The organism is Pseudomonas sp. KH_046_2 (assembly GCF_057838985.1).
Map to the genome: position 1 here is coordinate 4,998,962 of NZ_CM174480.1, position 114,110 is coordinate 5,113,071.

Annotated in this window: 108 protein-coding genes (2 of these 108 running past the window's edge); 54 read left to right on the forward strand and 54 right to left on the reverse strand. The window is 60.0% G+C overall.

Annotation, left to right across the window (positions count from 1 at the left end; genetic code table 11):
• A protein-coding gene (locus AC3IX1_RS22650; RefSeq protein WP_489385894.1) for an MFS transporter crosses the window boundary here: on the forward strand, nt 1-468 show its final stretch. The gene continues 852 nt to the left of window position 1, outside the view; the window shows 468 of its 1,320 coding nt (coding positions 853-1,320); its start codon lies beyond the left edge, outside the window; the stop codon is at nt 466-468.
• A 155-nt stretch (nt 469-623) separates the two neighbouring features.
• On the forward strand, nt 624-1,247 hold the full coding sequence (locus AC3IX1_RS22655; RefSeq protein WP_489385895.1) for a flavin reductase family protein: 624 nt from the start codon (nt 624-626) through the stop codon (nt 1,245-1,247).
• A 5-nt stretch (nt 1,248-1,252) separates the two neighbouring features.
• Here the strand turns inward: AC3IX1_RS22655 and AC3IX1_RS22660 are convergent, their stop codons facing one another.
• Together AC3IX1_RS22660 and AC3IX1_RS22665 are read right to left on the reverse strand one after the other, a co-directional pair.
• Nucleotides 1,253-1,483 carry a hypothetical protein gene (locus tag AC3IX1_RS22660; protein ID WP_489385896.1) on the reverse strand — a complete coding sequence of 77 codons (231 nt, stop codon included), beginning with the start codon at nt 1,481-1,483 and terminating at the stop codon, nt 1,253-1,255.
• Between the two features lie 41 nt (nt 1,484-1,524).
• Nucleotides 1,525-1,878 (reverse strand): putative quinol monooxygenase, encoded by a 354-nt coding sequence (locus AC3IX1_RS22665; RefSeq protein ID WP_489385897.1) that lies wholly within the window; start codon nt 1,876-1,878, stop codon nt 1,525-1,527.
• A gap of 339 nt (nt 1,879-2,217) precedes the next feature.
• On the opposite strand from AC3IX1_RS22665, the gene AC3IX1_RS22670 reads away from it, so the two are divergent.
• Nucleotides 2,218-3,147 (forward strand): AraC family transcriptional regulator, encoded by a 930-nt coding sequence (locus AC3IX1_RS22670; protein ID WP_150728061.1) that lies wholly within the window; start codon nt 2,218-2,220, stop codon nt 3,145-3,147.
• Nucleotides 3,148-3,279: 132 nt separating this feature from the next.
• Here the strand turns inward: AC3IX1_RS22670 and AC3IX1_RS22675 are convergent, their stop codons facing one another.
• The 6 genes from AC3IX1_RS22675 to AC3IX1_RS22700 form a co-directional block, all read right to left on the reverse strand.
• Nucleotides 3,280-4,335 (reverse strand): ABC transporter ATP-binding protein, encoded by a 1,056-nt coding sequence (locus AC3IX1_RS22675; protein WP_150757246.1) that lies wholly within the window; start codon nt 4,333-4,335, stop codon nt 3,280-3,282.
• A gap of 18 nt (nt 4,336-4,353) precedes the next feature.
• Nucleotides 4,354-5,202 (reverse strand): ABC transporter permease, encoded by an 849-nt coding sequence (locus AC3IX1_RS22680; RefSeq protein ID WP_489385898.1) that lies wholly within the window; start codon nt 5,200-5,202, stop codon nt 4,354-4,356.
• Nucleotides 5,199-6,107 carry an ABC transporter permease gene (locus AC3IX1_RS22685; protein ID WP_489385899.1) on the reverse strand — a complete coding sequence of 303 codons (909 nt, stop codon included), beginning with the start codon at nt 6,105-6,107 and terminating at the stop codon, nt 5,199-5,201. The genes AC3IX1_RS22680 and AC3IX1_RS22685 overlap by 4 nt, the downstream gene beginning before the upstream one ends.
• A 194-nt stretch (nt 6,108-6,301) precedes the next feature.
• Nucleotides 6,302-7,405, reverse strand: a complete 1,104-nt coding sequence (locus AC3IX1_RS22690; protein WP_095942819.1) for an extracellular solute-binding protein — start codon at nt 7,403-7,405, stop codon at nt 6,302-6,304.
• Between the two features lie 295 nt (nt 7,406-7,700).
• A complete protein-coding gene (locus AC3IX1_RS22695) occupies nt 7,701-9,149 on the reverse strand; it encodes an aldehyde dehydrogenase family protein (RefSeq protein WP_489385900.1) in 1,449 nt (482 codons plus the stop codon).
• Complete coding sequence (locus tag AC3IX1_RS22700; RefSeq protein ID WP_489385901.1) at nt 9,146-10,783, reverse strand: 5-guanidino-2-oxopentanoate decarboxylase; 1,638 nt, start codon at nt 10,781-10,783, stop codon at nt 9,146-9,148. Before AC3IX1_RS22700 ends, AC3IX1_RS22695 begins: the two co-directional genes overlap by 4 nt.
• Nucleotides 10,784-10,942: 159 nt before the next feature.
• Between AC3IX1_RS22700 and AC3IX1_RS22705 the strand changes: the two genes are divergently transcribed.
• Entirely contained in the window at nt 10,943-11,824 is an 882-nt protein-coding gene (locus AC3IX1_RS22705; protein ID WP_489385902.1) for a LysR substrate-binding domain-containing protein, read from the forward strand.
• 130 nt (nt 11,825-11,954) lie between these two features.
• On the opposite strand, the gene AC3IX1_RS22710 is transcribed toward AC3IX1_RS22705, so the two are convergent.
• Together AC3IX1_RS22710 and AC3IX1_RS22715 are read right to left on the reverse strand one after the other, a co-directional pair.
• Complete coding sequence (locus tag AC3IX1_RS22710) at nt 11,955-12,569, reverse strand: NAD(P)-dependent oxidoreductase (RefSeq protein WP_489385903.1); 615 nt, start codon at nt 12,567-12,569, stop codon at nt 11,955-11,957.
• A 188-nt stretch (nt 12,570-12,757) separates the two neighbouring features.
• Nucleotides 12,758-13,642: an MBL fold metallo-hydrolase gene (locus AC3IX1_RS22715; RefSeq protein WP_489385904.1), complete on the reverse strand. Its 885-nt coding sequence runs from the start codon at nt 13,640-13,642 to the stop codon at nt 12,758-12,760.
• A gap of 114 nt (nt 13,643-13,756) precedes the next feature.
• On the opposite strand from AC3IX1_RS22715, the gene AC3IX1_RS22720 reads away from it, so the two are divergent.
• Together AC3IX1_RS22720 and AC3IX1_RS22725 are read left to right on the forward strand one after the other, a co-directional pair.
• The gene (locus AC3IX1_RS22720; RefSeq protein ID WP_489385905.1) at nt 13,757-14,662 is read left to right on the forward strand and encodes a LysR family transcriptional regulator; all 906 of its coding nucleotides are present in this window, start codon (nt 13,757-13,759) and stop codon (nt 14,660-14,662) included.
• 219 nt (nt 14,663-14,881) lie between these two features.
• Nucleotides 14,882-15,058 carry a hypothetical protein gene (locus AC3IX1_RS22725; RefSeq protein WP_489385906.1) on the forward strand — a complete coding sequence of 59 codons (177 nt, stop codon included), beginning with the start codon at nt 14,882-14,884 and terminating at the stop codon, nt 15,056-15,058.
• An 8-nt stretch (nt 15,059-15,066) separates the two neighbouring features.
• Here AC3IX1_RS22725 and AC3IX1_RS22730 read toward each other — a convergent pair whose 3' ends face one another.
• Nucleotides 15,067-15,963: a helix-turn-helix domain-containing protein gene (locus AC3IX1_RS22730; protein ID WP_090457497.1), complete on the reverse strand. Its 897-nt coding sequence runs from the start codon at nt 15,961-15,963 to the stop codon at nt 15,067-15,069.
• A 181-nt stretch (nt 15,964-16,144) separates the two neighbouring features.
• Between AC3IX1_RS22730 and pobA the strand changes: the two genes are divergently transcribed.
• Both pobA and AC3IX1_RS22740 read left to right on the forward strand, forming a co-directional pair.
• Complete coding sequence (gene pobA, locus AC3IX1_RS22735) at nt 16,145-17,338, forward strand: 4-hydroxybenzoate 3-monooxygenase (protein ID WP_489385907.1); 1,194 nt, start codon at nt 16,145-16,147, stop codon at nt 17,336-17,338.
• A 78-nt stretch (nt 17,339-17,416) separates the two neighbouring features.
• Nucleotides 17,417-18,934, forward strand: coding sequence for an MDR family MFS transporter (locus AC3IX1_RS22740; protein WP_489385908.1), 1,518 nt, complete (start codon nt 17,417-17,419; stop codon nt 18,932-18,934).
• A gap of 123 nt (nt 18,935-19,057) precedes the next feature.
• Here the strand turns inward: AC3IX1_RS22740 and AC3IX1_RS22745 are convergent, their stop codons facing one another.
• The 4 genes from AC3IX1_RS22745 to AC3IX1_RS22760 all read right to left on the reverse strand — a co-directional run bounded on the left by AC3IX1_RS22745 (nt 19,058) and on the right by AC3IX1_RS22760 (nt 22,925).
• Complete coding sequence (locus tag AC3IX1_RS22745) at nt 19,058-19,906, reverse strand: cache domain-containing protein (protein WP_489385909.1); 849 nt, start codon at nt 19,904-19,906, stop codon at nt 19,058-19,060.
• 89 nt (nt 19,907-19,995) lie between these two features.
• Nucleotides 19,996-20,868, reverse strand: a complete 873-nt coding sequence (locus tag AC3IX1_RS22750) for an ATPase (protein WP_489385910.1) — start codon at nt 20,866-20,868, stop codon at nt 19,996-19,998.
• A 116-nt stretch (nt 20,869-20,984) separates the two neighbouring features.
• Entirely contained in the window at nt 20,985-21,977 is a 993-nt protein-coding gene (locus tag AC3IX1_RS22755) for an NAD-dependent epimerase/dehydratase family protein (RefSeq protein ID WP_154863421.1), read from the reverse strand.
• A gap of 54 nt (nt 21,978-22,031) precedes the next feature.
• Nucleotides 22,032-22,925: a LysR family transcriptional regulator ArgP gene (locus AC3IX1_RS22760; protein WP_489385911.1), complete on the reverse strand. Its 894-nt coding sequence runs from the start codon at nt 22,923-22,925 to the stop codon at nt 22,032-22,034.
• Nucleotides 22,926-23,021: 96 nt separating this feature from the next.
• On the opposite strand from AC3IX1_RS22760, the gene AC3IX1_RS22765 reads away from it, so the two are divergent.
• The 3 genes from AC3IX1_RS22765 (at nt 23,022) to AC3IX1_RS22775 (ending at nt 24,793) form a co-directional block, all read left to right on the forward strand.
• The gene (locus tag AC3IX1_RS22765; RefSeq protein WP_223459629.1) at nt 23,022-23,423 is read left to right on the forward strand and encodes an ACT domain-containing protein; all 402 of its coding nucleotides are present in this window, start codon (nt 23,022-23,024) and stop codon (nt 23,421-23,423) included.
• A gap of 6 nt (nt 23,424-23,429) precedes the next feature.
• Entirely contained in the window at nt 23,430-24,032 is a 603-nt protein-coding gene (locus AC3IX1_RS22770; protein ID WP_056726116.1) for a LysE/ArgO family amino acid transporter, read from the forward strand.
• A gap of 164 nt (nt 24,033-24,196) precedes the next feature.
• Nucleotides 24,197-24,793, forward strand: coding sequence for a superoxide dismutase (locus tag AC3IX1_RS22775; protein WP_008022038.1), 597 nt, complete (start codon nt 24,197-24,199; stop codon nt 24,791-24,793).
• A 177-nt stretch (nt 24,794-24,970) separates the two neighbouring features.
• Here AC3IX1_RS22775 and AC3IX1_RS22780 read toward each other — a convergent pair whose 3' ends face one another.
• A complete protein-coding gene (locus AC3IX1_RS22780) occupies nt 24,971-25,234 on the reverse strand; it encodes a DUF6124 family protein (protein WP_489385912.1) in 264 nt (87 codons plus the stop codon).
• Nucleotides 25,235-26,336: 1,102 nt separating this feature from the next.
• Between AC3IX1_RS22780 and AC3IX1_RS22785 the strand changes: the two genes are divergently transcribed.
• From AC3IX1_RS22785 to AC3IX1_RS22815, 7 genes are all read left to right on the forward strand, one after another.
• Complete coding sequence (locus AC3IX1_RS22785) at nt 26,337-28,388, forward strand: putative bifunctional diguanylate cyclase/phosphodiesterase (RefSeq protein ID WP_489385913.1); 2,052 nt, start codon at nt 26,337-26,339, stop codon at nt 28,386-28,388.
• Nucleotides 28,389-28,630: 242 nt separating this feature from the next.
• Nucleotides 28,631-29,980 (forward strand): imelysin family protein, encoded by a 1,350-nt coding sequence (locus AC3IX1_RS22790; protein ID WP_489385914.1) that lies wholly within the window; start codon nt 28,631-28,633, stop codon nt 29,978-29,980.
• A 296-nt stretch (nt 29,981-30,276) separates the two neighbouring features.
• Complete coding sequence (locus tag AC3IX1_RS22795; protein ID WP_489385915.1) at nt 30,277-31,704, forward strand: di-heme oxidoreductase family protein; 1,428 nt, start codon at nt 30,277-30,279, stop codon at nt 31,702-31,704.
• A gap of 27 nt (nt 31,705-31,731) precedes the next feature.
• Nucleotides 31,732-32,796 carry an imelysin family protein gene (locus AC3IX1_RS22800; protein ID WP_489385916.1) on the forward strand — a complete coding sequence of 355 codons (1,065 nt, stop codon included), beginning with the start codon at nt 31,732-31,734 and terminating at the stop codon, nt 32,794-32,796.
• A gap of 14 nt (nt 32,797-32,810) precedes the next feature.
• Nucleotides 32,811-33,911 carry a DUF1513 domain-containing protein gene (locus AC3IX1_RS22805; protein WP_489385917.1) on the forward strand — a complete coding sequence of 367 codons (1,101 nt, stop codon included), beginning with the start codon at nt 32,811-32,813 and terminating at the stop codon, nt 33,909-33,911.
• Nucleotides 33,912-34,112: 201 nt separating this feature from the next.
• Nucleotides 34,113-35,261 carry an efflux RND transporter periplasmic adaptor subunit gene (locus AC3IX1_RS22810; RefSeq protein ID WP_489385918.1) on the forward strand — a complete coding sequence of 383 codons (1,149 nt, stop codon included), beginning with the start codon at nt 34,113-34,115 and terminating at the stop codon, nt 35,259-35,261.
• 13 nt (nt 35,262-35,274) lie between these two features.
• Entirely contained in the window at nt 35,275-38,301 is a 3,027-nt protein-coding gene (locus AC3IX1_RS22815; RefSeq protein WP_489385919.1) for a multidrug efflux RND transporter permease subunit, read from the forward strand.
• 93 nt (nt 38,302-38,394) lie between these two features.
• Here the strand turns inward: AC3IX1_RS22815 and AC3IX1_RS22820 are convergent, their stop codons facing one another.
• From AC3IX1_RS22820 to colR, 5 genes are all read right to left on the reverse strand, one after another.
• Nucleotides 38,395-38,622, reverse strand: coding sequence for a hypothetical protein (locus AC3IX1_RS22820; RefSeq protein ID WP_015096670.1), 228 nt, complete (start codon nt 38,620-38,622; stop codon nt 38,395-38,397).
• 2 nt (nt 38,623-38,624) lie between these two features.
• The gene (locus tag AC3IX1_RS22825) at nt 38,625-39,338 is read right to left on the reverse strand and encodes a lipopolysaccharide kinase InaA family protein (protein WP_489385920.1); all 714 of its coding nucleotides are present in this window, start codon (nt 39,336-39,338) and stop codon (nt 38,625-38,627) included.
• A gap of 4 nt (nt 39,339-39,342) precedes the next feature.
• Nucleotides 39,343-40,011: a class I SAM-dependent methyltransferase gene (locus AC3IX1_RS22830; protein ID WP_489388777.1), complete on the reverse strand. Its 669-nt coding sequence runs from the start codon at nt 40,009-40,011 to the stop codon at nt 39,343-39,345.
• 154 nt (nt 40,012-40,165) lie between these two features.
• Nucleotides 40,166-41,440 carry a sensor histidine kinase gene (locus AC3IX1_RS22835; RefSeq protein ID WP_489385921.1) on the reverse strand — a complete coding sequence of 425 codons (1,275 nt, stop codon included), beginning with the start codon at nt 41,438-41,440 and terminating at the stop codon, nt 40,166-40,168.
• Entirely contained in the window at nt 41,430-42,113 is a 684-nt protein-coding gene (gene colR, locus AC3IX1_RS22840) for a two-component system response regulator ColR (protein WP_007985839.1), read from the reverse strand. Before colR ends, AC3IX1_RS22835 begins: the two co-directional genes overlap by 11 nt.
• Nucleotides 42,114-42,331: 218 nt before the next feature.
• Here colR and AC3IX1_RS22845 point away from each other — a divergent pair, with 218 nt between their 5' ends.
• The gene (locus AC3IX1_RS22845; RefSeq protein WP_489385922.1) at nt 42,332-43,075 is read left to right on the forward strand and encodes a phosphatase PAP2 family protein; all 744 of its coding nucleotides are present in this window, start codon (nt 42,332-42,334) and stop codon (nt 43,073-43,075) included.
• Between the two features lie 95 nt (nt 43,076-43,170).
• On the opposite strand, the gene groL is transcribed toward AC3IX1_RS22845, so the two are convergent.
• The 4 genes from groL to AC3IX1_RS22865 form a co-directional block, all read right to left on the reverse strand.
• Nucleotides 43,171-44,817, reverse strand: coding sequence for a chaperonin GroEL (gene groL, locus AC3IX1_RS22850; RefSeq protein WP_150728305.1), 1,647 nt, complete (start codon nt 44,815-44,817; stop codon nt 43,171-43,173).
• 49 nt (nt 44,818-44,866) lie between these two features.
• The gene (locus AC3IX1_RS22855) at nt 44,867-45,160 is read right to left on the reverse strand and encodes a co-chaperone GroES (RefSeq protein WP_095057064.1); all 294 of its coding nucleotides are present in this window, start codon (nt 45,158-45,160) and stop codon (nt 44,867-44,869) included.
• A 248-nt stretch (nt 45,161-45,408) separates the two neighbouring features.
• Nucleotides 45,409-45,885, reverse strand: a complete 477-nt coding sequence (locus AC3IX1_RS22860) for an FxsA family protein (RefSeq protein ID WP_218494259.1) — start codon at nt 45,883-45,885, stop codon at nt 45,409-45,411.
• A gap of 66 nt (nt 45,886-45,951) precedes the next feature.
• Complete coding sequence (locus AC3IX1_RS22865; RefSeq protein ID WP_489385923.1) at nt 45,952-46,683, reverse strand: HugZ family pyridoxamine 5'-phosphate oxidase; 732 nt, start codon at nt 46,681-46,683, stop codon at nt 45,952-45,954.
• 164 nt (nt 46,684-46,847) lie between these two features.
• On the opposite strand from AC3IX1_RS22865, the gene AC3IX1_RS22870 reads away from it, so the two are divergent.
• Nucleotides 46,848-47,606 (forward strand): SDR family oxidoreductase, encoded by a 759-nt coding sequence (locus tag AC3IX1_RS22870; protein ID WP_102671225.1) that lies wholly within the window; start codon nt 46,848-46,850, stop codon nt 47,604-47,606.
• Nucleotides 47,607-47,727: 121 nt separating this feature from the next.
• Here the strand turns inward: AC3IX1_RS22870 and apbC are convergent, their stop codons facing one another.
• Nucleotides 47,728-48,822, reverse strand: coding sequence for an iron-sulfur cluster carrier protein ApbC (gene apbC / locus AC3IX1_RS22875; RefSeq protein ID WP_095943841.1), 1,095 nt, complete (start codon nt 48,820-48,822; stop codon nt 47,728-47,730).
• Nucleotides 48,823-49,008: 186 nt separating this feature from the next.
• Between apbC and metG the strand changes: the two genes are divergently transcribed.
• The 8 genes from metG to AC3IX1_RS22915 all read left to right on the forward strand — a co-directional run bounded on the left by metG (nt 49,009) and on the right by AC3IX1_RS22915 (nt 55,891).
• Nucleotides 49,009-51,060: a methionine--tRNA ligase gene (metG, locus tag AC3IX1_RS22880; protein WP_489385924.1), complete on the forward strand. Its 2,052-nt coding sequence runs from the start codon at nt 49,009-49,011 to the stop codon at nt 51,058-51,060.
• Nucleotides 51,061-51,203: 143 nt separating this feature from the next.
• Nucleotides 51,204-51,773, forward strand: a complete 570-nt coding sequence (locus tag AC3IX1_RS22885; protein WP_489385925.1) for an electron transport complex protein RnfA — start codon at nt 51,204-51,206, stop codon at nt 51,771-51,773.
• Nucleotides 51,770-52,783, forward strand: coding sequence for an electron transport complex subunit RsxB (gene rsxB, locus AC3IX1_RS22890; protein ID WP_489385926.1), 1,014 nt, complete (start codon nt 51,770-51,772; stop codon nt 52,781-52,783). Before AC3IX1_RS22885 ends, rsxB begins: the two co-directional genes overlap by 4 nt.
• Nucleotides 52,770-53,756, forward strand: coding sequence for an RnfABCDGE type electron transport complex subunit D (locus AC3IX1_RS22895; RefSeq protein ID WP_489385927.1), 987 nt, complete (start codon nt 52,770-52,772; stop codon nt 53,754-53,756). The genes rsxB and AC3IX1_RS22895 overlap by 14 nt, the downstream gene beginning before the upstream one ends.
• Nucleotides 53,753-54,364, forward strand: a complete 612-nt coding sequence (locus AC3IX1_RS22900; protein ID WP_489385928.1) for an RnfABCDGE type electron transport complex subunit G — start codon at nt 53,753-53,755, stop codon at nt 54,362-54,364. Before AC3IX1_RS22895 ends, AC3IX1_RS22900 begins: the two co-directional genes overlap by 4 nt.
• Nucleotides 54,357-54,941: an Rnf-Nqr domain containing protein gene (locus tag AC3IX1_RS22905; protein WP_489385929.1), complete on the forward strand. Its 585-nt coding sequence runs from the start codon at nt 54,357-54,359 to the stop codon at nt 54,939-54,941. The genes AC3IX1_RS22900 and AC3IX1_RS22905 overlap by 8 nt, the downstream gene beginning before the upstream one ends.
• A gap of 25 nt (nt 54,942-54,966) precedes the next feature.
• Nucleotides 54,967-55,605 carry an endonuclease III gene (gene nth, locus AC3IX1_RS22910; RefSeq protein WP_095943834.1) on the forward strand — a complete coding sequence of 213 codons (639 nt, stop codon included), beginning with the start codon at nt 54,967-54,969 and terminating at the stop codon, nt 55,603-55,605.
• 106 nt (nt 55,606-55,711) lie between these two features.
• Nucleotides 55,712-55,891: a PA3496 family putative envelope integrity protein gene (locus tag AC3IX1_RS22915; protein ID WP_007972325.1), complete on the forward strand. Its 180-nt coding sequence runs from the start codon at nt 55,712-55,714 to the stop codon at nt 55,889-55,891.
• A 79-nt stretch (nt 55,892-55,970) separates the two neighbouring features.
• Here AC3IX1_RS22915 and AC3IX1_RS22920 read toward each other — a convergent pair whose 3' ends face one another.
• Entirely contained in the window at nt 55,971-56,597 is a 627-nt protein-coding gene (locus AC3IX1_RS22920; RefSeq protein ID WP_008053528.1) for a response regulator transcription factor, read from the reverse strand.
• 545 nt (nt 56,598-57,142) lie between these two features.
• Here AC3IX1_RS22920 and AC3IX1_RS22925 point away from each other — a divergent pair.
• Complete coding sequence (locus AC3IX1_RS22925; protein ID WP_489385930.1) at nt 57,143-57,841, forward strand: hypothetical protein; 699 nt, start codon at nt 57,143-57,145, stop codon at nt 57,839-57,841.
• A 150-nt stretch (nt 57,842-57,991) separates the two neighbouring features.
• Here AC3IX1_RS22925 and AC3IX1_RS22930 read toward each other — a convergent pair whose 3' ends face one another.
• Both AC3IX1_RS22930 and AC3IX1_RS22935 read right to left on the reverse strand, forming a co-directional pair.
• Nucleotides 57,992-59,209 carry an argininosuccinate synthase gene (locus tag AC3IX1_RS22930; RefSeq protein ID WP_489385931.1) on the reverse strand — a complete coding sequence of 406 codons (1,218 nt, stop codon included), beginning with the start codon at nt 59,207-59,209 and terminating at the stop codon, nt 57,992-57,994.
• A 129-nt stretch (nt 59,210-59,338) separates the two neighbouring features.
• A complete protein-coding gene (locus tag AC3IX1_RS22935) occupies nt 59,339-60,244 on the reverse strand; it encodes a flagellar protein MotY (protein WP_489385932.1) in 906 nt (301 codons plus the stop codon).
• A gap of 159 nt (nt 60,245-60,403) precedes the next feature.
• On the opposite strand from AC3IX1_RS22935, the gene pyrC reads away from it, so the two are divergent.
• The 3 genes from pyrC to AC3IX1_RS22950 all read left to right on the forward strand — a co-directional run bounded on the left by pyrC (nt 60,404) and on the right by AC3IX1_RS22950 (nt 63,712).
• The gene (pyrC, locus tag AC3IX1_RS22940; protein WP_489385933.1) at nt 60,404-61,450 is read left to right on the forward strand and encodes a dihydroorotase; all 1,047 of its coding nucleotides are present in this window, start codon (nt 60,404-60,406) and stop codon (nt 61,448-61,450) included.
• A complete protein-coding gene (gene rnt, locus AC3IX1_RS22945; protein ID WP_007997489.1) occupies nt 61,447-62,124 on the forward strand; it encodes a ribonuclease T in 678 nt (225 codons plus the stop codon). The genes pyrC and rnt overlap by 4 nt, the downstream gene beginning before the upstream one ends.
• Nucleotides 62,125-62,380: 256 nt before the next feature.
• A complete protein-coding gene (locus AC3IX1_RS22950; RefSeq protein ID WP_489385477.1) occupies nt 62,381-63,712 on the forward strand; it encodes an IS4 family transposase in 1,332 nt (443 codons plus the stop codon).
• Nucleotides 63,713-63,772: 60 nt separating this feature from the next.
• On the opposite strand, the gene AC3IX1_RS22955 is transcribed toward AC3IX1_RS22950, so the two are convergent.
• A complete protein-coding gene (locus AC3IX1_RS22955) occupies nt 63,773-64,375 on the reverse strand; it encodes a peroxiredoxin (RefSeq protein ID WP_489385934.1) in 603 nt (200 codons plus the stop codon).
• Between the two features lie 311 nt (nt 64,376-64,686).
• Here AC3IX1_RS22955 and AC3IX1_RS22960 point away from each other — a divergent pair, with 311 nt between their 5' ends.
• Nucleotides 64,687-64,905: a bacterioferritin-associated ferredoxin gene (locus AC3IX1_RS22960; protein ID WP_008053520.1), complete on the forward strand. Its 219-nt coding sequence runs from the start codon at nt 64,687-64,689 to the stop codon at nt 64,903-64,905.
• Between the two features lie 198 nt (nt 64,906-65,103).
• On the forward strand, nt 65,104-65,580 hold the full coding sequence (bfr, locus tag AC3IX1_RS22965) for a bacterioferritin (protein ID WP_008053519.1): 477 nt from the start codon (nt 65,104-65,106) through the stop codon (nt 65,578-65,580).
• 107 nt (nt 65,581-65,687) lie between these two features.
• Here the strand turns inward: bfr and grxD are convergent, their stop codons facing one another.
• The 3 genes from grxD to AC3IX1_RS22980 all read right to left on the reverse strand — a co-directional run bounded on the left by grxD (nt 65,688) and on the right by AC3IX1_RS22980 (nt 68,555).
• Entirely contained in the window at nt 65,688-66,029 is a 342-nt protein-coding gene (gene grxD / locus AC3IX1_RS22970; RefSeq protein ID WP_007971318.1) for a Grx4 family monothiol glutaredoxin, read from the reverse strand.
• 97 nt (nt 66,030-66,126) lie between these two features.
• A complete protein-coding gene (locus AC3IX1_RS22975) occupies nt 66,127-68,235 on the reverse strand; it encodes a molybdopterin oxidoreductase family protein (RefSeq protein ID WP_489385935.1) in 2,109 nt (702 codons plus the stop codon).
• A 194-nt stretch (nt 68,236-68,429) separates the two neighbouring features.
• Entirely contained in the window at nt 68,430-68,555 is a 126-nt protein-coding gene (locus tag AC3IX1_RS22980; RefSeq protein WP_489388801.1) for a hypothetical protein, read from the reverse strand.
• A 253-nt stretch (nt 68,556-68,808) separates the two neighbouring features.
• Between AC3IX1_RS22980 and argF the strand changes: the two genes are divergently transcribed.
• A complete protein-coding gene (gene argF, locus AC3IX1_RS22985) occupies nt 68,809-69,729 on the forward strand; it encodes an ornithine carbamoyltransferase (protein ID WP_489325987.1) in 921 nt (306 codons plus the stop codon).
• A complete protein-coding gene (locus tag AC3IX1_RS22990; RefSeq protein ID WP_489385936.1) occupies nt 69,726-70,835 on the forward strand; it encodes an ABC transporter ATP-binding protein in 1,110 nt (369 codons plus the stop codon). Before argF ends, AC3IX1_RS22990 begins: the two co-directional genes overlap by 4 nt.
• A gap of 116 nt (nt 70,836-70,951) precedes the next feature.
• Here the strand turns inward: AC3IX1_RS22990 and AC3IX1_RS22995 are convergent, their stop codons facing one another.
• Together AC3IX1_RS22995 and ybaK are read right to left on the reverse strand one after the other, a co-directional pair.
• Nucleotides 70,952-71,734 carry a PhzF family phenazine biosynthesis protein gene (locus AC3IX1_RS22995; protein WP_489385937.1) on the reverse strand — a complete coding sequence of 261 codons (783 nt, stop codon included), beginning with the start codon at nt 71,732-71,734 and terminating at the stop codon, nt 70,952-70,954.
• A 106-nt stretch (nt 71,735-71,840) separates the two neighbouring features.
• Entirely contained in the window at nt 71,841-72,311 is a 471-nt protein-coding gene (gene ybaK / locus AC3IX1_RS23000) for a Cys-tRNA(Pro) deacylase (protein ID WP_007971306.1), read from the reverse strand.
• A 348-nt stretch (nt 72,312-72,659) separates the two neighbouring features.
• On the opposite strand from ybaK, the gene AC3IX1_RS23005 reads away from it, so the two are divergent.
• The 4 genes from AC3IX1_RS23005 to glpD all read left to right on the forward strand — a co-directional run bounded on the left by AC3IX1_RS23005 (nt 72,660) and on the right by glpD (nt 77,775).
• A complete protein-coding gene (locus tag AC3IX1_RS23005; protein ID WP_489385938.1) occupies nt 72,660-73,511 on the forward strand; it encodes an MIP/aquaporin family protein in 852 nt (283 codons plus the stop codon).
• Between the two features lie 74 nt (nt 73,512-73,585).
• The gene (glpK, locus tag AC3IX1_RS23010; protein ID WP_056726149.1) at nt 73,586-75,091 is read left to right on the forward strand and encodes a glycerol kinase GlpK; all 1,506 of its coding nucleotides are present in this window, start codon (nt 73,586-73,588) and stop codon (nt 75,089-75,091) included.
• Nucleotides 75,092-75,186: 95 nt separating this feature from the next.
• Nucleotides 75,187-75,942 (forward strand): DeoR/GlpR family transcriptional regulator, encoded by a 756-nt coding sequence (locus tag AC3IX1_RS23015; RefSeq protein ID WP_007971301.1) that lies wholly within the window; start codon nt 75,187-75,189, stop codon nt 75,940-75,942.
• Between the two features lie 294 nt (nt 75,943-76,236).
• Nucleotides 76,237-77,775, forward strand: a complete 1,539-nt coding sequence (gene glpD / locus AC3IX1_RS23020) for a glycerol-3-phosphate dehydrogenase (protein ID WP_489385939.1) — start codon at nt 76,237-76,239, stop codon at nt 77,773-77,775.
• Nucleotides 77,776-77,842: 67 nt separating this feature from the next.
• Here glpD and AC3IX1_RS23025 read toward each other — a convergent pair whose 3' ends face one another.
• The 3 genes from AC3IX1_RS23025 to AC3IX1_RS23035 form a co-directional block, all read right to left on the reverse strand.
• Nucleotides 77,843-78,949, reverse strand: coding sequence for an NADH:flavin oxidoreductase/NADH oxidase (locus tag AC3IX1_RS23025; RefSeq protein ID WP_056726151.1), 1,107 nt, complete (start codon nt 78,947-78,949; stop codon nt 77,843-77,845).
• A gap of 276 nt (nt 78,950-79,225) precedes the next feature.
• The gene (gene recJ, locus AC3IX1_RS23030) at nt 79,226-80,935 is read right to left on the reverse strand and encodes a single-stranded-DNA-specific exonuclease RecJ (RefSeq protein WP_489385940.1); all 1,710 of its coding nucleotides are present in this window, start codon (nt 80,933-80,935) and stop codon (nt 79,226-79,228) included.
• 66 nt (nt 80,936-81,001) lie between these two features.
• Nucleotides 81,002-81,544: a YaeQ family protein gene (locus AC3IX1_RS23035; protein ID WP_007971297.1), complete on the reverse strand. Its 543-nt coding sequence runs from the start codon at nt 81,542-81,544 to the stop codon at nt 81,002-81,004.
• Nucleotides 81,545-81,691: 147 nt separating this feature from the next.
• Between AC3IX1_RS23035 and AC3IX1_RS23040 the strand changes: the two genes are divergently transcribed.
• Entirely contained in the window at nt 81,692-82,891 is a 1,200-nt protein-coding gene (locus AC3IX1_RS23040) for a CaiB/BaiF CoA transferase family protein (protein ID WP_489385941.1), read from the forward strand.
• Nucleotides 82,845-83,813, forward strand: coding sequence for a TIGR02285 family protein (locus AC3IX1_RS23045; RefSeq protein WP_489385942.1), 969 nt, complete (start codon nt 82,845-82,847; stop codon nt 83,811-83,813). The genes AC3IX1_RS23040 and AC3IX1_RS23045 overlap by 47 nt, the downstream gene beginning before the upstream one ends.
• Nucleotides 83,814-83,982: 169 nt before the next feature.
• Here AC3IX1_RS23045 and AC3IX1_RS23050 read toward each other — a convergent pair whose 3' ends face one another.
• The 6 genes from AC3IX1_RS23050 to xerD all read right to left on the reverse strand — a co-directional run bounded on the left by AC3IX1_RS23050 (nt 83,983) and on the right by xerD (nt 90,706).
• Entirely contained in the window at nt 83,983-84,270 is a 288-nt protein-coding gene (locus AC3IX1_RS23050; RefSeq protein WP_046041997.1) for a DUF3509 domain-containing protein, read from the reverse strand.
• Nucleotides 84,271-84,431: 161 nt separating this feature from the next.
• Nucleotides 84,432-85,787 carry a transporter substrate-binding domain-containing protein gene (locus AC3IX1_RS23055; RefSeq protein ID WP_489385943.1) on the reverse strand — a complete coding sequence of 452 codons (1,356 nt, stop codon included), beginning with the start codon at nt 85,785-85,787 and terminating at the stop codon, nt 84,432-84,434.
• Between the two features lie 119 nt (nt 85,788-85,906).
• Complete coding sequence (gene thrC, locus AC3IX1_RS23060; protein WP_075945553.1) at nt 85,907-87,316, reverse strand: threonine synthase; 1,410 nt, start codon at nt 87,314-87,316, stop codon at nt 85,907-85,909.
• 66 nt (nt 87,317-87,382) lie between these two features.
• Nucleotides 87,383-88,687 (reverse strand): homoserine dehydrogenase, encoded by a 1,305-nt coding sequence (locus AC3IX1_RS23065; protein ID WP_007998527.1) that lies wholly within the window; start codon nt 88,685-88,687, stop codon nt 87,383-87,385.
• A 134-nt stretch (nt 88,688-88,821) separates the two neighbouring features.
• Nucleotides 88,822-89,553 (reverse strand): bifunctional protein-disulfide isomerase/oxidoreductase DsbC, encoded by a 732-nt coding sequence (dsbC, locus tag AC3IX1_RS23070; RefSeq protein ID WP_489385944.1) that lies wholly within the window; start codon nt 89,551-89,553, stop codon nt 88,822-88,824.
• Nucleotides 89,554-89,809: 256 nt separating this feature from the next.
• Complete coding sequence (gene xerD, locus AC3IX1_RS23075) at nt 89,810-90,706, reverse strand: site-specific tyrosine recombinase XerD (protein ID WP_489385945.1); 897 nt, start codon at nt 90,704-90,706, stop codon at nt 89,810-89,812.
• Nucleotides 90,707-90,813: 107 nt separating this feature from the next.
• On the opposite strand from xerD, the gene AC3IX1_RS23080 reads away from it, so the two are divergent.
• Nucleotides 90,814-92,616, forward strand: coding sequence for a cation:proton antiporter (locus tag AC3IX1_RS23080; protein WP_489385946.1), 1,803 nt, complete (start codon nt 90,814-90,816; stop codon nt 92,614-92,616).
• Nucleotides 92,617-92,691: 75 nt separating this feature from the next.
• Here the strand turns inward: AC3IX1_RS23080 and rplS are convergent, their stop codons facing one another.
• The 5 genes from rplS to ffh all read right to left on the reverse strand — a co-directional run bounded on the left by rplS (nt 92,692) and on the right by ffh (nt 96,263).
• Entirely contained in the window at nt 92,692-93,042 is a 351-nt protein-coding gene (gene rplS, locus AC3IX1_RS23085; RefSeq protein WP_003175895.1) for a 50S ribosomal protein L19, read from the reverse strand.
• Between the two features lie 45 nt (nt 93,043-93,087).
• Nucleotides 93,088-93,840 (reverse strand): tRNA (guanosine(37)-N1)-methyltransferase TrmD, encoded by a 753-nt coding sequence (trmD, locus tag AC3IX1_RS23090; protein ID WP_007897583.1) that lies wholly within the window; start codon nt 93,838-93,840, stop codon nt 93,088-93,090.
• 2 nt (nt 93,841-93,842) lie between these two features.
• Complete coding sequence (rimM, locus tag AC3IX1_RS23095) at nt 93,843-94,379, reverse strand: ribosome maturation factor RimM (protein ID WP_008053499.1); 537 nt, start codon at nt 94,377-94,379, stop codon at nt 93,843-93,845.
• 5 nt (nt 94,380-94,384) lie between these two features.
• Nucleotides 94,385-94,636, reverse strand: a complete 252-nt coding sequence (gene rpsP / locus AC3IX1_RS23100; protein WP_007972721.1) for a 30S ribosomal protein S16 — start codon at nt 94,634-94,636, stop codon at nt 94,385-94,387.
• A gap of 250 nt (nt 94,637-94,886) precedes the next feature.
• Nucleotides 94,887-96,263, reverse strand: coding sequence for a signal recognition particle protein (gene ffh, locus AC3IX1_RS23105; protein WP_489385947.1), 1,377 nt, complete (start codon nt 96,261-96,263; stop codon nt 94,887-94,889).
• Between the two features lie 210 nt (nt 96,264-96,473).
• Between ffh and AC3IX1_RS23110 the strand changes: the two genes are divergently transcribed.
• From AC3IX1_RS23110 to rlmF, 5 genes are all read left to right on the forward strand, one after another.
• Entirely contained in the window at nt 96,474-97,286 is an 813-nt protein-coding gene (locus AC3IX1_RS23110; protein ID WP_489385948.1) for a cytochrome C assembly family protein, read from the forward strand.
• Between the two features lie 12 nt (nt 97,287-97,298).
• Nucleotides 97,299-98,531 carry a transporter associated domain-containing protein gene (locus AC3IX1_RS23115; protein ID WP_489385949.1) on the forward strand — a complete coding sequence of 411 codons (1,233 nt, stop codon included), beginning with the start codon at nt 97,299-97,301 and terminating at the stop codon, nt 98,529-98,531.
• A gap of 391 nt (nt 98,532-98,922) precedes the next feature.
• Nucleotides 98,923-100,239, forward strand: a complete 1,317-nt coding sequence (locus AC3IX1_RS23120) for an MFS transporter (protein WP_489385950.1) — start codon at nt 98,923-98,925, stop codon at nt 100,237-100,239.
• A gap of 230 nt (nt 100,240-100,469) precedes the next feature.
• Nucleotides 100,470-103,316 carry a valine--tRNA ligase gene (locus tag AC3IX1_RS23125; protein ID WP_489385951.1) on the forward strand — a complete coding sequence of 949 codons (2,847 nt, stop codon included), beginning with the start codon at nt 100,470-100,472 and terminating at the stop codon, nt 103,314-103,316.
• Nucleotides 103,317-103,562: 246 nt separating this feature from the next.
• Nucleotides 103,563-104,591, forward strand: coding sequence for a 23S rRNA (adenine(1618)-N(6))-methyltransferase RlmF (rlmF, locus tag AC3IX1_RS23130; protein ID WP_489385952.1), 1,029 nt, complete (start codon nt 103,563-103,565; stop codon nt 104,589-104,591).
• 72 nt (nt 104,592-104,663) lie between these two features.
• On the opposite strand, the gene AC3IX1_RS23135 is transcribed toward rlmF, so the two are convergent.
• Nucleotides 104,664-104,945, reverse strand: a complete 282-nt coding sequence (locus AC3IX1_RS23135; RefSeq protein WP_007905514.1) for an HU family DNA-binding protein — start codon at nt 104,943-104,945, stop codon at nt 104,664-104,666.
• 396 nt (nt 104,946-105,341) lie between these two features.
• Here AC3IX1_RS23135 and yejK point away from each other — a divergent pair, with 396 nt between their 5' ends.
• Both yejK and AC3IX1_RS23145 read left to right on the forward strand, forming a co-directional pair.
• Nucleotides 105,342-106,346: a nucleoid-associated protein YejK gene (gene yejK, locus AC3IX1_RS23140; protein WP_008018580.1), complete on the forward strand. Its 1,005-nt coding sequence runs from the start codon at nt 105,342-105,344 to the stop codon at nt 106,344-106,346.
• Nucleotides 106,346-106,696: a glutaredoxin family protein gene (locus AC3IX1_RS23145; RefSeq protein ID WP_489385953.1), complete on the forward strand. Its 351-nt coding sequence runs from the start codon at nt 106,346-106,348 to the stop codon at nt 106,694-106,696. Before yejK ends, AC3IX1_RS23145 begins: the two co-directional genes overlap by 1 nt.
• Nucleotides 106,697-106,872: 176 nt before the next feature.
• On the opposite strand, the gene AC3IX1_RS23150 is transcribed toward AC3IX1_RS23145, so the two are convergent.
• From AC3IX1_RS23150 to AC3IX1_RS23165, 4 genes are all read right to left on the reverse strand, one after another.
• Nucleotides 106,873-107,808 (reverse strand): glutathione S-transferase family protein, encoded by a 936-nt coding sequence (locus AC3IX1_RS23150; protein ID WP_489385954.1) that lies wholly within the window; start codon nt 107,806-107,808, stop codon nt 106,873-106,875.
• A gap of 88 nt (nt 107,809-107,896) precedes the next feature.
• Nucleotides 107,897-108,217, reverse strand: coding sequence for a GIY-YIG nuclease family protein (locus tag AC3IX1_RS23155; protein WP_102671038.1), 321 nt, complete (start codon nt 108,215-108,217; stop codon nt 107,897-107,899).
• 40 nt (nt 108,218-108,257) lie between these two features.
• Complete coding sequence (locus AC3IX1_RS23160; RefSeq protein ID WP_489385955.1) at nt 108,258-108,728, reverse strand: nuclear transport factor 2 family protein; 471 nt, start codon at nt 108,726-108,728, stop codon at nt 108,258-108,260.
• 105 nt (nt 108,729-108,833) lie between these two features.
• On the reverse strand, nt 108,834-109,460 hold the full coding sequence (locus AC3IX1_RS23165) for a response regulator (RefSeq protein ID WP_489385956.1): 627 nt from the start codon (nt 109,458-109,460) through the stop codon (nt 108,834-108,836).
• Nucleotides 109,461-109,843: 383 nt separating this feature from the next.
• On the opposite strand from AC3IX1_RS23165, the gene AC3IX1_RS23170 reads away from it, so the two are divergent.
• The 4 genes from AC3IX1_RS23170 to AC3IX1_RS23185 form a co-directional block, all read left to right on the forward strand.
• Nucleotides 109,844-110,470 carry a DUF1120 domain-containing protein gene (locus AC3IX1_RS23170; protein ID WP_489385957.1) on the forward strand — a complete coding sequence of 209 codons (627 nt, stop codon included), beginning with the start codon at nt 109,844-109,846 and terminating at the stop codon, nt 110,468-110,470.
• Nucleotides 110,471-110,626: 156 nt separating this feature from the next.
• Nucleotides 110,627-111,343: a fimbria/pilus chaperone family protein gene (locus tag AC3IX1_RS23175; RefSeq protein WP_489385958.1), complete on the forward strand. Its 717-nt coding sequence runs from the start codon at nt 110,627-110,629 to the stop codon at nt 111,341-111,343.
• Between the two features lie 109 nt (nt 111,344-111,452).
• Nucleotides 111,453-113,936, forward strand: a complete 2,484-nt coding sequence (locus AC3IX1_RS23180) for a fimbria/pilus outer membrane usher protein (protein WP_489385959.1) — start codon at nt 111,453-111,455, stop codon at nt 113,934-113,936.
• A 10-nt stretch (nt 113,937-113,946) separates the two neighbouring features.
• On the forward strand, nt 113,947-114,110 hold the 5' portion of the coding sequence (locus AC3IX1_RS23185) for a DUF1120 domain-containing protein (protein WP_489385960.1). The gene runs 979 nt beyond the window's last position; 164 of the gene's 1,143 nt are visible here — the first part of the coding sequence; its start codon is at nt 113,947-113,949; its stop codon lies beyond the right edge, outside the window.

Sequence of the window (114,110 nt, forward strand, 5' to 3'; positions counted from 1 at the left end):
TCCACCACCATTTCCGCCGCCACGCTGTTCCTGTTCATGTGCCTGCAACCGATCATCGGCGGGCTGTCGGATAAAATCGGTCGCCGACCGATCCTGATCGCCTTCGGTATCCTCGGGACGCTGTTCACCGTGCCGATCCTCACCACCCTGCACACCATCACTACCTGGTGGGGCGCGTTCTTCCTGATCATGGCTGCGCTGATCATCGTCAGCGGCTACACCTCGATCAACGCCGTGGTGAAAGCCGAACTGTTCCCGACCGAAATCCGCGCCCTGGGCGTGGGCCTGCCGTACGCACTGACCGTATCGATCTTCGGCGGCACCGCTGAATACATCGCGCTGTGGTTCAAGAGCATCGGCATGGAGACGGGTTACTACTGGTACGTGACCGCGTGTATTGCCGTGTCGTTGCTGGTGTACGTCACTATGAAAGACACCCGCAAGCATTCGCGGATCGTCACTGACTGACAGGCGTCAGGCAGTTACCGCAAGGGTGACTGCCAAGGCCCGCTTCAAAACCTGTAGGAGCGAGCAAGCTCGCTCCTACAGTGATCTTCATCCGACTGGAAATCCGCCGCGCGTACTTGCACCATGAGCGTCTCCCGCAAGTTCTGGAACCCCCCATGCCCGACGACATCCACTTCTACGAACCCGCCAACGGCCACGGCCTGCCCCACGATCCGTTCAACGCCATCGTCGGCCCGCGCCCCATCGGCTGGATCTCTTCACAGGATGCCGAGGGCCGCTTGAACCTGGCGCCCTACAGCTTCTTCAACGCCTTCAACTACATCCCGCCGATCATTGGTTTTTCCAGCGTCGGGCGCAAAGACAGCCTGAACAACATCGAACAGACCGGCGAGTTCGCCTGGAACCTGGCCACCCGGCCGCTGGCCGAGCAGATGAACCAGAGCAGCGCCATGGTCAAGCCTGAGGTCAACGAGTTCGAACTGGCCGGGCTGACGACCGCTGCCTCGAAGGTCATTCAGGTGCCGCGGGTGGCCGAGAGCCCGGTGTCCTTCGAGTGCAAGGTCACGCAGATCATCCAGTTGCAACGGGCGGACGGCAATGTGGTGCCGACATGGCTGATCCTCGGCGAAGTGGTCGCCGTGCATATCGCCAAATGGCTATTGAAGGATGGGGTATACGATACCGCCGCGGCAGAACCGATTCTGCGCGGCGGCGGGCCGGCGGATTACTTCCAGCTGGGGCCAGAGGCGTTATTCAAGATGTACCGCCCGGGGCGGTGAAGTGACTACCAGAGCAGGTCGGCGTCTTCTTTGACGTCCTTGAGGTGGGTCAGCTCTTTGGCCGCTGCCAGGTCGGCGTCATGGGCAGTCTTGAAGATCTGCCCTTCCAGCACTTTGTGAAAACGCGGGGCGCCGGCACCACCCAGCGCTTTGACGGCGATAGCGGCGTGATAACCACCCTCGCCCGGTATTACAGCGGAAACAGCTTCGAAGTGATCAAAGGCTTTACGTGCCATGTCGCGAATCCTGGCTGGTTGAGAATGCCGTCATTAAACCCTCAACCGGCCAGTTTGTGTACCGCCGCTGCGGACTGACCCAGGGCCTGCGCCACCGAGACATCCTTGAAGGTGTGGAAATCCAGGCTGTTGACTACCAGCTCCTGCACCAGCTCGGCAAAAATCTCCATCGCCGGCGTGCTGAAGTACGCGGTCATGGCCTGTTGATTGCTCCAGAATCCGGACACCAGCCACAGCTCCGGATCGCATTGCGAATGCTGCAAGGCAAAGCTCAGGCAGCCTGGCGCTGCGCGGGACGGTTCTATCAGGGCGCTGAGGCGCACACCGAGTTCCGCCGAGCGCCCGGCGCGCGCTCGAACGAAGGCCATATGACTGACGGGGATCTGCGTGGACATGTTCAACCCTCCCGGGGAGTCGCGTGGCAGCCGGGGGACGGGCTGCGACAGGATCAAAGGTTAAGGGCCGCAACGCCTGTCTCGTTAGTCGATTCCTGCCGGTGCGTTGCACAATCCTGCGAAACTGCGTCGGCAGCCTGTAACAAGGTGTAAAACCCTGTCACGGTTCTGCCATACGAGTTTCAAGCAAGTTCTTGCGGCACAAGGCTCTAGTGGCTACACCGCCGGTCGACGTCAGGCAGAATCAGGCAAGCATCCGGCAGGATGTGTCTACCGCTGCCGCTTGCACAAACTTATGCTCTGCAGCACTCCCTCCATGCCTTGCCGAGGATGCCTCGCATGTCGTCGCTCGATCACTTTCAAGCCCCGCTGGACACCGACATGGAAAAACAGCGTGCGGAACTGGCGGCCATCATTCGCCGCAACACCGCAGAAGATGGCAGTTATGCCACGGCCATCGGCTCGCTGTTCATGTCCCGCCACAGCCAGTCCCACGAGTTCGCCCCGGTGCTCGCGCAACCGGCGCTGTGCATCATGGCCCAGGGGCGCAAGGAAGTTCAGTTGGCCAACGAGTACTTCAACTACGACCCGTTGAACTACCTGGTGGTCTCGGTCTCGATGCCGCTCAGTGGACGGGTGGTGGATGTCTCGCCTGAGGAACCGATCCTGGCCTTGCGCCTGGACATCGACCCGACTGAGATCACCGCACTGATCGCCGACGCCGGCCCCCTCGGCGTGCCCACCCGGCCGACCGGGCGCGGGCTGTATGTCGAAAAACTCGACACCGCGATGCTCGACGCCGTGCTGCGCCTGGCACGGTTGCTGGATACGCCAAAAGACATCGCCATGCTCGCGCCACTGATTCGCCGGGAGATCCTCTATCGCCTGTTGCGCAGCAAACAGGGGCATCGGCTGTACGAAATCGCCATCGCCAACAGTCAGAGCCACCGCATCAGCCAGGCGATCAAATGGCTCAACGGCAATTTTGAACAGCCGTTGCGCATCGATGATCTGGCCAAGGAAGTGAACCTGAGCGTGTCGACGCTGCATCACCGCTTCAAGGCGATGACGGCGATGAGTCCGTTGCAGTATCAGAAGCAGTTGCGCCTGCAGGAAGCACGGCGGCTGATGCTGGCCGAAGGGCTGGAGGCTTCGGCGGCGGGGTATCGGGTCGGTTATGAAAGCCCGTCGCAGTTCAGCCGGGAGTACAGCCGGCTGTTCGGGGCGCCGCCGTTGCGGGATCTGGCGCGGTTGCGGTTGTCAGTCTGATCCAGAATTTGTGTTGGTTGTACCGGCCTCATCGCGAGCAGGCTCGCTCCTACAATGGGCCGGTGTACACATCATCCATGTAGGAGCGAGCCTGCTCGCGATGGGGCCGGCAAGGCCAACATCAAATTTGGATCAGGCCCCAAGTACCCGGCAAGCCTCCACCGGCAAGGTCACCGACACCGGATGCCCTACGCTCAGGCCAAAGCCCTGGCAAGGCGTGCTCAGCGCGGTAAACGACACCCCGGAACACTCCACCGTGGTCTCGATGGTCGCGCCGATATCGCGCACGAACGTCACCTTGCCCAGCAATCGGTTGCCTGCGGTCGCCTGCGGAGCCGACAGTTGCAGGTCTTCCGGGCGAATCAGCATCTTCACCTTTTCCCCGGCCACAATGCTGCTGCAGATCGGCACTTGCAACGCATCGCCGCCTGGCAAGCTGACCTTGCCGTTACCCAGCACCGTGGCCGGGAAGATGTTGCCAGAGCCGATGAAGTCCGCGACGAACTCATTGGCCGGGTGGCGGTAGATCTCGATCGGCGTGCCCACCTGCTGCACCTTGTGCTCACCCAATACGACCACGATATCGGCCATGGTCATGGCTTCGCGCTGGTCGTGGGTCACCATGATGGTGGTGATGTTCAGGCGTTGTTGCAGCTGGCGGATTTCCACCTGCATCGACTCGCGCAGCTTGGCGTCCAGCGCCGACAGCGGTTCGTCGAGCAGGAGGATTTTCGGGTGCGAGGCAATCGCCCGGGCAATCGCCACGCGCTGGCGTTGGCCGCCGGACAGCTTGGCCACCGGACGATTGATCATCGCTTGCAACTGGATCAGTTCCAGCAGTTCCACCACCCGCGCCTGCTGATCAGCCTTGCTGACCCCGCGCAGTTTCAGCGGATAGGCGATGTTCTCCCCGACCGTCATGTGCGGGAACAGCGCCAGGGACTGGAACACCATGCCGAAGTTGCGCAGGTGCGCCGGGGTGTTGCCGATGTCCTCGCCGTCCAGGCGGATCTCGCCGCCGGTCAGGGTTTCAAGGCCGGCGATCATGCGCAGCAAGGTGGTTTTGCCGCAGCCCGAAGGGCCGAGGAAACACACCAGTTTGCCCTCGGGCAAATGCAGGTTCACATCCGTTACCGCGCAGGCCGAGCCGTAATGTTTCTCGACGTTTTCCAGAATCAGACCAGACATGTGAATCACCTCAAGAAATCAGAACGAAACGCCACCTTCACCAACCAGCTTCTCCAGCGCCCAGATCAGGACGAAGTCGATCAGCACGATCAGCACGGCAAACGAAAATACGGTTGGGTCGAGCGAAGACACGGTGCGGCTGTACATCCAGATCGGCACGGTCATGACGTCGATGGTGTAGAGGAAATAGGTCACGGTGAATTCGTTGAACGAGACGATGAACGCCAGCAGCATGCCCGCCAGGATCCCCGACTTCATCAACGGCACCACCACATCGACAATCGCCCGCAGCGGTGAAGCACCGAGCATTTGCGCGGCCTCTTCGACTTCGCTGCCGATGGAGAGCATCGCCGCCGTGCAGTTCTTCACCACGAACGGCAATGCGAGGATCACGTGGGCTATCACCAGGCGCGAGGTGGTCATGTGGAACGGCAGGCTGTCGAACACCAGCAGCAGTGCCAGGCCCAACACCACCATCGGGAACACCAGTGGCAACGACATCAGTTGCAGCGCCACGGCCTTGCCGCGGAACTCGCAACGGGTCAGCGCGTAGGCCGCCGGCACCGCGATGATCGTGGCGAAAATCATGGTCAGGCACGCCACCAGCAGGCTGGTGCTCATGGCCTGGCCGAGGCTCAGGACGTCGCTGGCGTCCGGCGACACGAAGGTGTGCCAGGCAGCCTTGTACCATTGCAGGCTGTAGCTGCTCGGCGGGAAGTCGAGGTTCGACGCGCCGCTGAACGACATCACGATCATGGTCAGGATCGGCAGTACCGCCAGCAGCAGGATGAAGCCCGAGAGGATGCCGGCAAACTTGCCGGTATCACCCGGCAACAGCGACTGGCGCTTCTTGATCAGGGTACTCATTGCGAAGCCTCCAGCATTCGGCGACGACGGCCAGTGATGTATTCGGACAGGGTCATGATCGCGAGGGTGGTGACGATCAGCACCACACCGGCGGCGGATGCGGCGGGCCAGTTCATCAGCGGGGCGATCTGGTCATGCACCATCACCGCCAGCATCGGCACACGCCGACCACCGAGCAGCAAGGGCACCACGAAACTGCTGGCGTTGTAGGCGAACACCAGGGTCGCACCGGTAATGATTCCCGGCAGACTCATCGGCAATACCACCTGGCGGAACACCTGGAAGCGACTGGCGCCCAGGGTGGCGGCCGCTTCTTCATAGCTGCGGGCGACACCTCGCATAGCGCTGGCAATCGGCAACACGGCCAGCGGGAAGGCGGTTTGCACCAGGCCCATCAACACGCCGTTCTGGTTGTAGAGCAGCATGATCGGGCGCTTGATCAGGCCCAGGCCCATCAGTGCCTGGTTGAGCATGCCGCCAGGGCCGAGGATCACCAGCCAGCCATAGCTTTGCAGCAGCAGGTTGACCAGCAATGGCAGCAACACCGCCGCAAGGAAGATCCGGCGCACGAACGGCGAGGTCAGGCGCGACATGGTGTAGGCCACCGGGATCGCCAGGATCACTGCGATCACCGCGCTGATCAGCGCCAGGCGCAGGGTCAGCATCAGCGACTTGAGGTAATAGGGTTCCAGCAACTGGACGTAACTGGCCAGGCTGAACCCGGACCATTCCGCGCCCTTGGTGCCCACGCTCATGCGCAGTACCAGCAGGCTCGCGGCAATCAGTACGCCAAGAAACAGCATCGACGGCGAGAGGAAAAGCCAGGCGCGCGTCGTTGGCGAAACACCCCGAGCAGCGCGCACGGGGGCGGCACTCACCGGATGAGTCAGAGGTTGGTGTTCCATAGCAAAGGGTCTCGTCAATGGAAAGCAGCTGACAGACACAAGACTTCCAGACACATCGGCCCCTTGTAGGAGTGAGCCTGCTCGCGATGACTGCTCATCAGCCGCCATTGATGGTGGCTGACACTCCGCTATCGCGAGCAGGCTCACTCCTACAGGGATCTTCAGTGTTTGAAGATCCTGTGTACGTCACTCGATCAGGAAGAAAAGATTTCCGTGTAACGACGAATCCATTGGTCATGCACAGTCGCCAGGAAGGCGTTGTCGTGCATGATCGCCTTCTCGGCAATCTGCTCCGGCGTGAGGATGTACGGGCTCTTGCGTGCTTCGGCGGAGATGATCGCCTTGGCGTTGACCGGGCCGTTGTAGATGTCTTCAGCCATCTTGCCCTGCACCAGCGGGTCCAGGGAGTGGTTGATGAAGGCGTAGGCCATGTCGGTATCGCCCGGACGGTTCTTCGGCATCACCGACAGCATCAGGTCGGTGTAGAAACCTTCCTTCATGCCGAACGTGGCGCCCAGACCGTAGGCCGGATCGCGGATCTGTTTCGGGAAGAAGGCTGGTGCGTACAGGCCGCCCATGTCCAGTGAGCCGGTGCGGAACAGTTCGGCGATCTGGTTCGGGTTTTCGCCCAGGGTCACCACACGATCTTTCAGCTCGGCGAGTTTCTTGAAGCCAGGCTCGATGTTGTGTTCGTCACCACCGGCCAGTTTGGCGGCGATGATGATCAGGTCCATGGCCTCGGTCCAGTTCGGCGGCGGCAGGAAGATGTTCGGCGCCGCGTCGGCATCCCACAGGGAGGCGTAGCTGGTCGGGGCTTCTTTCTGGGTGCGGGTGCTGTAGACCAGGCTGTTGCACCACAGCAGGTAACCGATACCGTGGCCATTGGCGCCGGTGCGGTATTTCTCCGGTACATCGACGAGGTTGGGAATGCGGTTGAGGTCGGGTTTTTCCAGCAGGTTGGCGGCGGCCAGACCTTCGGCACCGACGCCTGCCAGGGTGATGATGTCGTACTGCGGACGATCGCCGCCGGCCTTGAGTTTGGCGACCATTTCCGAGGTACTGCCGGTGCGGTCAGCGATGACCTTGCAGCCGTACTTGTCTTCGAACGTCGCGGCGATGTTGCGCAGTGCGGCCAGGCCGGTGTCATCGGACCAGGTCAGCAAACGCAGGGTCTTGCCGGCAAAACGTGTGTCGCTGGCATTGGCCTTGATGAACGGCATGCTCATGGCTGCCGCTGCAACCGAGGCTACGCCCACGGTCTTGATGAATTGACGTCTGTTCAGATCATGCTCGCCCATTACGGACTCCCTTTGTTTTTGTAGGTATAAGGCAGGTCGAAACTGTTGCATCCGCGCGACCGGACCAGCGTTGGCCCCTCTATTTTCGGGGGCTTGGCTGAGCCAGCGAGTTCATCCTGAGGTCGTGTAAAACACCTGACTATCGATAAAAACTCATTGAAGCCATGACGCCAGCGCATGCCTCATGTAGGAGCGAGCTTGCTCGCGAAAGGTGCAAGGGCGCCGCGTACATTCAGGCGCCCCACGTCATCGTTGACGTCCATCGCGAGCAGGCTCGCTCCTACAGTGATTGGCGTCAGACGGCCCGGATCACGTGTTTGATTTCCTGGAAAGCCTGCAAGCCCCACGGCCCCAGTTCGCGGCCGATGCTGCTCTGCTTGTAGCCGCCCCAGGCGGTCTGCGGGAAGATCACCTGCGGCGCGTTGATCCACACAAGCCCCGCCTGCAAAGCGTTGGCGACGCGGTCAGCGGTTTCGGCGTTGCGTGTCACCACACTGGCGACCAGGCCAAACTGGCTGTCGTTGGCCAAGGCAATCGCTTCGGCTTCAGAGGCGAAACTGCGCACGCAGATCACCGGGCCGAAAATCTCTTCATTCCACAGCGCACTGTCGAGGGGCACGTCGGCGAACACCGTCGGCTGCAAAAAATATCCGCGCGGCAGGTCGGCGGGACGATTGCCACCGCAAATCAGCTTGGCGCCGGCGCTCAGGCCGCGATCGATATGACCGAGCACTCGCTGGTATTGCGCCTGATTGACCAGTGCGCCCATTTCCACGTTCGGATCGAACGGGTCGGCCACGCGAATGGCTTCGGCACGGGCCTTCACTCGAGTCAGGAATTCATCGGCCAGTTCATCGGCGACCAACACGCGGCTGGTGGCGGAGCACATCTGCCCGGCGTTGAAGAAACCACCGCCACAGGCCACTTCCACCGCCAGGTCGAGATCGGCATCGGCCAGCACCAGCAGCGAGGATTTGCCGCCCAGTTCCAGGCTCACGCCCTTGACGGTTTCCGCCGCCTGTTGCATGACCTGCACACCGACCGCGTTGCTGCCGGTGAAGGAAATTTTCGCGATGCGCGAGTCTGCCGACAGGGGCGCGCCAACCGCCAGGCCGGTGCCGCACACCAGGTTGAACACGCCCTTGGGAACACCGGACTCGGCAATGATCGCCGCCAGTTCCAGCTCCGGCAGCGGCGTCACTTCCGAAGGCTTGAGCACCACGCAGCAACCGGCGGCCAGGGCCGGGGCGAGTTTCCAGGCGGTGGTGACCATCGGGAAGTTCCACGGCACGATCAGGCCGACCACACCGCACGGCTCGCGGCGCAAACGCGCGCTAAAGTCGTCGGTTGGCAGTTCTACCGCGCTGTCTTGTTTGGCGTCCAGCCCTTCGGCCAGACCGGCGTAGTACTCGAACGTGGCGATCACGTCATCGACGTCGATCGCGGCTTCGAATTGCGGCTTGCCGTTGTTGCTCGACTGCAAGTGCATCAACTTTTCACGATTGGCCTGCACGCCCGCGGCAATTTTGCGCAGAATCGCACCGCGCTGGGCGCCCGTGGTTTTCGACCAGTCGGCGAACGCCTGGGTGGCCGCGCTCACCGCTTGATCAACCGCACGCTCGTCGCCGCCATTGACGGTGGTCAACAGGGCTTCGGTCGCCGGGTTGATCACGCGCAGGTGTTCGTTGCCGGCCGACCATTGGCCGTTGATGTACAGGCCGTCCAGGGTCGTAGGGAAAGTCATTTCGACACCGCCTGCATCCACTGGGTCTGGTCGATTTCAATCAGGGTCGGGCCCTGGCGATCGCTGGCCACACGCAATGCGCCGCGCAGTTGCTCGACATTGCTGACCGCTTCGGCGGCGCAACCCAATGCCTTGGCCACACCGATGAAGTCCGGGGTATAGATGTCTACGCCCACCGGCTCGATGGCACGGTTGACCATGTATTTCTTGATCTCTTCGTAGCCCTGGTTATTCCACAGCAGCACGATGACCGGGGTGCGCGCTTCAACGGCACTGGCCAGTTCCGGCAGGGTGAACTGCAGGCCACCGTCGCCGATCAGGCACACCACCGGAGGACGCGCGCCACCTTTGACGCGGCCACCCAGCCAGGCGCCAATCGCCGCCGGCAAGGCGTAGCCGAGGGTGCCGTAACCAGTGGACGAGTTGAACCAGCGACGCGGACGCTCCGGGTTGAACGTCAGGTTGCCGGTGTACACCGGTTGGGTCGAATCGCCGACGAATACGGCGTTCGGCAATTCATACAGCACGGTTTCGAGGAAACGGGTCTGGGCCAGGGTCGGTGCGTCCCAGGTCGCGGCCAGGTCTTTACGCAAACGGGCGGCACGCACCTGGCCCCAATCGTTGCTGCGCTCGGCCAGGGATTTGTGCGACAGGGCACTGAGCAAAGCCTGGGCGGCGTTGCGCGAGTCGGCCACCAGCGCCACGTGCGGCGGGTAGTTGCGCACGGTCTGGTCCGGGTCGATATCGACGCGCAGCAACTTGCCAGGAATTTCGAAGCCACCGGCGAAGGTCACGTCGTAGTCGGTCTCGGCCAGTTCGGTGCCGATGGCCAGGACCACGTCGGCCTCGGCGACCAGTGCACGGGTGGCGACCAGGCTCTGGGTCGAGCCGATCAGCAGCGGGTGGCCGGAGGCGAGCATGCCCTTGGCATTGATGGTCAGGGCGACCGGCGCGTCCAGCAGCTCGGCCAGCTCAGTCAGCTCGACGGCCGCGTCGATGGCGCCGCCACCGGCGAGAATCAGCGGACGCTTGGCGTCGGCCAGCAATTCGGTCATGCGCGACACGGCGCTCGGCGAAGCACCGGCGCGGTCGATATTGACCGGCAGGCTGCCGAGCAAGTCGTCGGCATCTTCAACCAGGACATCCAGCGGAATTTCAATGTGCACCGGACGCGGACGGCCAGCCTGGAACAGTGCAAAGGCGCGAGCCAGCACGCCCGGCAATTCCGAGGCCGACATCAGGGTGTGGGAGAACGCCGCGACACCGGCACACAGGGCGCCCTGGTTCGGCAGCTCATGCAGCTTGCCGCGACCGCCGCCCAACTGGCTGCGCGATTGCACGCTGGAGATCACCAGCATCGGGATCGAATCGGCATAGGCCTGGCCCATGGCGGTGGTGATGTTGGTCATGCCAGGGCCGGTGATGATGAAGCACACACCCGGTTTGCCGCTGGTGCGGGCGTAGCCGTCGGCCATGAAGCCGGCGCCCTGTTCGTGACGCGGCGTGACGTGGTTGATGCTCGAACGGGCCAGCCCGCGATACAGCTCCACGGTATGCACCCCCGGAATGCCGAACACCTGCTCGACCCCGTAGTTTTCGAGTAACTTGACCAATACTTCGCCGCACGTCGCCATGTCTTTGCCCTTTTTGTTCGTTTGAGACGCCGGGCGTGCGCTGTGTTTATGATGGATTCGCAGGCCCGGGAATGGCCTCATTGGAACGGGCGACAGGTAGCCGCAACAATGGATAAAAAGTCATACTAGCCATGTCCTCACGTCATACCTTGGATCCCAATGAAACGACTGCCTCCCCTGCCGGCGCTGCACACTTTTCTGATTACCGCGCAGTGCTGCAATTTCACCCGGGCCGCCGAACAGCTGCACATCACCCAGGGCGCGGTGAGTCGGCAGATCGCCGGGCTGGAAGATCATCTGGGTTATGAGTTGTTCATCCGCCTGGCTCGAGGCCTGGACCTGACAGCCGAGGGACGGGAATGGCTGCCACGGGTCCAGCAGATTTTCGGCCTGATCGACGAGGCCGTTGAACAGATCGGCGAGAAGCGCGAAACCCTGCAGCTCAAGGCACCGACCTGTGTCATGCGCTGGTTGCTGCCGCGTCTGCTGCAATGGCAAAGGGAACGCCCGGACGTGCCGGTGGAACTGACCACTACGGTCAAGCACGGGGTGGATTTTCATCGCGAACAGTTCGATGCAGCGGTGATGTACGGCGCACCGCCAGACGATTCATTGATGTCGCAAAAACTCTTCGACGAACAACTCACGCCGGTGTGTTCCAGACCGATGCTCGAAGGCCCCATGCCCCTGCAGACCCCGGCCGATCTACAACAGCACCTGTTGCTGCACCCGACCCGCGACGAGCGGGACTGGAAAGCCTGGTTGAAAGCCGCTGATGTGAATTTGACCAATGTCGGCAAGGGCCAGCATTTCGAAACACTGGACCTGGCGATGTCGATGGCGTCCCAGGGAACGGGGGTGGCGATTGGCGACTGGTCGCTGATTGGCGATGACCTGAACGCCGGGCGGCTGGTCATGCCATTCGAATTGAAGGTGACGACAGGACTGGCGTATTACCTGGTGCTCCCCGAAAAACCCGGGGCTTCGCCGAAGTTGCGTGAGTTGATGGGCTGGTTGGTGGAGCAGGCTCAGTCGCGGTAAAACCGTGTAACTCTGATGCTCCACCCTGTAGGAGTGAGCCTGCTCGCGATGACGGTTTCACATTCAAAATCAATGTTGACTGCTCCGCTGCTATCGCGAGCAGGCTCACTCCTACAGGTGATCAGTGAGCTCAATACCCGACTGTAAACCGCTGCCGCGAATGCTTTGGCGCTTCCACTTCGTCGAGCATCGCAATCGCGTAGTCGGCAAAGGTAATCCAGCTGCGCCCTGCGCTGCTCACCAGCAAATCATCCTGACCGAGGCGGAATGTCCCCGTGCGCTCGCCCTCGACAAATTCGGCCGATGGCGACAGGAAGGTCCAGTCCAGATCCCGCTCTTCACGCAAGATTGCGAGGAATTCGGCACCGGCACTGGCCTCTGCCTTGTAAGCCTCAGGGAAACCTTCGCTATCGATCACTCGAGTGCCATCGGGCAATAGCAGCGAACCCGCCCCGCCCACCACCAGCAGACGTTTGACCCCGGCTTTTTTCACCGGGCCAACGACTGCGCCAGCAGGCAGCGTGGCGAAATGCGCCGCGCTGATAACCACGTCATGGCCCGTAATTGCAGCTTGCAACGCAGCGGCATCAAGGGCATCGACAGCCTTGCCGACCACACCTTCACGCGGGTCGATTTTCGATGTGTCGCGGGCAATGGCGGTAACGTTGTGACCACGACGCAGCGCTTCTTCCAGCAGTTGGCTACCGGCACGACCGGTGGCACCGATGATTGCGATTTTGCTCATGACGTTCTCCAGTGGATGACAAATTTGAAAAGCAACGCAGCCTATTGTGGCGAGGGGGCTTGCCCCCGTTCGGCTGCGCAGCAGTCGTAAAACCTGTGATTAGGGTGTGACTGATGAAATGCAGGGGAGTGCTTCGCACTCCAACGGGGGCAAGCCCCCTCGCCACAAAAAAGCATCACCGCATCAACTTATTCACCCCACTTCATCTCGCCCTTGGCGACCTTGGCACTCAGCTCGAGGGAGCTTTCATCACCCAGGGTCGGGTAGCGTTTTTTCATCGCCGCGATCAGCGCGGCAGAATCCTTGGCCTTGGCGGTTTCCTCGTCGAAGGCCTTGATGTAAGCGGCGGTGAACTGCACGGCGTCCAGGGCGCGATCGCTCTCGCCCAGGTAATGCCCCGGGACCACGGTCTGCGGCTTCAGGGTTTCAATGGAATGCAGCGTAGACAACCAATCGGCATGGGACTGTGGTGTTTGCGTGTCAGCCATCCACACGTGGATGTTCTGCGCCACCACGACACCACCGACGACCGCCTTGATCGACGGAATCCACACAAAGCTGCGATCCGGCTGCGGACCCTCAAGACCAACCACCTGCAACTTCTGCCCTTCAAGGATCAGGCTGTCCCCCTTGAGCACATCCGGCACGATGGTTTTTGCCGGCACGTCGGCGCCCATTTTCGGGCCCCAGAACGCCAGTTTGCTGTCGACGGTTCGCTTGATGTGGTCGACGGTCGGCTGCGAGGCAAGGACCTTGGCCTTGGGGAATGCGGCCGTCAGGGTATCGAGGCCGAAGTAGTAGTCCGGGTCACCGTGGCTGATGTAGATGGTGGTCAGTTGCTTGCCGCTGGCGCGGATTTTTTCCACCACCTGTTCGGCCTGGGATTTGCCGAATTGCGCATCCACCAGGATCGCTTCTTTCTCGCCACTGACCAGCACCGAGGTCACCGGGAAGATGGCTTTTTCGCCGGGGTTGTAGACATCCAGCGTCAGGGACGAGGCGGCTGCATGGGCGGCGAAACCGAGGGCGGCGCTTGCCAGTAATACGCGCTTGAGGGTGGTGAAACCGATCATCTGTTGCTCCGTTGTCCGAATGCCGTTCTTGGCGATGGAACAGAGCTTAGTTGCCTGACTCAGTACAAAAAATGCGATGCTTGAACATAGTTTGTTTCTGAAAGCGGGCAAATCATGGATCGTCTTCAAGCAATGCGCGTGTTCGTCACGGTGGTCGACCTCGGCAGCCAGTCGGCCGCCGCCGATCATCTGGAGCTGTCACGGCCGGTGGTGTCGCGGTATCTGGCGGAACTGGAAGACTGGATCGGCGCGCGCCTGATGCATCGCACCACACGCAAGTTGAGCCTGACCGCCGCCGGCAACGAGATCCTGCCCCGCTGTCGGCAGATGCTCGATTTGTCCACCGACATGCAAGCCGCCGTCAGCGAACCGGATGACGCACCGCGCGGCCTGCTGCGGATCAGCGTCAGCACCTCCTTCGGCCAGGCGCAACTGGCCGATGCCATGGCTGCATATGTCCGACGCTACCCCGGCGTCAGCATCGACATGCAGATGCTCGACCGCACCGTGAACCTGGTGGATGAGCGCATCGACCTGGCGATCCGCACCAGCAACGACCTGGACCCGAACCTGATCGCCCGCCGCCTGACGGTTTGTCGTTCGGTGATCTGCGCGTCCCCCGCCTACTTGCGCGAGCACCCGGCGCCGCAACGGGTCGAGGACCTGAGCCTGCACAATTGCCTGACCCACTCCTACTTCGGCAAAAGCCTCTGGCATTTCGAGCAGGACGGCGAGCAGGTTTCTGTACCGGTGCAGGGCAACATCAGCGCCAACGAGGCCAGCACGCTGCTGCGCGCAACGATCGCCGGCGCCGGGGTGGCGATGCTGCCCACGTACCAGGCCGGCGTGCACATTCACAGTGGCGAGTTGATTCGCCTGCTGCCGACGGCCGAACCCCGGCAAATGAACGTGTATGCGGTGTATGCCTCACGCAAGCACATGCCGGCGGCGTTGCGCAGCTTGCTGGATTTTCTGGTGCTTAGATTTCCGGAAGAACCGGAATGGGATGTGGGCCTGTAACCCGATTAAAACTGTAGGAGCGAGCCTGCTCGCGATAGCGTTGGATCAGTCAACATCTTCGTCAATGAACGATTGCTATCGCGAGCAGGCTCGCTCCTACATGGGTTCATCAGCGTTCTGAATACCGCATCAAATGCCAAACCCGCCTTGCTGGCAACTCAGTGGCACTGACCTATGCTCAAAGTAATACCGAAAGGTATTGGTTCAGAGGTCAACGCCATGAACATCAGAACAAGAAGATACCTCGCGATTTTCGTCACCTGCGCGGTCACGCTCGGGCTGTATGGCGCTGCGGCCTGGCGGGTCGAGCAACTGCGCAACCTGCCCCGTGAAACCGCGAGCTGCAACTTCGAGCGCTGCATCCCCCACAACGCTACCTTCAACACCCTCCGGTAACGAAGGGGTCAGGCTTCGTTGTCCTGATCGGCCTTCAAGCGGTCACGAAACGCTTTGGGCGAAATCCCCACACGACGCCGGAACAGGCGCGTGAAGTTGGTCGGATCGGAAAAACCCAACACGTCGGACATTTCATAAATGGTCATGCTGGTGTAGGTCAGCAAACGCTTGGCCTCCAGCAATTGCCGTTCGTGCATGATCTGCAACGCCGGTTGCCCCGCCAATTCACGGCAGGTGCCGTTGAGGTGGGACACGGATATCCCCAGCCGGTGCGCCAGGTCCTCGACCTTGACGTGCTGGCGATAGGTCTCTTCCACCAGCTGAATAAACCCGTTGAGGTATTCCCGGGCCCGCTGCGGTCGCGCCATGGCGGTGCGCCGCTGGATCACCTGGCGGCTGACCCACACCACGATCACGCTGACCAGCGAATGCATGAGCATTTCCCGCGCCGGTTGATGGCTGGTGTATTCGTTCTGCAAGGCGCTGAACAGGCTGTTGAGGTACTCGGCGTCCTTGCCTGCCGGGTAGCTTTCGGACTGGGCCAGGGCATTGACCGATTGCCCCAACTGCATCTGCAGGTGGGCAATCAGCGGCGCGGCCAGGGTCACGACAAACCCTTCCACGTCCTCGGAAAAGCGAAAGCCGTGCACCGAAAGCGGTGGCAGGATCTGGATGGCCGGCTCCACCAGTTGCGTTCGCTTGCCTTCGATTTCAAGCTCGGCCTGACCTTTGAACACGAAGAGCAACTGGCACAAGTCAGCGTGGCGGTGGGGTTTGATTTCCCAATGATGTTCGCGACTGCGTTTGGAAATGGTTTCACAGTGCAACAAGTCCGGGGTCGGCCAATCCAGGCTTTCACCGTAGAGCTTGAACACCGGAATCGAAGGCAGGTCAGGCTTGTTCATCACTTCAATCCAGGCCTCGGGGTTGATCTCGGGCGATAATCGCACCGATTGGCAGAATGTACAGCTATCGGCTCAGTTTTCACCTTCAATTGACAGACCCGCAAGGGAAAAATGCAAGCACTCGATCCATAAAAATCATTCACCGGCCCTGGTCGCGTGAAGCTTGCGAGTCATAAGAACAATGAAAACGCTGAAAACCCAAGTTGCCATTATCGGTGCTGGCCCTTCAGGCTTGCTGCTCGGCCAATTGCTGCACAACGTCGGCATCGACAACATCGTTCTCGAGCGTCAAACCCCGGACTACGTGCTCGGCCGAATCCGCGCCGGCGTGCTCGAACAAGGCATGGTAGAGCTGTTGCGTCAGGCTGGCGTGAGTCAGCGCATGGATGCCGAGGGACTGGTGCATGGCGGCTTCGAACTGGCCCTCGACGGACGCCAGGTACACATCGATCTGCAAGCGTTGACCGGCGGCAAGACGGTGATGATCTACGGCCAGACCGAAGTCACCCGCGACCTGATGGCCGCTCGTCGGGAGGCTGGCGCGCAGACGATTTATCAAGCCGACAACGTCGTTCCCCACGGCATGAAAACCGACGAAGCGTTTGTCACTTTTGAGAAAGACGGCGAACGGTATCGCCTCGATTGCGACTACATCGCCGGTTGCGACGGCTTCCATGGAGTGGCGCGACAATCGATTCCCGCCGACAGCCTGAAAGTCTTCGAACGGATCTATCCGTTCGGCTGGCTCGGGATCCTGGCCGACACTCCGCCAGTCCACGAAGAGCTGGTCTACGCCCGTCATGAGCGCGGTTTCGCCCTGTGCAGCATGCGCTCGCCGACACGCACCCGTTATTACCTGCAAGTGCCCACCAGCGATCATGTCGACAACTGGTCGGATCAACGCTTCTGGGACGAACTCAAGTCGCGACTGCCACAACAGTTGGCGGACAAACTGGTAACGGGTCCGTCCATCGAAAAAAGCATCGCGCCACTGCGCAGCTTCGTGGTCGAACCCATGCAGTACGGGCGGATGTTCCTGGTCGGTGACGCCGCGCACATTGTTCCGCCCACCGGGGCCAAGGGCTTGAACCTGGCGGCCAGTGACGTCAGCACGTTGTTCAACATCCTGGTCAAGGTTTACCGCGACGATCGCCTTGATCTGCTGGAGAAATACTCGGAAATCTGCCTGCGCCGGGTGTGGAAGGCCGAGCGGTTTTCCTGGTGGATGACCTCGATGCTGCACCGTTTCGACGATCACGATGCCTTTAGCCAGCGCATTGCCGAATCGGAGCTGGAGTATTTTGTCGGCTCCGAAGCGGGTCGAAAAACCATTGCAGAAAACTACGTCGGGCTTCCTTATGAGGCTATCGAATAGCCTGCTATCGACTTACACTGGCGAGCATCCCCGCTCGCCTTGCCTCCTGCGGGACAATCTCTGCCCGCAGGTTTTCCCGTGACCAATCTCCGCCAGCCTGAAACGCCCAAACCCGCTATCCGCAGCGTGCTGATCGCCCTGATGCTGGCGATCTTCCTCGGCGCGCTGGACCAGACCATCGTCGCCGTTTCGATGCCGGCCATTTCCGCACAATTCAAGGACGTCAGCCTGCTGGCCTGGGTGATTTCCGGCTACATGGTGGCCATGACCGTGGCGGTGCCGATCTACGGCAAACTGGGCGACCTGTACGGGCGGCGCAAGCTGATGCTGTTCGGCATGGGCCTGTTCACCCTGGCATCAGTGTTCTGTGGCATGGCCCAGAGCATGGAGCAACTGGTGCTGGCGCGGATCTTCCAGGGCATCGGGGCCGGCGGGATGATTTCGGTGAGCCAGGCGATCATCGGTGACATCGTGCCGCCACGGGAGCGCGGTCGTTACCAGGGCTATTTCAGCAGCATGTACGCCGTAGCCAGCGTGGCCGGCCCGGTGCTCGGCGGCTACATGACCGAATACCTGTCCTGGCGCTGGGTGTTCCTGATCAACCTGCCGCTGGGCCTGGGTGCCTGGCTGGTGGCCCATCGCACACTGGTAGGGCTGCCGATTCCGCAGCGCAAACCGATCATCGATTACCTGGGCACCGTGCTGATGATCATCGGGCTGACAGCGTTGTTGCTGGGCATCACCCAGGTCGGCCAGGGCCATTCGTGGCGCAGCGCCGAAGTGCTGGCGCTGCTAGCCAGTGCGGTGCTGGTTCTGGGGCTGTTCGTCGTCCACGAACGGCGGGCGCTGGAGCCGTTGTTGCCGATGCATCTGTTCGCCAATCGCAATGCGATCCTGTGCTGGTGCACGATTTTCTTCACCAGCTTCCAGGCCATCTCGCTGATCGTATTGATGCCGCTGCGCTTCCAGAGCGTCACCGGCGCCGGTGCCGACAGCGCCGCCCTGCACCTGCTGCCCCTGGCCATGGGCTTGCCGATTGGCGCGTATTTCGCCGGCCGCCGCACCTCGGTGACCGGGCGTTACAAACCGATGATTCTCACCGGTGCTGCGCTGATGCCCATTGCGATTCTTGGCATGGCGTTCAGCCCACCGCAGGACTTTGTCGTGAGCAGCCTGTTCATGTTGCTCTGCGGGATTTCCTCCGGTATGCAGTTCCCGACGTCATTGGTGGGCACGCAGAACTCGGTGGACCAGCGGGACATCGGCGTGGCCACCAGCACCACCAACCTGTTCCGTTCGCTGGGTGGTGCCATGGGTGTGGCATTGATGTCGGCGCTGCTGTTGGCGTTGTTGCAGGATTCGAGTTTCGCGCACCTGGCCGGCTCGTCGCTGATTGCCGAAGGCCATTCGGGGAATGTGCTGCTGGACGGTTTGAATGCCGCGCCGGGTGATGCGCAGAACGCCTTGCGTGCCGAGTTGTTGCTGACGTTCCGGCATTTGCTGACGTTCAGCGCGGCCGTTTCACTGCTGGGGCTGGCGGCGGCGATTGCCATGCCGAACATGTTGTTGCGCGGGCGCGAGGACAAGGTTCGATAGGTAGACCGAGTCGCCTGTATTCGCGAGCAAGCCCGCTCCCACATTAGACCGAGTTGTTCATGAGTACGCGGTCAACTGTGGGAGCGAGCCTGCTCGCGAAGGCGGTCTGACAGTCACTACGATTCAAGGGCTGTAATACCCGACCGCCACCAGAAAATGCCCGACCTTCTTCAGGTAGGCATGCTTGTTCTCGACCTTGCCGGTCACCGGGTTTTTCCAGCGATACTCGTATTCGCCATCATCCTGCCGGGCCATCAACGCCAGAATCGGCTCGCCCACCGGTTTGCCTTCCGGGTCTGCGATCTTGCTGAAGTCGGTATTGATCAACCGCAGGTTGGTGCCGTGGGCCACGTAACGCTGGGTGTCCAGGTCGACGACAAATACGTACAGGTCATCCTGCAGGTAGCCGCCCTTGAGGGAGTTGATCGCCGTCAGGGTGCCCTTTTCGTCCTTGGCCAGATCGGTGGCCGCTTTGTTCAGCAAGGCCATGGCCTGTTCGGCAGAGGCCCGAGGCAGGTAATAACCGACCGCCAGAATCCGCTGGCCAACGCGCTGGTAGTAGACGTGCTTGCGCTCGACCTTGCCGTCGTTCCAGTTCTGCCAGCGATATTCCGCCTGCTGAATACCATTGCCCTCCGGCACCTTCAGGGCGTCCTTGAAGGCTTTCTGCAGATCAGGACCAAGCACTTGCGACACGTCCCGGCCAATCAGCGCCGACGACGGCCCGCCACTGGCGAGCATCACGCCTTTGGTGTCGAGCACGAAGACATAACGGTCCTTGTCGACAAACTCACCCTGACGGCTGAACGCCGCAAAGGCCTTGTCGCCATTCTCGTGGTAGTAGGCCAGGGCTTTTTCCAACAGGGCAATGGCCGCCTTGCTGTCGTCTTTTTCCGTCCCGGCGGCTTGCGCCTGGCCCAGGCACAACAAAAACATGCCGCACAGCAAGGTGAACCTGTACAGAAACCCCATTGCGCATCCCTCGTACCTGATGGTGTTTCAAGAGCGTAGACGGCAATGGGGGGATGTATGGATCCTTCTGATGTTCCTGTAGCGGTCAATTACTGCCGGGCGCGCAGTTGCTGCTGAAGGTTCTGGATCTGCGCCTGAAGGGTATTGATGTTGCGGGTGACCTGGCTGCGGAAGGCATCGAACTCGGCCGTGTTGGCCGAGCCCTGTGTGACCGCCGGACGGTTGTCCTGCACGCTCTTGAGCACGATCATGTCTTGCTCGAGACGCTCGATGGCAACGCTCGGATTGCCTTGTTTCTTCATTGCGGCAACATCGGCGCCCAGGCTTTTGAGCTGTGCATCGATTTTTTCCGAGTCCGACGGGGCGCTTTTCAGGGCGGCCAATTCAGTGCTCAAGGCTTTGACCTGGGCCTGCAACTGCGTATTGGCCGTCTGATGCTCGGTGTCCTGGGCAGTCAATTGCGCCAGGCGTTTGTCCAATTCGGTGGTTTGCGTGGTCATTTGTGCCAGTCGCTTGTCCAGGTCCGAGGCCTGGCCGGCAACCCCTTGCTGCTGGGCGTTCTGGTCCTGGAGCTTGCTTTCCAGCTGGCGTATTTGCAGCTTCAAGGCCTCGCTGTCGGTGTTGACACTGGTCTGGCCGGCAACAACCTTGCCGGAAATATCCTGCAGGCGCCCTGCCGCTTCCTCACTGATTCGCGCGAAGCTTTCCTGGGTCGCCACCAGTTGCTGTTCCATCAGGGAGATCTGCTGAAAGCTCCACCAGGCCAGGCCCGCGAAGGCGAAGAACAACGCCCCGACCAACGCCCACAAGGCACCGGTACTCGCCGCCTTGACCTTCACCACCGGCGCCGTGCGCGAGTGCACGACCGTGCGGGCGGTAGGCGCAAAGTCGTCATCGAGAACGTCTGCACGCAAGCTCGGTACATTATCGAAGTCGTCGTTGGCATCGTTTCGCATGGACATTGAATCAACCTTAGTGAATCACATAATGGCTTTATGCCGCGCAGTATAAACCCCACAGCCGCAACCATTGACCCCCAAGGCCGAATCCGGTTCAGTCAGGGGTCGTTGTTCGAGCGTCAGCGAACAGCCTGGGCCTTCCACCAGCCACAGAATTCATCGAGCGCCGTCCAGAGGCTGACCTTGGGATCGTAATCCAGATAATGCCGGGCGCGGCTGATGTCCAGGGTGAAATTTTTGTTCATGACCTGCATGCCCAGACGCGACAGCGTCGGTTCGGGACGCCCCGGCCACAACTTGCACACGCCCTCGTTCAACGCCGCCACGCTGTAGGCCAGGCCGTAGGAACGGTAGCGGGTGACCTGTGGGACTTCCATGTTACGCATGACGTAATTGACCACGTCCCACAGGGGGATCGGCGTGCCGTTGCTGATGTTGTAGGCCTTGCCCAGCGCAGAACCGCTGGCCAGCAAACTGCTGAGCAATGCCTCGTTGAGGTTTTGCACGCTAGTGAAATCAACTTTGTTCAGACCATTACCGATGATCGCCAGGCGCCCCTTGCGCTGCATGTTCAACAGGCGCGGAAAGATGCTCATGTCGCCGGCCCCGGTGACGAAACGCGGACGCAGGGCCAGAGTTTCGAGGCCGAACTCCTGGGCACCGAAGACTTTTTGCTCGGCCAGGTACTTGGTGGCGGCGAAAGGGTGTTTGAAGCGCTTGGGCACCTGTTCTTCGGTCAGGCCCAGGTGATCGCGACCATCGAAGTAGATCGACGGCGACGACAAATGCACCAGCCGTCGAACTCGTTGCTTCAGACAGGCTTCGACCACGTTTTCGGTAACCTGGACGTTGCCCTGATGGAAGTCCTGATAACGTCCCCACAAACCGACAGCACCGGCGCAATGCACCACGGCCTCGACGTCCGAACACAGCTCGCGCGCCAGTTCCGGGTCGCTCAAGTCGCCCTGGATGAACTCGGCTCCGCGGCGTACCAGATGCTCCACACTCTCGGCCCGGCGACCGTTGACCCGCACGTCCAGGCCCTGCTCCAGGGCAAAACGCGCAAAGCGTCCGCCAATGAAGCCGCTTGCGCCGGTAACCAGAATCTTCATGAATTGCTCCGAATATTTCGTTTTGCGTATTACGTGAGGTCTTGACGCTGCGCGTCAGTCCAAGGGCACCAGCCATTGCTTCGATGCGCTGACCAATTGATCGGTGAGCAGCCCCAGCAACTGACCGCCATTACGCCAATGATGCCAGTACAGCGGCACATCGATCGGCTTATCTGGCAGCAACTCCTGCAATACGCCCCTTTCCAGTTGCTCGCGCACCTGCAGTTCCGGAACCAGCCCCCAACCCAGCCCGGCTTCCGTCAGACGAATGAAACCTTCGGAAGACGGGCACAAATGGTGTTCGAATCCACCCTCGACGCCCAGGGACGCAAGGTAGCGGTGCTGCAGGAAATCGTCCGGGCCAAATACCAGCGCCGGGGTTTTGGCCAACTGATCGGCGCGTACGCCCTGGGGAAAATGCCGGGCAATGAAGGCGGGGCTGGCCAATGCCCGGTAACGCATGGCCCCCAGCAACACGCTGCGCGCACCTGCCACCGGACGCTCGCTGGCGCAGACGCAGGCCGCCACTTCACCGGCGCGCATGCGCTTGAGGCCGACGGTCTGGTCTTCGACCACCAGATCCATCAACAGATGCTGTTCGGCACAAAACGCCCCCACGGCCTGCGCCCACCAGGTGGCCAGGCTGTCGGCGTTCAGGGCGATCCGCAGGCGTTCCGGCAGGCCCTCTTCATCCAGCGCCGGCACCAGGCTTTGCAGATCCCGTTCAAGCAATCGCACCTGCTGCACGTGGTTGAGCAGCCGCCGACCGATTTCCGTCGGCGTCGGCCGTGAGGCCCGCACCAGCACCGGTTGGCCGACCCGCGCTTCCAATAGCTTGATGCGCTGGGAAACTGCCGATTGCGACAAGCCCAGCACCTGGGCTGCCCGTTCAAAACCGGCCTGTTCAACTACGGCGGCCAGGGCAGAAAGCAATTTATAGTCGAACATCAGTTTTCCTAATGAGCGATCAGAAAGATTGGTTTTTCTTATACAGCCTTCACAAGGACAATGACCAGCAAGAACTCTTGAACAAGGATCACCTACATGGCTGGCGAAACTTCATTGGCAACGCTACTGCGCAGCATGAGCCCGCAACTCAACGCCGGCGAATACGTGTTCTGCACCCTGCGCGACGGTAAGTTGCCTACGGATCTGGAGATTGTCGGCAGCTTCCGCGAGCAGGAAGGCCTGACCGTGATTCTCGAACGTTCCCACGCCGAAAAAGCCGGATTCAGCTTCGACTACATCGCCGCCTGGATCACCCTGAACGTGCATTCGGCCCTCGAAGCGGTCGGCCTGACCGCCGCGTTCGCCACGGCATTGGGCCAGGCAGGAATCAGCTGCAACGTGATTGCCGGCTACTACCACGACCATTTGTTTGTCGGCCAGGCCGACGCCGACCGTGCCCTGCAAGTGCTGCGGGATCTGGCAGCCAACGCGGAGTAAAAAATCATGTGGCAAAGTTATGTGAACGGGCTGCTCGTGGCCTTCGGCCTGATCATGGCGATCGGCACCCAGAATGCGTTTGTCCTGGCGCAAAGCCTGCGGCGTGAACATCACCTGCCGGTAGCGGCACTGTGCGTGGCCTGCGACGCCCTGTTGGTGGCGGCCGGGGTATTTGGCCTGGCGACGGTACTGGCACAAAACCCGACGCTGTTGGCCATCGCCCGTTGGGGCGGCGCAGCGTTCCTGTTGTGGTACGGCAGCCAGGCATTGCGCCGGGCCTTCTCGAAGCAGAGCCTTGAGCAGGGCGAAGGCCAGACCGTACGCTCGCTGCGGGCGGTCATGCTAAGTGCGCTGGCGGTGACCTTGCTCAACCCGCACGTCTATCTGGATACCGTTTTGCTGATCGGCTCCCTGGGCGCCCAACAAACCGAGCCCGGCGCCTATGTCGTAGGTGCGGCCAGCGCCTCACTGCTGTGGTTTTTCACCCTGGCGCTCGGTGCGGCATGGCTGGCACCGTGGCTCGCCCGCCCCAGTACCTGGCGAATTCTCGATCTGTTGGTGGCGGTGATGATGTTTGCCGTAGCGCTGCAACTGATCGCGGCCATCTGATTGGCGGAACCTCTATTCCACACAGTTGTTGCGTGGTTATGCCGCCCCCCCGGTGCTATGATCCGACTCCCTGCGCCGCAAAGAGTACAAACTCCCCGGCGCTTGTCTGGCCGCCCGTGATCGGCCTTGCGCTCACCGCAACTGACCTGATTAGGAGAATCATCATGGCTTTCGAATTGCCGCCACTGCCGTACGCACACGATGCCCTGCAGCCGCACATCTCCAAGGAAACCCTGGAGTTCCACCACGACAAGCACCACAACACCTACGTCGTGAACCTGAACAACCTGGTGCCAGGCACCGAGTTCGAAGGCAAGACCCTGGAAGAAATCGTCAAGACTTCCTCGGGCGGTATCTTCAACAACGCCGCTCAGGTCTGGAACCACACTTTCTACTGGAACTGCCTGGCGCCAAACGCTGGCGGTCAACCAACCGGCGCACTGGCTGAAGCCATCAACGCGGCCTTCGGTTCGTTCGACAAGTTCAAGGAAGAGTTCAGCAAGACTTCCATCGGCACCTTCGGTTCCGGTTGGGGCTGGCTGGTGAAGAAGGCTGACGGTTCCCTGGCCCTGGCCAGCACCATCGGCGCCGGCAACCCGCTGACCAACGGCGACACCCCGCTGCTGACCTGCGACGTCTGGGAACACGCTTACTACATCGACTACCGCAACCTGCGTCCGAAGTACGTCGAAGCGTTCTGGAACCTGGTCAACTGGAAATTCGTGGCTGAGCAGTTCGAAGGCAAAACCTTCACCGCTTAAGCTCGACGCCAGTCAAAAAACCCGGCTTTTGCCGGGTTTTTTTATGGAAGGATGTAAGCAACGGGACGGTAGCGATCGTTCCGCCGCCTTCGCGAGCAAGCCCGCTCCCACAGGTCACCACCGAGCCAGTGGGAGCGGGCTTGCTCGCGAAGAACGATAACGCGATCAGCCTGCCAACTACTGTGGATCGACGTTATCCAACGCGCGATTCACCGCCAGCTCCGCCAACATGACAATCTGCGAAATGGCCAGCGCCGTGTTGCGCTGGGGGCCAGTCAGGCAGGTGGCGAAATCACTCGCCATGACATTGGCTGAAGCCAGTGATTCACAAGCGTGGGCAAGCAGGCTTTCAGTGTCCATGTCGGGGACGATCATGAACATGGTGCGAGGGCTGTAGGGTTTGGTGGTGTTGTAGGGGGGATCGGGGATTAACTTATCCAAAATATGCTCCTTATCGATTGGAGCCATCTCTCGCCGTTTCTCACGCGAGCGAAGAGGTGGCAGCTATGTGCGGAGTGAGAAACCGGCAAGAGAGCAATCCGGCCAGACCGAGGTCTGCCCGCACACAGCCGCCATAAAGCATTGCTGGCAGCGGATAAGCTGGCGGCAATTATGGTGGTACTGGCGCTGGATTAACACTCTCTTGCGGGTTCTCACGCCCGATCGCTGAAGCATTTCAGCGATCACCAAAGGTTATTCAGCCCGCTTCCGACGGACAACCTGAAAACTGCGTGGGAAACTTCTGGCGCTTTCCTACACCGCGCTAACCCGCAAGAACGTAACGCGGAGCCAGCTCCCACAGGGATCGGGGACATCTGCAAAAACCAGGTCGGCTGTCAGGCCGCCATCGCGAGCAAGCTCCCACAGAAGAGCAAAGGCAGAGCAGCCCACACCACCGCGTCGCTTCTCACCACTCATCAGGCCGAGCGTTAGCTCGCCTGCAGCTCTTGATCTTGATCCACCCGCCCCCTCGGCAGGCTGAGTGGAGGTGTTCATCCGGGGATGGGCGCGCAGCGCCGTTCGACGCAGTCGAACACATCGCATGTAGGTGCCAGCGAAGCCAACCGGAGGGCGATGCCCCCGGATGAATGCCGGAGCGAAGGAACCCCGAGCCTAAGCGAGGGGCCGTACGTAAGGGGCGAGACCTTTTGGTTCCTTTTGGGGCGTTTGCCAAAAGGGACTCGCCGTAAGGGCGAAACCGCCAGCCGCCGTTACCGAAGAAATGGATATGTACTCCGTTAAAACTCCAAACCAACCTACAGAATCCAAGGCATTTTCCGACGATGAAACAAGTCTTCCGGCCCTTGCTCCCCCGCCCCGGACGACTAACATCAAACAGAAGGAAAATATCTCCACCCCGCCCCTCAAGTTGAAGGACTCGACAACCGACACAGTGCTAATAGGCTAACTCGTCAAGACAACTGCAAATCGGCCAAGCTGCAGGCAAAATCCCCCAAGGATGATTGTCCCTTTGACTGCCATCACAGGATTGCCAATACTCATGGCAACTTGATGCTACCCGCACGGAACAAGGAATAACCCTTTGAAGCTGGAACTCAAGAACAGCTTGTCGGTGAAGTTGCTCCGGGTCGTGCTCCTGTCGGCATTGATCGTCGGCGTGGTCTTGAGCTGCGCGCAGATTGTGTTCGATGCCTATAAGACACGCCAGGCCGTCGCCAGCGATGCCGAACGCATCCTCGACATGTTTCGTGACCCCTCGACCCAGGCCGTCTATAGCCTGGACCGGGAGATGGGCATGCAGGTGATCGAGGGCCTGTTTCAGGACGCCGCCGTGCGCAAGGCCTCCATCGGCCACCCCAACGAAGCCATGCTCGCGCAAAAAAACCGTGAATTGCAGCACTCCCACAGCCGCTGGCTGACCGACCTGATTCTTGGCAAGGAACGCACCTTCACCACCCAACTGGTCGGTCGCGGGCCTTACAGCGAGTATTACGGCGACCTGAGCATCACCCTCGATACCGCCACCTACGGCCAAGGGTTCATTGTCAGCTCGGTGATCATCTTCATCTCTGGCGTCCTGCGCGCGCTCGCCATGGGGCTGGTGTTGTATCTGGTCTACCATTGGCTGCTGACCAAACCGCTGTCGCGGATCATCGAGCACCTCACGGAAATCAATCCGGATCGTCCCAGCGAACACAAGATTCCGCTGCTCAAGGGGCACGAGAACAACGAACTGGGCATCTGGATCAACACCGCCAACCAGTTGCTCGAGTCCATCGAACGCAATACCCATCTGCGCCACGAAGCGGAAAACAGCCTGGTGCGCATGTCCCAGTACGATTTCCTGACGGGGCTGCCGAACCGCCAGCAATTGCAGCAGCAACTGGACAAGATTCTCATCGACGCCGGCAAATTGCAGCGCCGGGTCGCGGTGTTGTGTGTTGGCCTCGATGACTTCAAGGGCATCAACGAGCAGTTCAGCTACCAGACCGGCGACCAGTTATTGCTGGCCCTGGCCGATCGCCTGCGCGGTCATAGCGGTCGCCTGGGCGCCCTCGCCCGCCTCGGTGGCGACCAGTTCGCCCTGGTCCAGGCCGATATCGAGCAACCCTACGAAGCCGCCGAGCTGGCGCAAAGCATTCTCGATGATCTGGAAGCGGCGTTTGCCCTCGACCATCAGGAGATCCGCCTGCGCGCCACCATCGGCATCACCCTGTTCCCCGAGGACGGCGACAGCACCGAGAAGTTGCTGCAAAAAGCCGAGCAGACCATGACACTGGCCAAGACCCGCTCGCGCAACCGCTATCAGTTCTATATCGCCAGCGTCGACACCGAAATGCGCCGCCGCCGCGAGCTGGAAAAAGACCTGCGCGATGCCCTGATCCGCAATCAGTTCTACCTCGTCTACCAGCCGCAGATCAGCTACCGCGACAACCGCGTAGTGGGCGTCGAAGCCCTGATTCGCTGGCAACACCCCGAGCACGGCATGGTACCGCCAGACCTGTTCATTCCGCTGGCCGAACAGAACGGTACCATCATTGCCATCGGCGAATGGGTGCTGGACCAGGCCTGTAAACAACTGCGCGAGTGGCATGACCAGGGCTTCTCCGACCTGCGCATGGCGGTGAACCTGTCTACGGTTCAATTGCACCACGCCGAACTGCCACGGGTGGTCAACAACCTGCTGCAGATGTACCGCCTGCCACCGCGCAGCCTGGAGCTGGAAGTCACCGAAACCGGCCTGATGGAAGACATCAGCACCGCGGCCCAGCACTTGCTCAGCCTGCGCCGCTCCGGCGCGCTGATCGCCATCGACGATTTCGGAACCGGCTATTCGTCCTTGAGCTATCTCAAGAGCCTGCCCTTGGACAAGATCAAGATCGACAAGAGCTTCGTTCAGGACCTGCTCGATGACGACGACGATGCGACCATCGTTCGCGCCATCATCCAACTGGGCAAGAGCCTGGGCATGCAGGTGATTGCCGAAGGCGTGGAAACCGCCGAGCAAGAGGCCTATATCATCTCCGAAGGCTGCCACGAAGGTCAGGGCTATCACTACAGCAAGCCGTTGCCGGCACGGGAACTGGGCCTATACCTGAAGCAAGCCCAACGCAGTAACGCCGCTATTTTGTAACCCCCTGTAGGAGCGAGCCTGCTCGCGATGGTCGTGAACGATAACGCGTTCATTCTGGATGAGCGCGTTGTTCTCAGGTTCATCGCGAGCAAGCTCGCTCCTACAAGGCCGCGAGCCACGCTCCGTGAATAAGAAATATTTACAGGTACAACCCTTTACACATAATGCGAAAGATTTGCATTATGTCGCAGTTTTGCGTGTGCATAGCACGACTCCACCCCTATCGAAGCAGGATGTTCGCCATGATTCGTATGCCTCTGGCTACCGCCACTCTGTTGGCCATCGCTATTTCCCTAGCCGGTTGCGGCGAAGGTAAAGACCAAGAAAAAGCTGCCGCGCCAGCTGCCAGCACTGCGGCTGCCCCGGCTGCTCCAGCCGCGGCACCTGCCGCTGCCGGTAAAGTCGACGAAGCTGCCGCCAAGGCCGTTGTCGCCCATTACGCCGACATCGTTTTCGCTGTTTACAGCGATGCCGAATCCACCGCGAAGACCCTGCAAACCGCCGTAGACGCCTTCCTCGCCAAGCCGAACGCCGACACCCTGAAAGCCGCCAAGGCTGCCTGGGTTGCCGCTCGCGTGCCTTACCTGCAGAGCGAAGTGTTCCGCTTCGGCAACACCATCGTTGACGACTGGGAAGGTCAGCTGAACGCCTGGCCGCTGGACGAAGGCCTGATCGACTACGTCGACAAATCCTACGAACACGCCCTGGGCAACCCGGGTGCCACTGCCAACATCATCGCCAACACTCAAGTGCAGATCGGCGAAGACAAGGTCGATGTCAAAGACATCACCCCGGCAAAACTCGCCAGCCTGAACGAGCTGGGCGGTTCCGAGGCCAACGTTGCCACCGGCTACCACGCCATCGAATTCCTGCTCTGGGGCCAGGACCTGAACGGCACCGGCCCTGGCGCCGGCAACCGTCCGGCCTCGGACTACCTGGAAGGCAAAGGCGCTACCGGCGGTCACAACGATCGTCGTCGTGCCTACCTGAAGTCCGTGACTCAGCTGCTGGTCAGCGACCTGGAAGAAATGGTCGGTAACTGGAAGCCGAACGTGGCCGACAACTACCGCGCCACGCTGGAAGCAGAACCGGCTGAAACCGGCCTGCGCAAAATGCTGTTCGGCATGGGCAGCCTGTCCCTGGGCGAACTGGCGGGCGAGCGCATGAAGGTTTCCCTGGAAGCCAACTCCCCGGAAGACGAACAGGATTGCTTCAGCGACAACACCCACAACTCGCACTTCTACGATGCCAAGGGCATTCGTAACGTGTACCTGGGTGAATACACTCGCGTCGACGGCACCAAAATGACCGGCGCCAGCCTGTCGTCCCTGGTGGCCAAGGCCGACCCGGCTGCCGACACCGCGCTGAAAAACGACCTGGCCGCCACCGAAGCCAAGCTTCAGGTCATGGTCGACCACGCCAACAAGGGTGAGCACTACGACCAGTTGATCGCTGCCGGCAACACTGCTGGCAACCAGATCGTCCGTGACGCCATCGCGTCCCTGGTCAAGCAGACCGGTTCGATCGAAGCCGCCGCTGGCAAACTGGGCATCAACGACCTGAACCCGGACAACGCTGATCACGAATTCTGATCAACGCTGGCTGAGTGAGTAATAAGGCGACCTTCGGGTCGCCTTTTTTACATCGGTTTTTAGGGTGATGCTGGTGGCCTCATCGCGGGCAAGCCCGCTCCCACAGGTTCTCTGGCGTTCACTGTCTCTGTGTACACCTCCAATCCCTGTGGGAGCGTGGCTTGCCCGCGATGGCTGCGCCGCGGTCTCAAGTGAAAACCCTGCCCCACATCAAGCAAACGATAATTCCTCTTATTCAAATTCCCATCCCCTGTTAGACTTTGCGCCCTTGTTTTGCTCGTCTTGCAGGATGTCTGATGCCCTCGCTGCCTCTTCGCTTGTCCGCACTGTTTCTGGCCCTGGGCCTGAGTGCCTGCGATGACGCCCCGAAATTCACCCGGGCCGAACCCGGTGAAGCCCGCTCCGGCGGCAGTGCGACGGTGCGCAAGACCGATCAGAACGCGTTTTCCATGCCCTCGGCGAACCTGCCGCCGTCACGGCGTGTGGATTTCAGCGTCGGCAACAGCTTCTTCCGCAGCCCTTGGGTGATCGCCCCGTCGACGACGACCGCTCGCGATGGCCTCGGTCCACTGTTCAACACCAATGCCTGCCAGGGCTGCCACATCAAGGACGGCCGCGGCCATCCGCCGACTCCCGACGATGTGAACGCCGTGTCGATGCTGGTACGCCTGTCGATTCCCGACGCCCCGGCGTATGCCAAGGTCATCGAACAGCTCGGCGTGGTGCCGGAGCCCGTCTACGGCGGCCAGTTCCAGGATATGGCCGTACCCGGCGTGGCCCCCGAAGGCAAAGTGCGGGTCGATTACACCGCCGTGCCGGTTCGCTTCAAGGACGGCACCGAAGTCGAGCTGCGCAAACCGAGCCTGAACATCACCCAACTGGGCTACGGCCCGATGCACCCCGACACCCGCTTCTCGGCCCGCGTGGCACCGCCGATGATTGGCCTGGGCCTGCTCGAGGCGATCCCCGAGGAGGCAATCCTGGCCAACGCCGAGGCACAGGCCAAGGCGAACAACGGCATCAGCGGGCGACCGAACCGGGTCTGGGATGACGCCCTGCAAATGACCGTTCTGGGACGATTTGGCTGGAAAGCCGGACAACCAAACCTCAATCAACAGAATGTCCACGCGTTTTCCGGTGATATGGGGCTCACGACCAGCCTTAGACCCGTTGATGACTGCACGGACGCGCAAACGGCCTGTAAACAGGCACCCAATGGCAACGGCCCCAATGGCGAGCCGGAAGTCAGCGACAACATCCTGCGCCTGGTGCTGTTCTACAGCCGTAACCTCGCCGTACCGGCTCGCCGTGACGTCAGCGCGCCAGAAGTGCTGGCCGGCAAGACTTTGTTTTATCAGGCCGGTTGCCAGTCCTGTCACACACCGAAATACACCACCGCCGCCAATGCCGCCGAACCTGAACTGGCCAATCAAGTGATTCGCCCGTACAGCGATCTGCTGTTGCATGACATGGGCGACGGCCTGGCCGACAACCGTACCGAGTTCCAGGCCAGCGGCCGCCAATGGCGCACCCCGCCGTTGTGGGGCATCGGCCTGACACAGGCAGTCAGCGGCCACACCCAGTTCCTGCACGACGGCCGCGCCCGCAACCTGCTCGAAGCCGTGCTCTGGCATGGCGGCGAGGCGACTGCGGCGCAGCAACAGGTTTTGTCTTTCAATGCCGAGCAACGCGCTGCGTTGCTGGCGTTCCTGAATTCCCTTTAACACGCATTCCACTCGCGGGAGCCCGACATGTTCCGTCCCAAACTGTTGTTCACCAGCCTTGCCGCACTTGCCCTGGGCGCCTGCTCACCCCAGGACCCGCAAGCGGTCACGTCGGCGGCCATCGCCAAGTCGGTGATCCTGCCGACCTACACCCGCTGGGTTGAAGCCGACCGTCAATTGGCAGTCAGCGCGCTCGCCTACTGCGAAGGCAAGGAAACCCTGGAAACCGCCCGTGCCGACTTCCTGCACGCGCAAAAGGCCTGGGCCGAACTGCAACCATTGCTGATCGGGCCACTGGCCGAAGGCAACCGTTCGTGGCAAGTGCAGTTCTGGCCGGACAAGAAAAACCTGGTCGGCCGTCAGGTCGAGCAACTGGTCACCGCCCAGCCGCAAATCGATGCCGCCGCCCTGGCCAAGTCCAGCGTTGTGGTACAGGGGCTCTCGGCCTACGAATACATTCTGTTCGACAGCAAGCCTGACGTGGCCAACACAGAGCGGAAGAGCAAATACTGCCCACTGCTGGTCGCCATCGGCGAACGCCAGAAGCAATTGGCCGAAGAGATTCTGCAAACCTGGAACAACACCGACGGCATGCTCGCGCAAATGAGCAAATTCCCGAACCAGCGCTACGCGGACTCCCACGAGGCGATCGCCGATCTGCTGCGCGTGCAAGTCACCGCCATCGACACCCTGAAGAAAAAACTCGGCACGCCGATGGGCCGCCAGAGCAAGGGCGTGCCGCAACCGTTCCAGGCCGATGCATGGCGCAGCCAGGCATCCCTGACCAGCCTCGAAGCCAGCCTCACGGCCGCCAAAACGGTCTGGGAAGGTGTGGACAACAAAGGCCTGCGCGGCCTGTTGCCGAGCGAGCAGAAGCCGTTGGCCGACAAGATCGACGCCGCCTATGCCGCGTCGCTGAAACTGTTTGCCGGCTACCAGCGCTCGCTGACCGACATGCTCAATGACGAGGCCGGCCGCCAGCAACTCAACGAGCTGTATGACAGCCTCAACGTCGTCCATCGCCTGCACGAGGCCGATCTGGCCAAGGCACTGGGCATCCAGCTGGGCTTCAACGCCAACGACGGTGACTGATGAGGGCCGGTTCCATGCTGCGACGCCAGGTTCTGACATTAGGTAGTTTGCTGCTGGGTGCAGTGACGCTGGGCGGCTGGAAGCTGTTCAAGCAAAAGGACAAGTGCCCGTTGTTGCTTTCGGCACGGGACGATACCGATGGCCAGCATTACGCCGTCGGTTATCGACTGGATGGCACCCAGGTGTTCGCCACCCGGGTCGGCCAGCGTTGCCACGACATCATCAACCACCCGACACAGCCGATTGCGCTGTTTGTCGCCCGCCGTCCGGGCACCGAGAGCTACCTGATCGATCTGCGCGACGGCGCGCTCCTGCAAACCGTGGTGTCACAGCCGAACCGGCACTTCTACGGACACGCGGTCATTCACCACAGCGGCGACTGGCTGTACGCCACCGAAAACGACACCACCGATCCGGGTCGCGGCCTGCTCGGCGTGTATAAGTTCGAAGGCGAACGACTGGTGCACAGCGGTGAGATTTCCACCCACGGCCTCGGTCCGCACCAAGTGTCGTGGATGCCCGATGGCGAAACCCTGGTGGTGGCCAACGGCGGGATTCGCACCGAGGCCGAAAGCCGGGTGGAGATGAACCTCAACGCCATGGAACCGAGTCTGGTCCTGATGCAACGTGACGGCACCCTGCTGAGCAAGGAAACCCTCGCCCAGCAGATGAACAGCGTGCGCCATCTGGCCATTGCCAGTGACGGCACCATCGTCGCCAGCCAACAGTTCATGGGTGCGGCCCATGAGTCGTCGGAGCTGTTGGCGATCAAGCGGCCCGGCCAGCCTTTCGTCGCGTTCCCGGTGCCCGAGCACCAGTTGCAGGCCATGGGGCATTACACCGCCAGTGTCGCGATACACAGCGACTTGCGCCTGGTGGCGTTGACCGCACCGCGGGGCAACCGTTTTTTCATCTGGAACCTGGACAGCGGTGAAGTACGCCTGGACGCGCCACTGCCCGATTGCGCCGGGGTCGGCGCCGTGGCCGATGGTTTTGTCGTGACCTCGGGCCAGGGGCGCTGCCGCTACTACGACTGCCGCCAGACAAACCTTGTTGCAAAACCGCTGGAGCTACCCGCAGGGCTCTGGGACAACCATCTGCATCTGATGGCCTGAATCATCAAAAAGATCGCCGCCCTCGGCCGCGCCTGAATCGGGATCACGTACATCCCGCAGACGAGACCCGAGGCGGCGAATCTTTTCAGGCTTTCCCCCCTCTAATACCTCACAACCTGTAAAAACGGCAGTTGGATTTACCCTCTACACTCGCGGTAATGTGCCCCGCTGTCTCACCTGATTTTCTCCAAGGAACTGGATATGCTGCGTCGCCGCATGCTGATCATGTTGGGTGTTGTTCTACTGATTGTGCTGGTCCTGGCTGCGTACAAAGCCTTCTCGATCTACACGATGGTTCAAGGCTTCTCTGTGCCCAGACCGGCCGTCAGCGTTGCCGTGGCCACCGCTACCGAGCGCCCATGGCAAGCCCGCCTGCCTACCGTTGGCACGCTCAAGGCATTGCAGGGCGTGGACCTGAGCCTGGAGACCGATGGCACCGTCATCGATGTCCAGTTCGAGTCAGGGCAGAAGGTCAAGGCCGGTCAGCCGATCGTCCGGCTCGACAGCGCCGTGGAAAGCGCCTTGCTCGAAACCGCCCTGGCCGACCTCGGGCTGGCCCAGCTGGACTACAACCGTGGCAGCCAGCTGGTGGGCAGCCAGGCGATTTCCAAAGGCGAGTTCGACCGACTCTCGGCGGTCCTGAAAAAGAGCAGGGCCACGGTCAATCAGCTCAAGGCTGCGCTCGAGAAAAAACGCATCATCGCGCCGTTCAGCGGCACCATCGGCATTCGACAGGTGGACGTCGGCGACTATGTTGCCAGCGGCACCATGATCGCCACCCTGCAAGACCTCAGTAGCCTGTATGTCGACTTTTTCGTGCCCGAGCAGTCGGTGCCGAAGATTGCTCTCGGCCAACCAGTACAGGTCATTGTCGCGGCATATCCGACCCAGGAGTACCCCGGCACCATCAGTGCGATCAACCCTAAAGTCGAGAACAGCACCCGTAACGTGCAGGTCCGCGCCACCCTGGCCAACCCCGATGGCAAGTTGATGCCAGGCATGTTCGCCAGCCTCCAGGTGCTCCTGCCCGACCCGCAGCCGCGCATCGTGGTGCCGGAAAGCGCGATTACCTACACGCTCTACGGCAACTCGGTGTATGTGGCCGTACCCAAGAAGGCCGAGGATGGCAGCCAGGTAAAGGACGACAAGGGCCAACTGGTGCTGATCGCCGAACGGCGTTTTGTCGAGACCGGCGAACGCCGCGATGGGCAAGTGATGATCACCAAAGGCGTGCAGAGCGGCGAGAAAGTGGTGACCGCCGGCCAGCTCAAACTGGATAACGGCTCACGCGTTGCCATCAGCGACGACAAGACCCTGGCCGGGCAGAACAGCCCGCCACGCGCGGACTGATCAAGGAATTCCCATGGCTTTTACCGACCCGTTCATCCGCCGTCCGGTTCTCGCTACAGTGGTCAGCCTGTTGATCGTGCTGCTGGGCTTCCAGGCCTGGGGCAAGCTGCCGCTGCGCCAGTACCCGCAAATGGAAAACGCCCTGATCACGGTGACCACCGCCTACCCCGGGGCCAACGCCGAGACCATCCAGGGCTACATCACCCAACCGATGCAGCAAAGCCTGGCCAGCGCCGAGGGCATCGACTACATGACCTCGGTCAGTCGCCAGAACTTCTCGGTGATCTCGATCTACGCACGTGTCGGCGCCAACAGCGACCGTCTGTTTACCGAGCTGCTGGCCAAGGCCAACGAGGTCAAGAACCAGCTGCCCCAGGACGCTGAAGACCCGGTGCTGAGCAAAGAGTCTGCCGATGCGTCAGTGCTGATGTACATCAGCTACTTCAGCAAGGAGTTGAGCAACCCGCAGATTACCGATTACCTGTCACGGGTGATCCAGCCCAAGCTGGCGACCTTGCCCGGCATGGCCGAAGCCGAGATCCTCGGTAATCAGGTATTTGCCATGCGCCTGTGGCTGGACCCGATGAAGCTGGCGGGATTCGGCCTCAGTGCCAGCGATGTGACCAACGCGGTGCGCCAGTACAACTTCCTCTCTGCCGCTGGCGAGGTGAAGGGCGAATACGTGGTCACCAGCATCAACGCCAATACCGAACTCAAGTCCGCCGAAGCCTTTGGGGCGATTCCGCTCAAGGTCGATGGCGACAGCCGAGTGTTGCTGCGGGATGTCGCGCGCGTGGAAATGGGCGCGGAAAACTACGACTCCATCAGCTCGTTCGGTGGCACCCCATCGGTGTACATCGGCATCAAGGCGACGCCCGGCGCCAACCCGCTGGAAGTGATCAAGGAAGTGCGCAAGATCATGCCGGACCTGGAGGCCCAGCTACCGCCGAACCTGAAAGGTGAAATCGCCTACGACGCCACCCTGTTCATCCAGGCCTCGATCGACGAAGTGGTGAAGACCCTGTTCGAAGCGGTGCTGATCGTGATCGTGGTGGTGTTCCTGTTCCTCGGTGCCTTGCGCTCGGTGGTGATCCCGGTGGTGACCATCCCGCTGTCGATGATCGGCGTGATGTTCTTCATGCAGATGATGGGGTACTCCATCAACCTGCTCACCCTGCTGGCAATGGTATTGGCCATCGGCCTGGTGGTGGACGACGCCATCGTGGTGGTGGAAAACATTCACCGCCACATCGAGGAAGGCAAGACACCGCTCGAGGCTGCCATTGAAGGCGCCCGGGAAATCGCCATGCCGGTGGTTTCGATGACCATCACCCTGGCGGCGGTGTACGCTCCGATCGGTTTCCTGACCGGCCTGACAGGGGCGCTGTTCAAGGAGTTCGCCCTGACCCTGGCCGGCGCGGTGGTGATCTCCGGTATCGTCGCCCTGACCCTGTCGCCAATGATGTGTGCGTTTCTGCTGCGCCACGACGAGAACCCCAGTGGACTGGCCCATCGCCTGGACATGATTTTCGAAAGTCTCAAGCACCGCTACCAGAGCCTGCTTCACGGCACCCTCAACACCCGGCCGGTGGTGCTGGTGTTCGCCGTGATCGTGTTGTGCCTGATTCCGGTCCTTCTCAAATTCACCAAATCGGAACTGGCGCCGGATGAGGACCAAGGAATCATTTTCATGATTGCCAACGCCCCGCAACCGACCAACCTCGACTACCTGAACACCTACACCGACGAGTTCGTCTCGATCTTCAAGGCGTTTCCCGAGTACTACTCGTCGTTCCAGATCAACGGTTTCAGCGGCGTGCAATCGGGCATTGGCGGCTTCCTGCTCAAGCCATGGAACGAGCGCAGTCGCACGCAAATGGCGATCCTGCCCGAGGTGCAGGCCAAACTGGAAAAGATCACGGGGTTGCAGATTTTCGGCTTCAACCTGCCGTCCCTGCCGGGCACCGGCGAAGGCGTGCCGTTCCAGTTCGTCATCAACTCCGCCAACGATTACGAATTGCTGCTGCAAGTGGTCGACCGGGTAAAAAAACGCGCGAAGGAATCCGGCAAGTTTGCGTTTGTCCATGTTGACCTGGCCTTCGACAAGCCGGAAGTGGTGGTGGATATCGACCGCGCCAAGGCTGCGCAGATGGGGGTTTCCATGCAGGACCTGGGGGGAACCCTGGCGACCCTGCTGGGTGAAGGCGAGATCAACCGATTCACCATTGAGGGTCGCAGCTACAAGGTCATTGCCCAGGTCGAGCGGCCGTTCCGTGACAATCCGGACTGGCTGAACAATTACTACGTGAAAAACACCAAGGGCGAACTGTTGGCGTTGTCGACCCTGATCACCATCACCGACCGCGCTCGACCGAGACAGCTGAACCAGTTCCAGCAACTCAACTCGGCCATCCTGTCCGGCGTGCCGCTGGTGAGCATGGGGGAAGCCATCGACCTCGTGCGCCAGATCGCCCGGGAAGAGGCACCCGCCGGCTTTGCCTTCGACTACGCCGGCGCATCGAGGCAATACGTACAGGAAGGCAGTGCCCTGTGGGTCACCTTTGCCCTGGCACTGGCGATCATTTTCCTGGTGCTGGCGGCCCAGTTCGAAAGCTTCCGCGACCCGCTGGTGATCCTGGTCACCGTCCCCCTGTCTATCTGCGGCGCATTGATTCCGCTGTTCCTGGGGTGGTCGAGCATGAACATCTACACCCAGGTCGGGCTGGTGACCTTGATCGGGCTGATCAGCAAGCACGGCATTCTGATCGTCGAGTTCGCCAACCAGCTACGCAAGGACAAGGGCCTGACCGCACGGGAAGCGGTAGAGGAAGCAGCGGCCATCCGGTTGCGTCCGGTCTTGATGACCACCGCAGCGATGGTGTTCGGCATGGTGCCATTGATCATCGCCACTGGTGCTGGCGCGGTCAGCCGGTTCGACATCGGCACGGTCATCGCGACGGGCATGTCGATCGGGACGTTGTTTACCCTGTTTGTGTTGCCTTGCGTCTACACCTTGCTGGCTAAACCGGATAAACCCTGATGCAGAAAAACCTGTGGGAGCGCTGAAAGCTGAAATCAGGTCAATAAAAAAGGCCTCGCATCAGCGAGGCCTTTCATTTTGGCTTCAATCGGTTCAACTCTGTGGCCTCAATCCCTGAGAAAGACCGAACATGAACAGCAACAAGTCATGATCGGGTCGAGTGGCCACGGATGCCTTCGCAACCCGTGGCAACGGACAATGTTCTTCTGCGCTTATCGAGCTGAGAACCTGGGGGCGTGGTTGCTCCCAGGTTGCCATCGCGATCGATGCAACTGCCAAGGCTCCTACCAGAAACAAACCTCGTGCAATTTCGAGTTTCATCGCTATAAACCCTTGATAGCGCTGCCAAACGCCGTCTTATAAAAGTAGATGAGCTTTTTCCAGTCTGCGTCGCTGAACGACGAGTGGCGACGCAACTGCTTCAAGTCATGGACAGCTGCGCGATAGGCGGTCAATCGCTTTCGGCATTTCTCCAGATCGATCAGGGCCACTTCGACCTTGGCCGTCTCGCCCTCACCGGTCACGCGAACGAATACGTGCTTGTCGTAAAGGCAACCGTGCTGCCAGCGGCCCTTGTGCATGCGAGCCAGGTTTTCAGCCAGGTCCTTGAGCACCCGGTCGCTTATGGCTTGACCATGACGCTCGCGACCGCCACCGGCGTACCAGCGATCGATTTCCTCGAAGCCGTCCAGCGACTTGGTAATCAGCAGGGCACGCCACTTGTGTACAGGATCGCGCTGTGCGCCACAGAAAACGATTTCCGGAACCCGTACGCCAAGCTCGGTCACACCGATGAGCGCAGCATGCTCGCGCATTACCGTCGGCCGCCCGAAAGGGTGCTGCAAGCTACGATGGATATGCCCGGTCTGGCGCTTGACGTAGAGCAGTTGACCATCACTGCCCATCAGGCGTTGAACGCCGCTTTCCCCGCCGCGACGGACGTTGGGTTCTTCTACCCATTCACCGCGCTGATTCCAGAAGTAATCGAAGCGGTCCCGGGGAACGACTTCCGTTTCTGCTGCACACTGCACTGCCATCCTGTTACCTCTTGCGTAATACGTAAACTCGCCACATGGCATAGAGCGGCAAAAAGTCCAGTTGTTCCTGGATTCGGAAACCCGCCTGCTCAAATTCCTTCTCTACGGTAGCGGCCGGTAACACAAACCGGTTTTGGTAACCTTCCTGCCCACGGGTTTTCTCCGAACGCTTGCGTTTCCAGGCCTTGAAGTTGCCATCGACCCACAGCGAAAGAATGACACTGTCACGGGAAACACGCTCGAATTCACGCAAAATAGCCATGCGATGCTTGGCTTCACCGATGTGGTGGAGCAAGCGCATGCAAAAAATGCTGTCGACAGCGTTGCCCGGCAAGGCGATGTCGAATGCAGACGTGTGCAAGGGTTGTACCCGTTTCACCACGTCGGCAGGTTGCGCCTGGGTTGCGATCTTCAGCATGGACTCCGAGTTATCGGCACCGATGATCACTCGGTTGGATTTTTCCGCCAACAAGGGCCAGAAACGCCCTGCACCACAAGGTAAATCGAGGACCAGACCAGGCTCGCCAACCAGCGCCAGCGCCTTACGCGCCAGTTGTTCGTCACGCCAATGGGACAATCGACGGCCGAGACCTTCCTGGTGTTTGCGCAAATAGCGTTGCGCGTGTTGATCGTCGTATTTTTCCGAAAAATCGAGTTTGATCGGGCCGTCCATCATCAGGTCTCCTGAACTTCTGATAGCAACTACCTTAGATTTTGTGGTGTCGGTGACTGGTCATCCATTTGTGAAAATATCGTTATGGGAAACCCGGAAGTATTACAGGGCTTTACAGAATTGATCAGGTTTGCTGGACACCTGACTTAACAGATCAAGTTCGGGACAGCTCCACCTGAAAACGGCAGCCACTGGGCTCCATCGTAGTCAGGCTGACGTTCCAGCCCTGGTTTTCACAGATCCGCTGCACCAGTGAAAGCCCCAGGCCCAAGCCTTCCCCGCGTTTTTCAGTGCCCCGAACGAAGGGTTCGAACATCGCCTCGCGTTTTTCCTCAGGAATGCCCACACCGCTGTCTTCGACCAGAAATCCCGTGCCCGTCAGGCTCAGGCGGATGAAGCCCCGCTCGGTGTAATGCAAGGCGTTGCGCAGCAAGTTACCCATCACCGCGTGCAGGAGCGTCGCATTGTAGCCATTGGCCTCGGGGTTGCCCGGTTCAAAAATTAGCTTCAAGCCTTTGCTTTCAATGGGCTCGCGCCATAGACCGACCAGCCCCTCGGCTACCTGGCCCAGGGACTGCTGCGGCGACATGCTGGCATCTTCGCGCTGGGCACGGGCCAGCATCAGGAAGGTTTGCACCAGCTCACGCATTTCTTCACAGGCCCGGGCGATGCGCTCGACCTGGGCGCGACCGCGCTGATCGAGACCAGGGTTTTCCAGCAACAGTTCGCAGGAACTGGCCAGGATCATCAGGGGCGTACGCAATTCGTGGCTGACGTCGCTGGTGAACAAACGCTCGCGGGTCAGGGCCTGACGCAAGCGCCCGAGGGTGGCGTCGAAGGCCACGGCCAGTTCGCCCACTTCGTCGGCGGCATAATCCGGAGCCAAGGGGGGAGCCAAACCCAGCAGTTGATCGCGATGGCGTACCTGGCGGGCCAGCCGCACCACCGGCGCCATGACCTTGCGTGCCAGCACCCAGCCGAGAAATACCGCCAGTGCCAGGCTCAGCACGAAACCCACCAGCACCACGGCAAACAGCACCCGTTCACGCTCTTCGAAGTCGCTCTGGTCCTGCAACAGCACATAACGTCGGCCGTCGACGATTTCGACCATGGCGTGGTACGACAGGCTTTCACGGAACACTTCGTGGAAACCCGGCTCCAGGTGCCGCAAATCCTTGGGCAACCTGAAATCGCCTGGCCCGTTGCTGAAGTAGAACAATTGGTCCGGTTCTGGGCGATGGCTCCAGTCCGTGACATTGTCCATCAGCAACAGACGCTGCAAATCGCCGCCCAGACCGGCCGAAATCAGCTTTTCCTCCACCAGGTGCACGGTCGCCACGATGCCCATGGCAAAAGCGCCCGCCACCAGTGCGCTCATCAGCGCAAAGGCAATGATGATGCGTTGAGCAAGGCTCTGCTTAAACTCCATCACGGCCCTCGGCCAAGCGATACCCCACACCGTGCACGGTTTGCAGCAATGGCTTGGCGAACGGCTTGTCGATCACCTGACGCAGTTGGTGGACATGGCTGCGCAGGCTGTCGCTGTCCGGGCAGTCGTCGCCCCAGAGCGCTTCTTCAAGAATTTCACGGCGCAACACATGAGGGCTTTTCTGCATCAACACGGCCAGCAACTTCAGGCCGACCGGGTTGAGTTTCAGCAACCGGCCTTCACGAGTGACTTCCAGGGTGTCGAGGTCGTAGCTCAGGTCGCCGACCTGCAAGGTCCGCCGCCCGCCGCCCTGGGTTCGGCGCATGACCGCCTCGATACGCGCTGCCAGTTCCGACAGGGCGAACGGTTTGATCAGATAGTCATCGGCACCCGACTTGAAGCCTTGCAGACGGTCATCCAGCTGATCGCGGGCCGTGAGCATGATCACCGGCGTTTCGCGGCGGGCATCTTCACGCAGGCGCTTGCAGAGGGTGTAGCCATCGATGCCGGGCAACATGATATCGAGCACGATCAAATCGTAGTGCTCGGTGGCCGCCAGATGCAGGCCCGACAGACCATCCTGAGCGCAATCCACGGTATAGCCTTTGAGCCCCAGGTAATCGGCCAGGTTGGCCAGGATATCGCGGTTGTCTTCAACCAGTAGAATTCGCATGGGTATCTCTCCGTCCACAGTAACGGCCGTCGTGGCCCGCGCAGCTTAAGGCGAAGTTCAGCTCACGGCTAGGACTGAGTGAAGCGCAAAAGCGTGGAAATTGACCGATTACAGCCTTAACGAGTTTTTCACCAGCGATTCACACGCTGGCGACAGAATCGGGTTCAAACTCTGCGCGGCTGCGCATTTGAGAACATTTCACTGATCAAGGAACTAGCATGGTTTCGACCCTTGCCCGCCCTGCCCCTCGTCCGCTCAATTTCCGGGTGTGCCTTGGAGTCCCCGCCGTAGCTGCGATCATTCTGGTATTGCTCGAATTGACCAGTCTGGACATGGACCTGGCCAAGCTGTTTTACGACCCGGTCGCCGGGGAATTCATCGGACGCCACAGTTACTTCCTCGAGGACATCCTGCACGATCGCGCCAAACAGGTGGTCATCGCCTTCTCGGTGTTTGCCATCTTCGGCTTCATCGCTTCGTTCTTCATGGCCAGGCTCAAACCGCTCAAGCGCGAACTGGGTTGTCTGGTGCTGTCCCTGGGCCTGGCGACTTCTTTTGTCACGCCCATGAAAGCGGTGACCGCGGTGCAATGCCCATGGAGCCTCGAGCAATTCGGCGGTCACGAGACCTACAGCGAACTGTTGAGCCCTCGCCCACCCACCGAAAAACCGGGGCGTTGCTGGCCCGGCGGCCATGCGGCCACCGGCTTCACCCTGTTTGCCCTGTTTTTCGTATTGCGTGACCGTCGCCCGCGTATGGCTCGCGCAGCGTTTGTCTTCGCCTTTGCCCTTGGCTCAGTGTTCTCCATCGGGCGGATGATGCAGGGCGCGCATTTCTTCTCGCACAACGTGTGGACGGCGGTGTTCTGCTGGCTGATTTGTTTGGGGTCGTATTACTACGTTTTGTATCGACCGGCCCTGAGGGCTGAACGCGAGGCCAGCGCAGTACCTGTCGGCGCCTGATCTGACGCCATCTCCAGTCAACCCAAAATTGAAGGCAATAAAAAACCCCGCCTGCTTTCGCAGGCGGGGTTTTTTCGTACAGGGGTAAGGCTGGCTTACATCATGCCGCCCATGCCGCCCATACCGCCCATGTCTGGCATACCGCCGCCAGCACCGCCGTCTTTCTTCGGTGCATCAGCAACAGCAGCTTCGGTGGTCAGGATCAGACCGCCGATCGACGAAGCAGCTTGCAGCGCGGAACGGGTGACCTTGGTTGGGTCCAGGATGCCCATTTCGATCATGTCGCCGTATTCGCCAGTCGCAGCGTTGTAACCGAAGTTACCTTTGCCGTTCTTGACTTCGTTGACCACAACGCTTGGCTCGTCACCGCTGTTGGCAGCGATCTGACGCAGCGGTGCTTCGATGGCACGACGCAGAACGGCGATACCCACGTCCTGGTCGGCGTTGTCGCCTTTCAGGTCGAGGATTGCTTCCAGAGCGCGGATCAGCGCAACGCCACCGCCAGGTACCACGCCTTCTTCAACGGCTGCACGGGTAGCGTGCAGGGCGTCTTCAACGCGGGCTTTCTTCTCTTTCATTTCTACTTCGGAACCAGCGCCAACCTTGATCACTGCAACGCCGCCGGACAGCTTGGCCAGACGCTCTTGCAGTTTTTCACGGTCGTAGTCCGAGGAAGTTTCGGCAACCTGGGCACGGATCTGAGCAATGCGGGACTCGATGTCGCCTGCTACGCCAGCACCGTCAACGATGATGGTGTTTTCCTTGGAGATGGTCACGCGCTTGGCGCTGCCCAGGTTTTCCAGGGTGGCTGCTTCCAGGCTCAGGCCGATCTCTTCGGAGATAACGGTACCGCCGGTCAGAACGGCGATGTCCTGCAGCATGGCCTTGCGGCGGTCGCCGAAGCCTGGAGCCTTGACGGCTGCGACTTTAACGATGCCACGCATGTTGTTCACGACCAGAGTCGCCAGGGCTTCGCCTTCAACGTCTTCGGAAACGATCAGCAGCGGACGGCCGGCTTTGGCAACGGCTTCCAGCACTGGCAGCATTTCGCGGATGTTCGAGATCTTTTTGTCGACCAGCAGAACCAGTGGGTTGTCCAGTTCGGCAACCATGGTTTCCGGCTTGTTGACGAAGTACGGGGACAGGTAGCCACGGTCGAACTGCATGCCTTCTACAACCGACAGTTCGTTTTCCAGGCCAGTGCCTTCTTCAACGGTGATCACGCCTTCTTTACCGACTTTTTCCATGGCTTCGGCAATGATGTCGCCGATGGAGTTGTCGGAGTTGGCGGAGATGGTGCCGACCTGAGCGATTGCCTTGGTGTCAGCGCATGGCTTGGACAGGTTTTTCAGCTCTTTGACGATGGCGATGGTCGCTTTGTCGATACCGCGCTTCAGATCCATCGGGTTCATGCCGGCAGCGACGGCTTTCAGGCCTTCGTTGACGATCGACTGAGCCAGAACGGTAGCGGTGGTGGTGCCGTCACCAGCGTCATCGTTGGCACGGGAGGCAACGTCTTTGACCAGCTGCGCGCCCATGTTTTCGAAACGGTCTTCCAGTTCGATTTCTTTTGCTACCGAAACGCCGTCCTTGGTGATGGTCGGAGCGCCGAAGCTCTTCTCGATGATCACGTTACGGCCTTTCGGGCCCAGGGTCGCTTTTACCGCGTCAGCCAGGACGTTGACGCCTTTGAGCATTTTCTTGCGGGCGGAATCGCCAAACAGAACTTCTTTAGCAGCCATGATCGATATTCCTTAAATACTTTGTAGTAGCGGAAAATGAACGGGGGTATCAGCCTTCGATAACAGCGAGGATTTCGTTCTCGCTCATTACCAGCAGGTCTTCGCCGTCGACTTTCACAGTGTTGCTGCCGGAGTAAGGACCGAACACAACCTTGTCGCCCACTTTCACGGACAGTGCACGCACTTCACCGCTTTCCAGTGCTTTGCCTGGGCCTACAGCGAGGATTTCGCCGCTGTTGGCTTTTTCAGCAGCCGAACCTGGCAGGACGATACCGCCAGCGGTTTTCTTTTCTTCTTCGCTGCGACGGATGACGACGCGGTCATGCAGAGGACGAAGCTTCATTGTCGATCTCTCCTAATTGTGGTTTTCATCGGCCGGTGTAGTCCCGGCGGGTTTAACAAAGGCCGGCGGTGCCGGTTGCGGTTCGTCAAGCGAACCGCGGAAGTCTGTCTGGCGTGTTCGCCAGAAACCTTGCGGTGACCGTTACATAAGGGCGCATAAGCTTATTACAAGGGCGGGGATCAAAAAATTTTCAGTTCGCGGCCCCGCAAACGAACACGGCACCCGAAGGTGCCGTGTCGATGTGCGTATTACTTGGTATCGCGGTGTTCGAACTCGCCTTCGATCACGTTGGGCTCGCGGCCCAGCGGCTCGCGAGGCACCGGGCCGCCACGGGCCTGGAGGTCGTCGGCGAACGCTCGCTGACGCATTGCCTGCTCTTCGGCGCGCTGGCGCATTTTATTGGCTAGCAGGCGACGACTGAACGGCAGCAGCATGAACAGGCCGATCACATCGCTGATGAAACCCGGAAGAATCAGCAGGCCACCGGCCAATGCCAGCATCAGGCCTTCGAGCATGGTCTGGGCCGGCAGTTCGCCGCGGCTCAGGCTTTCACGGGCACGCAGGGCCGTGGCCAGGCCGGCGATGCGCAGCACGAACACGCCGAACATCGAGCCGAGAATGATCAGCAGCAGGGCCGGGAAAAACCCGATGGACCCTGCCACCTTGACGAATACGAACAGCTCCAACACCGGGAACAGCAGAAAGAGCAACAAAAAAGGGCGCATCAAATGGTTCCTCAACGCAAGAATGCCTTGCCAGTTCACCTTAGATGACGTCGCCGTTTCGTGAATTCAAGCGTCGGCCACTTCATTTTTCGGCCAATGCTCCGCGTGGGCCAGAGAAACCAAGGCTTCGCGAACTTGTGTCGGCGTATTACAAGGCGCTTGAAACGGCAACCAGTACAGACTTTGACCGATACGCAGGTGCATGCCTTCGGTGTCGATACCGACCATTTGCGCCGGCACGTTTTTCGGTAGCCCGGCCAGATCGACGTAATGGGCGATGGCCTTGGCGTGATCAGCGTTCATGTGCTCGACCATGCTCAGTTCAGCCTTGCCGGCAAACGGGTTGGCGAGGGTCAGGTCGTTGACCCAATGAATCGCGCCAAAGCCGCCGATGTAACGGTGGCGTACAGGCTCGAGTACCCAGAAATCGAAATCGTGGGCCTTGTGATAACCCTGCGACTCCGGGAAATAGCGGTAGTAACGCTCGGAGGCGGTTTCGATGGCGGCTTCGTCTTCTAGCTGATGCGCCTCGGCCAGGTAAGTCAGTCGACCAACGGCCTGGACATCTTCGGCGCCACGTTCGCCGACAAACAGCGAGCATTTCCGATCTTTTTGCAGATTATGCGTGTGCTGGGCGATGCGGCTGATCAGGATCAGCGGCCGGCCCTGCTCGTCCAGGCAGTACGGAACCACGGAGCCGAACGGAAAACCGGGCATCGATTTGGAGTGCGTCGAGAGCACCCCACGGTATTCCTTGAGGAGCAATTCTCGTGCATGCTTAGCCGCTTCAACGCTCAATTTATGACTCCTTATATAGAATCCGTCAGAAAAACGGACGGGCTGCTGGTGAAAAGTTCCAGCACGCCATCGGGGCAGTTCTCATGTGCAGCCGGGCTACGTCAGGCGCAGATCGAGAGGCTCTCTACAACAAAACCACTCAGACCTGCTACCGGGGCATGCGAATGCAACTCACTGACAAAGTAATCATTATCACTGGCGGTTGCCAGGGTTTAGGCCGCTCCATGGCCGAGTATTTCGCAGGCCTGGGCGCGAAACTCGCGCTGGTGGACCTGAACCAGGAAAAACTCGACGACGCCGTCGCAGCCTGCAAGGCCCAAGGTGTCGAGGCTCGCGCCTACCTTTGCAACGTGGCCAACGAAGAGCAAGTGACCCACATGGTTGCCCAGGTCGCTGAAGACTTCGGCGCGATCCATGGTTTGATCAACAACGCCGGGATCCTGCGCGACGGCCTGTTGCTCAAGGTCAAGGATGGCGAAATGACCAAGATGAGCCTGGCCCAATGGCAGGCCGTCATCGACGTCAACCTGACCGGTGTGTTCCTGTGCACCCGTGAAGTCGCGGCGAAAATGGTCGAGCTGAACAACAGTGGCGCGATCATCAATATCTCGTCGATTTCCCGCGCCGGCAACGTCGGTCAGACCAACTACTCGGCGGCCAAGGCCGGTGTCGCTGCGGCGACCGTGACCTGGGCCAAGGAACTGGCGCGCTACGGCATTCGCGTCGCCGGCATTGCACCGGGCTTCATCGAAACCGAAATGACTCTGGGCATGAAGCCTGAAGCGCTGGAGAAGATGACTGCAGGGATTCCGCTCAAGCGCATGGGTAAGCCTGAAGAAATCGCCCATTCGGCGGCTTACATCTTCGAGAACGACTATTACACCGGTCGAATTCTGGAGATGGATGGCGGGTTGCGGATCTAAGACGCGACAAAGAACAACTGTAGGAGCGAGCCTGCTCGCGAAGGTGTGTCAGGCACCGCGGTGTCGACTGATACACCTTCGCGAGCAGGCTCGCTCCTACAGGGATTCGTATTTCAGCTTATTAGTCGTCGCTGACGCTGATATTCGGCATCGCCGGCGTCAACGCTTCCTGCAATACGATCCGCGCACCGACGTGGCGGGCCAGTTCCTGGTAAACCATCGCAATCTGGCTGTCAGGCTCGGCGATCACCGTTGGCTTGCCGCCATCGGCCTGCTCGCGGATGACCATCGACAGCGGCAGCGAAGCCAGCAGTTCGACGCCATACTGGTTAGCCAGCTTCACGCCTCCGCCTTCACCGAACAGATGCTCGGCATGCCCGCAGTTCGAGCAGATGTGCACGGCCATGTTTTCCACCACGCCCAGCACCGGAATGTTGACCTTGCGGAACATTTCCACGCCCTTGCGCGCGTCCAGCAATGCCAGGTCCTGCGGAGTGGTCACGATGACCGCACCGGCCACCGGCACTTTCTGCGCCAGGGTCAGCTGGATGTCACCGGTGCCTGGCGGCATGTCGATGACCAGATAATCCAGGTCGCCCCACGCGGTTTGGGTCACCAGTTGCAACAGGGCGCCGGAAACCATGGGCCCGCGCCAGACCATCGGCGTGTTGTCGTCGGTCAGGAAGGCCATGGACATCACTTCGACGCCATGGGACTTGAGCGGAACGAACCACTTCTGGTCCTTGACCTCTGGGCGGGTGCGCTCGGGGATGCCGAACATGATGCCCTGGCTCGGGCCGTAGATGTCCGCATCGAGAATCCCGACCTTGGCGCCTTCCCGGGCCAGAGCCAGGGCCAGGTTGGCCGCCGTGGTGGATTTGCCCACGCCGCCCTTGCCGGACGCCACGGCCACCACGTTTTTCACGTTCGCCAGGCCCGGAATCTGCGCCTGAGCCTTGTGCGCGGCGATCACACTGGTGATTTCGACCTTGGCACTTGCCACGCCATCCAACCCCTGAATGGCCATTTCCAGCATCTGCGCCCAGCCACTCTTGAACAGACCGGCGGCATAGCCCAGTTCAAGCTGAACGCTGACGCGCTCGCCCTGGATCTCGATGTTGCGCACGCACCCGGCGCTGACCGGGTCCTGGTTCAGGTAAGGGTCGGTGTATTGGCGAAGGACGGCTTCCACCGCTGCGCGATTGACGGCGCTCATGGGCAACTCCGAAAACAGGACTGGAAAAGATAGAGGGTATCGTACCTGTTCCAAGCGTTCGGCGGGATGTTGAAAAGATCGCAGCCTCCACCTGTTACTCATCCAATGAAACAGGCTCACAGGGTGAAAAATATGCGCCGGCGCTTTATAGTGGCCGACCTCCGTTTCATCAAGTAGCCGAGCCCCATGTCCGAGCCACGCAAGATCCTCGTCACCAGCGCCCTGCCCTATGCCAATGGTTCGATTCATCTCGGCCATATGCTGGAATACATCCAGACCGATATGTGGGTGCGCTTCCAGAAGCACCGCGGCAATCAATGCATCTATGTCTGCGCCGACGACGCCCACGGTTCGGCGATCATGCTGCGCGCGGAAAAGGAAGGCATCACCCCGGAACAACTGATCGCCAACGTCCAGGCTGAACACAGCGCCGACTTTGCCGACTTCCTGGTGGATTTCGATAACTTCCACTCCACTCACGCCGAAGAAAACCGTGAGCTGTCGAGCCAGATCTACCTGAAGCTGCGTGACGCCGGGCACATCGCCACGCGTTCGATCACCCAGTACTTCGACCCGGAAAAGAAAATGTTCCTGGCCGACCGCTTCATCAAGGGCACCTGCCCGAAATGCGGCACCGAAGACCAGTACGGCGACAACTGCGAAAAATGCGGCGCGACCTACGCACCGACCGACCTGAAGGATCCGAAGTCGGCGATCTCCGGCGCCACCCCGGTGCTCAAGGACTCCCAGCACTTCTTCTTCAAGCTGCCAGACTTCCAGCAAATGCTGCAAACCTGGACCCGTAGCGGCACCCTGCAGGATGCCGTGGCCAACAAGATCGCCGAATGGCTGGATGCCGGCCTGCAACAGTGGGACATCTCCCGCGATGCGCCGTATTTCGGTTTTGAAATCCCCGACGAGCCAGGCAAATATTTCTACGTGTGGCTGGATGCGCCGATCGGCTACATGGCCAGCTTCAAGAACCTGTGCAACCGCACGCCGGAGCTGAACTTCGACGCGTTCTGGGGCAAGGACTCCACCGCCGAGCTGTACCACTTCATCGGCAAGGACATCGTCAACTTCCACGCCCTGTTCTGGCCAGCCATGCTCGAAGGCGCGGGCTACCGCAAGCCGACCGGGATCAACGTGCACGGCTACCTGACCGTCAATGGCCAGAAGATGTCCAAGTCCCGCGGCACCTTCATCAAGGCCCGGACCTACCTGGACCACCTGTCGCCGGAATACCTGCGCTACTACTACGCGGCCAAGCTGGGCCGTGGCGTCGATGACCTCGACCTGAACCTCGAAGACTTCGTGCAGAAGGTCAACTCCGACCTGGTGGGCAAGGTCGTCAACATCGCCAGCCGTTGCGCCGGTTTCATCAACAAGGGCAATGCCGGCGTGATGGTCGACACCAACGCCGCGCCTGAACTGACCGAAGCCTTCCTGGCCGCCGCGCCAAGCATCGCCGACGCCTATGAAGCCCGCGACTTCGCCCGCGCCATGCGCGAGATCATGGGCCTGGCCGACCGCGCCAACGCCTGGATCGCCGACAAGGCGCCGTGGTCGCTGAACAAACAGGAAGGCAAGCAGGATGAAGTCCAGGCCATCTGCGCCACCGGCGTCAACCTGTTCCGCCAGTTGGTGATCTTCCTAAAACCTGTCCTGCCACTGCTGGCCGCCGACGCCGAGGCGTTCCTCAACGTCGCGCCGCTGACCTGGAACGACCACGCGACCTTGCTCAGCAACCATCAGTTGAACGAGTTCAAGCCGTTGATGACCCGAATCGACCCGGTCAAGGTGCAAGCCATGACCGACGCCTCGAAAGAAGACCTGACCGCCAGCCAGACCGACACCGGCGCAGCCGCACCTGCCGGCAATGGCGAACTGGCCAAGGATCCGCTGTCGCCGGAAATCGAGTTCGACACCTTTGCCGCCGTCGACCTGCGTGTCGCCCTGATCGTCAAGGCCGAACACGTGGAAGGCGCCGACAAGCTGTTGCGCCTGACCCTGGACATCGGTGACGAGCAACGCAACGTGTTCTCCGGGATCAAGAGCGCTTACCCGGACCCGTCCAAGCTCGATGGTCGCCTGACCATGATGATCGCCAACCTCAAGCCACGGAAAATGAAGTTCGGTATCTCCGAAGGCATGGTGATGGCGGCCGGCCCTGGCGGTGAAGAGATCTACCTGCTCAGCCCTGACAGCGGCGCCAAGCCGGGCCAGCGCATCAAGTAAGGTCTGCGGCAAATCGATCCCACAGTCGTGCCTGGCGCGGCTGTGGGATTTTCATGTCTGGCCCACCCTCCCGCCTTGCCGGATAATGCCTACTCTTTTTAGACAACTGCGCTAAAAAAGCCCTGTTCCTGCCGGCACGAACAATGACCGAGATCCTGCTTACGCTTATCAGCACCGCCCTGATCAACAACCTCGTGTTGCACTGGCCGTTGGCCGTCGATCCGCTGTTGGCCGGTCAGCGCCGTCAGGTCCATGCCTTGGGCATTGCGACGACCTGCCTGATGCTGGTCGTGGGCATGCTCGGCTACGCGCTCTATCAATGGCTGCTGGTGCCATTGCAATTGACGCCGCTGCGTCTGTTTGTGTTTCTGCCATTGAGCGTGCTGCTGATCAGGCCGCTGCTGGAGTTGCTGGCGCGGGTGTTTTCGACACTGCCGTTCGAAGGCCTCTGGCCGTTGCTGCTGGGCAATGCCGGCGTGCTCGGCGTGGCCTTGCTCAATGTTCAGGAGGACAAGGGCTTCTTTCACGCCACAGCCTTGAGCCTCGGTGCTGGACTGGGCTTTTGGCTGGTGTTGAGCCTGTTCACTGATTTGCGTGAACGCACGGCCGACAACGATGTTCCCCTGCCCTTTCGCGGCTTGCCGATCGACCTTATTGGCGCCGGCCTGATCGCAGTGGCCTTTCTCGGATTCAGCGGACTGATCAAAACATGAGTCTGATTCAACTCATCGACGCACTCTTGCCGCAAACCCAATGCGGCAAGTGCGGCCACCCCGGGTGCAAGCCGTACGCCGAAGGCATCGCCAATGGCGAGCCGATCAACAAGTGTCCGCCCGGCGGCAACGAAACCATTAGTGCCCTGGCCGAACTGCTGAAGGTGCCGGTGCTGGAGCTGGACATCACTCGCGGCTCGGCACCGGCGCAGATCGCCTATATCCGCGAAGCCGAGTGTATTGGTTGCACCAAGTGCATTCAGGCCTGCCCGGTCGATGCCATCGTCGGTGCGGCCAAACTGATGCACACAGTGATCATCGATGAGTGCACCGGTTGCGATCTCTGCGTGGCACCGTGCCCGGTGGACTGCATCGAAATGCGCCCGTTGCCACCGGACACGGTACTGCCCGTTGTCGGGGGCCTGGCCCTCACACCGCAGGCGCGGCAGGCCCGCACCCTCAAGCGCGATCACGCACGGCGCCGCTTCGAACAACGCAATGCTCGCCTGCAGCGTGAGGAGCAACAGAAAGTCGCCGAGCGCCAGGCAAGGCAGCGAGCCGCGCAACCTGCCGCGGCGACAGCCGACCCGGTGCAGGCGGCCCTCGAGCGCGTCCGCGCACAGAAAACCGCCAATGCCGATGCCGCGCGAAAAAAGGCCAAGATCGATGTGGCGATGAGTCGGGCGCAGTTGCACAAATCGCTGAAGGCCTTTGGGCATCCGCCGACCTTTGAACAGCAATCGCAGTTGATTGTCCTGCAACAACAGTTCGAAGCCGCCGAACAAAACCTGGCACAACTGGAAAGCGTCGCCCCATCAGCCCCTGCACCGACGGTCGCAGCTGTTTCGTCAAATGATGCCGATCTGAAACGGGCCAAGATCCAGTTGGCCATGCGCCGCGCCGAACTCAAGAAGGCTCAGGCCAACGAAGCACCGGCGGAACAGATCGAAGCCCTGGAGCGCGCACTCGGTGAAGCCGAACGCCTGGTGGACGCCCATGCCAGCCCTTGACATGATGGATGATCGCCTGCAACGGGCGATGAAACTGGTGCTGTTGGCCACGCTACCGGGAATCCTGGCGGCGTTCTGGCTGTATGGCTGGGGCTTGTTGATCAATCTGGTTCTGGCGGCCGCTGCTACGTTGGCCGTCGAGGCCGCCGTCGTGTATTTGCGCAAGCGACCGTCGGGGCCAACCTTGAGTGACGGTAGCGCGCTGGTCAGTGCCACATTGCTGGCTCTGGCGCTGCCGCCTTACTGCCCATGGTGGCTGACCCTCAGTGCTGCCGCTTTTGCGATGGTGTTCGGCAAGCACTTGTATGGCGGCGTCGGTTCAAATCCCTTCAATCCGGCGATGCTTGGTCTTGCCCTGGTGCTGGTGACCTTTCCCCAACCGATGACCCTTTGGCCATCGCCCCACGGCATGGATCTGCCGAGCGGTTTGCAGCACGTGTTCGGCATCGGCCATATGCCGGATGCGTGGGTGCAGGCAACGGCACTGGACAGTCTGCGGATCAACAAAAGCCTGACCATGGATGAGCTGTTTGCCGGCAACCCGGCATTCGGCCACTTTGGCGGCCGGGGGGTGGAATGGGTGAACCTGGCCTTTGTGGCAGGTGGAATGTTTCTCCTGCAACGAAGGGTGATCAGCTGGCATGCACCGGTCGGCATGCTGGCCAGCCTGTTCATCATCAGCCTGCTGTGCTGGAACGGTTCGGGCTCCGATTCCCATGGTTCGCCGTTGTTTCATCTGCTGACCGGCGCGACCATGCTGGGGGCGTTCTTCATCATCACCGAACCGGTGTCCGGCCCCAGAAGCCCTGGCGCGAAACTGCTGTTCGGCGTCGGCGTGGGGCTCCTGACTTATCTGATTCGTACTTGGGGCGGCTACCCGGACGGCATCGCCTTCGCCGTGCTGTTGATGAACCTGTGCGTGCCGGCGCTCGAGCGGTTGGTGGCGGCCAGGCAACAGCCGGAGGCGCCATGAACCGGACATCAAGCATCGCGCTTGTGGTGCTGTTGGCCGCACTGGGCCTTGGCATGACCTACTTCGTGCAGCTCGGCAGCGCGCCACGCATTGCAGCCGAACAGCGCCTGATCGACAGCCGTAACCTGCTGGACCTGATCGCGCCGGACAGCTACGACAATCAACCACTCGAACACCCCATAACGATTGAAGCAACTGCACTGACCAACAGCACCTTGCTGGGTGGTTATCTGGCGACCCGGGCCGAGCAACCCGTCGCGGTGTTGCTGCGCAGTCAAACCCTTGGCTACGCCGGTGCCATCGACCTGTTGATCGCTGTCGACGCCAATGGCAGGTTGCTGGGCGTCAAAACCCTCAAACAGTCGGAAACACCTGGACTGGGGGCACGGATCGCCGACTGGCCCAATGCCTGGCTCCAGGTTTTTTCCGGCAAGTCTCGAACAGAACCCGGTGACAGCGGCTGGGCGCTGAAAAAGGATCAGGGACAGTTCGATCAGATCGTAGGCGCAACCATCACCTCAAGAGCGGTGATCAATGCCGTCCACGATGCCTTGCGCTACTTCGATGACCACCGGCAACAACTGCTCGGAATCCCTGCCCATGGATAACTCCCCGACTCTGCGCAACGCCTTGATGCTGACGCCGTTGATCGGCGCCACCCAGTCGCTGATGGCCGCGGTTGGCCTGTGCCTGATGTTCATGGTGGTGACCGAGTTGTTCAGCCTGGCCATGGGCGCCCTGCGATCCCGGCTGGTTCCGGCGACCCGCTTGCTGGCCAGCGTCCTGTTGGCGGCCACGCTCACCAGTTGCGCGGAACTCATGGCACAAGCCTGGTCGCTGCAATGGCAGCAGCATCTGGGGTTTTATGGCGCCTTGATAGCCTTGCAATGCGTCGTGCTGGAACACGCCGGGTTCTTTCAGAACGGTTGGCGCCAACGCCTGCGACTCAATGGACTGTTTGCCACGCTGATGATCGCGCTGGGCCTGCTGCGCGAACTCGTCGGCAACGGAACACTTGGAAACCATCTATCGTGGCTGTTCGGCGCATCACGAACTGACTGGCAAGGCTGGGTGCTGGTGGCTGACGGCGGCCCGCGCCTGGCTACATTGGTCCCTGGCGGGTTCATCCTGCTCGGGCTGCTGATCGCCGCCTGGCAGGCCTGGCGCCCCACGCCCACACATTGATTGCCTTCGAGGAAACGTACTGCCCATGAATGCCGCAAAACGTCTGGAAATCTTCCGCAGACTGCACGAGGACAACCCGGAACCAAAGACCGAGCTGGCCTATTCCTCAGCCTTCGAATTGCTGATTGCCGTGATTCTCTCGGCGCAGTCGACCGATGTCGGCGTCAACAAGGCCACGGCCAGGCTGTTCCCGGTCGCCAATACCCCGGCAGCGATCCATGCCCTGGGTGTCGAGGGGCTGTCGGAGTACATCAAGACCATCGGCCTGTACAACAGCAAAGCGAAAAACGTGATCGAAACCTGCCGCTTGCTGGTCGAACGCCACGCCGGCGAAGTCCCACAGACCCGCGAAGAGCTGGAGGCACTGCCCGGCGTCGGCCGCAAGACCGCCAATGTGGTGCTCAATACGGCATTCCGTCAGCTGACCATGGCCGTCGACACGCATATTTTCAGGGTCAGCAACCGGACGGGCATTGCTCCCGGCAAGAATGTGGTGGAAGTCGAGAAGAAACTGATGAAATTCGTGCCCAAGGAGTACCTGCTCGACTCCCATCACTGGTTGATCCTTCACGGCCGCTATGTTTGCCTGGCCCGCAAGCCCCGATGCGGGAGCTGCCGGATCGAGGACTTGTGCGAATACAAGCACAAAACCTCCGACGATTGAGGCGCTATTAGGTTTATCGAGTTGTCGATTGAAAAAATCTTTTTTACCCGCCGGGAGATTGTCGATATAAGGAGCGCCAAAGGCCTTCTTAGCCTGGAGCAACTAAATGAGTACTGGCAAAGAGCAATTGGACGTAGAAGACGATTTCACCACCGCCGAAACCGATGACGCTGAGCCGGTGGTTGAAGTAGCGAAAACCAATCTGAGCAAACGCCGCACCATCGACAACCTGCTGGAGGAGCGCCGACTGCAAAAGCAATTGGCCGATTACGATTTTGACTTATGACACCTGAAAGCCTCCCGAAACGGAGGCTTTTTTTAAGTGCCATACCCCGGTAGGCGCCCCTTGTCGCGCAGTTACGTCATCACACCAGACCATTGCGTTGTGCCAGCTCGATCAGATCGACCAGAGACCGCGCATTCAGTTTGAGCAACAGGCGGGTCTTGTAAGTACTGACTGTTTTATTGCTGAGAAACATTCCATCGGCAATCTCCTTATTGGTCTTTCCTCGGGCCAACTGTTGCAGGACCATCATTTCCCGCCCCGACAACCGATCAACCATATCGGCCTCACTGGCATTGCCCAAACTGCAACGCACGGTATGCAAGGCTTGATTAGGAAAGTAACTGTAGCCTGACAACACGGCCTTTATTGCACTGAGCAACTCCGTGAGGTCTTGTTGTTTGCAGACATAACCGGCTGCACCGGATTGCATGCAACGCATCGAAAAATGTCCCGGTGCCTGGGAAGTCAAGATCAGCACTTTCATCGGCATTGAGGTCGAAGACAAACGCGCGATGACTTCCAACCCGTCCAGCTTCGGAATCCCGATATCCAGAATGACAATGTCCGGCATAAGTTCACGGGCTAGTTGCAGTGCGTCCACACCATTATCGGTTTCTGCAATAACTTCGTAGCCATGGCGCTCCATTAGCATACGTACCGCAAGACGAATGACGGGGTGATCATCCACGATCAGCACTTTATTCATGGGCAAGTCCAATTTTCGCTGTTCGAATTTTTAGAGCCCGCACAATAGCCTAGTCGTTTCACCCATGGCATGTCGCCCCTCCCGGCCACCTGCACCAAGAGACATCCCCTACAAACAACACGGATTCCTCCTACAAAAATCCCTCGAACAGAATGAACTGAAAACTGTATCAGCGTCAGTGTGTCGCACTTTCCAGCAGCCACCGCTGTCGATTTACGACCAAAATTTTCCGAGAGCCAGCTTGATCGGTCGCGCCCTGACAAACACCAGCCTCTACCTCTCCGTTAAAACGTAACTGATATTTTCGCACTCAACACTCACACCAGAAATATCACACACCCAGCATCCAATTACTCTTACAGCAAATAATATTTTTTGAGCAATCATTAAAACAAGCCAAAACCTCAAGAAATCGTAGAGCAATACAACAAACAAATGAAAACCTGTCAAAAACCAACAGACACTAAAAATCACTACAATAACCACCAAATCAAACCAACCTCATAAACCACTCGAGAACAGACAACCCGGCATGAGTACAGAATATGATAAAAAAACGAATCACCAACCCAATGACAATTATCGCGATATTCGCAGCACTCTCTGAAACTTCGGCAGCTGTCTCCCTACCCTTCCTTGATCAGGAGGAAAGAGAACTCTACGTCTGGTTCCTGATCAGTTTTCCGTTTTATTTACTTTTACTTTTTTTCGCGACACTCAACTTCAACTATAAATCACTTTATGCGCCTTCCGATTTTGAAAAGGGCAAGCACTTCATGAAGGTCATGGATGATGTTGGGCGGTCGGAAAAGAAAGCGTCCGCAAAGCCGTCTGAAAACCCCGCACTGAAAACGTCAACGAATGACTGTCAGTCAACCCGAACGCCCTGTGGCGCACAGGACCCGCCAACCGGGATTGGTCTGCAAACCACCGTCTCTGTCCAGCATCACCTTCAGCTGCCAGAACCTGTAAAAGACCTGTACATCGTAGATGCACGCTGGATGAGCAAGGAGGTCGAGTTTGGAGCGCTACTGGAGAAAATCCAGAGGCCGCGGGAAAAGACGGCGTACGTGATTCTGTTTATCACTTGTGCCGTTTCGGAGAAATTACTGAAAGCCAGTGCGCTTGAACATTCAAGGCAGGCCAGCAAGCGCAGTACCGCCTTTTATGTGGCCTACAATCCGGACTCGCACAGGCTGTCGGTCATTGATCAGGCCGGGCAACCGGCGAACAACAACGCTTAGTACAGGTCAGGCCATTGAGAAGGAGAAAAACAGGAAATCATCATCGGATACGAAAACACCCGACAACGCAGTAACTGGCGTCACACCCCCTTTTCAGGTACCTGACCTCGTCCCGGACGAGGTCAGGCATCCATCACGATTTCAAAGGTCTCAGAACAGCTTCCGGCCTTTGTTCGCCGCAATGCGCATGCGCAAGGCGTTAAGCTTGATGAAGCCCGCTGCATCCGCCTGGTTGTACGCGCCGCCATCTTCTTCGAAGGTGGCAATGTTGGCGTCGAACAACGATTCGTCGGACTTGCGACCAGTGACGATCACGTTGCCCTTGTACAGTTTCAGGCGCACAACGCCATTCACGTGAGCTTGGGACGCATCGATCATCTGTTGCAGCATCAGACGCTCAGGGCTCCACCAGTAACCGGTGTAGATCAGGCTGGCGTACTTCGGCATCAGCTCGTCCTTGAGGTGAGCCACTTCGCGGTCCAGGGTGATCGATTCGATCGCACGGTGAGCGCGCAGCATGATGGTGCCGCCAGGGGTTTCGTAGCAGCCACGGGACTTCATGCCCACATAACGGTTCTCGACGATGTCGAGACGACCGATACCGTGCTCACCACCGATACGGTTCAGGGTCGCCAGCACGGTGGCCGGAGTCATTTCGACGCCGTCCAGCGCAACGATGTCGCCGTTACGGTAGGTCAGTTCCAGGTATTGCGGTTTGTCTGGAGCGTTTTCCGGGGAAACGGTCCAGCGCCACATGTCTTCTTCGTGCTCGGTCCAGGTGTCTTCCAGCACGCCGCCTTCATAGGAGATGTGCAGCAGGTTGGCATCCATGGAGTACGGGGACTTCTTCTTGCCGTGGCGCTCGATCGGAATCGCGTGCTTATCGGCGTAGTCCATCAGCTTTTCACGGGACAGCAGGTCCCACTCGCGCCACGGAGCGATCACTTTTACACCTGGCTTCAAGGCGTACGCACCGAGTTCGAAACGAACCTGGTCGTTACCCTTGCCGGTGGCGCCATGGGAAATGGCGTCAGCGCCGGTTTCGTTGGCAATTTCGATCAGGCGCTTGGCGATCAGCGGACGAGCGATGGAAGTACCCAGCAGGTACTCGCCTTCGTAAACGGTGTTGGCGCGGAACATCGGGAAAACGAAATCGCGCACGAACTCTTCGCGCAAGTCGTCGATGTAGATCTCTTTGACGCCCATGGCCTGAGCCTTGGCGCGTGCAGGTTCGACCTCTTCGCCCTGACCCAGGTCAGCGGTGAAGGTCACCACTTCACAGTTATAAGTATCCTGCAGCCACTTGAGGATCACCGAAGTGTCCAGGCCGCCGGAATACGCCAGAACGACCTTGTTTACGTCCGCCATGCCATCACTCCACGGGGTTCTACGGAAAGCCGGGAAGTCTACCGCTCATACAGAATAATTTACAGTGGCGCGACAGCTTATGACGACGAAGCGACAGATTATGTCGAGGGCGCGACGATGACCAAAGAGTCAGGAAGTTGCCGAAACGGCCGCTTTCGTCGCTTGCGGGGCCACTTGTTCCGCTGGCGCCCCGCGCTCCAGGCGTACCGCTACTCGACGGTTCTTCGCGCGGTTGGTGTTGTTGGTGTTAGGCGCCACCGGATAACGCTCGCCATGGAAACGCAGGGTGATTTGCGACTCCTGGATGCCGTTGGCCTTGAAGAACTCCATCACTGCCAGGGCTCGGCGCCGCGATAGGTCGCGGTTGGTCAGGCGGTTGCCGCTGTTGTCGGAGTGACCGTCGAGTTCGATGTGATTGACCGTCGGATCGGCCTTCATGTACTCCAGCATCACCTGCAGCTTGGCTTTTGCGGCGCTGTCGAGTTCGATTCCGCCGCCGGGGAAGCCGATTTCGGATTGCTTCACCTGTTCGAAATTCTGTGGCAACAGTTTCGCCACGCAACCCTGGTAGTCGGCAAACGCTTGGGTGAACCTGACCGGCAGCAAGCGTACTTCCGACACCCGCCCATCCCCCGAGGAATGTCGAACCACCGGGCTGCGACCGTCCATCAGGCCACTGATCAGCCGCCCGGCCTGAACCTTTGAGCTGTTGAACAATACGTTGCCACTGCCGATCCTCACCGTGCCCAGGTTGATGTCGTCACGCCCCGGTTGCCACGGCGCGGCAGCGGCCAGCAAGGTGGCCGAACCGCCGCCGATCATCGGGTTGTAGGCTTTCAGACGAAACGTCGCCTGCTCGCCGGCACGACGCACGAACTCGCCCGAGCCGAAGTCGGTAACCGGCTGAGTCAGGCGGCATTCGAACTTGTCGCCTTCGACCGTCCACTCAATGTTCTCCAGACGTGTCTGGAAAGTGAGCGCCATCGCCGGAAGGCTGGCAAACACACTGAGCAAGGCTAAATAACGCTGGCGCACGGGAGGCTCCACTGGTTTCTAAAACAAAAAGACCGACACACACATGTTTACGGCATACCTGTTGGATATCGGAAGCTTCCTGCAAAACTTGATAGCGAGTGCCTGCAAGAGTCTTTTCCGGTAGCATTCCCTTGAGTTTGACCCGCCTGGAATCCCCTCATGTCCGACCGCCTGACCCTGCTGCGTCCCGACGACTGGCATATTCATCTTCGCGATGGTGCCGTGTTGACCAATACCGTCGCGGATGTCGCGCGCACCTTTGGCCGCGCCATCATCATGCCCAACCTGGTTCCACCGGTGCGCAACGCGGCCGAAGCCGACGGCTATCGCCAGCGGATTCTCGCTGCCCGCCCGGCTGGCAGCCTGTTCGAGCCACTGATGGTCCTGTACCTGACCGACCGCACCCAGCCCGAAGAAATTCGCGAGGCCAAGGCCAGCGGATTCATTCACGCCGCCAAGCTGTACCCGGCCGGCGCGACCACCAACTCGGATTCTGGCGTCACCAGCATCGACAAGATCTTCCCTGCACTCGAGGCCATGGCCGAAGTCGGGATGCCGTTGTTGGTCCACGGTGAAGTCACCCGGGGCGATGTCGACGTGTTCGATCGCGAAAAAATCTTCATCGACGAGCACATGCGTCGTGTGGTCGAACGTTTCCCGACCCTCAAAGTGGTCTTCGAACACATCACAACCACGGACGCCGTGCAGTTCGTCAACTCGGCTTCGGCCAACGTGGGCGCGACCATTACCGCACACCACCTGCTGTACAACCGCAACCACATGCTGGTGGGCGGGATTCGGCCGCACTTCTATTGCCTGCCGATCCTCAAGCGCAATACCCACCAGGAAGCTCTGCTCGACGCCGCCACCAGCGGCAGCGAGAAGTTCTTCCTCGGCACCGACTCGGCGCCCCACGCCCAGCACGCCAAGGAAGCGGCCTGCGGTTGCGCCGGTTGCTACACCGCCTATGCGGCCATCGAGATGTATGCCGAAGCCTTCGAACAGCGCAATGCGCTGGACAAGCTCGAGGCCTTCGCCAGCCTCAACGGCCCGCGGTTCTATGGTCTACCGGCCAACACCGATCGCATCACCCTGGTCCGCGAAGAATGGACCGCCCCTGCCAGCCTGCCATTTGGCGAGCTGACCGTTATCCCGCTGCGCGCCGGTGAAAAACTGCGCTGGCGCCTGCTGGAGGAACACGCGTGAGTGAAGACCATTTCGACGACGAACTGGAAGGCAATGGCGGCGGAGGCGGCCCGCGTCATCCAATGGCGGCCAGGTTCCGTGGTTACCTGCCGGTTGTCGTCGACGTAGAAACCGGTGGCTTCAATTCGGCCACCGACGCCCTGCTGGAGATTGCCGCGACCACCATCGCCATGGATGAAAAGGGTTTTGTTTACCCGGATCACACCTACTTCTTCCGTGTCGAGCCGTTCGAAGGCGCGAACATCGAAGCGGCGGCCCTGGAGTTCACCGGGATCAAGCTCGATCACCCGCTGCGCATGGCCGTGAGTGAAGAGTCTGCCCTGAACGATATCTTCCGCGGCGTGCGCAAGGCCCTCAAGGCCAATGGCTGCAAACGGGCGATCCTGGTCGGGCATAACAGCAGCTTCGACCTGGGCTTCCTCAATGCGGCAGTTGCGCGGCTGGACATGAAGCGCAATCCGTTCCACCCGTTCTCCAGTTTCGATACCGCAACGCTCGCCGGCCTCGCTTACGGCCAGACCGTACTGGCCAAGGCTTGCCAGGCAGCGGACATCGACTTCGACGGTCGCGAGGCTCACTCGGCTCGCTATGACACCGAGAAGACCGCAGAGCTGTTCTGCGGCATCGTCAATCGCTGGAAACAGATGGGTGGCTGGGAAGATTTCAACGATTGATGCTGTTGGCTCTTTGTGGGAGCGAGCCTGCTCGCGATGGTCGTCAACGATAACGCGGATAGTCTGACTCGCCGAGGTGTTCTTGAGCCCATCGTCGGAACGCCGCCCGGAGCAAGCTCGCTCCTACAGAAAGCGAAAATACCGTCCATAAAAAAACCGACCTCGATGGCCTAATGCCGATCAGTTAAGCCTTCTCGCTTGACCTTTGGCCGCAAGAAATCAAAATCCGATGCCTGTACTGGCATCGGATTTTTTTATGCGTCTCGCTCGGGCACTGGAACTGACCCACAACATCGCCTCTACCCCCAACGCCATCGAGGGATTGGATGCCTTGCTCGATCCTTCTTTGGTCGAACAGGCGCTTGAACAAGCCGGTGTGGCAACGCTGCGCAAGCGTCGTTTGCCGCTGGAAATGATGCTCTGGTGCGTGATCTCCATGGCGTTCTTCCGGCGCATGTCGGCCTGGGATGTGGTCAGTCGCATGAACATCATGTTGCCGGGCCAGCGCCCGTTGGTGGCCCCCAGCGCCGTAGTCCAGGCCCGTCAGAGATTGGGCAGCGAAGCTGTACGACAAGTCTTCGATTTGACCCAGAAAAGTTGGCATGAGGCGGCCAATCATCCGACTTGGGCCGGTCTGCGTTTGTTGGGCGTCGATGGCGTTGTCTGGCGCACGCCCGACACGCCGGAAAATCGGGCGCGCTATGACTCCGCCAGCAACCAGCACGGCGACACCGGTTTTCCTCAGGTGCGCATGGTCTGCCAAATGGAGTTGACCAGCCATTTGCTGATTGGAAGTGCGTTTGACGGCTACCGCAGCAACGAAATGAAACTGGCCGAGCAACTGATCGAAACCACCCCCGATCACTCGCTGACGCTGTTTGATCGTGGTTTTTACTCGTTAGGTTTACTGCATCAGTGGCAGCAGGCAGGCGTCGAACGCCACTGGCTGATGCCGCTGAAAAAAGGCTCGCAGTACGAGGTGATCCAGCGTTTGGGGCGCCAGGATGCGATTGTTTCGCTGAGCACTTCGCCGCAGGCCCGCAAGCAATGGCCTGGGTTGCCGGAGCGGCTGACCGCGCGACTGCTGAGCAAAACCGTGAAGGGCAAGGTGTGTCAGATTCTGACCTCAATGGCTGACCCGCTGCGTTTTCCTTCCGACGAGATCGTTGATCTGTACAGCCAGCGCTGGGAAATCGAATTAGGCTTTCGGGAAATGAAGCAGACGCTGCTCAACAGCAGTTATACGCTGCGCAGCAAGACACCCGAGATGATCGAGCAAGAGTTGTGGGGCGTGTTGTTGGGCTACAACTTGTTGCGCTATCAGATGGTGGAAATGAGTCGCCACTGTCCTGGCATTTACCCGTGCGAAATGAGCTTTACCGCGTGTACCTGGGCGATTCTCGGGTTTATCAACAGCGTCTCGGCCGACCGTTCCGGGAACATCCCCAAGTATTTGGCCGAGCTTCATGCTTCAGCGCCGCACTACGTGCTGCCGCATCGACGTGAGGAGCGCGTTTATCCTCGGGCGATTCGGCTGAAATCACCGAAGTATCCGATCAAAAATAAAAATGCCAGTCAGCTTAACTGACTGGCATTAACCTCGATGGCCGGTTTTTTTATACCTGCTTTTATAGCTGGAGCGTGCGCCTTACAGAGTGGCAGCGTGCTCGGTCAGGTAAGCGGCAACACCTTCTGGCGAAGCGTTCATGCCTTTGTCGCCTTTCTTCCAGTTGGCCGGGCAGACTTCGCCGTGCGCTTCGTGGAATTGCAGAGCGTCGACCAGACGGATCAGCTCTTCCATGTTACGGCCCAGCGGCAGGTCGTTGATGATCTGCGAGCGGACAACGCCTTTGTCGTCGATCAGGAACGCGCCACGGAAAGCAACGCCGTCAGCCGACTGAACGTCGTAGGCCTTCATGATGTCCTGCTTGATGTCGGCAGCCATGGTGTAGCGAACCTGGCCGATACCGCCGCTGTTCACTGGTGTGTTGCGCCATGCGTTGTGGGTGAAGTGCGAGTCGATCGAAACAGCGATCACTTCAACGTTGCGTGCCTTGAACTCGGACATGCGGTTGTCCAGAGCGATCAGCTCGGACGGGCAAACGAAGGTGAAGTCCAGTGGGTAGAAGAACACCAGGCCGTATTTGCCTTTGATCGCCGAAGACAGGGTGAAGCTGTCAACGATCTCGCCATTGCCGAGTACGGCCGGTACGGTGAAGTCAGGGGCTTGTTTGCCTACGAGTACGCTCATTGGATATCTCCTGGTGTAATAGCGTGAGAAACAGGGTTCGCATCAGCCTGCCACCCTGAGGCGACAGCCCTGTGACACGACCCCCGGTCGCAAAAGACCGGCCATCATACACCGCGTGTTTGAGCTGGCTTAGCGGTTTTTTCCCCGTACGATGAAATCCCCGGCGGTTTTGTATCACCGATTTGCCAGGCAGACCGTTCGTCAGCCATACCCGCTTATGACGAAAAGTGTTCTGAAACCACTTTGACAATCATTCTCGTTAACATTAAGATCCATCGCAATTGAGTCACAATCAGCGACGGTCCTTCCTTATGTATGTTTGCCTCTGCACTGGCGTCACCGACGGTCAAATCCGCGATGCGATCTATGAAGGATGCTGCAGCTACAAGGAAGTCCGTGTGGCCACCGGCGTTGCCAGCCAGTGCGGCAAATGTGCCTGCCTCGCCAAGGAAGTGGTCCGCGAGACCCTGACCAAACTGCAAACGGCCCAGGCTGCAATTCCTTTTCCAGCAGAATTTACAGCCGCTTAAATATCGAATTTCAAAGAACCGGACATATGTCCGGTTTTTTTATGCCTCAAAATCAACTAGTTATGTTCTAGACGCGGAACACAAACATTCTTATTCCGATTAATTTTCATTTAAGTTTCAATAACTTAGGTTTGACACTATTAAATACCCGGCTCAAACTCTGCTCTATTGACAGCTAATACAGGGCAGGACCCCATCATGAAAGGCGACGTTACAGTCATCCAGCATCTCAACAAGATCCTTGCCAATGAGCTGGTCGCGATCAATCAATATTTCCTGCATGCGCGCATGTACGAAGATTGGGGTCTGAACAAGCTCGGCAAGCACGAGTACCACGAATCCATCGACGAAATGAAGCACGCGGACAAGCTGATCAAGCGAATCCTGTTCCTTGAAGGCCTGCCAAACGTCCAGGACCTGGGCAAGCTGCACATCGGCGAGCACACCAAGGAAATGCTGGAGTGCGACCTGCGTATCGAGAAAACCGGCCATGCCGATCTGAAAGTAGCCATCGCGCATTGCGAAACAGTTGGCGACTTCGGTAGCCGTGAACTGCTTGAAGATATCCTCGAGTCCGAAGAAGAACATATCGACTGGCTGGAAACCCAGTTGGGCCTGATCGATAAAGTGGGTCTTGAGAACTACCTGCAATCGCAGATGGGCGAAGACGAGTAAGTTCTACGCCGTTAATCTCGATGTAATAAAAAGCCCCGCCCTCTTTCGAGTGGCGGGGCTTTTTATTACCCGGGTTCAGGTTTTACCGAAACCCGGGCAGAAGTGAATCAGGCTTCGGTCTTTGGAGCAGCGGCCTTGGCGGCGGCGTCCTTGATCAGGCTCTGCAGCGAACCGTCAGCAGCCATTTCAGTCATGATGTCGCTGCCGCCGACCAGCTCACCGGCAACCCACAGTTGCGGGAAGGTTGGCCAGTTGGCGTATTTTGGCAGGTTGGCGCGGATTTCCGGGTTCTGCAGGATGTCCACGTACGCAAACTTTTCGCCACACGCCATCACGGCCTGCGCGGCTTTCGCGGAGAAGCCGCACTGCGGGGCATTCGGCGAGCCTTTCATGTAAAGCAGAATGGTGTTGTTGGCAATCTGCTCTTTAATCGTTTCGATGATATCCATGGAGCACCTCGGCTGAACTTTCCGACTCACGGGTCGGCACGGTGGCGCATTGTAACGGAAAGCCGAGCACCCTGCTCGGTCTCTCCGTCTGACTGATTCAAGCCGCCGCCACGGTCACCGGCACGCCATTGAGCGCGGCATTTCCCGACAGTTCGTCAATCTGGCGTTCGTCGGTCAGGTCGTTGGCGCTGGAGCCTGGCTGGCTGCTGGCAATCGTCATTTGCACACCCGGCCGCGCGTGCCCCCAGCCGTGAGGCAGGCTGACCACGCCTTTCATCATGTCCAGACTGCCAAGCACTTCGACTTCGATCACACCCACCCGCGAGCTGACCCGAACGCGCTGTCCGTCGCTGAGCCCGCGACTGGCCAGATCGTCCGGATGCATCAGCAACTGGTGACGTGGCTTGCCCTTCACCAACCGATGATAATTATGCATCCATGAGTTGTTGCTGCGTACATGCCGGCGGCCGATCATCAACAACTCGTCGGCGGCCGGCGCCTGCAAGGCTGCAAAGCGCGCCAGGTCAGCGAGAATCGCGGCCGGTGCGGCCTGGATGCGTTGATTGGCAGTCTTCAGGCGGGGCGTCAGGTTAGGCTTGAGCGCGCCCAGATCGACGCCATGGGGATAATCGTACAAAGTCGCCAGCGACAGCTTGTGCTCTGAATTGTCGCCGTACATTCCCATGCGCAGGCCGCGATCGATCATTTGCGCCGGAGCGATGGTGGGCTTCAACTCTTTGCCGGTCGTGGCGGCAAACGCCTTGGCCAGGCCGACGAAAATTTCCCAGTCGTGCAAGGCACCTTTTGGCTTGGCAAGGATGGCACGGTTGAAACGGCTGACGTTGCGCACCGCAAACAGGTTGAACGTGGTGTCGTAATGGTCGTTTTCCAGCGCCGATGTAGACGGCAGGATCAAGTCGGCGTAACGCGTGGTTTCATTGATGTACAGGTCGATGCTGACCATGAACTCCAGCCCGTCCAGCGCCTGCTCGAGTTGTCGGCCATTGGGTGTGGACAGCACCGGATTGCCCGCCACGGTGATCAGCGCGCGGACTTGCCCCTCTCCTTCGGTCAGCATCTCCTCGGCCAGCGCCGACACCGGTAATTCTCCGGCGTACTCCGGGCGCCCGGAAACCCGGCTCTGCCACAGATTGAAATGCCCGCCCGAAGTCGTCGCCACCAGGTCCACTGCTGGCTCGGTGCACAAGGCACCACCCACGCGATCGAGATTGCCGGTGACCAGGTTGATCAACTGCACCACCCAATGACACAGCGTACCGAAGGCCTGGGTCGAAACGCCCATGCGGCCATAGCAGACTGCACTCGGTGCCGCGGCGAAGTCCCGCGCCAACTGGCGGATCTGTTCGGCCGGTACGGCACACAACGGACTCATGGCCTCGGCAGTGAACGGCGCGACGGCCTCGCGCACGTCCTCCAGGCCGTCCACCGGCAGATGGCTGTCGCGGGTCAGACCTTCAGCGAACAAGGTATTGAGCATGCCGAACAACAGCGCGGCATCACCACCCGGGCGCACGAACAGATGCTGATCGGCAATCGCCGCCGTCTCACTACGGCGCGGATCGACCACCACCACTTTGCCGCCCCGGGCCTGTATCGCCTTCAAGCGTTTTTCCACATCCGGCACGGTCATGATGCTGCCGTTCGACGCCAGCGGGTTGCCGCCCAGGATCAGCATGAAATCGGTGTGATCGATGTCCGGGATCGGCAGCAACAGACTGTGGCCGTACATCAAATGACTGGTCAGGTGGTGGGGCAATTGATCGACCGAGGTGGCGGAAAACCGGTTGCGGGTTTTCAACAGGCCGAGGAAGTAATTGCTGTGGGTCATCAGCCCGTAATTGTGCACGCTCGGGTTGCCCTGATAGACCGCCACGGCGTTTTGCCCGTGACGCTCCTGAATGGCGGCAAGGCGTTCGGCGACCAGATTGAATGCCGCTTCCCACTCGATGGGCTGCCACTCATTGCCCACCCGCTGCATCGGCTGATGCAGGCGATCCGGATCGTTCTGAATGTCTTGCAGGGCCACGGCCTTGGGGCAGATGTGCCCACGGCTGAACGTATCCTGGGGGTCGCCCTTGATCGAAGTGATCTGGACGTTACCGTCTTCGACCCTGGTGGTTTCGATGGTCAGGCCACAGATGGCTTCGCACAAATGGCACGCACGGTGATGGAGAGTCTTGGTCATGGCCAGTCTCTGTCTTGTTTTGGGCGGGCAACGTTGGCCGCGGAAACAAAACTATGGCGCCAGAGCCGCCGCCACGCCAGCGACGTTCGTCTTGTGAATCGAGGGTTATCAGGCCAGCCGATGGCCGCCCGAGTTCAGTCCGAAGGCGGCCTGGGCGGTGCCTGCAACTGGATTTGCTGAAGGGTTTCAATCGGTCAGAGGGGGCCATGCACGCCGGTCAGCTCGCCGATCAGGCGCCAGTGTTCGTAGAGCCCGGCGCTGATGAATGACAGCCAGAAACCGACTGTCAGCGCACCATTGCCGCCCAGCCTGATTGCCAAGCCCCGAGGGGCCGGTGTACAAATGAACCGCTGCTATCAGGAAACAGGCTTCAAAAGCGCTACCTCGGTGAAACCGTAGCACCTCTGAAACTCCCTAAAAACTGTAGCCCTATTGGTAAGACGCGACATTTAATTATAAGATCGCGCCTTCCCCTATTTCGTCGCCCCGTGCGGCTTACGCCGCAGGTCTCGCCCGTTGTTCCGTTAAACAAGGCTTTGAGCATCTGCGGTTTGTAGCAAAAGGTAGTCAATGATGAGCGCAAGGCACTTTCTCTCCCTGATGGATTGCACGCCCGAAGAGCTGGTCAGCGTGATCCGTCGAGGCGTTGAGCTCAAGGACCTGCGTAACCGCGGCGTACTGTTCGAGCCTCTGAAAAACCGCGTCCTGGGGATGATTTTCGAGAAATCCTCGACCCGTACCCGGATCTCCTTCGAGGCCGGCATGATCCAGCTCGGCGGCCAGGCGATCTTCCTGTCGCCACGTGACACCCAACTGGGCCGTGGCGAGCCGATCGGCGACTGCGCCATCGTCATGTCGAGCATGCTCGACGCGGTGATGATCCGTACCTTTGCCCACAGCAACCTGACCGAATTCGCCGCCAATTCCCGCGTGCCGGTGATCAACGGCCTGTCCGATGACCTGCACCCGTGCCAGTTGCTGGCCGACATGCAGACCTTCCTCGAACACCGCGGCTCCATCCAGGGCAAGACCGTGGCCTGGATCGGCGACGGTAACAACATGTGCAACAGCTATATAGAAGCGGCGATCCAGTTCGACTTCCAGTTGCGCGTTGCCTGCCCGGAAGGCTACGAACCCAACCCGGTGTTCCTGGCCAAGGCCGGCGATCGGGTCACCATCGTTCGCGACCCGAAGGAAGCCGTGCGTGGTGCACACCTGGTAAGTACCGACGTCTGGACCTCCATGGGCCAGGAAGAGGAAACCGCCAAGCGCCTGCAACTGTTCGCACCGTATCAGGTCAACCGCGCCCTGCTCGACCTCGCCGCTGAAGACGTGCTGTTCATGCACTGCCTGCCGGCGCACCGTGGCGAGGAAATCAGTGTCGACCTGCTCGACGACCCGCGCTCAGTGGCCTGGGATCAAGCCGAAAACCGTCTGCATGCGCAAAAAGCCTTGCTCGAATTCCTCGTTCCGCCTTCGTACCACCACGCATGAGCCAGCCATTACTGCTTAACCTGCGCAATCTCGCCTGCGGCTATCAAGACCAGCGCGTGGTGCAGAACCTCAACCTGCACCTGAACGCAGGCGACATCGGTTGCCTGCTGGGCTCGTCGGGTTGCGGCAAGACCACCACCCTGCGGGCGATTGCCGGTTTCGAACCGGTTCACGAAGGCGAAATCCAGCTGGCTGGCGAGACCATCTCCAGCGCCGGTTTCACCCTCGCTCCGGAGAAACGTCGTATCGGCATGGTGTTCCAGGACTACGCGCTGTTTCCGCATTTGAGCGTGGCCGACAACATCGCCTTCGGCATTCGCAAGCATCCGCAAAAGGATCGCGTGACCGCAGAGCTGCTGGAACTGGTCAACCTGAAGAACCTCGGCAAGCGTTTCCCTCACGAGCTTTCCGGTGGTCAGCAGCAACGTGTCGCCCTGGCCCGCGCCCTGGCGCCGGAGCCGCAACTGCTGTTGCTCGACGAACCGTTCTCCAACCTCGATGGCGAATTGCGTCGCAAGCTCAGCCATGAAGTACGCGACATCCTCAAGGCCCGTGGCACCAGCGCGATACTGGTGACTCACGACCAGGAAGAAGCCTTCGCGGTCAGCGACCACGTTGGCGTGTTCAAGGAAGGTCGCCTGGAACAGTGGGATACGCCCTACAACCTGTATCACGAACCACTGACACCCTTCGTGGCGAGTTTCATCGGCCAGGGCTATTTCATTCGCGGTCAGTTGAGCAGCCCCGAATCGGTGCAGACCGAGCTGGGTGAGCTGCGCGGCAATCGGGCCTACACCTGGCCGGTAGGCGGCGCCGTGGACGTGCTGCTGCGCCCGGACGATATCGTCTATGCGCCGGACAGCGCACTGAAGGCGCGAATTGCCGGCAAGACGTTCCTGGGCGCGTCGACCCTGTATCGCTTGCAGCTGCCGACAGGCGCACAGTTGGAATCGATCTTCCCGAGCCATGTCGACCGTCAGGTTGGGGCAGACGTGGGTATTCGTGTCGCGGCTGAACACCTGGTGCTGTTCCAGGCCTCCGGCAGCACGGCGGCGCAGATTCCGGTGGCAGAATCCGGTGTCCGCCGCTACAGCACCGCCAACTGATACACACGAAACAATTGTGGGAGCGAGCCTGCTCGCGAAAGCGGTGTGTCAGCCAATGATGATGTTGACTGACCGTCCGTATTCGCGAGCAGGCTCGCTCCCACACTGGATTTGCATCAGTCCAGCATCAGCGTTCCGCTCGCCATGAGCGTCGCATTGCCGCCGATCTTCACCCGATCGCCTTCCAGCCGGCAGAACAATTCCCCACCCCGCGCCGAACGCTGAAAAGCCGTCAGGCTCGATTTGCCCAAAATTTTTGACCAGTACGGAATCAGAAGGCAATGGGTCGATCCGGTGACCGGGTCTTCATTGATGCCGATTGCCGGCGCGAAATAACGGGACACGAAATCGTGCTGCTCGCCACGCGCCGTCACGATAGCGCCCAGCCATGGCAGTTTCGCCAGGGCCACCATGTCCGGCTTGCAGTCGAGCACGGCTTGCTCCGACTCCAGCACCACAAACAGCTCATTCGAACCCAGTACCTCGACAGCCTTCACGCCCAGTGCACGCTCGATGTCCGAGATCACGCTCACCGGCGACGCAGTGATCGCCGGGAAATCCAGCCACAGGCGCGCCCCTTCACGGGTAACGCTCAACGGGCCGGATTTGCAGGTGAAGTCCAGTCGCTCGACCGGTTCTTTATAGATTTCAAACAACACATAGGCGCTAGCCAGCGTCGCGTGACCGCACAATGGCACCTCGGTGGTCGGCGTAAACCAGCGGATGTGCCAGCCCTGCCCTTCACGCACGACAAACGCCGTTTCGGCGAGGTTGTGTTCGGCGGCAATCTTTTGCATCAACTCATCGGCGAGCCATGTATCGAGCCGATAGACCATCGCCGGATTGCCGCTGAATGGCTGATTGCTGAACGCGTCGACCTGATGAAACTCCAGTTGCATAACCTTCTCCCTTTGTCAGACCACCAAGCATGCCGCGCTGGCCCAGCCGGCACCAGTGACAGAGCCGGCTGATTTTCACCATACAGCGCTGCACTTGCTTCGAGGCTCACGCACGGCCGATATCGGCAAACTTCGCCTGGGTGTGTTCGGCCAGCACCGCCGGCGCGAGTTCGACTTCCAGCCCACGTCGGCCCGCACTGACAAAAATGCTGGCGAAGGGCTGGGCCGAATTATCAATGAAGGTACGCAAACGCTTTTTCTGCCCCAGCGGACTGATACCGCCCAACAGATAGCCAGTAGAGCGCTGCGCTGCCGCCGGGTCGGCCATTTCGACCTTTTTCACGCCCGCGGCGTGGGCCAGCCCTTTCAAGTCCAGGCTGCCGACAACCGGCACCACGGCCACCAGCAACTCGCCCTTCTCGCTGGCCGCCAGCAAGGTCTTGAACACCTGCGCCGGATCGAGCCCGAGTTTTTCCGCCGCTTCCAGCCCGTAGGAAGCGGCCTTGGGGTCATGTTCGTAACTGTGTACGCGATGTTCGGCCCGAACCTTTTTCAACAAATCCAATGCGGGGGTCATGACAGCTCCAGACTGGGCGGCAGAAGAAAAACACTGCGCCCGATTCTAGGACATTGATCAATAAAAGGCTCTACGGCGGCGCATCCATGACGCCATTGCCTGGCCATCCCATTGCGCAATGACTCATTCATTCATGCAACGAATAGTTTTTTTGTGACCGACGGTTCACTTTCGACCTTTGACAGCAGCGTTTCTTGTCTATATTTTTTCGTTTCTGAAACTTTACGAAACGTCCTACCGCTGCACCCAGCAGTAAACCGCGACCAGGATGGGGATCCTGCCTCGGCGAAAAACGCGCTCCGACCATGATGGAAAAAAGCGCCAGACAACAAAAAAAATGAGGTTTCAATGACAACTGCTTTACAACAACCGTCGCTCTCGAGCCAATGCATGGCCGAGTTCCTGGGTACGGCGCTGCTGATCTTTTTTGGTACTGGTTGCGTTGCCGCGCTCAAGGTCGCGGGTGCCAGTTTTGGCTTGTGGGAAATCAGCATCATCTGGGGCGTCGGCGTCAGCATGGCGATCTACCTTACCGCCGGGGTTTCCGGGGCTCATCTAAACCCTGCCGTCAGCATTGCCCTGAGCATTTTCGCGGACTTCGAAAAACGTAAATTGCCTTTCTACGTACTCGCCCAGGTGGCGGGCGCCTTCTGTGGAGCGCTGTTGGTTTACACCCTCTACAGCAATCTATTCTTCGAATTCGAACAAACGCACCAAATGGTTCGCGGCACTCAAGCCAGCCTCGAATTGGCCTCCGTGTTCTCCACCTTCCCGAATCCTGTGCTGACCACCGCCCAGGCATTTCTGGTCGAGGTGATCATCACAGCCATCCTGATGGGCGTGATCATGTCCCTGACCGATGACAACAATGGCCTGCCAAAAGGCCCGTTGGCACCGCTGCTGATCGGCCTGCTGATTGCGGTGATCGGCAGTTCGATGGGACCGCTGACCGGTTTTGCCATGAACCCTGCGCGGGACTTCGGTCCTAAACTGATGACTTTCTTCGCTGGCTGGGGTGAAATTTCCTTCACCGGCGGACGCGATGTTCCGTATTTCCTGATTCCTGTTTTTGCACCGATTGTCGGTGCCTGCCTCGGTGCTGCCGCCTATCGTGGGTTGATTGCCCGCCATCTGCCCAGCGCCGTACCTGCTACAAAGGATGCAACAGCGGCCATTGACGGCAAACCCAGAACTTCTTGATACCGTTGGCGCGTGCCCCTGCCCTTTGATCGCGCGCCAGACCTCACTCCCTTATTTCGTCCAAGGCAATCGACATGACCGACACACAGAATAAGAACTACATCATTGCCCTCGATCAGGGTACGACCAGCTCCCGCGCGATCATTTTCGACCGCGACGCGAACGTGGTCTGCACCGCCCAACGGGAGTTCGCCCAGCATTACCCGCAAGCCGGCTGGGTCGAACACGATCCTATGGAAATCTTCGCCACTCAAAGCGCCGTGATGGTCGAGGCCCTGGCACAAGCCGGCCTGCACCACGACCAGGTAGCAGCCATCGGCATCACCAACCAGCGCGAAACCACCGTAGTCTGGGACAAGAACACCGGCCGCCCGATTTACAACGCGATCGTCTGGCAGTGCCGGCGCAGCACCGAGATCTGCCAGCAACTCAAGCGCGATGGCCACGAGCAATACATCAGCGACACCACCGGCCTGGTCACCGACCCGTATTTCTCCGGCACCAAGCTCAAGTGGATCCTCGACAACGTCGAAGGCAGCCGCGAACGCGCGCGCAACGGTGAACTGTTGTTCGGCACCGTCGACAGCTGGCTGATCTGGAAATTTACCGGCGGCAAGGTGCATGTCACCGACTACACCAACGCTTCGCGCACCATGCTCTTCAACATCCACACCCTGGAGTGGGACGCGAAGATGCTGGAGGTGCTGGATATTCCGCGCGAAATGCTGCCGGAAGTTAAATCGTCCTCGGAAATTTATGGCCGTACCAAAAGCGGCATCGCCATCGGCGGCATCGCTGGCGACCAGCAAGCCGCCCTGTTCGGCCAGATGTGCGTCGAGCCAGGCCAGGCGAAAAACACCTACGGCACTGGCTGCTTCCTGTTGATGAACACTGGCGACAAAGCGGTGAAATCCCGACACGGCATGCTCACCACCATCGCTTGCGGCCCACGTGGCGAAGTCGCTTACGCGCTGGAAGGCGCGGTGTTCAACGGCGGCTCTACCGTGCAATGGCTGCGTGACGAACTGAAAATCATCAATGACGCCCACGACACCGAATACTTCGCCAACAAGGTCAAGGACAGCAACGGCGTGTACCTGGTGCCGGCCTTCACCGGTCTTGGCGCTCCCTATTGGGACCCGTACGCCCGTGGCGCACTGTTCGGCCTGACCCGTGGCGTACGCGTGGATCACATCATTCGTGCCGCGCTGGAGTCGATTGCCTACCAGACCCGCGACGTGCTCGACGCCATGCAGCAGGACTCCGGCGAACGCCTCAAGGCCCTGCGCGTGGACGGCGGCGCAGTGGCCAACAACTTCCTCATGCAGTTCCAGGCCGACATCCTCGGCACACAGGTCGAGCGTCCGCAAATGCGCGAAACCACGGCATTGGGTGCGGCTTACCTGGCAGGCCTGGCCTGTGGCTTCTGGGGCAGCCTGGAAGAGTTGCGCGGCAAGGCTGTGATCGAACGCCAGTTCGAGCCGACGCTGGATGAAACGGCGAAGGAAAAACTCTACGCAGGATGGAAAAAAGCGGTCAGCCGCACCCGCAATTGGGCGGCTGAAGACGAGGCTGAATAAGCCAGCCTGAGGACTCGCATCAGCATGTAACTGGCAGGGAGTGGATTCGTACGGCATCATGGGCAAATTTTGCACGGCAGCCCAAAGGACGCCCCATGAATCTGCCTCCCCGTCAGCAGCAAATCCTCGAACTGGTCCGCGAACGCGGCTATGTCAGCATCGAGGAAATGGCCACGTTGTTTGTTGTTACCCCGCAGACCATCCGCCGCGACATCAATCAGCTCGCGGAAGCCAATCTGTTGCGTCGCTACCACGGCGGCGCGGCTTACGACTCCAGCGTTGAAAACACCGCCTACGCCATGCGCGCCGATCAGATGCGCGATGAGAAACAGCGTATCGGCGAAGCCATTGCCGCACAGATTCCCGACCATGCCTCGTTGTTCATCAACATCGGCACGACCACCGAATCCATTGCCCGGGCACTGCTCAATCACAGTCACCTGAAGATCATCACCAACAACCTGCACGTCGCCTCCATGCTCAGCGCCAAGGACGATTTCGACGTGCTGCTGACAGGTGGCAACGTACGCCGCGACGGCGGAGTGGTGGGTCAGGCCAGCGTCGACTTCATCAACCAGTTCAAGGTCGACTTCGCCCTCGTCGGCATCAGCGGCATCGATGAAGACGGCAGCCTGCTGGACTTCGACTATCAGGAAGTGCGGGTATCCCAGGCGATCATCGCCAATGCCCGGCAAGTGATCCTCGCGGCCGACTCCAGCAAGTTCGGGCGCAACGCCATGATTCGCCTGGGGCCGATCAGCCTGGTCGATTGCCTGGTCACCGATCAGCAGCCTTCGCCGGCACTGGCGCAGTTGTTGAACCAGCACAAGGTTCGGCTGGAGGTCGTTTAACCCCACCATCTCCAGTGCCTACACTGGCGCTATCGCGGGCAAGCCCGCTCCCACAGGTCCCGTGTGATCCTTGTGGGAGCGGGCTTGCCCGCGAAGACGATCGCACATACAGCATCCCTCTTGCGCCATAACGCGCATCAAAATGTTCGTAAATTTTCCTTTAACGGCCCTTCGATGAGTATTTTCAATCGAAGCTGACTGGCTGTGGGCGTCTTTATGGGCTAGTATTTTCGCAAATGAACATTAATGTTCGAATTCAAATACAGAACATCAAAGAACTCCGAGGCCGAGCCGATGCCCACTTCCACCTTGCCCACGCCCCCTCTCGCCGAGGTCTACGATATCGCCGTCATCGGTGGCGGAATCAACGGCGTGGGGATCGCAGCGGACGCCGCCGGACGCGGTCTCTCGGTGTTCCTTTGTGAAAAGGATGACCTGGCCAGCCATACCTCGTCGGCCAGCAGCAAGCTGATTCACGGTGGCCTGCGCTACCTCGAACATTACGAATTCCGCCTGGTGCGTGAAGCCCTGGCCGAACGCGAAGTGCTGTTGGCCAAGGCTCCGCACATCGTCAAACAGATGCGTTTCGTGCTGCCACACCGCCCGCACCTGCGCCCGGCGTGGATGATCCGCGCCGGTCTGTTCCTCTATGACAACCTGGGCAAGCGCGAGCAACTGCAAGGTTCGAAAAGCCTGAAGTTCGGCCCTGACAGCGCGCTCAAAAGCGAGATCACCAAGGGCTTCGAATACTCCGATTGCTGGGTCGATGACGCGCGCCTGGTGGTGTTGAACGCCATGGCCGCCCGGGAAAAAGGCGCCCACGTTCACACCCAGACCCGCTGCGTCAGCGCGCGCCGCACCAAGGGCCTGTGGCACCTGCACCTGGAACGCGCCGATGGCAGCCTGTTTTCGATCCGCGCCAAGGCATTGGTGAACGCGGCCGGGCCATGGGTCGCCAGGTTCATTCGCGATGACTTGAAGATGGAATCGCCTTACGGCATCCGCCTGATCCAGGGCAGCCACCTGATCGTGCCGAAACTGTACGAAGGCGAACACGCGCATATCCTGCAAAACGAAGATCAGCGCATCGTGTTCACCATTCCGTACCTGAATCACTTCACCCTGATCGGTACCACCGACCGCGAGTACACCGGCGATCCGGCGAAAGTGGCAATTACCGACGGCGAAACCGATTACCTGTTGAACGTGGTCAACGCCCATTTCAAAAAGCAAATCGGCCGCGACGACATCCTGCACAGCTATTCCGGTGTGCGCCCGCTGTGCAACGACGAATCCGACAACCCGTCGGCCGTGACCCGCGACTACACTCTGGCGCTGTCTGGCACCGGCGAAGAGGCTCCGTTGCTTTCGGTGTTCGGCGGCAAGCTCACCACCTATCGCAAACTGGCCGAGTCGGCGCTGGCGCAACTGGCACCCTACTTCAAGCACATCAAGCCAAGCTGGACCGCCAGCGCCACGCTGCCGGGCGGTGAAGACATGACCACCCCGCAGGCCTTGAGCTCGCGTATCCGCGACAAGTTCGACTGGGTTCCGAGCGAGATCGCTCGCCGCTGGGCCACCACCTACGGCAGCCGCACCTGGCGCATGCTCGAAGGCGTCCAGGACCTCAGCGATCTGGGCGAGCACATCGGTGGCGGTCTCTACACCCGTGAAGTCGATTATCTGTGCAGCGAAGAATGGGCTACCAGCGCCCATGACATCCTCTGGCGTCGCAGCAAGCTCGGCTTGTTCACGACGGTGGCCGAACAGGAAAAGCTCAAGGGCTACCTGAACCAGGTCGAACAGAACCGCAGCAAGATCGAAGCGGCCTGATCGGTCACCGGCATAAACAAAAGCCCCTGGATCTTGCGATTCAGGGGCTTTTTCGTATCGATGGATTTCAGTCGCGCAAATCCGATTCATGAATCGGCTGCTCACGGTGAGTCGCCCGCTGATACTGCGCCGGCCACACGGCCTTGTGCCCGCCCAGATCGTCATCCGCGTGCAGCGCCCAGTACGGATCGCGCAACAACTCACGAGCGAGGAAGATGATGTCCGCCTGACAAGTGCGCAGGATGTGCTCGGCCTGGGCCGGCTCGGTGATCATGCCAACGGTGCCGGTAGCCATGCCCGACTCCTTGCGCACACGCTCGGCGAAGCGGGTCTGGTAACCCGGCCCTGTGGGAATCTCCGCATTCACCGCCGTCCCGCCCGACGAGACATCGATCAGGTCGACCCCCAGGGCTTTGAGGCGGCGAGCCAGTTCCACGGTTTCATCGGGGTTCCAGCCGTCTTCCACCCAGTCGGTGGCCGAGACCCGGACAAACACCGGCAACTCTTCAGGCCACACCGCTCGCACCGCTTCGGTGACCTGCAGCACCAGACGAATACGATTTTCGAACGAACCGCCATATTGATCGCGACGCTGATTGCTCAACGGCGACAGGAACTGATGCAACAGGTAACCATGGGCCGCGTGCACTTCGACCACCTTGAAACCGGCCGTCAGTGAGCGTTTTGCCGCATCGACAAAGGCCTGAATGACCTTGGCGATCTCGCCGTCATCGAGTTGCCTGGGTTGGGTGTGCTGTGGATCGAATGCAATCGGTGAAGGGCCGACCGGCACCCAGCCGCCCTCATCGGGCTTGACGCTGCCATGCTTGCCGAGCCACGGCCGGTAGGTGCTGGCCTTGCGCCCGGCATGGGCCAGTTGAATGCCGGCAACGGCGCCCTGGGCGGTGATGAAGCGGGTGATGCGTTGCAGGGGTTCGATCTGTTCGTCATTCCACAGACCGAGGTCCTCGGCCGTGATACGCCCGTCGGCGGTGACCGCCGTGGCTTCGGTAAACACCAGCCCGGCCCCGCCGACGGCGCGGCTGCCAAGGTGGACCAGGTGCCAGTCATTGGCCAGGCCATCGGCACTGGAGTACTGGCACATCGGCGATACGGCAATGCGGTTGGGCAGGGTCAATTGGCGAAGGGTAAAGGGTTCAAGCAGCAGACTCATGGGGCACCTCTCGAATCAGTGGGCAGGCTCCAGGTTCTGTTTGAATAGTCGACGAGTGACAGGAAAAAGGTACAACACCCGCCCCCGCGGGCAAAAAATTCGACAAGACGTCACAAGGCCAAAATCAAGCAGTGCTTAGAGCCTAGTCGACATCGACGGATGTCGCCCCCTTGTAGGAGCGAGCTCGCTCGCGATGGACGACAGGACACCGCGGGGTATCAGGTTCCCAGCGCCATCGTTCACGTCCATCGCGAGCAAGCTCGCTCCTACAGGGGTTCAACGCGGTTCGATGTGGGCAATCATCAATTGAACCGTCTCGTTGCCACGAAACTCGTTGAGGTCGAGCTTGTAGGCCAGTTCCACCCACTTGATGGTCGGATTCGGCCAGATGTCGCGGTCGATCCCGAAGGCAATGCCGTCGAGTTTCACCGAACCACATTCACTTTTGAGCACGACTTTAAGGTGCCGTTCGCCAACGACGCGCTGCTCGACCAACTGGAACACCCCATGAAACAACGGCTCCGGGAAGTGCTGGCCCCAAGGGCCGGCATGCCGCAGGGCACGGGCCAGTTCCAGGTGGAACTCTTCCACCGCCAGGGTGCCGTCCGACAACAGGCGACCCGTCAGGTCTTCTTCACGCAGTTGCCGGCGCACTTCAGCGTCAAAGGCTTCAGCGAACAAGGGGAAATTCGCTTCCGGCAGCGTCAGGCCGGCCGCCATCGCGTGGCCACCGTATTTGGTGATCAGATTCGGATGCTGCGCCGCCACCACGCTCAAGGCGTCGCGGATATGAAAACCCTGGACCGAACGCCCCGAGCCCTTGAGCAAACCATCCCCGGCATCGGCAAAGGCGATGGTCGGGCGGAAATAGCGCTCTTTCATCCGTGACGCGAGGATACCGATGACACCCTGATGCCACTCGGGATCGAACAGGCACAAGCCGAACGGCATCGACTCCACCGGCAGATCCTTGAGCTGCGCCAGCGCTTCACGCTGCATGCCTTGCTCGATGGACTTGCGGTCCTGGTTCATGCCGTCCAATTGAGCAGCCATCTCACGGGCCAGACCGGCGTCTTCGGTCAGCAGGCATTCGATGCCCAGGCTCATGTCGTCCAGGCGCCCCGCTGCGTTCAGGCGTGGGCCGACAATGAAACCCAGATCGGTGGAGGTGATGCGCGCATGATCGCGCTTGGCCACTTCGAGGATCGCCTTGATCCCCGGCCGGGCACGTCCGGCGCGAATCCGTTCCAGGCCCTGATGCACCAGAATCCGGTTGTTGGCATCCAGCGGCACCACGTCGGCCACGCTGCCCAAGGCCACCAGATCGAGCAACTCGCCGATATTCGGCTGCGGTTTGCTTGTGTACCAGCCCAGCTCGCGCAACCGCGCACGCAGGGCCATCAGCACATAGAAAATCACCCCGACACCGGCCAGCGCCTTGCTCGGAAACTCGCAACCGGGCTGGTTCGGATTGACGATGGCATCGGCCAGCGGCAGCTCGTCACCGGGCAAGTGGTGGTCGGTGACGAGCACCTTGAGCCCGGCCTTTTTCGCCGCTGCCACGCCTTCGACGCTGGAGATGCCGTTATCGACGGTAATCAGCAAATGCGGCTGACGCTCAAGCGCCACCGCTACGATTTCCGGTGTCAGGCCGTAGCCGTAGTCGAATCGGTTGGGCACCAGGTAATCGACATGTGCCGCACCCAACAAACGCAGGCCCAGCGTGCCCACGGTGCTGGCCGTCGCGCCGTCGGCATCGAAGTCGCCGACGATCAGAATGCGCTGGCGCTGTTCGAGCGCAATCACCAGCAGATCCACGGCGGCATCGATGCCCTTGAGCTGCTGGAACGGAATCAACCGCGCCAGGCTCTTGTCCAGTTCCGCCTCGGACTGCACGCCCCGCGCCGCGTACAGGCGGGTCAACAGCGGCGGAATATCACCGAGGAATGGCAGGGTGTCGGGCAGCAGGCGAGGTTCGATGCGCATGGGGTGAAAGATGCTTCTCTTCAATACGTAGGATAAAACCGGGTGACGCGGTGCAGCAGCGAAAAATCAGCCGCGCTCACCGGCCAGCCACTGCAACTGAACTTCGTGCTGACCACGGTCGTCGGTGACGAAGATCGTCCCTTCGCTGATCATCACGTCCCACTTGATGACGCGGGGCATGTCCTTGGCCAGGGTTTCCAGGACTTCCTGAGGCACCGCAGCGATGTTGACGTTCTTCAGGTTTTTTACCGCCGGCACCACTTTGCCTTCCCACACGCGCAGGCTGCCATAGGCCAGCAGGCTGGTACGTTCAGTGCGGCGCGAGCACCAGGTCAGGCGCTCGGCATCCGGTTGGCCGACTTCGATCCAGTGCAGGACGCGGTCATCCAGGCTTTTTTCCCACAAGGCAGGTTCATCCACTTCCGACAGACCACGGCCAAAAGACAGCTGCTCGTTGTACCAGAGGGCGTAGGCCAGCAGGCGCACGGTCATGCGCTCTTCGGTTTCCGAAGGGTGACGGGCGATGGTCTGCTTCACGCTCTCATAGACGCTGCGGTCGAGGTCGGTGAGGTTCAGTTCAAACTTGTAGGTCGTGGACGGCTGGGCCATGAACGGGCTTCTTGATACGAGGAAAGGCGGCAAGTCTAACCGATGCGACGGGCAATCCACGAATTGAACACAATCAAGCGGGAGCGTCTGACAGTCGGCTATGTTAAAACTCTGTATTCGCTCAACCTTTGCCCCACAGGATCCAGCATGCCGTTCACCGCCAAACCGCTTTCCGGTCTGAAAGTCATCGAATTGGGCACCTTGATTGCCGGCCCGTTTGCCTCGCGCATTTGCGCGGAATTTGGCGCCGACGTGATCAAGATCGAATCCCCGGATGGCGGTGATCCATTGCGCAAATGGCGCAAGTTGTATGAAGGCACTTCGTTGTGGTGGTTCGTCCAGGCCCGCAACAAAAAGTCCCTGACCCTCAATCTCAAGCACCCCGACGGTCATGCGATCCTGAAGCAGCTGCTGGGTGAAGCCGACATTCTGATCGAAAACTTTCGTCCCGGCGTCCTGGAAAAACTCGGTCTGGGCTGGGACGTTTTGCACGCCTTGAACCCGAAACTGGTGATGGTGCGGCTGTCGGGTTTCGGCCAGACCGGCCCGATGAAGGATCAGCCCGGCTTTGGCGCGGTCGGTGAATCCATGGGCGGCCTGCGCTACATCACCGGCTTCGAAGACCGGCCACCGGTGCGCACCGGCATTTCCATCGGCGACTCGATTGCCGCGCTCTGGGGCGTGATCGGCGCGTTGATGGCCCTGCGTCATCGCGAAGTCAACGGTGGCCAGGGGCAAGTGGTGGACGTGGCGCTGTACGAAGCCATCTTCGCGATGATGGAAAGCATGGTCCCGGAGTTCGACGTGTTCGGCTTCATCCGCGAACGCACGGGCAATATCATGCCGGGCATCACCCCCTCCTCGATCCACACCAGTGCCGATGGCAAGCACGTGCAGATCGGCGCCAATGGCGACGCGATTTTCAAACGCTTCATGCTGATCATTGGCCGGGAAGACCTGGCCAACGACCCCCAGCTTGCCAGCAACGATGGCCGCGATGCCCGACGCGACGAGATTTATGGCGTCATCGATCGCTGGGTCAATTCATTGCCGCTGGACAGGGTGCTGGCGCAGCTCAATCAGGCCGAGGTGCCGGCCAGCCGGATCTTCAGCGCCGAAGACATGTTCAATGACCCACAGTACCTGGCGCGGGAAATGTTCCTGCAAGCCAAGTTGCCGGACGGCAAAGACTTCAAGATGCCGGGCATTGTGCCGAAACTCTCAGAGACACCCGGGGAATGTGAATGGGTCGGGCCACAACTGGGTGAGCACAACGCACAGGTACTCCAGGAACTAGGCTATGACGCGACGCAGATCGCACAGTTGCGCAAAGACGGAGCCATCTGAACTGAGGCGCCGGCCTGCATGGGCCATTGGACATTGCCCGTCACGCGGCGGGTGGCTGCTGTGCGTGCTGGCGATTTCGCTCCTGCTCCTTGATCCGATCCCCTCAGCCCTGGCGCAAACCAGGGAAACCCTGATCTGGCTCAAACGCGACCTGCCGCCGCTGACGATCTTCGACGGCCCGAAAAAGGGCCAGGGCGTGATCGATCAACTGCTTCCACTGTTGATTGCCGGCATGCCGCAATACCAGCACAGCGTGATGAGGGTCAATCGCGCGCGTGGATTGCAAATGCTCCACGAGCCGTCCCTCGTCTGCGACGCGGCGCTGAACTGGAGCAAGGAACGGGAACAGTGGATCGCCTTTTCCATCCCGGTCTTCCGCGCCATGAGCAATGGGTTGGCCGTGCGGCGCGTCGACCAGGAAGTGCTGGCGCCCTTTATCAAGGACGGCGAAGTGGACCTGGCAGAGCTGCTCGCCAGCGGCAGCGAAAAACTGGGGATTATTGCCGAGCGCAATTACGGCGAATACCTCGACGGCCTGCTCAAGCAAGCGCCAGCCGACGCGCTGACCGCTCATTACGGTAACGACGCCTTGGGCAGCCTGCTGCAGATGCAGCGCCTGGGACGCTTGCGCCTGCTGTTGGGTTATCGCCCGGAAATTCGCTACCAGGCCTCGCTGCAAGGCATTGCCGAGGATGAATTGCAGTTCTATCCGATCCGTGGCACGGGCAAATACCTGTCCGGTTACATCGGTTGCACCGACACGCCAAAGGGCCGGCAGGCCATTGTCGAGATCAATCAGGTGCTGCGCACCCTTCCCCGCGAACGCCTTGACGAGGCCTATGCCGCCTGGCTGGATCCGGAGAGTCGTAGCCAGTACCTGAAAGACACCAAGACGTTTTTCGACAATCTGGCGCAGCCCTGACAAATCCCGGGCAAAAGAAACCCCGAGAAGTGGGGAGACGACTCGGGGTTAAACGTGGTCTGTTTGGAGACCAGTAGCAGCAAGCTACAAGCACCGGAGCACAATGCTTGATCCCGCTGTTACAAGGTCTGACTGACCTGGGCGCGGGAAGGTTCCCACAAAAGTCCGTTCAATTGCGGCTGGCCAGCAGCTTGTCCTGCGCCGCATTGCGCAATGCCGCGATGACACAAGGCTCAAGGCGTCCTTCAGCGATCAGCACGTCGCGATGCAAACCGTCGACCACATCCGTCAGCAGGCGTTTGTCATTCAACTGGGCCTGATTGAACTCGCGCTCGACCACGGTCGCGCCGATAGCATTCTTCAGGGTCACCCGGCATTCGCCACGAATGCCTGACGGGGTCAACGTAACCTGATACGGGCTCAGCGCCTCACCGAGCAACAGACTGATACTTTCCATCCCGATCACCACTCAATAGTCCGAAAACAACGTGCCTGGGGCATGCCTGCAACAAATGACCGCTGGCCCGAGAAGAAAGTTCTGGATACCTACCGCAGGCGAACCTGCAACCCAGTCAAGTGAGCATGCACGGCGAACATGACAGAGAAAAAACGCCACCATCACGCCTGTCGGGTGCGCCGGGCGATGTCGGCCCAGCCTCCCAACAATCCCCGTAGCTGGCCATCGGCCGTGTAAAACGGCACCGTCCACTGGTAGATATCCCTGACACCGTCCTTGAACATCAATTGACGCTCGAAGAAGCGCGATCTGCGCGTACTCATTTGCGCCATGTACTCGGCATGCAGCAGTTCCGCGGTTTGCCTGGGCACGGCATCGATCTCGATCAACTGCCGCCCCTGCATCCGGTCAAAACGCGTCGACAAGGCGTCCTCATAACTTTTGTTGCACATGATCAAGCGCCCTTGCAGATCACGGACAAACATCGGATCTGGCATGGCATCCATCAGGGCATGCTGGAAGGCGAGCTGATCGCGCAGACTGCTTTGGGCCTCGACCCGTTGCCTGACCACCACCGCCAACCGCCGATTCCAGAGCACGGACAACAGGCCGAACAGGCTGACCACCAACACACCCCAGCAAACCCACTGGTCAATCCGCTGCCAGAGGCCGGGTGCCTTTGGCACGGTAGCGCCGCCGAACCACTTCAGGCGAAGGACGCGCAACTCCCTTTCAGGAAACGCCTCAAGCGCCTTGTTGAGGATACTCAGCAATTGCGGCTGGCCTTCGCGCACCGCCAGATAATCCGCATCCCATTTGCCCGGCACCACGGCGCCGATCTGCAGCCGGCCCGACGGAATAAGCCGGGCGCCGATTTCGCTTTCGATGGTGGCGTAGGCTTCACCGCTTTCCACCCAGGCACGGGCTTCGGCGTAGGTTTTGACCGAACGCAACTCGATGGACGGGTAATTGCGACGGATCATCGCTTCCAGTGCATGCCGGGTCGGCAGCACCAGCACCCGCTTCGTCAAATCCTCCAGCGACTGCACCGGCGGTGCTCCGGCCTGCCCGACAAAAACCCATCCGGCACCGCCGTACGCATGACTGAAATCGAGAAACGCCTTGCGTTCGTCATTCATCGCCAGGGTCGTACTCAAATCCGCAGCGCCGCTTTCCAGATGGGCCAGCATCTGATCGGTGGAAAAAGACTCTTGGTAAACGAACTGCAACCCCGTCATCTCACTGATGCGCTTGAGCAGGTCACTGTTCAAGCCCGTCCATTGGCCATGTTCATCCTTGAACAGGTACAACGGGTATTCCAGTGCCGTGACCACGACCTGTGGATGGCTGGCCATCCATTGCAACTCCTGGTCATCCAGGACGACCATTGCACGTGCGACAGGCTTTCCACGCTCCTGAATCGATACAGGGTTCGCCCCTCCCCATTCGGCGATTCCCAGCATGCCGAATAAAAACAGCCAGCACGCGACTGGCTTGAACACACTTGTAAACAGCATTCCCACGTCCTTGGTGATTCACTCGCCCGTCCTTTCGCGGCGATAACTCGACAATTGTGCATGCAGAAATGAAAAAGCCCGTCAGGAGACGGGCTTCAAAATGTTACAGCACTGACCGGTTACAGTGGCTTGCCGCGGTTGCCATGCTGACTGACAAAGGCCTGCACGGCTTTCAGGTCATTTGGCAATACGGTGCAACGTTCGTCTCGCTCAAACAAATCAGAAAGATGTACCGGCAGTTCGAGAGCTTTTCCTACACCGGCTTTTTCCACGGCGTCCGGGAATTTGACCGGGTGGGCGGTGCCCAGGATCACCATTGGAATATCCAGACTACGACGGCATTCCCGCGCAGCTTTCACGCCGATGGCCGTGTGCGGATCCAGTACTTCGCCAGTCTGCTCGTAGACTTCGGCGATGGTTTCGCAGGTTTGCGCGTCATCCACGGCCAGCGAGTCGAACAACTTGCGGGCTTCGGTCCAGCGCTCTTGCTCGACACTGAAACCGCCGCCCTGCTTGAACGAATCCATCAGCCCGGCGATGGCCGCGCCGTTGCGACCGTGCAGGTCGAACAGCAGGCGCTCGAAGTTCGACGACACCATGATGTCCATGGACGGCGACAGCGTGGCGTGCAGGGTTTCCTTGACGTACTGGTTGCCGCTCATGAAGCGGTGCAGGATGTCGTTGCGGTTGGTGGCGACGATCAACTGGTTGATCGGCAGGCCCATGTTGCGCGCCAGGTAACCGGCGAAGATGTCGCCGAAGTTGCCGGTCGGCACCGAGAACGACACCGAACGCGCCGGGCCGCCCAGTTGCAGGGCTGCGTGGAAGTAGTAAACGATCTGGGCCATGATCCGCGCCCAGTTGATCGAATTCACCGCAACCAGGCGAGTGCCCTTGAGGAAACCCTGGTCGGCGAAGCTCGCCTTGACCATTTCCTGGCAGTCATCGAAGTTGCCTTCGATGGCGATGTTGTGGATGTTCTCACCGAAGATGGTGGTCATCTGCCGACGCTGCACTTCGGACACCCGGTTGTGCGGGTGCAGGATGAAGATGTCGACGTTTTCGCAGTGCTTGCAGCCTTCGATCGCGGCCGAACCGGTGTCACCGGAGGTGGCACCGACGATCACCACGCGCTCGCCGCGCTTTTCCAGCACGTAGTCGAGCAGGCGACCGAGCAGTTGCAATGCGAAGTCCTTGAACGCCAGGGTCGGGCCGTGGAACAGCTCCAGCACCCATTCGTTGCCGTTCAGCTGACGCAGCGGCGCAACGGCGCTATGGGCGAATACACCGTAGGTTTCTTCAAGAATCTTTTTGAAATCGGCATCGGGAATGCTGCCGGTGACGAACGGGCGCATGACGCGGAAAGCCAGCTCGTGATACGGCAGGCCGGCCCAGGAAGCGATTTCTTCCTGGGTGAAACGTGGCAGGTTTTCCGGGACGTACAGACCGCCGTCGGTGGCAAGGCCTGCCAGCAGGACGTCTTCGAAATTCAGGGCCGGTGCCTGGCCGCGGGTACTGATGTAACGCATGACTGACTCCAATGGACAGTGTTCGTAGTGCCGGGCCCGCAAGCGAGCCCGGTCAACGATATCGGCTTAGTTCAGGTGCTCGACACGGATCCGAACGACCGGACCAACCACACCCGCCAGGGCTTCCAAAGCAGCGATGGCGTCGTTGATGTGCTGTTCCAGCACGCGGTGGGTCAGCAGGATCATCGGCACCAGGCCGTCGTGCTCCTCGGCTTCCTTCTGCATGATCGACTCGATGTTGATGCCGCGCTCCGAGAGGATGCTCGCAACCTGAGCCAATACGCCCGGATGGTCCTTGGCCTGAATACGCAGGTAGTAGGCGCTTTCGCAGGCTTCGATCGGCAGGATCGGGTGAGCCGACAGCGAATCCGGCTGGAATGCCAGGTGCGGTACGCGGTTTTCCGGGTCGGAAGTCATGGCGCGGACCACGTCCACCAGGTCGGCGATCACCGACGAAGCGGTCGGCTCCATGCCGGCGCCGGCGCCGTAGAACAGGGTCGATCCAGCAGCATCGCCGTTGACCATCACCGCGTTCATCACGCCGTTGACGTTGGCGATCAGGCGATCGGCCGGGATCAGCGTCGGGTGTACCCGCAGTTCGATACCGGCCGCGGTGCTGCGCGCCACGCCCAGGTGCTTGATGCGGTAGCCCAGCGCTTCGGCGTAGTTCACGTCGGCGGTGGTCAGCTTGGTGATGCCTTCGGTGTAAGCCTTGTCGAACTGCAACGGAATACCGAACGCGATGGACGCCAGGATCGTCAGCTTGTGAGCCGCGTCGATACCCTCGACGTCAAAGGTCGGATCGGCTTCGGCGTAACCCAGGGCCTGGGCTTCGGCCAATACGTCTTCGAAGGTGCGACCCTTCTCGCGCATTTCCGTCAGGATGAAGTTGCCGGTGCCGTTGATGATGCCGGCTACCCAGTTGATGCGGTTGGCAGACAGGCCTTCGCGGATCGCCTTGATCACCGGGATGCCACCAGCCACCGCCGCTTCGAACGCAACGATCACGCCCTTCTCGCGGGCCTTGGCGAAAATTTCATTACCGTGAACGGCGATAAGCGCCTTGTTCGCGGTGACCACATGCTTGCCATTCTCGATGGCCTTGAGTACCAGCTCGCGGGCAACGGTGTAGCCGCCCATCAGCTCTATAACGATGTCGATCTCAGGGTTCGTGGCCACTTCGAAGACATCGTTGGTAATCGCAATACCGGTCGTTTGGAACTGAGGCTTTGGCGTGCGCATGGCAATTTGTGCCACTTCGATCCCACGCCCGGCACGACGAGCAATTTCCTCGGCGTTGCGCTGAAGTACGTTGAAGGTACCGCCACCGACGGTTCCTAACCCACAGATGCCTACTTTGACCGGTTTCACTGTGAACTCCCCATAAAACGGCCGACTCGAGGCCGGCCGTGAAAACAACCGCATACTCGCGGTTCTCTATTGATGGCCCGGCGAATGTCGCTGCCGGACCATGATCGTCATTGGCTGACCGTGACGATGCGAATTTACTTCGCGCCCAGCGCCAGTTTGGCGACTTGTGGCGCAGGCTGGTAGCCCGGAATGACCTGACCGTCGGCCAAAACGATGGCCGGTGTGCCGTTCACGCCGATCGACTGACCGAGTGCAAACTGTTTGGAAACCGGGTTATCGCACTTGGCGGCCTTGATTTCCTTGCCGTCGACCATTTTGTCCATGGCCGCTTTCTTGTCTTTCGAGCACCACACCGCTTGCAGCTGCTCGTCACCCGGCGAGCCCAGGCCCTGGCGCGGGAACGCGACGTAACGCACTTCGATGCCGCGCTTGTTCAGCTCAGGCACTTCAGCGTGCAGCTTGTGGCAGTACGGGCAGGTGGTGTCGGTGAATACGGTGATGTGCGACTTGGTTTCGCCAATGGCCGGGTAGACGACGGTTTCGGCAACCGGGATGGCGTTGATCAGTTTGGAGATGCCCAGGCGCTCGGTCTTCTCGGTCAGGTTGACCGGCTTGCCGTCCTTGAGATCGAACAGGTAGCCCTGGACCACGTACTGGCCGTCGGCGCTGGCGTACAGCACACGGCTGCCCTTGAGTTTGACTTCATACAGGCCGGGCATCGGGCTGGCGGTGATGGTCTCTACCGGCACTTCGAGCTGGAGGTTTTCCAGGCTTTTACGAATGGCTTTGTCGGCCGCGTCATCGGCGACGGCAAAGGTGCTGACCAACGCAATGGCTGCGGCGGCGAAAATCTGGGTCAGACGCATGAGAACTCCTGAAGGCGAACATATGGGACGATCAGAACGCCCGTGCCGAAACACCGGGTCATAACCGCCCATCGTGCAAACCGCCCAAGCCTATCACATAAGGCCCCTGTGGCGAGGGGGCTTGCCCCCGTTCGGCTGCGCAGCAGTCGTAAATCCGGGCAACTCGGTGAATCTGAACGATTGCAGGGGGCTGCTTCGCAACCCAACGGGGGCAAGCCCCCTCGCCACAGGCCCGTATTCCATTTGAAGCACTGCGTCAGCCCCGCGGGTGATGCCTGGCATGCAGATCCTGCAACCGCGCCCGGGCAACATGGGTATAGATCTGCGTCGTCGACAAATCGCTGTGCCCCAGCAGCATCTGCACCACCCGCAGGTCTGCGCCGTGGTTGAGCAGGTGCGTGGCGAAGGCATGGCGCAAGGTGTGCGGCGACAGCGACTTGCCGATCCCGGCCACCTTGGCCTGGTGCTTGATGCGGTGCCAGAAGGTCTGGCGGGTCATCTGCTCGCCACGCAGGCTCGGGAACAACACATCGCTGGGACGCCCGCCAAGCAGTTCGCTGCGGGCATCACGCATGTAGCGTTCGACCCAGACAATCGCCTCCTCGCCCATCGGCACCAGCCGTTCCTTGCTGCCCTTGCCCATCACCCGCAACACGCCTTGACGCAAATTGACCTGTTCCAGGGTGAGGCTGATCAGCTCGGTCACCCGCAAGCCGCAGGCGTACAGCACTTCAAGCATGGCCCGGTCGCGCTGGCCGATGGCCTCACTCAAATCAGGCGCCTTCAGCAAGGCTTCCACATCCGCCTCGGACAAGGACTTTGGCAGCGGCCTGCCGAGTTGCGGCATATCAACGCGCAATGTCGGATCGACCGAGATCATCTTTTCCCGCAGCAGGTAACGATAAAAGCCACGCACCCCCGAGAGAAATCGCGCAGTGGAACGAGGCTTGTAGTTTTGCTCCAGGCGCCAGGCCAGGTGGTCGAGTATCAACTCACGCCCGGCATTGACCAGCTCCAGTCCTTTGTCCTGCAGCCAGCCGTTGAACAGCGCCAGGTCACTGCGATAGGCATCGCGGGTGTTATCGGAAAGGCCTTTCTCCAGCCACAGGGCATCGAGGAATTGGTCTATCAGCGGGTGATCGATGGCAGGCATGGGTACTCGAATCATGCAGCCTTGAGGCCGCGCACAAAATTAAAATTGGACATGGAAACGGCCGCTAGTCTTTCATAGGCCGCCATTTCAAGGAACAGGGAGCAGCAATGAGCGAGCAGCAGATTTTATTGGCATTTGGCGGGATAGGCGCGGCGGCGCTGCTTTGCCAATGGCTGGCCTGGCGCTTGAAACTGCCGGCGATTCTTTTCCTGCTGCTGACCGGCATCCTGGCCGGCCCCGTGCTGCACTTGCTCGACCCGCAGGAGATGTTCGGGCCACTGTTGATGCCGCTGGTGTCCCTGGCGGTGGCGCTGATCCTGTTCGAAGGCAGCCTGACCCTGCATCTGTCCGAGTGGCGCGAAATCGGCAGCGTCGTCCATCGCCTGGTCACCATTGGCGCCCTCTCCACCTGGGTGGTCATTGCTGTCGCCACTCACTGGCTGCTGGATTTCGACTGGATGCTGGCCATCCTGTTCGGCAGCCTGACCCTGGTGACCGGGCCGACCGTGATCGTACCGATGCTGCGCGTCGTGCGCCCGAAAGCGTCGATTGCCAACATCCTGCGCTGGGAAGGCATTGCCATCGACCCCATCGGCGCCCTGCTGGCGGTGGTCGTCTATAGCTTCATCATCGCCAGCTCCGAAGGTAACGGCCTCGAGGAAAGCCTGCTGACCTTCGGTGGCGTGATTTTGTGCGGCAGCCTGTTCGGTGTTTTTGGTGGCTGGTTGCTCGGTACCCTGATTCGCCGCCAGTGGCTGCCGGAATACCTGCACAACCTGGCAGCCCTCGCGGCAGTCCTGGGTATTTTCATTGTCTCCAACGAAGTCACCAACGAATCCGGGTTGCTGGCCGTGACCTTGATGGGCATGTGGCTGGCCAACATGAAAGGCGTCGACGTGCGGCACATCCTGCACTTCAAGGAGAACCTCAGCGTGCTGCTGATCTCTGGCCTTTTCATTCTGCTGGCGGCCCGGCTGGACCTGAACGCCATGATCGGCCTCGGGCCGCTGGTGCTGATTTTACTGCTGGTCATTCAGTTCATCGCCCGCCCCTTGAATGTGCTGCTGAGCACGGCGGGCTCCAGCCTGGGTTGGCGCGAGCGAGCGCTGCTGGCATGGATTGCCCCAAGGGGCATCGTGGCAGCGGCGGTGTCGGCCATCTTCGCCATTCGCCTGCATGAGGCCGGTCATCAGAGCGCACTGCTGCTGGTGCCGCTCACCTTTGCGGTGATCATCGGCACAGTGGTGTTGCAAAGCGCAACGGCACGACCGCTGGCTCGCCTGCTGAAGGTGGCGGAACCGGCACCGAGCGGCTTCCTGATCATCGGCGCCAACGGACCTGCACGCACGCTGGGCAAGGCCCTGCAACAACTGGGCAGTCGGGTGCTTTTGACAGATTCGAGCTGGGAAAACATTCGCGCAGCCAGGATGGAAGGTTTGCCGACCTATTTTGGCAACCCGGCGTCGCAACATGCCGACGCGCACCTGGATCTCGTCGGCCTCGGGCATTTGCTGGCGCTATCACCATCGGGTGAAATGAATACGCTGGCGCTGATGCGCTTTCGTCATGAACTGGGCCATCAGCGCATGTTCGGCCTGGCCAGTGGCCAGGAAAGCCGCCGTACCGACAAGCATCGCACCAGCCTGGAACATCGCGGCAATCAACTGGGCAGCGAAGCGCTGACCTACGCCAAACTCGCCAGCCAGCTGAGCCAGGGCACCGAGTTGTACAGCACAACGTTGACGGACGGCTTCAGTTGGGACGACTACCGCGCGTTGCATGGCGAGCGAGCGACCTTGCTGTTCGTGCGCGATGACAGCGGTTGGGTGCACGTCGTGACGCCGGAAAGCACGATCAAGCCCGCGGCGGGGTGGACGTTGTTGGCGTTGATCCAGCCCGAGACGGTGTAAATCCAGACGGGCACCAAATCGCAGGCAACAAAAAAGCAGCCCGCAGGCTGCTTTTTTTTGCATCGGAAGCTGGACTTAAGCCAGTTTTTCCTTGATGCGAGCTGCTTTACCCGACAGGTCACGCAGGTAGTACAGCTTGGCTTTACGTACGTCACCGCGACGCTTGACAGCCATGCTGTCGATTTGCGGGGAGTAGGTCTGGAAAGTACGCTCTACGCCAACACCGTTGGAGATTTTACGAACGGTGAATGCACTGTTTACGCCGCGGTTACGCTTGGCGATAACAACACCTTCGAACGCTTGCAGACGCGAACGGTCGCCTTCCTTCACTTTCACCTGAACGACAATGGTGTCGCCCGGGGCAAAGGTAGGGATCTCTTTGGTCATCTGCTCTGCTTCGAGTGCAAGGATGATTTTGTTAGTCATGCTGTGCTCCTAAGGTAAATCGTCGGATCTACCATCGATACGTTGTTAACTATCGTCCCGCTCGCGGATGTATTCCTCGAGCAGCTTCTTCTCTTCTCCAGAAAGCGAGCGGCTTTCCAGAAGATCGGCGCGTCGTTCAAAGGTCCGACCAAGGGACTGCTGTAAACGCCAACGCCGGATGTGCGCGTGATTGCCACTTAGCAATACGTCGGGAACACGCTGATCCGCATACACCTCCGGTCGGGTGTAGTGCGGGCAATCCAGCAAACCATCCGTAAAGGAATCTTCCTCGGCGGAGTCCGCATGCCCTAAAGCTCCAGGCAGCAGTCGTGTAACCGCATCGATCAGGACCATCGCCGGCAGCTCGCCGCCAGACAGTACATAGTCGCCAATCGACCACTCTTCATCGACATGAGCATCAATAAAACGCTCGTCAATGCCTTCATAGCGGCCGGCAATCAGGATCAATGCATCCAGATTCGCCAACTCGCGTACCGCCGACTGAGTCAGTTGACGGCCTTGGGGGGACAGGTAAATTACCTTCGCCGCCTCCCCGGCTGCTGCCTTGGCCTGAACCAGAGCATCTTCCAGGGGCTTGATCTTCATCACCATGCCCGGACCACCGCCAAACGGGCGATCGTCCACAGTGTGATGTCGATCCGTCGTGTAGTCTCGCGGATTCCAACAGGTGAGCTGCAAGAGCCCCTGTTTCACCGCCCGACTGGTGATGCCGTACTCGCTGATGGCGGAAAACATCTCGGGAAACAGACTGATCACTTCTACGCGCAAGTTAGCCACGCTTAGAAATCCGCGTCCCAATCCACCTTCATCTCGCCCGCGGCCAGATCGACGGCCAACACGCATTGCTCCGTATAGGGCAACAGGCGTTCGCGATCATCCAGGCTGCCAGCGCAAGGCTTGACCACCATGACATCGTTCGAGCCGGTCTCCAGCAGGTGATCGATTTTCCCGAACAGTTGTCCGAGGGTGTCGATGACCTTGAGACCTTCCAGCTGGTACCAGTAGTACTCGCCGTCGGTGAGTTCAGGGAACAGGTTGCGTGGCACGCAGATCTCATAACCGGCCAGAAGACGAGCTTCTTCGCGATCATCGAGACCCTTGAGCTTTGCGACCAGGAACTTGTCGTTCCCGCGTCCGCTGACCAGCTCTACCTGCTTTACATTACCGTCACGCTTGAGCGTCCAGGTCTTGTAGTCCAGCAGGTTTTTAATCGGATCAGTAAAGGAGTACACCTTCACTTCGCCGCGAACGCCGTGAACAGAATAAATCTTGCCGATAACGATCAAATCATCAGCAATGGCAGGCGTCGCGTTCATATTGCTCAGGCCGCAGCCTTAGCAGATTCCTTCAACAACTGAGCAACGCGCTCAGAAGGTTGTGCACCAACGCTCAGCCAGTAGGCTACGCGCTCTTGGTTCACGGACAGACGAACTTCCTGACCACGGGCAACAGGGTTGAAGTAGCCAACCTGTTCCTTGTGCGAACCGTCGCGCGGGTTGCGGCTGTCGGTTACGGTCAAGTGGTAAAACGGGCGCTTTTTGGAGCCGCCAAGGGCAAGACGGATTGTTAGCATGTGAACATCGTTCCTGTAGTCGGTGCTGCAAATCTAAATGCACAGCGGGCATGGGTGCCCGAAAGGCCGCATATTCTAAGGAATATCCGGACTTTTGCAAATGACTTTTTCCGGCGCCTATCGGCCGCCATGCAGATTTGCTATAGAGCCGTCGTTGAAAACGGCCGGTCAGCTCCCGCCAAGTGCGGGTTTGCTGGAGATCCCGCTTCCTTGCGGGGTCTGCGCCGACCAGATAGCCGGCGCGGATTCTTTACATTTTCGGCATGCCGCCGCCGGGTAGCATTCCACCCATGCCGCGCATCATCTTGGCCATTCCGCCTTTCGCGGAGAATTTCTTCATCATCTTCTGCATCTGCTTGTGCTGCTTGATCAAGCGGCCGATGTCCTGCACCTGGGTGCCGGAACCCATGGCGATCCGGCGCTTGCGCGAACCGCTGATCACCTCAGGGTCGCGGCGCTCGGCCGGGGTCATGGAGTTGATGATGGCTTCCATCTGCTTGAATTGCTTCTCTGCCGCGCCCTGGGCATTGCCCATTTGCGCCAGGTTCACGCCACCCATGTTCGGCAGCTTGTCCATGAGCCCGCCGAGGCCGCCCATGTTCTTCATCTGTTGCAGCTGATCGCGGAAGTCTTCGAGGTCGAAGCCCTTGCCCTTCTTCAGCTTCTTGGCCAGTTTATCGGCCTTGTCTTTGTCGAGGGTCGCTTCCGCCTGCTCGATCAGGCTGAGCACGTCGCCCATGCCGAGGATGCGCGAGGCGATACGCTCAGGGTGGAACGGATCGAGCGCTTCGCTCTTCTCGCCCATACCGATGAACTTGATCGGCTTGCCGGTGATGGCGCGCACCGACAGCGCGGCACCGCCACGGGCGTCGCCGTCGACCTTGGTCAGGATCACACCGGTCAGCGGCAACGCATCGCCGAAGGCCTTGGCCGTGTTGGCGGCGTCCTGGCCGGTCATGGCGTCGACCACGAACAGGGTTTCGACCGGGTTGATCGCGGCGTGCAGGGCCTTGATCTCGCCCATCATCTCTTCATCGATGTGCAGGCGACCGGCGGTATCGACGATGACCACGTCGATGAATTTGAGTTTCGCTTCCTTGATAGCCGCTTGCGCGATCTCGACCGGTTTCTGGCTCAGGTCGGACGGGAAGAAGGTAACGCCGACTTCACCGGCGAGCATTTCCAGCTGTTTGATCGCCGCTGGACGATAAACGTCGGCGGACACGACCATGACCGACTTCTTCTTGCGCTCTTTAAGGAAGCGCGCGAGCTTGCCGGCGGTGGTGGTCTTACCAGCGCCCTGCAAACCGGCCATCAGGATGACCGCTGGCGGCACGGCGCTCAGGTTCAAATCTTCGTTGGCCGCGCCCATCAGGCTTTCAAGTTCGGCCTGGACGATTTTCACGAAGGCCTGGCCCGGCGTCAGGCTGCGCGACACCTCGGTGCCTACGGCGCGTTCCTTGACCGAATTGACGAAGTCCTTGACCACCGGCAGGGCGACGTCGGCTTCGAGCAACGCCATGCGCACTTCACGCAGGGTGTCTTTGATGTTGTCTTCAGTCAGCTTGGCCTTGCCGGTGACATGGCGCAGCGTCTGCGAGAGACGGTCGGTTAAGTTTTCAAACATTGCGCGATCCTTTCAGGCCCTGTGTAGACCGGGATAATGGCGGCCCGGACCGGACTAAACGTGTGCTCGGCGAGCCTGCGGCGTGGGCAGGTCGCGGATTATAGCGAAGACTGCGGCCGGCGGACACCTCGCTGTCGGGTTGCGCGGTCTTTCGTGCGGCGAGGGTTCTATGCCAAACTCAGCGACTTTCGGGCTTGCCTAACAGGATTTATGCTCCCCTTGTCACCCAGCTTGCTAACTACCCTCGCCGCCGCCTGCTTGTATGCCGCTGCGACCATTTACCAGGGCACTCGCCTGGCGTCCGGCGCCAAGGTCAACAAACGCCTGCTGGTCATGCTCGGCGTGCTCGCCGTATTGGCCCACAGCGTCAGCCTGCTCACCCACCTGCTGACCCCGACCGGCCTGGCCCTGGACTTCTTCAGTGCCGCCAGCCTGATTGCCGTGGCGGTCATCGCACTGGCCCTGCTGGCCTGCTCGCGGATTCCGGTGGAGAACCTGCTGGTCCTGCTGCTCCCGCTTGGGGCCCTGACCGTGATGCTGGCGCATTTTGCCCCCGCGGGCACGGTACAGGTCATCGATGAGGAGCCGGGCATCCTCGCCCACATCCTGCTTTCGATCCTGGCCTACGGCATGTTCACCATCGCGGTGTTCCAGTCCTTGCTGCTGCTGATTCAAGACCACCAGCTCAAGCACAAGCACCCCTCCGGGCTGATCAAGAACTTCCCGCCGCTGCAAACCATGGAAAGCCTGCTGTTCGGTTTCCTCTGGGCCGGCTGGACGCTGTTGTCGCTGTCGCTGATTTCCGGCTGGCTGTTCGTCGAGAACCTGTTCGCCCAGCATCTGGTGCATAAAACCCTGCTGGCCTGCCTGGCCTGGGTTGTTTTCAGCGTACTGCTGTGGGGACGCAATCGCCTCGGCTGGCGCGGGCACAAAGCCATTCGCTGGACCCTGGCGGGTTTTTGCCTGCTGATGCTGGCGTATTTCGGCAGCAAGCTGGTTCGTGAATACATCCTGCATATCTGACGGGCGGCATTAATGGACGACTTGCCCATAGGGCCGATGCTCGCGGTAGTGACCCTGCTGGTTCTATGGTCGGGGCTGTTTACCGCCATCGAAGCGGCGCACCAGCATTTGCTGGCCCAGCGCACCGCAACGCGTTCCAGCGACAAACCGGTGGCGAAACTCAGCTTCCCCCTGGCCAGCCTGATTTTTTGCAACACCCTGTGCCGCGCACTGGTGGTGGTCATCAGCACCTTGCTGGCCATTTTCACTTGGGCCGAGAACGGTCCGTGGGTCGCCTGCCTCGGGGCGGGCGCCATGTTGCTGGTGTTTTCCGACTACTTGCCACGCGCCCTCGCCGCTCGCTATCCGGATGCGATCCTGGCCCAGGGCAACAACCTGCTGCGGGTGCCGCTGAAAATCATCTATCCCGCGGCATGGCTGCTCAATAGCATCAGTCAGTTGCTCACGCGGCCATTCGCCCGTAAAGCCAAAGTGGTGCAACAGAGTGAGGACGAAGCGCTGACGGAGCGGCATGTGCCCTCCGAAACCGTAAACCGCCCTCACCCGCTGCCAGGCATCCACGCGCTGGACAACATCACCGTCAATGACATCCTGGTACCGCGCAGCGACGTGGACGGCATCAATCTCGATGACTCCATCGAAGAAATCATCGAACAATTGCGCCACAACAGGCGTACTCGCCTGCCGGTGTTCCACAGTGATATCAACCAGGTCGAAGCCGTCCTCAACACCCGACACATCCTTCACTTGCTACCCGATGCGAGCCTGACCAGGGAAGCGTTGCTGGCGGCCAGCCACGAACCGTACTTCGTGCCGGAAAGCACCCCGCTGCAGCTGCAACTGCTCAATTTCCACAAGCAGCAGCGACGCCTGGGCATGGTGGTCGACGAATACGGCGAAGTGCTGGGCATCGTCACCCTGGAAGACATTCTCGAAGAAATCGTCGGCGAGTTCGAAAGCCAGCACAGCCTGGACAATCCGCACATTCATCCGCAAGCCGACGGACGCCTGGTGATCGACGGTGCCGCGTCCATTCGCGAACTGAACAAGAGCCTCGGCTGGCATCTGCCCAGCGATGGCCCGAAAACCCTGAACGGCCTGGTCACCGAGGCCCTGGAAACCATTCCCGAAAGCGCGGTGTGCCTGAAGATCGGCCGGTATCGCCTGGAAATTCTCGAGACCGAGGACAACCGTGTCACGCGGGTGCTGATCTGGCAGACCAGCTCGATGCCTGTGGTTATCTAAAACCCGACACAAATCCCTGTGGCGAGGGGGCTTGCCCCCGCTCGACTGCGTAGCAGTCGCAGAATCAGACTGCGCGGCAGACAGAGAATGTGATCATCAGTTCGAGCGCTGCCGCGCAGCGCAACGGGGGCAAGCCCCCTCGCCACAATGTCCTCACAAGCCCTCTTGTTCGATCGTTAGCCACCTTCCTATAATCGAAGCGCTTACCCAAGCCTCGCCGGCCCCGTGCTTACCCCGCACCTCGCAGCTTCCGGCCCGTCCACCCGCAAAGTCCGCAACAAACCGACGACTGTTCCTACCTTGAACAGCGACCGTGCCTCCACCCACATCCCTGGGTTCTCGACCATAATAATTCGCTCCACTGGAGCACATGCCTGTCAGGGATAACCGCATGACGACCAGCACGACTTACAACGACTCCACACCTGCGCAACCGACGAACTCCGCCACCCGCGTGGCCACCGCGAGTTTCATCGGTACCGCCATCGAGTTCTACGACTTCTATGTCTATGCCACCGCCGCCGCACTGGTGATCGGTCCGGTGTTCTTTCCGCAGACATCCGGCACCGCCCAGATGCTTTCGGCGTTTCTCACGTTCGGCATCGCCTTCCTTGCGCGCCCCTTGGGTTCGGCCCTTTTCGGTCACTTCGGCGACCGTATCGGCCGCAAGTCGACCCTGGTCGCCTCGCTGTTGCTGATGGGCGTGTGCACCACGCTGATCGGCGTGCTGCCGGGATACGACAGCATCGGCGCCTGGGCACCGATCCTGCTTTGCGTCCTGCGCTTCGGCCAGGGCCTTGGTTTGGGCGGTGAATGGGGTGGCGCGGCATTGCTGGCCACGGAGAACGCGCCCAAAGGCAAGCGCGCGTGGTTCGGCATGTTCCCGCAACTGGGTCCATCCATCGGCTTTCTGGCGGCCAACGGCCTGTTCCTGACCCTGGCCGTGGTGCTGGATGATGAACAGTTCCGCTCATGGGGCTGGCGTATTCCGTTCCTGCTCAGCGCCGCACTGGTGATGGTCGGCCTGTACGTGCGCCTCAAGCTGCATGAGACCCCCGTGTTCGCCAATGCCATGGCACGTCAGGAACGGGTGAAGATCCCGCTGTTCGAGCTGTTCGGCCAATACTGGGCGCCCGTATTGCTGGGCGCCGGCGCGATGGTCGTGTGCTACGCGCTGTTTTACATCTCCACCGTGTTTTCCCTGAGCTATGGCGTGGCAACGCTCGGCTACAGCCGCGAAACCTTCCTAGGCCTGTTGTGCTTCGCGGTGCTGTTCATGGCTGCAGCCACCCCGCTGTCGGCCTGGGCCAGTGACCGTTACGGGCGCAAACCAGTGCTGATCATTGGCGGCGTGCTGGCGATCCTGTCCGGCTTCCTCATGGAGCCGCTGCTGACCCAAGGCTCGACCTGGGGTGTGGCGTTGTTCCTGTGCATCGAACTGTTTCTGATGGGCGTGACGTTTGCGCCGATGGGTGCGCTGCTGCCGGAGCTGTTCCCCACCCACGTGCGCTACACCGGCGCCTCGGCGGCCTACAACCTGGGCGGTATCGTCGGCGCGTCCGCGGCGCCGTTCTTCGCCCAGAAACTGGTGGCGATGGGTGGGTTGAGCTACGTCGGCGGCTATGTGTCCGGAGCGGCGGTGCTGAGCTTGATTGCAGTGCTGTGCCTGAAGGAAACGCGGCATAACGACTTGAATCAGGTCGCCTGACAGATTGCTTTCGCGGGCAAGCCCGCTCCCACAGGTTATGCGTCGTACAGCTATCTTGTGATCGACATCAACTCTGTGGGAGCGGGCTTGCCCGCGAAGGGGCCCTCTCTGACAAAACACCAACCACAACTTTTCCCCCACCCATTGTCACCTCGCTCTACGCGCATCGGCTCATCCCCGCTATACTTCCCGGCTTTTCCTGAATAAATGCCAATAGGGTCCCGCCGCGCATGGATAAGACCTACCAGCCGCACGCCATTGAAACTTCCTGGTACAACACCTGGGAGTCAGAGAATTACTTCGCCCCGCAAGGCGCGGGCGAGTCCTACACCATCATGATCCCGCCGCCGAACGTCACCGGCAGCCTGCACATGGGTCACGGCTTCAACAACGCGATCATGGACGCCCTGATCCGTTTCCGCCGCATGCAGGGTCGCAACACCCTGTGGCAGCCGGGTACCGACCACGCCGGTATCGCCACACAGATGCTGGTAGAGCGTCAGCTCGAAGCCAAGGGCCAGAGCCGCCATGACCTGGGCCGCGAAAAATTCCTCGAGAAAGTCTGGGAGTGGAAGGATGAGTCCGGTGGCAACATCAGCCGTCAGATCCGTCGCCTCGGTTCGTCCGTAGATTGGAGCCGCGAGCGCTTCACCATGGACGACGGCCTCTCGGAAGCCGTTAAAGAAGCTTTCGTCCGCCTGCACGAAGACGGCTTGATCTATCGCGGCAAGCGCCTGGTCAACTGGGACACCAAGCTGCACACGGCGATTTCCGACCTCGAAGTGGAGAACCACGACGAGAAAGGTTTCCTGTGGAACCTGAAATACCCGCTGGCCGACGGCGCCAAGACCGCTGAAGGCAACGATTTCCTGATCGTCGCGACCACTCGCCCGGAAACCATGCTCGGCGACTCCGCCGTGGCCGTTAACCCGAACGATGAACGCTACAAAGCCCTGATCGGCAAATTTGTCGAGCTGCCACTGGTTGGCCGCCGCATCCCGATCATCGCCGACGATTACTGCGACCCAGAATTCGGCACCGGCTGCGTGAAAATCACCCCGGCCCACGACTTCAACGACTATGAAGTCGGCAAGCGTCACAACCTGCCGCTGCTGAACATCTTCGACAAGAACGCTGCGGTCCTGCCGGCTTGCCAGGTGTTCAACCTCGACGGCACGCTGAACGAAACCATCGACGGCAAGATCCCGGCCGAATACGCCGGTCTCGACCGTTTCGAAGCGCGCAAGCAGATCGTGGCCGCGTTCGACGCTGCCGGCCTGCTGGTCAGCGTTGACGATCACGCCCTGAAAGTGCCGAAAGGCGACCGCTCCGGCACCGTCATCGAACCGTGGCTGACCGACCAATGGTACGTGTCCACCAAGCCTTTGGCCGAACCTGCTATTGCCGCCGTTGAAGACGGCCGTATCCAGTTCGTGCCGAAACAGTACGAAAACATGTACTTCTCGTGGATGCGCGACATCCAGGACTGGTGCATCAGCCGTCAGCTGTGGTGGGGCCACCGGATTCCGGCCTGGTACGACGAGTCGGGCAAGGTCTACGTCGGTCGCGACGAAGCCGAAGTACGTGCCAAGCACAACCTCGGCCCGGACGTTGCGCTGCAACAGGACAACGACGTTCTTGACACCTGGTTCAGCTCAGGCCTGTGGACGTTCTCCACCCTCGGCTGGCCGGAAAAAACCGAATTCCTGAAGAAATTCCACTCCACCGACGTTCTGGTGACTGGCTTCGACATCATTTTCTTCTGGGTAGCCCGGATGATCATGCTCACCATGCATTTGGTGAAAAACGAAGACGGCACGCCGCAGGTTCCGTTCAAGACCGTGTACGTTCACGGCCTGGTGCGTGACGGCCAGGGCCAGAAGATGTCCAAGTCCAAGGGCAACGTCCTGGACCCGCTGGACATCATCGACGGCATCGAGCTCGAAGCCCTGGTGCAGAAACGCACCTCCGGCATGATGCAGCCGAAACTGGCGAAGAAGATCGAGAAGCAGACCCGCGACGAGTTCGCCGAGGGCATCGCCAGCTACGGCACCGACGCCCTGCGCTTCACCTTCTGCTCGCTGGCGTCCACCGGTCGCGACATCAAGTTCGACATGGGCCGCGTCGAAGGCTATCGCAACTTCTGCAACAAGATCTGGAACGCGGCGCGCTACGTGCTGGACAAGGGCGAAGACTGCGGCCAGAACGGCGAAGCCTTTGAGCTGTCCCTGGCTGACCGCTGGATCATTTCGCAGCTGCAACGCACCGAAGCCGAAGTGACCCGGCAACTCGACCAGTTCCGTTTCGACCTGGCCGCACAAGCCTTGTACGAGTTCATCTGGAACCAGTATTGCGACTGGTACCTGGAACTGTCCAAGCCTGTGCTGTGGGACGAAAACGCTCCAGTCGAACGCCAGCGCGGCACCCGTCGCACCCTGGTACGCGTACTGGAAGTCGCCCTGCGCCTGGCGCACCCGTTCATGCCGTTCATCACCGAAGAAATCTGGCAACGCATCGCGCCGCTGGCCGGCATCGATGGCAAGACGATCATGCTGCAACCTTGGCCGGTGGCCAACGAAACACGCATCGATCAGGCGGCCGAAGATGACATCGAATGGCTCAAGGGCCTGATGCTCGGCACTCGTAACATCCGTGGCGAAATGAACATCGGCCCGGGCAAACCCCTGCCGCTGTTCCTGAAGAACGTCAGCGTCGAGGATCAGCGTCGCCTGACCGAGAACGAAGCCCTGCTGAAGAAGCTGGCGCGCCTCGAATCGATCACCGTGCTGGCTGCCGGCGAAGAAGCACCGCTGTCCGCCACCGCGCTGGTCGGCGAGATGGAAGTGCTGGTGCCAATGGCCGGCTTGATCGACAAGGGTGCGGAACTGGCGCGTCTGGACAAGGAAATCCAGCGTCTGCAAGGTGAAGTGCAACGAGTCGGCGGCAAGCTGTCCAACGCCGGTTTCGTAGACAAGGCACCAGCCGAAGTCATCGAGAAAGAACGCGCCAAACTGGCCGAGGCCGAACAGGCCCTGGGCAAGTTGGCCGAGCAGCATGCGCGGATTGCCAGCCTGTAACGGCAGATCGCGATGAAAGAGGGAGGCCAACAATGGTCTCCCTTTTTTGTGCCTGCCACTTTCTACCCACCTAATGAAGATCCCCTGTGGGAGCGAGCCTGCTCGCGATGATGGCGGCACATTCAACAGCTATGTGCCTGACGCACCGTATTCGCGAGCAGGCTCGCTCCCACATTTGATCGGTGTTGCCCCACAGATGTGGGACAATGCCCGCCACTTTCAGCCATACCCGAATCGACCACCGCCATGACCGCCCCCCGCTCCCCCAAGCCTGCGCGCAAAAAGCCTGCCCCGAAGACCCCGGCCACGGCCGTCGCCCCGAAGGAAAAGGCCAGCCTGCATCCGCGCAATCGCCATCAGGGTCGCTACGACTTTCCGACGCTGATCAAAAGCGCCCCGGAACTGAAGAAGTTCGTGATCATCAATCCGTACGGCAAGGAAAGCATCGACTTCGCCAGCCCGGAAGCCGTGCGGGTGTTCAACCGGGCGCTGCTCAAGTCGTTCTATGGCATCGCGCACTGGGACATTCCGGCCGACTACCTGTGCCCGCCGGTGCCAGGCCGTGCCGATTACGTGCACTTCCTCGCCGATCTGCTGGCCAGTGGCAATGACGGCGTGATTCCCCGTGGCGCCGCCGTGAAGGTGCTGGATATCGGCATGGGCGCCAACTGCGTGTATCCACTGATCGGCTACAGCGACTATCGCTGGCAGTTCCTCGGTTCCGATATCGATGCGACCGCCATCGCCGCGGCGAAGGCCATCATTCAATCCAATGGCCTGAACAAAGCGATCCAGGTACGCCAGCAGAGCAACCCCAAGCAAATCCTCACAGGCTTGCTGGAGAGCACTGAGCGCTTCGACCTGACCATGTGCAACCCGCCATTCCACGCCTCGCTGGACGAGGCCACGCGGGGCAGCACGCGCAAATGGCGCGCCTTGGGCAAAGCCGATCCAAAACGCAAGTTGCCAGTGTTGAACTTTGGCGGCCAGTCGGCCGAGTTGTGGTGCGAAGGCGGTGAAGTACGCTTCGTGACCCAGTTGGTCAGCGAAAGCGTGCAGGTCGCTCAGCAGGTGCTGTGGTTCAGCACATTGGTGTCAAAGGCGTCCAACCTGCCGGCGATCCAGACCGCCCTGAAAAAGGCCGGTGCCCTGGAAAGCCAGGTAGTGGAAATGTCCCAAGGGCAGAAGCAAAGCCGCTTCGTCGCCTGGACCTTCCAGAGCAAAGCGCAGCAACAGGCCTGGCGCCAGGCACGCTGGAGCACCGCTTCAGCGTAGTGAGCGCTTTATCGCGCCCACAAAAAAACCGTGCCCGGATCGCTCCGGTGCACGGTTTTTTCTTAACAAGTCTTACTTGTTAACAGCGTCGGTCAGGCCTTTGGCCACAACCAGCTTGATCACTTTCTTGGCAGCGATTTCGATGGCAGCGCCAGTCGAAGGGTTACGGCCAGTACGGGCAGGGCGCTCAGTCACTTTCAGTTTGCCGATACCTGGCAGAGTGATTTCGCCGCCGTTTTCCAGCTGATCGGCAACGATTTGGCCCAGTTGGTCCAGAGCGTTACGCGCGGTGGTTTTCGGCGCGTCGATAGCTTCAGCGATGTCGGCGATCAGTTGGTCTTTAGTAAGAGCCATTTAGTGTTCCTTCCCTATCAAATTCATATGGATTGCAGAGTGCAATGTCAGCCATCGAGCCTGATCTTTTGGATCTGGCACCCTCGGCCAAATAACCTCGGGATCGGGGTTATAGATACCGAAATCAGGGTTTGGTTCGACCTGACAAATGCTGACTGCACGCTTAACGCAGTGACTTCGCGCAAGACCGGGCAAAGCTAGCACACAGACGTGGAAATATCCGCCTCTAGCTACCCATTTGGTCAGCTTTATTGCGCTAAAACAGGAAAAAAACGCATAAGCGCCGTCGGTCGCCCGTCAATTGCCCTTCGCACCACGCCAAAACCAGTGGTTGCGGTACACTGGGCGCTTTTTCGGGGGAGCACGCCCTCCTCTCTTCATTCAGCCGAGAAGCCCATGCCGATCCGTCATTGCATCGTCCACCTGATCGACAAAAAACCCGACGGCACACCTGCAGTTCTCCACGCCCGTGACTCTGAACTGGCTGAGTCCGCGGCCATCGAGAACATGCTCGCCGACCTCAACGAAAGCTATAACGCCAAACAGGGTAAAGCCTGGGGCCTGTTCCATCCGGAATCCGGCGCGTTCCCGTTCAGCGGCTGGCTGAAGGAGTACCTCGAGGGCGGCCAGGATTTCACTGCGTTCAGCCGCGTGGCGGTCGAGCATCTGCAAAAGCTGATGGAAGAATCGAACCTGTCGGTTGGCGGCCACGTGCTGTTCGCCCACTATCAGCAAGGCATGACCGACTACCTGGCCATCGCCCTGCTGCACCACAGTGAAGGCGTGGCCGTGACCGACGAACTGGACGTGACCCCGTCCCGTCACCTGGACCTTGGCCAGTTGCACCTGGCCGCACGGATCAACGTTTCCGAGTGGCAGAACAACAAACAATCCAAGCAGTACATTTCGTTCATCAAAGGCAAGAACGGCAAAAAAGTTTCGGAGTATTTCCGCGACTTTATTGGCTGCCAGGAAGGCGTCGACGGTCCGGGTGAAACCCGCACCCTGCTCAAAGCCTTCAGTGATTTCGTTGAAAGCGAAGATCTGCCGGAAGACGACGCCCGCGAGAAGACCAAGACCCTGGTGGATTACGCCAGCAGCCAGGCCAAACTCGGTGAGCCAATGGGCCTGGAAGAATTGTCGGGGCTGATCGACGAAGAACGCCCGAAGGCCTTCTACGACCACATCCGCAACAAGGATTACGGCCTGTCGCCGGAAATCCCGGCCGATAAACGCACCCTGAACCAGTTCCGCCGATTCACTGGCCGCGCCGAAGGCCTGTCGATCAGTTTCGAAGCACACCTGCTGGGCTCGAAGATCGAGTACGACGAAGAAGCCGGCACGTTGATCATCAAGGGCCTGCCCACTTCGCTCACCGATCAGCTGAAGCGTCGCAACTGATGCTCGGCGGCGTACTGAAGAAATTCCTGCTTATCCTGCTGGTGGTCGTGGCCTATCAGAACTGGGGCAAGATCGAGCGGGTGTTCAACCCATCGCAAGTGGTGCCTGCGCAGACGCAGGCCAAGGCCAACGTCGTGCTCTACGCCACCGAATGGTGTGGTTACTGCAAGCTGACCCGGCGCTTCCTCGATCAGAAAGGCATTCCGTACAAGGAATTCGATATCGAGAAGGATGCCGTCGCGCGCGGGGACTATCAGGCGCTGGGCGGTGGCGGCATTCCGATCATCGATGTGAACGGGACGCTGATTCGCGGGTATGACCCGGATGCGATTCTGGCGGCGTTGAAGTAAACCATCAGATTCACACAACCCTGTGGCGAGGGGGCTTGCCCCCGTTGGGCAGCGAAGCGGCCCCAGCATTTCAAGGGATCAAATCGCATCCACTGGATTTACGACTGCTACGCAGCCGAACGGGGGCAAGCCCCCTCGCCACAGATTGTTGTCCAAACCAAATTCGGCAGCGTCAATTAATGCGCTTCAATCCGAAAACCAACCCGCGGGAAGTGCACATGCACCACACCGCCACGCTCGTCCTCTCGCCGTACAATCAGCTCTTCGCGACTGGCAAACAACAACTCCCCTGCCACCGGATCCACGCCGTAGTCCGTGGCTGCGATCACTACCCGCTGCCCCGCCGTGAATCCATTGGGATCGACGAACTGCTCATCCGGCAAAGCCGCTGGCGTGGACGCGCGCGCCACTGCCAGAGCCTCTTCGGAACTCATCTCGCTGGAGGCACCATGACCGAAGCCCAATACCCGCGCATGCCATGCATTGACTGCCGGATAAGCTTCGACCAGCGGAGCCGTCACCGGCGTGGCCTTGAGGAACCAGAGGCAATGAGCCAGGGCGAAGTCGGCAATCGACGGCTCGCCAAACAAGTAGTCACCCTCCTCGCGCTGCAACTGTTGCTCCAGACGCGACATGATCGTCGGCCACTGATGCTTCGCCTGTTCGGTAGACAATTTTGTCGCGCTTCCACCACTGAACAAACCGGCGCGGTCGGCAATAAACGCCTTGATCGCTTCCGGCGACAAATTGCCAAAGCGCACCGCGATCGATTCCGGCTGGAACACCAGGCTGACCGCATGCTGGAACACCACCGAATCAGCCCAGGCGGCAAACGACGCGGTGATCATTTCCTGACCTTCCGGAAAGAACGCCGGCAAGGCCTTTTCCTGATCAAGGCGCCGGGCAATCAATGCCGTGTCGCAATAGATATCGGCACCGACCTGCAGCACCGGGGTCTTGCGGTAGCCACCGGTCAACGCCGTGAGATCCGGTTTTGGCATCACTGGCGAGATCTTCACCGAGCGCCAGGACAAGCCCTTGAAGCCCAGCAGCAGGCGGGCCTTCTCGGCAAAGGGGGACGTCGGGTAATGATGCAGAATCAACTCGGACATGCTCGGCTCCGCCGCAAGGATCAGGAGTCCGCAGCTTAGCGCGCAATCACCTGGCAGCCTACAGATCTGCCTGATGGGAACTGATCAGTCAGAGTGATAAGCCAGGGGCGGCGCTCGCTGCGCTCGCCACCAGGCATTCCTTGGCGCTCTTCTTGAGTTTCTTGATCAGCCGCTCCTGACGCAACGCATCGCTTTTGTCGCGACAGCGTTCGGTGTAGACCAGGGCCATGGCCGGGCTGGAAAGAAAGAATCGCGCGCCCTTGCCGCTTTGATGCTTGGCGAAGCGACGCACGGGATCATCGCTGATCCCACAATAGAGCGAACCGTTGGCCGCGCGAACGAGGTAGACGAACCAGGTTTTGCTCGCGGGGGTGTCGGCGTCGACGGGGCTTTCGCTGAGGGTGGTCACGTAACGATCAGGGCTTGAAGGAAAACAAGCCGCGATCTTATCAGCGACTGGCCTGGAATGCCTTCAGGCCCTTCAATGCCTGTGCGCGAACGGCGTTTCTCATCAGCGGCGTCCAGCCAAGCAGCAGGCCTTTGAAGCCCAATGCCTGACGCGACCAGGCCCACAGGTCGAAGTGGTCGTGATGCTCGCAAATTTTGTCGTCACGGAAGACGAAACGCGCCTGGATATCGTTGATCACGATGTTACCTGTCTGACTGAACAGGTAGGTCGCGACCCAATGGGCACCACCGCTGCGCTCATCGGCGCGGACGTTGTCGAACGTCAGGGAGAAATCCTTGGCACGGGTGGTGAGCATGCGCCACATGTCGCCGGCATCCCGGCCACGCAGCTCGCCGAACGCCGGATCACTGAACACCACGTCATCTGTATAGCAGGCGCTCATGGCCTCGGCATCCAGTCGCTGGAACGCTTGGTAGAACCGGGTGATCAATGCGCTGTGGGCGTCATTCATGTGCAAGCTCCGCAGAATTGAGAATGCTTGCACGATAATCCGCAAATACGCCGAACACTATTGGCATTCGCCACGAAAATATCGGGACTGCCAATCTACCACGGGCTAGGGCGACATTCCGCTGTCACGGGCATAGGAAAAAAGATCGACATCTGTGGAAATGCCCAGTCTGAGCATGGCCATGTTTTTTTGTTTGCTGATGGTTGAGACGCTGCGTTTGAAGTGGCTGGCGATTTCGCTGACGGTCATGCCGCTGGCCAGCATCCGGACCACTTCATGCTCTTTGGCCGACAGTCGCGATTCGTGCAACTGACTGCTCGTATTGGCCAACAGCGTGCGCAAACACTCACTGAGATAGCGTCGTCCGTCACTCACCGCGTTGATCGCCAGGGGCAGTTCGGTGGCCGAGTCGGCTTTGGCGACGATGCCCGATACCCCTTGAGCCAACGCCGCCCTCGCCGTCGTCACACTGGTAAACATCGTCACCAGAATGATCGGCAATGTCGGGTAGCGTCGTTGAATCGTACTCAGCATTTTCAAACCATCGGCATGCTGCCCGCCCGGCATGGCGAAATCGGTAATCAGCAAATCACAGGGCGTTTCTGCAAGCAGGCTCATCAGGCTGTCCGCACCATCTGCTTCTCCCACAATTTCACATTGTCGGCTGGCATTGATGAGTATCCGCAGACCGATACGAACGACGGAATGGTCATCTGCAATTACGACTCGCACCGTGGGAATCCTCCTACTTGTGACTGGAAGATTCGGAAAATAGCGTCGTTCTTCGCGCTCCACAACACCCTGAAAAACCCTCGTTTTTACTCTCCTCAATGTATTCAAGGGCCGGGGCTTTTTACCTGTCAAACAACAGAAATAACCTACATCGTTTCGCGCGAAAGGCTACAGAGCCGGACTAACTCCTGAGCGTCTTCCGAAAGAATACTTTTTTCTCGCAACACTCTTTCATACAGACAGTCGTCCCTTTTCGTATTTGTTGCATTCCTCCCAAACACCCTTCTCGCTAAGTTGTGCCTATCGAGACAGCCTGTCTGCACCGTTGTTGTGCCGGACCCACCGTCACCTCATCCAACCTTTATTCAAGAACGAGTGAATACATGAACAAGACACTGATGACCCTAGGCACTGCATTACTCTTTAGCGTGACTTCGTTTGCTTACGGCAGTTCCAGCACCGACTTGACCGTCACAGGCCTGATTACACCGGCTGCCTGCACACCTAGCCTGTCCGGAGGCGGTATTGTGGATTATGGAAAAATCTCCGCAAAGGATCTGAATCCGGACACCCACACCCAGTTTCAAGACAGAACCGTCCAACTGACCGTGAGCTGCGACGCACCTGTGAAGTTTGCAATTGTTCCCGTCGACAACAGAGCCGGCACCTCGTCTACTGCCGGTGCCTTCGGGTTAGGCCTGATCAACGGCAATGAAAAGCTCGGACGTTATTTTTTGCACTACCTGAATCCGGTCGCAAATGTTCCTTCGCTGGCGATTCAGTCTCAGGACAACGGCCAAACCTGGCTTGAACTTGACAGCTCCGCGCTGCAACCTGACGACCTGCTTTCATTCGGCAGCACTAACACAGGCGTCACGGCGCCCCACGATGTTCAAGATGTCGTCGTGGACATTTTGCTCTTGACCGCCATCGCCCCGGCCAACGGCCTTACGCTAACCGACGAACAGAAAATCGACGGTTCGGCAACCCTGCAGATCACCTACCTGTAACTCGATAGCGTCTTCGGGCAACGGCTGACTCCAGCCGTTGCCCGTGCTCTGAAGGGCTCCCGCCAAAGACCTCGTTTCTGCCTCTCGCGCTATCGGTGATTCCCGAGTACGGCCCATGTCAACGACCTTTTTTCGTGACCACCAATGAGGCACGTCATGACGATTTTTTTAAAATTCGCACGCCAATTGATCCTCTCCGGTGTCGGTGCATTTGCATGGTTCCTGCCCTTGCTGGCTCAAGCCGACGGCATGGTGCCCGACACCTCCGTGGTGATCGTCAACGAGGCCAACGGCGAGGCATCCGTATCCGTGACCAACACCGATGACAGCCTGGTGTTGCTGCACGTCACCATTGAAAACATTCCAGAAGACACCGAGCCCCTGGTGTTCGTGACGCCACCGCTGGCACGGGTTGAACCGTCCAGGACCCAGTTGATCCGTTTCATCCTGCAATCGGAAAAGCCCCTGCTCACCCAGCGGTTGAAACGCGTGATCTTTGAAGGCATCCCCCAAGGCAAGCCCGTTGCCGAAGCCGGGCATGCCCGAGTAGGTGTAACGGTGCGCCAGAACCTGCCTGTCATCCTTCACCCGGCCGGCCTGGCGCCCAACCGCACGCCGTGGACCGACCTGCGATGGTCGCTGCAGGATGGCCAACTGACCGTGAGCAACCAGACACCTTACGTCGTACGCCTGGCTCAGGAACTACAGATGCTGCCTTCCGGGGACCCTGCAATGCTGCCGCGAACCTACCTGTTGCCCGGTGACCGGATCAGCGTGTCGGTGCCCGCAAGGACCGCCACCCAGGTACGCCTTCAACCGGCGACCGTCTACGGCTTTGCAGTGCCGCCCTACGACGCCCCGATCACCCCTTAGAACCGGACCACCGATAGCGCCAACCGGGAAGAGCGGGCGCTGATGTTTCAACGCGAACCTGATGCCGTAGCGGTTCAGGCCAGCGCACAGGTCAACCCAAGTGAACTCCATGAACACTGTATTGAAATACCGTGGCGGCGAAGCCATGCCTGCTTTCAGGCCTGCCGGCACTCGTCCTCGCCTGCCGCCGCTGCGCACCGGCGTGGTATTGCTGATGACCAACACGTTGATGATGCTCGGTGCCCGCGCCGAAGATCCCGGCAGTGCTTCGTTGCTGACCTCGTTCGACCAGAAGACGCTGATCCAACGCGGTATCGATCCGGCGCTGGCGACCCAACTGCTGAACGCCCCACGCTTCACCGCCGGCCGCCATCCGATCACACTCACCGTTAATGGTCAGCGCGAGGGACGCGTAGACGTTACGTTCAATAAGGAAGGCGACTTGTGCTTTGACCTTGCCCTGCTTGATGCGGCAAACCTGAACGAGCCCACCGCCCCCACCAACGACCCTCGTTGTCTTGACGTTCTCGGCACTTGGCCGCAAACCCTGATCGAACAGGACCCCGCCAATCTCGGTCTGTCATTGATCGTGCCCACGGACGCCATGCGTGCGAAGGTCCGGGACTTCTCGGGTTATCAAACCGGTGGTGTCGCCGGGTTGCTCAACTATGACGTCAACAGCCTTTACAGCCATTACGGCGACCAATCGAATCGCTACCTGTCGGCCAACAGCGAAATCGGTTTCAATGCCGGCGACTGGATCGTCCGTAGCCGCCAGGTGCAGACCTGGCAGAACGATCTGTCCCGCACCAGTCACCTGGCGGCGTACGCCCAACGCACCTTCACCGGTTATCAAACGGTGCTGCAAGCCGGTCAGATCAACCTCTATAACCCGGTGCTGGCCACTGCGCAGATTACCGGTGTGCAACTGATGACCGAGCCGGCACTGCAGACCGAAAGCCAAAGCAGGCCCATCGAAGGCATTGCCCACGGCCAGGCCCGGGTCGAAATTCGGCAGAACGGGTCGCTGATCCACTCGACCGTGGTGCCCGCCGGCCCGTTCTCCCTAAGCAACGTTCAGCGTCTCGACAGCCGTTCCGATGTTGAAGTCGTGATCAAGGAAACCGCTGGCAGCGAGCAGCGCTTTACCGTCCCCGCGGCTCTGCTCGGGATGGACCTCCCGGCGTCTGGCTTTTCGCTGACTGCCGGACAGCTACGTCACCTCGGCGATACACAGACCGACGATCCCTGGCTGATCAGCGGGAGCTGGAGCGGGGCATTGAATCCGCACGTCATGCTCAGCGCAGGCGCCACCGGTGCCGCCGATTATCGTGCAATGGGCGCAGGCGTTGGCGTGCTGCCCTGGACCGATACGCAACTGCAGACAACCCTGCAAACCTCCGAAGTCAGTTCCGGCCACCCCGAAAAAGGCATTCAGGCCGATTTGAACCTTTCGCATCGCTTGGGTGAGCAATGGTCGATGAATGCCGGGATGTCCCACCGGACCTTCGGTTATCGCGAACTGTCGCAAGCGATGCTCGAAACCGAGTCGCCGCGCAACCGGTCCCGTTATCGCGACCAACAAAACCTGGGGCTGTCCTGGTCGCCTCCCGGGACTGGTGCACTCAGCGCCAGCCTCAGCCGCTCAACGTCCTTCGACGGACAAAGCAGCAGCCGCGCCATGGCATCCTGGGGCACCCTCATCGGCGGTGTATCGGTCTCGGCCACGGTGCAATGGCAAGTCAGCGGCACCCGGAACATCGATGACAGCGCCTATCTGAACTTCAGCATTGCGTTGGGTGAAAACCGTCGGGGGCGAACCTGGGTTCGCAGCTCTGCCGGCGAACATCGCAGCGGTGTGGGTTTGAACGAACAACTCAACGATCACCTGAGTTACCGGGTCGGCGTTGAGCATGACAGTCGCGACAGGCAAGTGCAGTCTTCCGCCGGTGTTTCGCTCCTGCCACGCTACAGCCAACTGGACGTGAGCTACACCCGCACTGATGCCGAGCGCCCCAGCTACCAGGTGGGAGCACGCGGTGGGGCGGTGCTGCATGGCGATGGCCTGACACTGTCGCCTTACCCCGTGCGCGATACCTTCGCGTTGCTCTCGGTAGGCGATGCCGCCGCCATCAAAGTCTCCACCCCCAGCGGCCCGGTGTGGACTGATTGGCGAGGTCGAGCCGTGGTTCCACACGTGACAGCCTATGGCCGCAACCCGGTGGAAGTCGATACCCGCTCGTTGCCGCGCAATCTCGATATCAACAACGGTCTGGCGGTGATATCCGCCGGGCGCGGCGCCGTCGACAAGGTCGAGTTCGGGGTCACCCAGACTCGCCGCGCCTTGCTCAAAGTCACCCTGGACAACGGTGCATCGCTGCCCCGAGGCGCGACGGTGAACACCGGCGATGGCGAGTTCGTCACGCTCGTACAGGAAGGCGGGCTGGTATTTCTGCCCAATGTCCTGGCGACTCCCACCCTGTGGATAGCCGCACCTGACCAGGATCGCTGTGAGCTGTACTTCGAGCTGCCGGCCAAGGCCGACACCCAGGCGTACTACGAAACCGCCCTCGCCCAATGCCGCACACCATAAGGATGACCGCATGAAACTGTCCGGACCTTTGATGCTGACCATCGCCACCCTGACGCTGGGCGGGCTCACGCCCGATGCCCGGGCGCTCGCCGATGACTGCCGGCTGAGCCTGAGCCAGTCGGTACTCGATTACGGTTTGATGCCCAAGGCGATTCGCACTCCCGAACCCCAGGA

Bases quoted from the DNA above. Each gene is read 5' to 3' on its own strand.
- AC3IX1_RS22655 (WP_489385895.1), top strand. From the start codon at position 624: ATGCCCGACGACATCCACTTCTACGAACCCGCCAACGGCCACGGCCTG.
- AC3IX1_RS22660 (WP_489385896.1), bottom strand. From the start codon at position 1,483: ATGGCACGTAAAGCCTTTGATCACTTCGAAGCTGTTTCCGCTGTAATA.
- AC3IX1_RS22665 (WP_489385897.1), bottom strand. From the start codon at position 1,878: ATGTCCACGCAGATCCCCGTCAGTCATATGGCCTTCGTTCGAGCGCGC.
- AC3IX1_RS22670 (WP_150728061.1), top strand. From the start codon at position 2,218: ATGTCGTCGCTCGATCACTTTCAAGCCCCGCTGGACACCGACATGGAA.
- AC3IX1_RS22675 (WP_150757246.1), bottom strand. From the start codon at position 4,335: ATGTCTGGTCTGATTCTGGAAAACGTCGAGAAACATTACGGCTCGGCC.
- AC3IX1_RS22680 (WP_489385898.1), bottom strand. From the start codon at position 5,202: ATGAGTACCCTGATCAAGAAGCGCCAGTCGCTGTTGCCGGGTGATACC.
- AC3IX1_RS22685 (WP_489385899.1), bottom strand. From the start codon at position 6,107: ATGGAACACCAACCTCTGACTCATCCGGTGAGTGCCGCCCCCGTGCGC.
- AC3IX1_RS22690 (WP_095942819.1), bottom strand. From the start codon at position 7,405: ATGGGCGAGCATGATCTGAACAGACGTCAATTCATCAAGACCGTGGGC.
- AC3IX1_RS22695 (WP_489385900.1), bottom strand. From the start codon at position 9,149: ATGACTTTCCCTACGACCCTGGACGGCCTGTACATCAACGGCCAATGG.
- AC3IX1_RS22700 (WP_489385901.1), bottom strand. From the start codon at position 10,783: ATGGCGACGTGCGGCGAAGTATTGGTCAAGTTACTCGAAAACTACGGG.
- AC3IX1_RS22705 (WP_489385902.1), top strand. From the start codon at position 10,943: ATGAAACGACTGCCTCCCCTGCCGGCGCTGCACACTTTTCTGATTACC.
- AC3IX1_RS22710 (WP_489385903.1), bottom strand. From the start codon at position 12,569: ATGAGCAAAATCGCAATCATCGGTGCCACCGGTCGTGCCGGTAGCCAA.
- AC3IX1_RS22715 (WP_489385904.1), bottom strand. From the start codon at position 13,642: ATGATCGGTTTCACCACCCTCAAGCGCGTATTACTGGCAAGCGCCGCC.
- AC3IX1_RS22720 (WP_489385905.1), top strand. From the start codon at position 13,757: ATGGATCGTCTTCAAGCAATGCGCGTGTTCGTCACGGTGGTCGACCTC.
- AC3IX1_RS22725 (WP_489385906.1), top strand. From the start codon at position 14,882: ATGAACATCAGAACAAGAAGATACCTCGCGATTTTCGTCACCTGCGCG.
- AC3IX1_RS22730 (WP_090457497.1), bottom strand. From the start codon at position 15,963: ATGAACAAGCCTGACCTGCCTTCGATTCCGGTGTTCAAGCTCTACGGT.
- pobA (WP_489385907.1), top strand. From the start codon at position 16,145: ATGAAAACGCTGAAAACCCAAGTTGCCATTATCGGTGCTGGCCCTTCA.
- AC3IX1_RS22745 (WP_489385909.1), bottom strand. From the start codon at position 19,906: ATGGGGTTTCTGTACAGGTTCACCTTGCTGTGCGGCATGTTTTTGTTG.
- AC3IX1_RS22750 (WP_489385910.1), bottom strand. From the start codon at position 20,868: ATGTCCATGCGAAACGATGCCAACGACGACTTCGATAATGTACCGAGC.
- AC3IX1_RS22755 (WP_154863421.1), bottom strand. From the start codon at position 21,977: ATGAAGATTCTGGTTACCGGCGCAAGCGGCTTCATTGGCGGACGCTTT.
- AC3IX1_RS22760 (WP_489385911.1), bottom strand. From the start codon at position 22,925: ATGTTCGACTATAAATTGCTTTCTGCCCTGGCCGCCGTAGTTGAACAG.
- AC3IX1_RS22765 (WP_223459629.1), top strand. From the start codon at position 23,022: ATGGCTGGCGAAACTTCATTGGCAACGCTACTGCGCAGCATGAGCCCG.
- AC3IX1_RS22770 (WP_056726116.1), top strand. From the start codon at position 23,430: ATGTGGCAAAGTTATGTGAACGGGCTGCTCGTGGCCTTCGGCCTGATC.
- AC3IX1_RS22775 (WP_008022038.1), top strand. From the start codon at position 24,197: ATGGCTTTCGAATTGCCGCCACTGCCGTACGCACACGATGCCCTGCAG.
- AC3IX1_RS22790 (WP_489385914.1), top strand. From the start codon at position 28,631: ATGATTCGTATGCCTCTGGCTACCGCCACTCTGTTGGCCATCGCTATT.
- AC3IX1_RS22795 (WP_489385915.1), top strand. From the start codon at position 30,277: ATGCCCTCGCTGCCTCTTCGCTTGTCCGCACTGTTTCTGGCCCTGGGC.
- AC3IX1_RS22800 (WP_489385916.1), top strand. From the start codon at position 31,732: ATGTTCCGTCCCAAACTGTTGTTCACCAGCCTTGCCGCACTTGCCCTG.
- AC3IX1_RS22805 (WP_489385917.1), top strand. From the start codon at position 32,811: ATGCTGCGACGCCAGGTTCTGACATTAGGTAGTTTGCTGCTGGGTGCA.
- AC3IX1_RS22810 (WP_489385918.1), top strand. From the start codon at position 34,113: ATGCTGCGTCGCCGCATGCTGATCATGTTGGGTGTTGTTCTACTGATT.
- AC3IX1_RS22815 (WP_489385919.1), top strand. From the start codon at position 35,275: ATGGCTTTTACCGACCCGTTCATCCGCCGTCCGGTTCTCGCTACAGTG.
- AC3IX1_RS22820 (WP_015096670.1), bottom strand. From the start codon at position 38,622: ATGAAACTCGAAATTGCACGAGGTTTGTTTCTGGTAGGAGCCTTGGCA.
- AC3IX1_RS22825 (WP_489385920.1), bottom strand. From the start codon at position 39,338: ATGGCAGTGCAGTGTGCAGCAGAAACGGAAGTCGTTCCCCGGGACCGC.
- AC3IX1_RS22830 (WP_489388777.1), bottom strand. From the start codon at position 40,011: ATGGACGGCCCGATCAAACTCGATTTTTCGGAAAAATACGACGATCAA.
- AC3IX1_RS22835 (WP_489385921.1), bottom strand. From the start codon at position 41,440: ATGGAGTTTAAGCAGAGCCTTGCTCAACGCATCATCATTGCCTTTGCG.
- colR (WP_007985839.1), bottom strand. From the start codon at position 42,113: ATGCGAATTCTACTGGTTGAAGACAACCGCGATATCCTGGCCAACCTG.
- AC3IX1_RS22845 (WP_489385922.1), top strand. From the start codon at position 42,332: ATGGTTTCGACCCTTGCCCGCCCTGCCCCTCGTCCGCTCAATTTCCGG.
- groL (WP_150728305.1), bottom strand. From the start codon at position 44,817: ATGGCTGCTAAAGAAGTTCTGTTTGGCGATTCCGCCCGCAAGAAAATG.
- AC3IX1_RS22855 (WP_095057064.1), bottom strand. From the start codon at position 45,160: ATGAAGCTTCGTCCTCTGCATGACCGCGTCGTCATCCGTCGCAGCGAA.
- AC3IX1_RS22860 (WP_218494259.1), bottom strand. From the start codon at position 45,885: ATGCGCCCTTTTTTGTTGCTCTTTCTGCTGTTCCCGGTGTTGGAGCTG.
- AC3IX1_RS22870 (WP_102671225.1), top strand. From the start codon at position 46,848: ATGCAACTCACTGACAAAGTAATCATTATCACTGGCGGTTGCCAGGGT.
- apbC (WP_095943841.1), bottom strand. From the start codon at position 48,822: ATGAGCGCCGTCAATCGCGCAGCGGTGGAAGCCGTCCTTCGCCAATAC.
- metG (WP_489385924.1), top strand. From the start codon at position 49,009: ATGTCCGAGCCACGCAAGATCCTCGTCACCAGCGCCCTGCCCTATGCC.
- AC3IX1_RS22885 (WP_489385925.1), top strand. From the start codon at position 51,204: ATGACCGAGATCCTGCTTACGCTTATCAGCACCGCCCTGATCAACAAC.
- rsxB (WP_489385926.1), top strand. From the start codon at position 51,770: ATGAGTCTGATTCAACTCATCGACGCACTCTTGCCGCAAACCCAATGC.
- AC3IX1_RS22895 (WP_489385927.1), top strand. From the start codon at position 52,770: ATGCCAGCCCTTGACATGATGGATGATCGCCTGCAACGGGCGATGAAA.
- AC3IX1_RS22900 (WP_489385928.1), top strand. From the start codon at position 53,753: ATGAACCGGACATCAAGCATCGCGCTTGTGGTGCTGTTGGCCGCACTG.
- AC3IX1_RS22905 (WP_489385929.1), top strand. From the start codon at position 54,357: ATGGATAACTCCCCGACTCTGCGCAACGCCTTGATGCTGACGCCGTTG.
- nth (WP_095943834.1), top strand. From the start codon at position 54,967: ATGAATGCCGCAAAACGTCTGGAAATCTTCCGCAGACTGCACGAGGAC.
- AC3IX1_RS22915 (WP_007972325.1), top strand. From the start codon at position 55,712: ATGAGTACTGGCAAAGAGCAATTGGACGTAGAAGACGATTTCACCACC.
- AC3IX1_RS22920 (WP_008053528.1), bottom strand. From the start codon at position 56,597: ATGAATAAAGTGCTGATCGTGGATGATCACCCCGTCATTCGTCTTGCG.
- AC3IX1_RS22925 (WP_489385930.1), top strand. From the start codon at position 57,143: ATGATAAAAAAACGAATCACCAACCCAATGACAATTATCGCGATATTC.
- AC3IX1_RS22930 (WP_489385931.1), bottom strand. From the start codon at position 59,209: ATGGCGGACGTAAACAAGGTCGTTCTGGCGTATTCCGGCGGCCTGGAC.
- pyrC (WP_489385933.1), top strand. From the start codon at position 60,404: ATGTCCGACCGCCTGACCCTGCTGCGTCCCGACGACTGGCATATTCAT.
- AC3IX1_RS22950 (WP_489385477.1), top strand. From the start codon at position 62,381: ATGCGTCTCGCTCGGGCACTGGAACTGACCCACAACATCGCCTCTACC.
- AC3IX1_RS22955 (WP_489385934.1), bottom strand. From the start codon at position 64,375: ATGAGCGTACTCGTAGGCAAACAAGCCCCTGACTTCACCGTACCGGCC.
- AC3IX1_RS22960 (WP_008053520.1), top strand. From the start codon at position 64,687: ATGTATGTTTGCCTCTGCACTGGCGTCACCGACGGTCAAATCCGCGAT.
- bfr (WP_008053519.1), top strand. From the start codon at position 65,104: ATGAAAGGCGACGTTACAGTCATCCAGCATCTCAACAAGATCCTTGCC.
- grxD (WP_007971318.1), bottom strand. From the start codon at position 66,029: ATGGATATCATCGAAACGATTAAAGAGCAGATTGCCAACAACACCATT.
- AC3IX1_RS22975 (WP_489385935.1), bottom strand. From the start codon at position 68,235: ATGACCAAGACTCTCCATCACCGTGCGTGCCATTTGTGCGAAGCCATC.
- argF (WP_489325987.1), top strand. From the start codon at position 68,809: ATGAGCGCAAGGCACTTTCTCTCCCTGATGGATTGCACGCCCGAAGAG.
- AC3IX1_RS22990 (WP_489385936.1), top strand. From the start codon at position 69,726: ATGAGCCAGCCATTACTGCTTAACCTGCGCAATCTCGCCTGCGGCTAT.
- AC3IX1_RS22995 (WP_489385937.1), bottom strand. From the start codon at position 71,734: ATGCAACTGGAGTTTCATCAGGTCGACGCGTTCAGCAATCAGCCATTC.
- ybaK (WP_007971306.1), bottom strand. From the start codon at position 72,311: ATGACCCCCGCATTGGATTTGTTGAAAAAGGTTCGGGCCGAACATCGC.
- AC3IX1_RS23005 (WP_489385938.1), top strand. From the start codon at position 72,660: ATGACAACTGCTTTACAACAACCGTCGCTCTCGAGCCAATGCATGGCC.
- glpK (WP_056726149.1), top strand. From the start codon at position 73,586: ATGACCGACACACAGAATAAGAACTACATCATTGCCCTCGATCAGGGT.
- AC3IX1_RS23015 (WP_007971301.1), top strand. From the start codon at position 75,187: ATGAATCTGCCTCCCCGTCAGCAGCAAATCCTCGAACTGGTCCGCGAA.
- glpD (WP_489385939.1), top strand. From the start codon at position 76,237: ATGCCCACTTCCACCTTGCCCACGCCCCCTCTCGCCGAGGTCTACGAT.
- AC3IX1_RS23025 (WP_056726151.1), bottom strand. From the start codon at position 78,949: ATGAGTCTGCTGCTTGAACCCTTTACCCTTCGCCAATTGACCCTGCCC.
- recJ (WP_489385940.1), bottom strand. From the start codon at position 80,935: ATGCGCATCGAACCTCGCCTGCTGCCCGACACCCTGCCATTCCTCGGT.
- AC3IX1_RS23035 (WP_007971297.1), bottom strand. From the start codon at position 81,544: ATGGCCCAGCCGTCCACGACCTACAAGTTTGAACTGAACCTCACCGAC.
- AC3IX1_RS23040 (WP_489385941.1), top strand. From the start codon at position 81,692: ATGCCGTTCACCGCCAAACCGCTTTCCGGTCTGAAAGTCATCGAATTG.
- AC3IX1_RS23045 (WP_489385942.1), top strand. From the start codon at position 82,845: ATGACGCGACGCAGATCGCACAGTTGCGCAAAGACGGAGCCATCTGAA.
- AC3IX1_RS23050 (WP_046041997.1), bottom strand. From the start codon at position 84,270: ATGGAAAGTATCAGTCTGTTGCTCGGTGAGGCGCTGAGCCCGTATCAG.
- AC3IX1_RS23055 (WP_489385943.1), bottom strand. From the start codon at position 85,787: ATGCTGTTTACAAGTGTGTTCAAGCCAGTCGCGTGCTGGCTGTTTTTA.
- thrC (WP_075945553.1), bottom strand. From the start codon at position 87,316: ATGCGTTACATCAGTACCCGCGGCCAGGCACCGGCCCTGAATTTCGAA.
- dsbC (WP_489385944.1), bottom strand. From the start codon at position 89,553: ATGCGTCTGACCCAGATTTTCGCCGCCGCAGCCATTGCGTTGGTCAGC.
- xerD (WP_489385945.1), bottom strand. From the start codon at position 90,706: ATGCCTGCCATCGATCACCCGCTGATAGACCAATTCCTCGATGCCCTG.
- AC3IX1_RS23080 (WP_489385946.1), top strand. From the start codon at position 90,814: ATGAGCGAGCAGCAGATTTTATTGGCATTTGGCGGGATAGGCGCGGCG.
- rplS (WP_003175895.1), bottom strand. From the start codon at position 93,042: ATGACTAACAAAATCATCCTTGCACTCGAAGCAGAGCAGATGACCAAA.
- rimM (WP_008053499.1), bottom strand. From the start codon at position 94,379: ATGAACGCGACGCCTGCCATTGCTGATGATTTGATCGTTATCGGCAAG.
- rpsP (WP_007972721.1), bottom strand. From the start codon at position 94,636: ATGCTAACAATCCGTCTTGCCCTTGGCGGCTCCAAAAAGCGCCCGTTT.
- ffh (WP_489385947.1), bottom strand. From the start codon at position 96,263: ATGTTTGAAAACTTAACCGACCGTCTCTCGCAGACGCTGCGCCATGTC.
- AC3IX1_RS23110 (WP_489385948.1), top strand. From the start codon at position 96,474: ATGCTCCCCTTGTCACCCAGCTTGCTAACTACCCTCGCCGCCGCCTGC.
- AC3IX1_RS23115 (WP_489385949.1), top strand. From the start codon at position 97,299: ATGGACGACTTGCCCATAGGGCCGATGCTCGCGGTAGTGACCCTGCTG.
- AC3IX1_RS23120 (WP_489385950.1), top strand. From the start codon at position 98,923: ATGACGACCAGCACGACTTACAACGACTCCACACCTGCGCAACCGACG.
- AC3IX1_RS23125 (WP_489385951.1), top strand. From the start codon at position 100,470: ATGGATAAGACCTACCAGCCGCACGCCATTGAAACTTCCTGGTACAAC.
- rlmF (WP_489385952.1), top strand. From the start codon at position 103,563: ATGACCGCCCCCCGCTCCCCCAAGCCTGCGCGCAAAAAGCCTGCCCCG.
- AC3IX1_RS23135 (WP_007905514.1), bottom strand. From the start codon at position 104,945: ATGGCTCTTACTAAAGACCAACTGATCGCCGACATCGCTGAAGCTATC.
- yejK (WP_008018580.1), top strand. From the start codon at position 105,342: ATGCCGATCCGTCATTGCATCGTCCACCTGATCGACAAAAAACCCGAC.
- AC3IX1_RS23145 (WP_489385953.1), top strand. From the start codon at position 106,346: ATGCTCGGCGGCGTACTGAAGAAATTCCTGCTTATCCTGCTGGTGGTC.
- AC3IX1_RS23150 (WP_489385954.1), bottom strand. From the start codon at position 107,808: ATGTCCGAGTTGATTCTGCATCATTACCCGACGTCCCCCTTTGCCGAG.
- AC3IX1_RS23160 (WP_489385955.1), bottom strand. From the start codon at position 108,728: ATGAATGACGCCCACAGCGCATTGATCACCCGGTTCTACCAAGCGTTC.
- AC3IX1_RS23170 (WP_489385957.1), top strand. From the start codon at position 109,844: ATGAACAAGACACTGATGACCCTAGGCACTGCATTACTCTTTAGCGTG.
- AC3IX1_RS23175 (WP_489385958.1), top strand. From the start codon at position 110,627: ATGACGATTTTTTTAAAATTCGCACGCCAATTGATCCTCTCCGGTGTC.
- AC3IX1_RS23180 (WP_489385959.1), top strand. From the start codon at position 111,453: ATGAACACTGTATTGAAATACCGTGGCGGCGAAGCCATGCCTGCTTTC.